The sequence below is a fragment of the Thalassospira lucentensis genome, from assembly GCF_001613805.1.
GTDB lineage: Bacteria > Pseudomonadota > Alphaproteobacteria > Rhodospirillales > Thalassospiraceae > Thalassospira > Thalassospira lucentensis_A.
Genome location: NZ_LPVY01000024.1, coordinates 115,344 through 230,686 on the forward strand (window position 1 = coordinate 115,344; position 115,343 = coordinate 230,686).

Here is a 115,343-nt window from a genome sequence, read left to right on the forward strand (position 1 = left end):
CGCGAAGTTTCCGAAAGCCCCAACGGCTCCATCAATTTGATGAAGGCGTCGATTTTTTCCGGGCTTCCGATGATTTCGAAGACGAAGGAACTGTTGGTCGCATCGACTGCGCGTGCCTTGAAAATATCGGCAATACGCAGGGACTCGACGCGCTTTTCACCCGATGCAATCACCTTGACCAGGGCAAGTTCACGTTCAACGCATGGTCCGGCAAGGGTCAGATCGCTGACCTTGTGAACCGGCACCAGACGTGAAAGCTGTGCCTTGATCTGTTCGATCACCATGGGCGTACCCGAGGTGACAACGGTGATGCGGGACTGGTGGGAACTGGCGTCAACCTCGGCCACGGTCAGGCTTTCGATGTTATAGCCACGGCCAGAAAACAGGCCGATGACACGGGCCAGAACGCCTGCTTCGTTATCCACCAGAACGGATATCGTGTGTTTCGAAATTTCGGTTTCTTTCACGGGTCTTGCTCCGCTAGGGCGCGGGCGGGCGCATTCAGTGTGCAGCCCGGCCCGGCCTTTGATTTTGGTTTTGATGATGTCTTGTCGCAAAAGGGTTTCGCGGATCAGACCAGAACCATCCCTTCGTCGGAATCAATGGCTTCGTCACCGGTGGTTTCCGCCCCAAGCAGCATTTCATTATGCGGCTTGCCCGACGGAATCATCGGATAGCAGTTTTCCTTGTCATCCACGGCAACGTCGAGGATCACCGGACCATCGATTTCAAGCATCTTGGTCAGTGCGTCATCAAGATCGGCCGCGTTGTTACAGGTCATACCGGTAAAGCCGAATGCCTCGGACAGTTTGACGAAATCCGGAAGGGATTCGCTATAACTTTCCGAATAGCGCGACCCGTGCAGAAGCTGCTGCCACTGGCGGACCATGCCCATGTAACGGTTGTTCAGGATGACGGTTTTCACCGGCAGGCGATACTGGGTCAGCGTCGCGCATTCCTGAATGTTCATCATGATCGATGCATCACCGGTAAAGCAGATCACGGTTGCATCCGGATGGGCAACCTGGACCCCAAGGGCGGCGGGCATGCCATACCCCATAGTGCCAAGACCACCGGACGTCATCCATTCATGCGGATGTTCAAACCCGAAATGCTGGGCTGCCCACATCTGGTGCTGCCCGACATCGGTGGTGATGTAGGTCTTGCGATCACGCGTCAGCGCATGCAGGCGACGGATCACGTGCTGCGGCTTGATGATGTCCTTGGGCTGTTTGTAGGACAGGCAGTGTTTACCACGCCAGCCTTCAATCTCGTCCCACCAGCTATCAAGCGCCTTGGCTTCGATCTTGTGCTGTTTGGCTTTCCAGATTTTCATCATGTCTTCAAGGACATGACCGACATCGCCAACAATCCCGATATCAACCGGAACGTTCTTGTTGATCGAGCTTTGATCAATATCGATCTGGACTTTCTGTGAGCCCGGCGAGAAGAAATCAAGGTTGCCGGTCACGCGGTCATCAAACCGTGCACCAACCGCAATCATGACATCGCAATCATGCATCGCCATGTTGGCTTCGTAGGTGCCGTGCATGCCGAGCATGCCAAGATACTGCTTGTCTGATGCCGGATAGGCACCAAGCCCCATCAGGGTCAGCGTAATCGGAACACCGGTCAGGCGGGTGAATTCCGTCAGGACCTTGCAGGCCTGACTGCCGGAATTGATCACGCCACCACCGCAATACAGGATCGGCTTTTTCGCCGATGCCAGCAGTTCGAGCGCTTCCTCGATCTGGCGGCGGTCGCCTTTGACAACCGGGTTATAGGTGCGGTGCTGAACCTGTGAAGGCTCAAGATACGGTGCCTTGGCGACCAGAATATCTTTCGGCAGGTCGATCACGACCGGACCCGGGCGGCCGCTTGACGCAACATGGAATGCTTCATGCATCGTGCGGGCAAGCTTCGCACTGTCCTTCACCAGATAGTTATGCTTGGTGCAGGGGCGGGTGATGCCGGTGGTGTCGGCTTCCTGAAAGGCGTCATTGCCGATCAGGTGGGTCGGAACCTGCCCGGTCAGGCAGACGACGGGAATCGAATCCATCAACGCATCGGTAAGGCCGGTAACGGCATTCGTTGCACCCGGACCGCTGGTTACCAGAACAACGCCGACCTTTCCGGTCGAACGTGCGTAACCTTCGGCGGCATGCACGGCAGCCTGTTCATGGCGTACTAGGATATGACGAATCCGGTTTTGTTTAAATATCTCGTCATATAGCGGTAGGACGGCGCCGCCGGGATAGCCGAACACGACTTCCACACCCTGATCGACCAGAGCCTGCAACACTACTTCCGAACCGCTTAAAATACGTTCTGCCATGATTTTCGAGCCTCTTCCTTAGCGACAACAACGTGCCGCGTGATAACCGCGTGGTTGATACATGATCCAATTACCCTTGAACTGGAGTTGAAAAATCCGCCGAAACGGCGGTTTTCCGCCATTTCGACGGCGGAAGGGCCAACCTATCGCCTCACTTTGGCGTGGTCAACAGAAATTGGTGAACATCATTACGCAATTTGTCAGCTAAACTTTCCGAATATTGCGCGTCGATGGTCTCCTTGTCACTCATCTGATGGCGAAACCACGTTAATTGCCGCTTGGCATAACGCCGGGTTTCGCGCTGTGATTTCTCTTTTGCTGTCTCAAGATCAATCTGGCCGGCAAGGTAGGCGGCTATCTCGCGCACCCCGACGGCTTTCATCACAGGGGCCGTTTCCGGCAGGTTTTCGGCCAGAAGTCCGCTGACTTCCTCGATTGCGCCCTGTTCGATCATCAAATCGAAACGCCGGTTGCAGCGATCATAAAGAATGTCGCGCGGGGGCATGTAGCATAGCTTTTTGAAAACTATGCCTTCGGGAGGTGTCACCATCGGCTCATGATGCCATGCTGCAAGACCTCGGCCGGTTCCGGCCAGAACTTCGGCTGCGCGGATCAGGCGCTGGGTGTTTGACGGATCAAGGGTGGCGGCTGTGTCGGGATCGCGTTTGGCAAAATCATTGAAAAACGCCTGATGCCCGGCTTTTTCAAGATCGGTAGTGATTTGTTGGCGAATCCCGGCGGGAATATCGGGAATCGGGGCGATCCCCGCCGTCAGGGCATTCAGATACATGCCGGTCCCCCCGGTAATGATCGGAAGCTTGCCCTTTGCATGACATTTGGCAATTTCCGCCATCGCCATGTCGCGCCACTTCCCGGCCGAACATGCCTCGCGCCCGGACAATACGCCATAAAGCCGATGCGGCGCGCATGCGATCTCACTGTCATCAGGGCGCGCACTTAACACACGTAGTTCCTTATAAACCTGCATGCTGTCGGCATTGATCACCACGCCGTCAAATGCCTCCGCCAGATCAAGCGCCAACGCGGACTTACCGCTGGCGGTTGGTCCGGCAACGATCAGGACGGGTTGGAAGGGGGCTGTGGTCTGGGCCGACATCGGAAAGGCACTTTCAATCATTCAATTTATCGTGGTCGGCCAGTTTATGGGCTTCGACCCGCAAGGCATAGATATTAGCGTCATCATTGCGGGACAAAAACTGCGTAGAGGGGCGGCTTTGATAAAACGGCTCTTGTCTTTGCCGGTCGCAATACGGATAAAGAGCGCAATATTATTAATCTTTCGCCATGCCAAGGAGTCTGCAATCCATGGATCTGGTCCTGACCCTGATCGCTGCCCCCAATTCGAACGCGCTAGGTGACGATATTGTCGCGCGTGCCAAAACAGTTCTGGCCGGGGCCGGGGCGCGTGTCGGGGATGTTTCGTGGCTGGCGACGCGCGAGGCGTGCGATATCGGCTTTGCCGGGCTGAGCCTTGATATTGCCGATACGGCGTTACGTGATGCCGGTCTTGGTGTTGATGCCGTGACCCAGACTGCCAAAACGCGCCGCAAGAAATTGCTGATTGCCGATATGGACAGCACAATGGTCACCGGTGAAACGCTTGACGAGCTTGCGGCCTTTGCCGGGGTCAAGGACCATGTCGCCGCGATTACGGCACGCGCGATGAATGGCGAACTTGATTTCGAGGCCGCCCTTGATGAACGCGTCGGGCTGCTTGATGGCATGTCGACCGATATGCTGGCCGAAGCCTGGAAAGAAATTGAATATACCGGCGGGGCGAAAACCTTGGTTGCGACCATGAAGGCCAATGGTGCCTTTGCCGCCCTTGTATCGGGCGGTTTTGATTACTTTACCGGTGCGGTCCGCCGCGAACTTGGTTTTGATTTCGACCAGGCCAATGTTCTGATCACCCAGGACGGCAAGCTGACCGGCAAGGTACAAAAACCGGTTCTGGACCGTCAGGCCAAGGTCGATGCGCTTGAAAAACTGACGGCAGAGCAGGGTATCGGGGTAGAGGATGCCATTGCGGTTGGTGATGGTGCTAATGATCTGCAGATGATTTCGCTTGCCGGGACAGGTGTGGCATTTCATGCCAAGCCAGCGGTTCAGGAGCAGGCGCGCATCTGCATCAATCATGGTGACCTGACCGCGTTATTATATCTGCAGGGCTATGCCAAATCCGATTTTGTGATCTGATCCAGGCAGCCAAAAAAACGTGCAGCAAAAAGGGCGACCCGCAAGGGCCGCCCTTTTTTGATCATCGTAGAGTAAAACCCGAAGGCCTTATTCTTCCTTATTCAGGGTCAGGCCGAAGTAACGCGGACCTGCCGAGGTTTCAATCAGCATCAGGATGGTGCGTTTATCATCATCAAGTGCCTTTTTAACGGCATCGGCTACTTCTTCGACGGTTGAAACCGAGCTGTGCGATGCCTCGATAATGATGTCGCCTGGGCGGACACCTTTTTCTGCAGCATAGCTGTCACCATTCACATCGGTCACGATGACACCCTCGGTGCCTTCGGCGAGGTTATAGCGGCGACGCAGTTCATCATCGACATTGGCGACCTTGAGGCCAAGTGCCTTGATTTCAGCTTCGGCAATCGCGGCAGGTGCCTGTTCTTCACCCGGTTCTGCCGCGGTTGCGACGGTTTCTTCTTCAAGTTCGCCGAGTTCGACCTGAACGGTTTTCTTTTCACCGTCACGCCAGATCACCACATCGACATCCTTGCCGATTTTGGTTTCGGCAACGATCCGCGGCAGGCGACGCATGCTTTCGACTTCCTTGCCATCAAACGACAGGATGACGTCACCCTGTTTGATGCCAGCGGCTTTTGCAGGACCGTCTTCGGATACACCGGCAACCATTGCACCGGTCGATTCATCAAGGCCGACCGAGTCCGCGATATCGTCGGTCACGGTCTGGATGTGAACGCCAAGCCAGCCACGGCGGGTCCGGCCATATTCCTTGAGCTGTTCGACAACCGACTGTGCAATTGCCGAGGGAATGGCAAAACCGATCCCGACCGAACCACCGGACGGCGAATAGATCGCGCTGTTGATCCCGATGACGTCGCCATCAAGGTTGAACAGCGGTCCGCCGGAGTTCCCGCGGTTGATCGAGGCATCGGTCTGGATGAAATCGTCATACGGACCCTGATTGATGTCACGGTTACGTGCCGAAATGATCCCGGCGGTCACCGTGCCGCCAAGGCCGAACGGGTTACCGATCGCCATCGCCCAGTCGCCAATGCGGGAATGGTCTGAATCCCCCCATTTAACGAAAGGCAGGTCTTCTGTCGGTTCGACTTTCAGAAGTGCGACATCCGTTTTCGGGTCGCGACCGATCAGTTTCGCCGGAAGCGTATCGCCATCATGCAGGCGCACCGTGATTTCGTCGGCACCGTCAATCACATGGTTGTTGGTCACGATGTAACCGTCAGCCGATATTATAAAGCCCGAACCCAGTGCGGTCGCACGGCGCTGCTGGGGAGTCTGGCCCTGGCCTTGTCCACCACCTTGTCCGTTGCGATCCATGAAGTCCTTGAAAAGATCTTCAAACGGCGAGCCGGGGGGGAACTGGAAGTCCGGACCCTGGCGTTCGGCCACCATCTGACTGGTCGAGATATTTACCACACTGGGCAGAAGCTTTTCGGCCAGGTCTGCGAAACTTTCAGGAGCGGGGCGAGCGTTCGCAATCTGCGACACGCTGGTCACGCCAAGAAGAACAATCACCAGCGCAGCCGTAAATTTGCTTCGCGCCGGGTTGTATAATGCTTTTAGCATGTGTCTGATCCTGTTCGTTGCCGCGTTCACGGTATTGAATTTTTGCAGCACGCGATGCTGTTCTTTTGGATAGTTCATGCACCGCTTAACTAGCCAAGTTAGCGCCGAGTTTGTCAGAAATTTGGCAAGCCTGAGAAAAATCAAGGAAGAGCCCGGGTTTTTCTGTGTTTGCACACCGGAAGGCGCAGATATGCGCGAAATGGTCCCGAACTTTATCTTCAAAGCCAGACCCGCACGCCCCAGATCGCGGCGATGGCGACGACCGCGGCAACAAGGCCACCGATCCGTAGTTGGGATTCGGGGATTTCCTGCACCAGTTCCATCACACGTTTGGCGCCGCCCGGGAACAGCGAATAAAACATTCCCTCCAGCGCGATGGCCAGGAGAACAGCTGTAACGAGTTCCTTCATGGGCGTGGACGTTCCGGCGTTTCTATGAACCTGTGTGCGATATAACTATCAACAGGACATTATTTTCAAACAAAAAAGGGCGACCGGCACACTATGCCGGTCGCCCTAGTGCTTTGTCCAGCACCCGTTTGTCTAGCGCGTTGCGCCAGGCGACGAGTTGTTAAAGTACTGGAAGAATTCGGAATCCGGTGAAATCACCATGGTCGAACCATCTGAAAGTGCCTCACGATAGGCTTCCAGCGAACGATAGAACTCGAAGAAACCAGCATCCTTGCCATAGGCTTCACCAAGAACGATGTTCCGCTGGCCGTCACCTTCACCGCGCAGAACTTCTGCCTGACGGCGGGCTTCGGCCAGAATGCCGACGCGTTCACGATCCGCTTCTGCCTGAATTTTCGCCTTGAGCTCTTCACCCTCGGCGCGAAGCTGTGCGGCTTCGGCGATACGCGAAGAACGCATACGGTTATACACCGCCTGCGACGTTTCCTGCGGAAGATCGGTACGACCGATACGAACATCGATCAGTTCGACGCCGAATTCCTTTGCCGGCTCTATCAGGGTTGCCTGGATTTTCTCCATGATCTGCGACCGGTTATCCGACAGAAGCGACACAAGCGGAGCCTGTGCAAGTTCGCCACGAATAACCGAGTTCAGACGCTGCCCAAAAAGTTGAACAAAGTTCGCCGAGTTGGTTGCGCGCTGACGGAACTGCAGCGGGTCAACGATTCTCCAACGGGCAAAGCTGTCAACATTGACACGCTTCTGGTCCGACAGAAGAACCTGCTGAACCGGCGGATCAAGTTCAAGAATGCGGCGCTCGTAATATTCCACATTCTGGATCGGCAGCTTGAAATGCAGGCCCGGTTCGGAAACCGCATGGACCGGATTACCGAACTGAAGCACCAGCGCCTGCTGGTCCTGACGAACGGTAAACATGCACATGGATGCAACGACGGCACCAATAACGACAACGACGCCGGCAGCAATAAGTTTAGGACTAGCCATTAGTTATTGCCTCCTGCATTCGCGCGTTTCTGGATTTCAGGCAACGGCAGATAGGGAACAACGCCGTTTGCACCTTCACCGTTCTGATCAAGAATGACCTTGTTGGAGTTCTTGAGAACATCCTGCATGGTTTCAAGATACAGACGACGTGTGGTGACATCTTTCGCGGTTAGATAGGAATTATAGACCGAGATAAAGCGTTCTGCTTCACCCTGGGCATTCTTCACAACCTGATCCTTGTATGCACGAGCTTCGAGAACCAGACGTTCTGCTTCACCTTTTGCACGCGGGATGATGTCGTTGCGATAGGCCAGTGCTTCGTTCTGTGAACGGTCACGGTCCTGACGGGCACGCTGAACATCGTTGAACGCATCGATAACGTCACGCGGCGGGTCAACTTTCTGCATTTTCACTTCTGCAATGAAAATACCCGAGGCGTAGCCGTCCATGATCGATTGCAGCAGGGTGCGTGTCTGTTCTTCAACGCGGACACGACCGACCGTCAGGGCTTCTTCCAGATTGGTTTTGCCGATGACTTCGCGGATCGCACTTTCGGCTGCAAGCTTGATGGTGTTTTCCGGATCGCGGACATTAAACAGATAGGCACCGGCATCGCTGATGCGCCACTGAACGACATAATCAATGTCGATAATGTTCTGATCACCGGTCAGCATCAGGCTTTCTTCCGGGACATCGCGTGCGCCGCCAGTGCCGGTACCGTTACCACGATAACCGATCTCGATCTGGTTGGTGCGTTCGACGTTCGGCTTGATCACTTCGCCAATCGGGGCGGGCAGGAAATAATTCAGACCCGGACCGGTTGTACCAACCCATTTGCCAAACAGAAGTGTTACACCCTGTTCGCCCGGCTGGACGCGATAGAAACCGGTCAAAAGCCACAACCCGATTATGGCGATACCAATCAGGACAAAGCCTTTGTAACCGCCACCACCGGGGAACAGCCGCTTGAGGCGTTCCTGGCTTTTGCGAATCATTTCATCAAAATCGGGGGGCGTGTTACCACCGCCGCCACCGCCACCCTGGGGACGTTGTCCCCACGGATTGCGGCCGCCGCCATTGTTTCCGCCACCACCCCAGGGGCCGCCGCCCCCTTGTGAATTCCAAGGCATCGAGTGTCTTCCTCTTCTTGCCGTTCGGTGTTTATTTATGCTTACCGATCTTGGGACATGAGCCCATTAATGACATGCCTATTGCTTGCTTATCGCGGTCATCTGACCTATCTGCGCACCAAGCTCCGTCTGAATCCTTTTATCCGGACGGCGTTGCATGTAATTAATGGGGCCACGCCCTAAGGCCTTATATGACAGCTTGCCCTGCAAAACAACGATACGCGCCTGCAAGTTCTGTGCGATCACGGACTTAAGCCAATTTTCGGAGACTGCAATATGACCTCGCCCAACCGGGAACGCATTACTGAAGCCCTTTCGACGGTTATCGATCCGGCTGACGGCAAGAGTATCGTCGAAAAGGGTATGGTTCAAGGCATTGATATCCATGACGAAACTGTCAATGTCATGATCGCGGTGGACCCGCAGCGCGGGGCGTCGCTTGAAGACCTTCGTCTTGCTGCCGAGCGTGCCGTTGCCGATGTGAACGGGGTCACAACGGCCCGTGTGGCCCTTACGGCAGAACGTCCGAAGGGGGCTTCTGTCTCGGCACAAGGTGGTCATTCGCATCCCCATTCCCATGGCCATACACATGGGGCGCAAGGGCCCGCACCGCAAGCCGGACAACGCCCGCAGGGGGCATCGCAAAAGCCGCTTGAACTGCCAACCGTGCGTTCGATCATCACCGTTGCATCGGGCAAGGGTGGGGTTGGCAAATCGACGACCTCCGTCAATCTGGCGCTGTCGCTGGCGGCGAAGGGGCTGAAGGTCGGTCTGCTGGATGCCGATATTTATGGGCCGAGCCTGCCGCGCATGATGGGCCTTCGCGATGCCAAGCCAACCCATTCCGACAAGGAGGGCAAAATGGTGCCGCCATCAGCATTTGGCATCCGCATTATGTCGATCGGGTTCCTTGTCGATGAAGAACAGCCGGTGATCTGGCGTGGGCCGATGGCGATGGGCGCACTTGAACAGCTGCTGCGCGACAGCGACTGGGGCGAGCTTGACGTTCTTGTCGTCGATATGCCGCCGGGTACAGGCGATATCCAGCTTTCGATGGCGCAACGCGTCCCGGTCACCGGGGCGGTGATTGTTTCCACCCCGCAGGACATTGCCCTTTTGGATGCGCGCAAGGGGCTCAACATGTTCCGCAAGGTCAATGTTCCGGTGATGGGCCTGATCGAGAACATGAGCTATTATAAATGCCCGGAATGCGGCCATGTCGATCATGTCTTTGATCACGGTGGTGCCCGCAAGGCCGCCGACGAACTTGGCGTACCCTTCCTTGGCGAAATTCCGCTCGACCTTAAAATCCGCCTTGGCGCGGACGAAGGCAAACCGATCATCCATACCGATCCGGACGGCGAACATTCCAAGGCTTATGCTGCCATCGCCGACAAGATTGCTGCGGCAATTGATGAACGCGTAGGTCCGAAAACCGCACCGAAGAAAAGCCTGTTTCCGAAAATCAGCTTCCGCTAGGTCGCTCGCTTTCGATCAGTAATTGCTTGCACCCTGCAACACATCCTCGGTGATGCGTTGCAGGGTGCCGTTTTCGCGCAACTCTTCGATCGAACGATTGATTGCGGTCATCATCGAAATCGCAGATGAGGCGCGGTTGAATACGATATAGGTCGTATTCTCACGCACGGGCTCCTCACCGCGGGTAATCTTTTCGTCTAGCTTCAACCGCTTGATCCAGACATCGCCAGCCTCCTGAATGGCAATCAGGCTATCAACCCGGCCTAGCGACAGCATCTGAAAGTTCTGTTCATCTCCGGATGCTTCGGATGCGGTAAACACGCCGCGTTTGCGTGCGTCATCGATCTGATCCCCATAGCTCCATCCGCGAATGACGCCAACGGTCTGGCCGCGCAGATCTTCAATTTCGTCCGGTTTGGGGGCAATATCGCGGTGGTGATAAAGCATCAGCCGTTCAACATGGATCGGGTCGGAGAAGTAATATTTTTTCTGGCGTTCGAGATTCTTGTATATTCCGGCAACACCGCCCTTGTTGGCATCGAGATTTTCAATCGCACGTTTCCATGGTACCGCGACAATATCGACATCAATCCCGGCATGAAGAAAAATCGCCTGGATCATCGCAGGATAGATACCTGTTGCCTTATCCCCGGCACGATACATGAAGGGCGGGTTTGCCTCGTCGACATAAATGGTTTCGGCATGACTTTTCGTCGCGGGCATCACGGCCAGAACGGCCATGCCGACGACGAAAAGAGATGTGACGAAGAACTTTGCCGAAAATGTCATTCTGGCCCCTGATGATGCTTCCGCTCCCACCAGAAGACATGGGGGTTCAGGCGGCAGGCGACAAGGAATGCCGCGCGATTGTGCGATATTCAAAGGCCGCGATGCCAAGTACGCCCAGTGCCTGCATGATGACAAAGCCATATCCAATGGCCGTGGGGGCACCAATCGGCAGGATCAGTATCGCGATGCTGCCCAGAACCCAGCCGAGATTGCCCAGTATGATCAACCAGACAAGAGCCAGACTGGGATTGGGCTGCTTTGCTACGACAAACATCAAAACCGCACAGGGAAACAGGATAAGCCCGGCAAACAGAAGCAGATCGGTCGGCAGCCCAAAGAGGCTGGTAAGGGGCCCTGCGCCAAGGCACAGTAGCAAGCCGAAAGCAAAACAGGTTGCCGCATCAAACATCAAAACCGTTCTAAGCATTTTATGGGGCGCTTTGACTGTCATCATATTGATCTTTCGACTGGTTGGGTTGTTTTGGTCTGCCAACCATGCCCAAGATCGGGAAGGGATACGATTACCTGACAGGTAATGTTTGCGGTTTTCGTTTGATGCTAGGATTGGGCTAACAACAAGACGGTGATCCGATGAACGAACTGAAATCCGACCCGTTTGGCACTGTGCTTAAGGTCTGGCGCAAACAGCGCCGGATGAGCCAGCTTGACCTTGCAAGCGAGGCGGAGATATCGACCCGGCATCTGAGTTTCCTTGAAACCGGACGTGCCAGACCCAGTCGCGACATGGTGTTGCATCTTTCCGAATGTCTTGATGTACCGCTGCGTGAACGCAATTCGATGCTGATTGCCGGAGGATTTGCGCCGATTTATGCCGACCATGATTTTGGCACGGACCAATCGGCAGCCATCCGAATGGCGGTGGAAAGAATACTGACCGCGCACGAACCTTATCCGGCGCTGGCGATGGACCGGCACTGGAACATGGTGGCCGCAAACCGGATCGTACCCTTATTGCTTGGCGGGGTTGGCCCGGAATTTCTCAAACCGCCAGTCAATATCTTGCGGCTTAGTCTGCATCCGAACGGGTTGGCTCCCCGGGTGGTCAATTATACAGAATGGCGCGATCATCTGCTGGACCGGATGCGTCGCCAGATTGCAGTGACAGCAGATGCGAAGCTCCGCGGCCTTTATGACGAAGCCAGCCGTTACCGGGCCCCCGAGAAGGTGACGGAAACTGATATGGCTGACGGGGCAGGAGAACTGACCGGGCTTGTCGTGCCGCTGGTTTTGCAAAGTGATGCCGGTGAATTGCGCTTTGTCAGCACAACCACGGTCTTTGGTACCCCGGTCGAAGTCACATTGTCCGAACTTGCCATTGAAACTCTGTTGCCAGCCGACGCCCAAACGGCGGCTATCTTGGGGGAACTGGCGGCAGGCTTGCCTTAAATTGGACTGAACCGGGTCAAAACACAAAACCCCGCCAGATTTCTCTGACGGGGTTTCGGGTTTGCGGTTTGGACGGCTTACTGAACGGCTTCTGCCATATAGGACGGCATCCAGCCTTCGTTCAGGTCGCGCAGCTCGGCAAGGGATACCTTGGCACCACCATCAATGGTGACCGCATCACCCCCGGCCTGACCGATGATGACCGCGGCGACATTCGCGCTGCCCGCCGCGTTCAGGACCTTGTCCGGATCGCGGGTGGCAATCACGTAGCGGCCCTGATCCTCGCCAAACAGCCATGCGACTTCGCTGCCGGACTCAGGCAGGTGCAGATCGGCACCTATATTGCCCGCAAGGCACATCTCGGCAACCGCGACCAGAAGACCGCCATCGGCGATATCGTGGCAGGTGCGGACCAGACCAAGCTCGATCAGTTCACGTACCAGCATACCAGCCCGTTTTTCCGCATTCAGATCGACCGGTGGCGGGGCGCCTTCTTCGCGGCCTTCGATGGTTTTAAGATACAGCGACTGGCCAAGTTCACCGGTCGCGGCACCAATCATGATCAGCGCACTGTCATCGCGTTTGATGCCGATAGTGGCATGATGACCCAGATCGGAAATCACCCCAACGCCACCGATTGCGGGCGTTGGCATGATGCCGACGCCATTGGTTTCGTTGTAAAGTGACACGTTGCCCGAAACGACCGGGAAGTCGAGCGCAATGCAGGCCTCGGCAATGCCCTGGCAGGCACCAACGAACTGACCCATGATGCGCGGGCGTTCCGGGTTACCGAAGTTCATGTTATCCGTGATCGCAAGCGGCTTGGCACCGGTGGCAACCAGGTTGCGATATGCTTCGGCAACGGCCTGTTTGCCACCTTCGACCGGATCGGCCATGACATAGCGCGGGGTGCAATCGGTGGTGGCTGCAATGCCCTTGTTCGTGCCCGAAACGCGTACGACACCGGCATCACCCCCCGGACGGACAATCGTGTTGCCCATGACCAGATGGTCATACTGTTCCCAAATCCAGCGACGCGACGCGAGGTCCGGGGACGCAATCAGGGTTTTCAGCGCATCGATATGGCTGACCTTGCCCGAAATGCTTGCCGGATCGATACGATCCTGCTTCGGGGTCGGTTCCCACGGACGGTCGTATTCCGGCGATGCTTCGGCCAGCGGATCGATCGGAAGATCACCGGCAACTTCGCCATGCCATTTAAGAACCATGCGTTTGGTATCGGTCAGGATACCGATGACGGCAAAGTCGAGTTCCCATTTGTCAAAGATCGCCTTGGCGGCGTCTTCGCAACCGGGTTTCAGGACCATCAGCATGCGTTCCTGCGATTCTGAAAGCATCAGTTCGTAGGGGGTCATGCCTTCTTCGCGCATCGGGACTTTATCAAGCCACAGTTCGACACCAACGCCGCCCTTGGACGCCATTTCGAACGAGGACGAGGTCAGACCGGCCGCACCCATATCCTGAATGGCGACGATCATGTCGGTTGCCATCAGTTCAAGGCAGGCTTCGAGCAGAAGCTTTTCGGTGAACGGATCGCCGACCTGAACGGTAGGACGTTTTTCATCGCTGTCATCATCAAACTCGGCCGAGGCCATGGTTGCGCCATGGATACCGTCACGGCCGGTTTTCGAACCGACATAGACAACCGGGTTTCCGATACCGGCTGCTGCGGAATAGAAGATGTTGTCGGCGTCGGCCAGACCCACGGTCATCGCATTGACCAGGATATTGCCGTTATACGATGCGTGGAAATTGGTTTCCCCACCGATGGTCGGCACACCCATGCAGTTGCCGTAACCGCCAATACCCTCGACCACACCGCTGAGCAGGTGGCGGGTTTTCGGATGATCCGGTTCGCCAAAGCGCAGTGCATTGAGGTTTGCGACCGGACGGGCACCCATGGTGAAGACATCGCGCATGATGCCGCCAACACCGGTTGCCGCACCCTGATAGGGTTCGATAAAGGAGGGGTGGTTGTGGCTTTCCATCTTGAAGACGGCGGCCTGACCATCGCCAATGTCGATGACACCAGCGTTTTCACCCGGTCCCTGAATAACCCAGTCAGCCTTGGTCGGAAGGGTTTTGAGCCATTTTTTCGATGATTTGTAAGAGCAATGCTCCGACCACATGACCGAGAAAATGCCAAGCTCGTTGATGTTGGGTTCACGGCCCATGATTTCGAGGACGAGTTTGTACTCTTCCTCGTTCAGGCCGTGTTCCTTGACCAGTTCCGGCGTGATCGGGGTGTTGAAATCGTTAGCACTCACGATGCTGCCTCCACCAAGCTTTTGAACAGATTGCGGCCATCTGTGCCACCATGGAGCGGATCAATCGCATTTTCCGGGTGGGGCATCATGCCAAGGACGTTGCCCGCCTTGTTGATGATGCCGGCAATATTGCGCTGCGACCCGTTCAGGTTGGTTGCCGGATCAACGACACCATTGGCATCGCAATAGCGCAGAACAACGCGACCTTCGCCTTCGAGGCGGTCAAGCGTTTCGCTATCGGCAAAGAAGTTACCGTCATGGTGGGCCACCGGATAATCGACGACCTCGCCGGTTTTGTACTGGTTGGTGAAGCGCGTATTGGTGTTTTCGATCTTCAGATGGGTGTTCTTACAGATGAATTTCAGGCTGGCATTGCGCATCAGCGCACCGGGCAGCAGGCCTGCTTCTGTCAGAATCTGGAAACCGTTACAGACGCCAAGGATGGTCACACCGGCCTTCGCGCGTTCGGCAACCGCACGCATGATCGGGGATTTGGCTGCCATGGCGCCGCAACGCAGATAGTCGCCATAGGAAAAACCACCCGGAACCATGATGATGTCGGTTTTTGGCAGTTCGGTTTCGCCATGCCAAACCACGGTCGGTTTGGTGCCGGTGGCCTGTTCAAGGGCCGCAATGGCGTCATTCTCCCGGTTGATGCCGGGGAAGAGGATGACAGCGGATTTCATGAAATACCGTCTCTCGATTAATATCCGTTACTTGATCGCGACAGACAAAGGCCCTGCAACGGCAAAGCCCCGCCCGGGCAGTTAGGCCAGCTCGATGCTGTAATCTTCGATCACGGTATTGGCGAGAAGCTTCTCGCACATTTCCTTGACCTCGGCGCGTGCCTTTTCGACGTCGCTGCCATCCAGTTCGAGTTCGATGAACTTGCCCTGGCGGACATCGTTGACACCGGCAAAACCAAGACCCTGCAGGGCGTGATGAACGGCTTTACCCTGCGGGTCAAGAACGCCGTTCTTCAGGGTGACATGGACACGTGCTTTCACGAGAAGCTCCTTTGAGTGCGCACTCGCCATACGGCGATACTTGTTTGCAAACAATAATGTACCGGTTCCGACGGTTCCGGCGTCGATAAGAAAAGGCCGCGCAAGCGCGGCCTTGGGATTATTTGTCTTTGTTCAGCGATTCTATGTCCGCGGACTCAGGCAGGACACCGAGACGGCGCGCCACTTCCTGATAGGCTTCCTCGACCCCGCCAAGATCGCGGCGGAAGCGGTCCTTGTCCATCTTTTCGTTGGTCACGGCATCCCAGAGGCGGCAGTTGTCCGGGCTGAATTCATCGGCCAGAACCAGATGCATGAAATCGCCTTCCCAGACGCGTCCGAATTCAAGTTTGAAATCGACCAGCTTGATCCCGATGCCGCGCATCAGGCCGCACAGGTAATCATTGACGCGAAGGGTCATGCCGACGATTTCCTCGAGCTCTTCGGCACTTGCCCAGCCAAGGGCAAGGATATGCTCGTCAGAAACCAGCGGATCACCAAGCGCGTCGTCTTTGTAATAAAATTCGACGATCGGGCGCGGCAGACGTTCGCCTTCTTCAAGGCCAAGACGTTTGGCCATCGAACCGGCGACGATATTGCGCACCACGACTTCGATTGGAACGATTTCGCATTTCTTGCAAAGCTGTTCGCGCATATTGATGCGGCGAATGAAATGCGTCGGGATGCCGATTTCCGCCAGACGGGTCATGACGAATTCGGTGATCATGTTGTTCAGGACGCCCTTGCCGGCAATGGTGCCGCGCTTCTGTGCGTTGAACGCCGTGGCATCGTCCTTGAAATACTGGATGATGGTTCCGGGTTCGGTACCTTCGTACAAAACCTTGGCTTTACCCTCGTAGATGGGCTGCTTTCTGGACATTGGCGGGATCTTTCACATCTTTGCTTGCGGGGAGTGTCCCCGAGCACCCTGAAAAACGCGCCCCCCGTATAGCAGTGCTGGCGCAGAAACTCAATTGCCGTGTAGGTCTATTTACGCAGACTTGATAATAGGATTTTGCAACCGTCGAACCTGCGGAAGGCCACGACGGGAAAGGTCCCCGAAAACAGGGCATTACGGGGGTGAAACCGGCAGGCTGCCTAAATCTCGACCGGGAGAAAGGGGACGTTGTCGGGCTGGCCGTTGGCAAACAGCCAGACCGGGCGGCGCGGCAGTTCGTTTTTCTGAGTCGGAATGGCGGGAAGCCCGATCAGGGACGAACAGATCGTCTCGAAGCCGATATTGCTGCGCACCAGCATGGCATCGGCACGAATGTCATGATGTGCCGGATCAGGTTCCATCATGCCGGTATCAGCCAGAAGGGCCTGCCATGCAAACCAGTCATCGGCTTCGGGGTTGGGTGGCGGGGCGCTGATGAAACGCGGAAGGTTGCGTTTGGTTCGTTCGCTGTTGGCTTTGTCATTCAGATCATGGGCGGTGATCATCGACAATCCCTCGGGGATGTCGGTGATTTCGATTTTGCCTTCGCCGCGATTGGCCAGCCAATAGGCGTCCCGATTATCGGCAATCACCATGTTGAACGGGCGATATGCAGTGCCGTCAAGCTCGGCCAGTGCCTGGGCTGCGTCAATGGCGTCGGCATGATCAAGCGCTTCGAGCGGCAATTCACCGCGCGATCGTTTGTCATCGGCCGGGCCCAGCGTGCCATAGCGATTAAGCACGGCGGCCACCACGCCATCCTCGTTGATGCCAAGCCACGTGCCGCCGGCGGTTTCATCCATTCCGGCGATAACATCAGGGCGGTCCTCCCAATGGCGGGCCGGGGCCTTCCACGGGCGGTTGTTCATTTCGTCGCGATTGGCGCCGATAATCACCGGCCATTCATGGTCGGGGCGGCGCAGAATGATAACTGTACACATGACCCAGATCAAAGCGACATGGATCGGCATTTGTCAAATTCAAAAGTATCGGGGCGGGCCGGTGACATGGTGTGATAGAGTCCATAGATAAAGGACGAGGGAAAACGTCCCGATCAAAAACAAACCGGATGGAGGAGCCAAAACATGTCCAATTTCACGGATCGTGAACGCGGTTTCGAGGCGAAATACAGCTTTGATCTGGAACAGAATTTCCGGATCGAAGCCCATCTTTACAAAATGCTGGCGACCTGGGCGGGCGATAAAATGGGAATGAGCGAGGCGGAAAGTCGTTCCTATGCGGCCAAAATCGTCGGCGATGTTGTCAGCAATCCGCAGGAAAACGGTATCATATCCGTGCTTCTGGCCGATTTCGGACGGCATAATATCGATATGACGGTCAGCGAGGTAAACCGCAAACTCGAAGAATTGCGCCCGCTTGCACGTGCCGAGCTGCTCGAGGAATAGTTGCTTTGCAGAAATAAGAAAAAGTTCGGATTTGCAAACCATTAGCCGGTTTCGTATTCTGTTCCCGGATCAAGAAAGATTTCTGGTTGCAGCCACGCGTTGTTTTGCTTGTTAATTTTCGGGCATGGTTGTGGGTCAGGTAGAGAAGGGCAAAGGCTTTGCGTATCCTGTTGGCAGACGATCACGATCTGGTTCGTGAAGCATTATCACTGCTGTTCCAGCAATATTTCGAAGGTTGTGAAGTGGTCGAGGCGGGCGCGCTTGACCCGGCACTGGAGCATATCGAGGCACAGAACGATTTCGATCTGGTGCTTTTGGATTTGCGGATGCCCGGTATGAACGGGCTTGAGGGGCTTAAACGCACTCTTGAAAAAGCAGCGAAAACAACTTCGGTTGTTTTGCTTTCGGGGGCCTATCGTAGCGAAGATGTGCGCCATGCCATTGAGAATGGCGCACAGGGCTTTATCCCCAAAACATTGCGCGGGCAGGCACTTGCCAATGCCATTCAGCTGGTTCTGGCGGGCGAGAAATATCTGCCGTCCTCAATCCTGAACGATATGGGTGATGGCTTTGGCGGTGGTAGTGACGGCGAACCGCGCATGGCTGGCGGTTTTGGCAATGAAGGTGATTTCAGCCGCCTGACCCCACGCGAACGCGAAGTTCTGGCGCTTCTGGCCGAAGGGCGTCCGAACAAGGACATTGCGCGTCACCTTGATCTGCGCGAAATCACGGTGAAATATCACTTGAAAAACATTTACCGCAAACTGCATGTGTCAAACCGGGCGCAGGCGGTAAAAATCGCACTGGAAGATATGGCGCGTACTGGAACGTTGTAGTATGTTGGTCAAAGGCAGCGCTGTTTAACGCTCGAAACCCGGCTCGTGTTTTCACGGGCCGTTTTTCTTTGGCGGTTCGGGTTGCTCCCCTCGTAATGTCACCTGAAACGAGGAACTGAAATGACCATCCGTATCGCCCTTGTCGGGGATTTCAACCCCGCCGTTACCGCCCATCAGGCCATCCCCAAGGCCATTGAAATCGCGGCTGGCGAAATCGGCATTTCTGCCGAATATGACTGGATCGCAACACCGCGTTTTGATGATGGGGCTGCACCGATACTGTCTGGCTATGACGGGATGTGGTGTGTTCCGGCAAGTCCGTATGAAAGTCTTGAAGGTGCGCTTGCCGCGATCCGGTTTGTGCGCGAGAACGATATCGCGTTTCTTGGCACATGCGGCGGTTATCAGCATGCGGTTCTGGAATATGCACGCAATGTTCTGGGACATGCCAATGCTGCGAATGCCGAAATTGATCCGGATGCGGAATTGCCGCTGATTGCGCCGCTGGCCTGTGCGCTGATTGATCAGGATGGCGAGATTGAGCTGGCTGCGGGAAGTTTGATCCGTGCTCATTGCGGATCGGGTCATCTGATTGAAACCTATCGGTGCAGTTATGGGTTTAATCGTGATTATGCGGGGCTGCTAGCAGGGCAGGCATTGCAGATTGGGGCATGGGATGCAGATGGCGATCCCCGTTCGGTGGAATTGCACAATCATCGTTTCTTTATCGGCACAGCCTTTCAGCCGGAACGATCCGCCCTGCGCGGTGAAAATCATCCGCTGATCACGGCCTTTATCAAAGCCGCATCGGCAAAATAATCCCATAAAAAAGCACCCCCGCGATCAGCACGGGGGTGCAGTCCTTGAGACGGAGAGTCTCAGGCACGTTCGGGCAGGTTGTGTGCCCGGACATTCGATGATGTTGTATTTGTCGATGATGGCGGCGTTCTGCCCGACTGGATGATGAAAACACCCGACAGGATCATGGCGGTCGCAACGATATCAGTTGCGGAAACCGGTTCGCCCAAAATCAGGCTTCCGGTCAGAAGGCCAATGACCGGCGGGATATAGGTGACCCCGGCGGTTTTGACCGCGCCCAGTTTCCCGATCAGAAAGTAATAGCACATATAGGCAATGCCGGTGCCAAACATGCCAAGGCCGATGAATAGCCCGGTGGCAATTTTCCAGTTGGTGAAGATCGCATTCATGCCGGAAAAGTCGCAAATCAGCAGAAGCGTTACAGCAGAAAGGCCAAGCTGATAGGTGCAAAGTGCAATTGGTGAAATGCCAAGGGGGCTTAGGAATTTGCGGACATAGACGAACGAAAGCCCGACACAGCCCGATCCAATGGCGACGTAAACCACACCCATCAGATCGATGCCCGACGTGCCACTTTCCCATGGCTTTGCGATAATCAGGACACCGGCAAAGCCAAACAGCAATCCGCTGATTGAACGGATATTGACCGGTTCGCTGCGCAGGAAAATGGCCGCGGCGATAAAGGAAAACATCGGGATCACGCCGCTTAGCATTCCGGCAACGCTGGATGGCAGAAGGGCGATGCCCTTGGCAAAGGCGAGGTAATAAACGGTGGTCGCGAGAAGAGACATAACAATGAAATGGTGCACATAACGCAGATGCTGCCAATCCAGCACCTTGCGCGCCATTGCAAATGCCAGAACCGGTAGAAAGCCCATGATCACACGTACCGTTACCACCTGCATCGGCGATATCAGGCTGCTTGCCGTTTTGTTGAACAAAAAGGTCATGCCCCAGCACAGGGCAAGAAAGCCAAAGACGAGGTATGCGTTGTTCTTCATGGCCGGAACTTTCGTGGGGGTGATGCCGTGATTGTAGGTCTGGCCGGAATGGCGTACAAATCATGTTATCTGGATCATGGAATAGAAAATCTGCATCATGAGTTCATATCCACCCCTGAATTCCTTGCGTGCATTCGAGGCATCCATTCGACTGAATAGTTTTTCTCGTGCAGCGGAAGAACTGAACGTAACACCCGGTGCCGTCGGACAGCAGATCAGAAAGCTTGAAGATTGGCTGGGTGTGGAACTGTTCGCCCGTTCGGTCCGGCAGGTCAAACCAACCGCCGACGGGCTTGAATATGCCGCGCGCATATCACCCGCCCTGCAGCAGATTATCGATGCCAGCCAGCATTTGCGCGGGCAGCGCGAACATATGGTGCGTGTGGTCATGCCGCCAAGCTTCGCCGCGAAATGGTTTTCCAAACGCATGGCGCGGTTTTTGATCGATTATCCGTCAACGTCACTTCACGTGGGTTCGTCAGTACAATTCACGGATTTTGATCGCGATCCGGTCGACATCGCCGTGCGGTATTTTGACGGGAATGATGAAAAGCTTGAATCCGTCCTGATCTATCGCGGGCAGGCGGCGGCCTTCTGTTCGCCTGCCTATCGTGACCGGATGGGGTTTGAGCGCCCCGCCGATCTGGTACGTGCGACTTTGTTAAACGACATTCTGCATGACTGGTGGGAAGAATGGTTGGGCCAGTTTGCAGGGATGAACCCGGGCGAGATTGCCGCAATCAAGCGCATTGAAATCGATCAGACATCTATGGCGATCGAGGCCGCGATCCACGGGCAGGGGGTTGTGATGGCCAACCCGTTACTGGCGGAGGAGGACGTGATGGAAGGCAAGCTGATCCATCTGTTTCCCGAACAGGTTCAGGTTGTTCCATTGGGATATTATCTGGTGCATCCGAAAAACCGGGAACTGCGCGGTCAGGTAAAGCTGTTTCGTGACTGGCTGCTGGGCGAGGCGCAGGAACTTTCCCTGTTGCAAAATACGTAAACAGAAAAGCCCCGGCCAATTGACCGGGGCTTTGATTTTAGTGTGCAGTGTTACCGTCAGTCAGCAAACACACGGGCGAAAATCGTGTCGACATGCTTGGTATGGTAACCAAGGTCAAACAGACTTTCGAGCGTTTCCATCGGGATCTTCGCGGTAACGTCTGCGTCGGTTTTCAGAAGCGACAGCAGATCGCCTTCGCGGTTCCAGACTTTCATCGCGTTACGCTGAACGATGCGATACGAATCTTCGCGCGAAACGCCATGCTGCGTCAGGGTTAGCAGCACGCGCTGCGAGAAGACCAGACCACCCATCTGATTAAGGATTTCGTCCATCCGTTCCGGATAGACGACAAGGTTTTCAACCACATTGGTCAGACGCATCAGCGCGAAGTCGAGAGTTACGGTCGCATCCGGGCCGATATTGCGTTCGACCGATGAATGCGAAATATCACGTTCATGCCAAAGGGCAACGTTTTCCATTGCCGGGATCGCCATCGAACGGACAAGACGCGCAAGCCCGGTCAGGTTTTCAGTCAGAACCGGGTTGCGTTTGTGCGGCATTGCCGACGAACCCTTCTGCCCCTTGGAGAAGAATTCTTCAACTTCGCGGACTTCGGTGCGCTGCAGATGGCGGATTTCGGTTGCCAGATGCTCGATGGAGGATGCGATAACGCCAAGGGCAGCGAAATAGGCGGCATGACGGTCACGCGGAATGACCTGGGTCGAAACCGGTTCGGGTTTCAGGCCAAGCTTGGCGGCAACATGTTCTTCGACCTGCGGGTCGATATTGGCGAATGTGCCGACAGCCCCGGAAATCGCACAGGTCGCGATCTCTTCGCGGGCGACCACCAGACGGTCGCGGTTGCGTTTAAACTCGGCATAGAAGGTTGCCAGTTTCAGGCCAAAGGTTACCGGCTCTGCGTGGATGCCGTGCGAACGCCCCATGCAGGCGATGTCCTTGGTTTCATAGGCGCGTTTTTTCAGCGCGGCCAGAAGCTTGTCCATGTCTTCAAGCAGGATGTCGGTTGCCTGAACAAGCTGAACGTTAAAGCAGGTATCGAGAACGTCGGAGCTGGTCATGCCCTGATGAACGAAACGGGCTTCTTCACCGACCTGTTCTGCCAGTTCCGTCAGGAAGGCGATCACGTCGTGTTTGACTTCGGCTTCGACAGCATCGATGCGGTCAATACGATCCTGGGTATAAGGCTTGTTGCCTTTTTCCCAGACCAGTTTGGCAGAGGCAGCCGGAATGACGCCCAGCTCGGCCAGTTTGTCGGCAGCGTGTGCCTCGATTTCAAACCAGATACGGAATTTGTTCGCCGGTTCCCAGATTGATGTCATCTGCGGACGGGAATAACGGGGGATCATGCAGTCGCCTCCGGGCAGGATGGTTGGGTGCCGGGTCATGACCAGATTGCGTGATCAGCGAAGTGCGATGCTGGTTCCGGCACGCTTTCAACGCGTCGGATAGTCCATATCGCTGCGATTGGCAACCCTGCATCGTAGGCTGTTTGCGTTCAGAGGCATCTTTGCCGGTGTTTTTGGGGCCGTTGCGCGGCGTTTCCGGATTTTCCTGCCGGACATTATTCGCCGATTGCAGGCCATTTCCGATTGCGAATGTATTCAAGAAAGACACGCATGGCCGCACTCGTATGGCGCCGGTTCGGATAATACAGATACCAACTCGGCAGCTTTTTCTTCCAATCGACAAGCAATTCGACAAGTCTGCCCTGTTTGACATCGTTGCGAACATAATCGTCAAACAGATGAGCGATGCCCGATCCTGCAAGGGCTGCCTGACGCTCTTGATGCGCGGAACTCAGCGTCAACCGGCCTTTCGGGGTGATTTCGACCTCATTCCCGTTGTTCGCGAATTTCCACGTCACCATGGTTCCGCCGGGAAAACGACGGCGAATACAGTCATGCGTCAGAAGATCATCCGGTGAACCGGGGCGACCCCTCCTGCGCAGATAATCGGGGGAAGCCACAATTGCATATTGTAAGGCGGGACCCAGCGGGATTGCGATCATGTCCTGGGCAAGTTGATGTCCGAAACGCACACCGGCGTCGAAACCATGCTCGACAATATCGATGATTGCAGCCTCGCTGACGATTTCAACATTGATCTCGGGGTAAATTTCCATGAATTCAAAGGCCAGAGGGCACAGAACATGGTCGGCGGCCGGACCCGGCGCATTGATCCGCACAGTACCGGATGGGTGTTCCCGAAGCTGATTGAGATCGTCGATTGCTGTTCTGATGTCGTGAAGGGCAGGGCCAAGTCGCTCAAGAAGCCGCTCGCCTGCTTCGGTAGGCGCAACGCTGCGTGTCGTTCGGTTCAGCAGCCGGATGCCAAGCGCTTCCTCAAGCACACTGATTGATTGGCTGATGGCAGAGGATGATACGCCCCTGCCAAGCGCGGCGGCTCTGAAGCCTCCACATCGCACGACGTCCTCAAATATCTCCAGACTGTCAAGGCGTAGCGGTTTCATTGCGAAGCCTTACTTAATAAGCTGATCCATTTTTGTTAGCTTATCTGTGCGCTCGATCTGTGTCATCCCTAGAAAAGGCATCGCCTACAGACGCCGTGCCGGACGACGCTGCAATCAAATACGACACCTGCAATCACAATTTGGACAGGATGATGAGTATGAGCGGAATTACATTGAATCGCAGAAAGATCATGCTGACAGCCGCATCGGCAGCAGCTGGATTGATCCTGCCAACCGGCGGTATAGCCTTTGCCCAGGCTGCTTCCGGCGCGTCGTCCCCGCTCCAAAACGGGAATGCGGGCGGAAATGTTGGCCATTACCGGTTTCGTGTCGGAGATGACATATCTGCAACCGTGTTGAGCGACGGGCTGATCGGTGGTCCGCCCCGGATTTACGCCAGTAACTCGCCGGAGGCAGAATTGGAGGAAGTTCTCAGGCAAGCCTTTTTACCGACTGATCGCCTGACACTTAATCTCAATACGCTTCTTATCGAAACGAATGGCAGACGGATACTGCTTGAGGCGGGTGCCGGGCAGACGATGGGACCGCAGGGCGGTCGTCTGTTTGATAACTTGGCGGCAATCGGTTTGAGGCCCGAGGATATCGACATTGTGGTTGTTTCCCACACGCACCCGGATCATGTCGGAAATCTTCGGACAGCTGATGGTCGTAAGGCATTTCCACGCGCGACCGTTTTTGCGCCTCGTGCTGATTGGGATTTCTTTGTCGTCAACGATCCGGATCTTTCCTACATGCCGGTGCCCGAGGATTTCCGTCGTAATTTCTCCGCGGCCATCAAGCGGAGCGTCGAACCGGTTGCGAACGGGATCGAATTGTATGAACCCGGAGAAGAGATTATACCCGGTCTGATCACGCTTCCGGCATTGGGCCATACGCCTGGTATGGCGAACTTCCTTGTTCAATCAGGGAACGACCAGCTCCTGCTTACTGCCGACCTTGCTTATCATCCGATCGTTAATGTCGACCGATCATGGCTGCCGGGGCCGGATCGTGACAAGGAAACGGCTCTTGCCTCTCGCCGGCGCATCTTTGACATGGCGGCAACTGACCGGCTTCTTGTTCTCGGCTTCCATTATCCGTTCCCGGGCCTTGGCCGAATGCTCAAGACGGATGTCGGCTATGCCTGGGTTCCTGCCTATTGGCAGTTTTGATCTTTCATCAATGGTTTAACATGCGCCAAACGCATTACTATCGCAGACCCTGTTTGGGGGCATAACAGCTTTATTACCGCTTTTTACCTGTGCGGAACTTGCCATCTGCTAAGATTATCTCAATCTCCTGATGGATATAGTTCGTAAAACGAACATTCCAGAACCAGCGCGGGCAAACCGTTCTGATCGTGAGTGGACACAGATAATGGCACGTATTTATGACCCGTATCGGGGATGATTTGAAAAATCCTCCGACCCGCACAGCCCGAGGCGTCGACACCGATGCGCGTTATCTTGCGCAGCTGGTGGATCTTGGTATTGCCCTGTCGGCAGAACAGGGTCGGGAGGAGCTTCATCAGAAAATCCTGATGGCAGCCCGGCAGTTTACCAATGCCGATGGCGGGTCATTGTATCTGGTCAATAAGGATGAAACGGAACTTCAGTTTCGCATTCTGATGAACGATACGCTTGATACGTTTTTCGTATCGGGCCGCGAACACGAGAAGCCGTTTCCACCCCTGCCGCTTTATGATGCGGATGGCAATCCCAATCACAAAAACATTGCAACCTATGTCGCGCTAAGCGGTGAAGCGATCAATATCGAGGATGCGTATTTCGCCGATGGGTTCGATTTTTCCGGCACGCGCGCCTTTGATGCCAAAACCGGTTATCGGTCTAAATCCTTCCTGACCGTACCGCTTAAAAATACGCGCGGCACTGTGATCGGCGTGTTGCAGCTGATTAATGCGCGCGACGATTCGGGCGAAGTGATTGCCTTTGACCCGTTGATCGAACCGATCATCAATGCACTGGCAAGCCAGGCGGCGGTGGCACTTGAAAACAGCCGCCTTTTGATGGCGCAGCGCGATCTGATGGAAAGTTTCGTACGCGTGCTGGGGCAGGCGATTGACGCCAAATCCCCCCATACCGCCTATCATTGCGAAAAGGTTCCGATCATTGCCCGCATGCTGGCCAAGGCGGCCGTCGATGAAAAGCAGGGCACTTTTTCCAATTTCTATCTGACCGATATGGAATGGTACGAGCTTGACCTTGCTGCGTGGCTTCATGACTGCGGCAAGATCACAACGCCCGATCATGTTGTCGAAAAGGCCACCAAACTTGAAACCATCCATAACCGCATTCACGAAATCCGCACCCGGTTCGAAGTCCTTAGGCGCGATGCGGAAATCGAGATGCTCAAGCGCAAGCTCGCGGGCGAGGATGCCCAAGTTTGCGATGATGATTTCAGTGCCCGGATCGCCGAACTTGAAAGTCAGTTTTCGATGGTTGCGCACAGCAACATTGGCGATGACGAGCTTGATAGCGATGCGGTCTTTACCCTGCATGACATCGGCGGGCAGGAATGGGTGCGCTATTTTGATCGCACCATCGGGCTTTCATGGGCGGAAAATCAGCGCCTGACCGAAGACGATCTTGCGCAATTCAGCCAGCCCGGTGTTGAAAAGCTTCTTGATGATCGTGCAGATCACGCATATCTCGGCTTTAACCGGGGTGAGCTTTATAACCTTTCGGTTCCGCGCGGCACCCTGACCTCCGAGGAACGAAAGGTTATCAATGACCATGTTGTGGTGACGCAGGAAATGCTGGCGCAATTGCCTTATCCCAAGGAATTGCAGCGTATTCCCGCAATTGCAGGCAACCATCATGAAAAGATGGATGGTTCGGGCTATCCCAACGGTATGCTGGGCGAAGATATGGGCATCCTCGAAAAGGTGATGGTGATCGCCGATATATTCGAGGCCCTGACCGCGGTTGACCGTCCCTATAAACGGCCCAAAATGTTATCGGAATGCATCGCGATCCTAGCTGACATGCGCGACAAGGAGCAGATCGACAATGATCTGTTCGAATTGCTTCTGTCGTCGGGCGTTTACATCGAATACGGACGTAAATACCTGCAACCCGGACAGTGCGACGAAGTTGATATCACGCAGTTTTTGCGCAACTGAAAACGGACCGGACACGATGCATCCGGCTCGTCCCGTCATCAGGTCCGGTTGATTGAAACCCCGCCATCGGCAAGGAACGGCACGCCCGTCACAAAGCTTGCCGCATCGGACGCCAGAAACAGGGCAGCCTGTGCCATTTCGGACGGTTTTGCCATACGTTTCAATGCATGCAGGCTGTTGACGAACTGCTCGACCTCCGGCCCGGCACCGGGTTTGTTGGTGATGCTGGCCGGGGTATCTGTTCCGCCGGGCAAAAGCGCATTGACCCGAATGCCCTGTGGTCCGTATTCGGCTGCCAGCGATTTCATCAATCCAATCATACCCGCTTTGCTGGCGGCATAGGCTCCCATTCCGGGCATACCGACCGAATAGCCGACAAAGCTTGATGTCAGGATCATTGATCCCGAGCCATTGGCAAGCATCGCAGGCAATTGATATTTCGCCCCGAAAAATGCCGATGTCAGGTTGGTTTCGATCATTTCATGCCAGTCGTCGGTTGCCATATCGGGGATCGAAACAGACTCCCCGACCATCCCGGCATTATTGACCGCGATATCAAGTTTTCCGAAATGATCAAGGGCGGCCTCGACCAGTTGCCTTGATACATCTTCGCCCGTAAGACAGCCCGGCACTGAAATGGCCGTACCACCGGCATCATGGATATCGGCCATGATATCATCGAGCAATTCAGCACGTCTGGCATTCAGCACAAGCTTGGCACCCTGCCGGGCAAAAAGTTCGGCTATGGCGCGGCCGATGCCGGAACTGGCCCCGGTGATGATTGCGGTTTTACCGTCCAGTGTGAACATGTTTCCATCTCCTGTGTCATGATAGGATGACCATCGTGGTGATGATGGCCCGATGGTGAGACGCTAGTTCGGACAGGGCGGACGGGCACTCCGGTTATTGGCATTGAATTCGCGGAATTGACGGTTTTTCGTAGGTAGCGAATTTGAAAGCAAGGAACGGAGTGCGGCCCACGGGATGGACGATCAGAATGCCGGTCAAACGGATGCATCTGGCATCCTTATGTTCTGATAAAGGAGCCATTCCATGTTGACGGAGACGAAATTGAGCAAGGCGATCCGCTGGATCAGTGACGAGGACAAGTGGCAGGCCGTGGCAAATCGCGATGGCAAAGCTGATGGACAGTTTTACTATTCGGTCGTAACCACCGGGGTTTATTGCCGACCATCCTGTGGTGCACGTCTGGCGCGCCGGGAAAATGTCGCGTTTCATGCCAGTTGCGATGATGCCGAACAGGCAGGGTTCCGCCCGTGCAAACGGTGCCGTCCGAACACCGCATCGATTGCCGAACGCAATGCGGATGTCGTGGAAACGGCATGCGAAATCATCCGTAATGCCGAAGAAATGCCAAGCCTTGATGATCTGGCCACACAAGCCGGGATGAGCCGGTTTCACTTTCACCGGGTGTTTAAAGCGGTTGCCGGTGTAACGCCAAAGGCCTATGCTGGCGCCCACCGGGCCGGTCGCGTGCGCGAGGAACTACGCAGCAGCAATACCGTGACCGAGGCGATCTATGACGCGGGATATAATTCCAACAGCCGGTTTTATGAACGCGCACACAAGATGCTGGGCATGACGCCAAGCAGCTATCGCGCGGGGGGCAAGGGCGAGAAAATCCGGTTTGCGGTGGGGCAATGTGCGCTTGGCGCAATCCTTGGCGCGGCAAGCGCCAAGGGGATTTGCACGATCCTTCTGGGCGATGACCCCGATGCGCTCGTGCGCCAGTTGCAGGATGCCTTCCCCAAAGCGGAGCTAATCGGCGGCGACCCGGCGTTCGAGGACTGGATGGCCCAGATCATCGGGCAGGTCGAAGCCCCGCAGCTTGGCCTCGACCTGCCGCTTGATATTCGTGGTACGGCCTTTCAGCAACGCGTCTGGCAGGCGCTTTCGGAAATTCCGGCCGGGACAAAGGCAAGCTACGCCGAAATCGCCGAAAAGATCGGGTCGCCGCGTGCTACCCGCGCCGTTGCGCAGGCCTGTGCCGCCAACAGCATCGCGGTTGCCATTCCCTGCCACCGGGTGGTGCGCAAGGATGGCGATCTTTCGGGATATCGTTGGGGGGTGGAGCGCAAGAAAACCCTGCTGGACCTCGAAAGCAGGGAGGCCGGGCAATGAACAAGATGACCCGTGACGGGATCGGATCGCTTGATTGGGAAAAGCATGCCCGCGAACTTGATGCCCATGGCTGTGCGATCCTTGAACACCTGATTGATCCGGATACATGCCGGGCATTGATCGCGCGTTATGACGAGCCGGAAACTTTTCGCAGCCACATCCATATGGCCCGGCACGGGTTCGGGCGCGGCGAATACAAATATTTCGCCTATCCCTTGCCCGATATGATCGTGGGTTTGCGGCAATCGCTTTATCCGCCATTGGCCGAAATTGCCAACCGCTGGAACCGGGCGATGAGACTGGATCGGCACTTTCCCGGCGATCACGCCCGGTTTGTTGCCCAATGCCATGAAGCAGGGCAAACCCGCCCGACGCCCCTTTTGCTGCGTTATGGGGTAGGGGATTATAATTGCCTGCATCAGGATGTTTACGGCGATTGCGTGTTTCCTTTGCAGGTCGCGATCCTTCTAAGCGACCCGGAAACGGACTTTGAAGGCGGCGAATTTGTTCTGACCGAACAGCGCCCGCGTATGCAATCCCGCGCCGAGGTCGTGCCGCTGATGCAAGGCGATGCCGTAATTTTCCCTGTCCACCATCGCCCTGTGGCGGGCACGCGCGGAACGTACCGGGTGAATATGCGCCACGGTGTTTCCAGCCTGCGCGCCGGGTCACGGCATACGCTTGGCATCATTTTTCATGACGCCAAATAGCTGATCCCGCTCGGACTGATTTGAGCTGGTATCGTTCTGGCTGCAGTGGTGCTTAGTAAAAGTTATTAATAACTATTTGCAATTGTGCGCGACTGGTGTATGTCAGCGGGAACGAATTCACCTTCCTGTTTGTTTTCATGACCTTTTTCGCGTCCCGGCAGATATCGGTAAATCTTGTTCGCGCCTTTGAAAAGGAACGCGCGTCTTTACTGCGCCTGGCCATTCGCAAGCTGGGAAATCCGGACGAGGCAAAGGATATCGTGCAGGATGCCTTCGTAAGGATTGCCGGGATCAAGGACCGGGAAGAACCGATCAACGATCCGCCGGCATTCCTTCGGACCGTGGTTCTCAATTTGATCCGCGATCATCAGAGGCGACGCAATGCCGGCCATATTGTCGAGCTGAAATCAGGTCATGATCCGTTGGAATGGGCGGCAGAAGACCGCCCGCCCGCCGACAGTGTGATTTATCACCGGCAGCGCCTGCAAGCGTTTGAGCAGGCCATTGCATCCCTACCAACGCGATCCAGAGAAGTCTTCATCTTGCGTAAGTTGCATGGTAAGACCCATGACGAGATTTCTGCTGTGACCGGATTATCGAAGGCCGCGATCGAAAAACATCTTTATCGTGCGATGACGACATGTCGTGATCTGATGAAACACTATGACTAGGCCATGCCCATGACCGGCACCCATTATACCGGCCAGAATCCGGAGACAGCCGCAAAGGACGATTTGCAGGGTCGTCTTGTCGATCAGGCAATGGAGTGGCTTGCCCGTGACGGTGTGGACATCGCCGGGACGGAAACGCATGAAGCGTTTCAGAAATGGTGCGGTCAAAGCACGGCTCATGAGCAGGCGGCCCGCTCGGTCCGGGCTTTTCTTGATGACCGTGATTTCGACGATATTTTGCGGAAATTTGACGCTGGTCCAGAATCGACTACCCGGACATATATGGCATCAGGCGTGTTGAAAATATCCCCCCCCACGCGCAGGTTACTGCGCCCAGTGACGGCGGGGATGCCACTTGCTCGAAGGGCATTTTGGGGCGGGGTTGCCCTATGTGCTGCAATCCTTGTTGCCGTGCTGACACTGCGCCCGGCGGACCATTCTGATCATCCCGGTTATATCGCGGCAAACACCACCCACGTCAGCCAGATTTTGCCCGATGGCAGCGAATTGCAGCTCGCGCGGGGCACCCGGCTATATTGGGAGTTTTCCAAACAGGAACGAAATATTGTCCTTGATCAGGGGGCGGTCGTGATTTCTGCCGCACCGAACAAGGACCGGGAGCTTGTGGTGACAACGCCCCAAAGCCGTGTGGTGGTTGTCGGGACCCGCTTTGTTGTGATTGGCGATGCTGAAACCAGCGAGGTTGGTGTTGCCGAAGGAACGGTCCGGGTGGTGCAAAAACAATCCCCGCCAGCCCGCGAGGTTACCCTGCATGCGGGTGATGGCGTCACCGTTTCGGGGAATGGAGATGTAAGACGGCGTGACTTTGACGGTGAAAATATTACGCAAATTCTGGACGGATGGCGGGTATTTTCACCGGCGAAACTGTCCGATGTCGCCCATGCCATAAGCCGCCAGAGCGGAACGGAAATCTGGCTTGATCCCGGTCTTGCCGATCTGGAAATACGCGGTCGGTTCAATGTTGCCGATGCCAAGGCATCGCTGGACCTGATTTCCCGAACCACCGGCACAAGAATTATTGAATTGCCGTTTGATCATTATCTGCTGGCGCGCTGATGCCGCATTTCACATCTGGCGCGTACAGCAATTGGTCGACATTTTCAGGCGAATTCCCCGTTCAAATCCCCTTTGAATAAAAACATTAAAAAAATGTCCGGTTTCTGTTCATGGCCACGTCCTTAAATGCGAGTGATACGCAATAACTTGCATTAGGTCGTGCCGAATGAAGACTACCGGACAACAGAATACCGCCCACAGTACGAGTGAAGCCGGGCGTTGCCGGGCATGGAAAGATTTGTTGTTCTGTGCTGTTGCGTCTTCTGCCTTGCTAGCAGTGACGCCGTCGAATTTGCTGCATGCGCAGGAGAACCCGGTTATCAATGACGCACGGGTTCCACCACGAGCCTCTCCCTCATACCGTTTTGATATTCCGTCCTTGCCGCTAATGCGTGCGCTGGAACAACTATCACAGCAGGCCGGTATTCCGTTTTCGGTGCAGGATGGTACCAACCTTGCGATGAACGGTCAGGCGGTGATTGGTGATTTCAGCATTGAAAATGCCTTGCTGCGGATGCTGGAAGGTACGGGCGTTACCTTTGCCGTTGCCGACGGGGTTTTGGTGATTTCCCCGAAATTGTCTAACCAGTCGCTGGATGCAGAAATTGTTACAGCCCCGATTTCGGTCAGTGCCAACCGTACACCGACCTTTCAGCTAGGAACCGGTGCCGCAAGTGGATCAACGGTCTATGGCGAGGATATGATTGGTGCCGTGGTCCAAGGTGACAGTGACCCGAACAAGATTTTTCGCGCCAATCCGAATGTCCAGTATGTGATCGCAGGGCAGCGCGGTGAAGAAGGGGCAACCGCAACTGCCGAACAGGACTTGCGTCCACAAAATATCAGCATATCCGGGGCTGGGGTCGATCAGAACAACTTCATGCTTGATGGGGTCGGGATCAATTCCTTTGGCGGAACTGAGTCGAATTACAACGACTCAAACATGCCAGAAGATGATGACAATACGATCAACGCAGACACCCTCCATGGCTTGCATCCACAGACTGTCTATGTGGACTCAAATATTCTTGAGCAGGCCGAAATCATCGACAGTAATGTGTCAGCGAAATACGGCGGGTTCCAGGGCGGGGTCGTCAATTACAAGGTCAAGAATCCGTCAAATGAACCGACATTCGGGGCAAGTATCAAACGCGGCGGCTCGAACTGGAACGATTATCATCTGAAATCCGAAGAGACTCCTGATGCTGCTGCCAAAGAGCCGATTTATGAAAAATGGTTCTATTCAGCGTCTGCCAGCACACCGATCAATGATAATTGGGGCATGTTGGTTTCTGCCGGTCGGCGTACCGCCGAGACGACCAAGACTGCTGGCGATGACTATTATGGTCGCCAGGTCACGACCAGCACTGAAGCCGACAACGTGCTTGGCAAACTGCGTTACGAAAGTGATACGGGGGCCGCGATTACGACCCAGATCGTTTACGCGCCCTATGCCCAGGAATGGGAAGCATCGGAAAACTATGACAGCAGGATGGATATCATTGGCACTGGCCTAACCACCTATGTCGGGCTCGAAAAGCCGTTTGAATATGATGGCTACGGGGTTTCCAATCTGTTTCTCGATACGAAGCTGTCCTTCAATTCATCAGAAAATGCACGTGATTCCGAAAGCAATGTACGCCGACAGATCAGTACGACTGTGGCCGGGTCACAATATGCCGATCTGTGTGATGCCAGTACATGTGTGACCGGCTGGTACGGAGACCTGTCCCAGACCCAGCAAGATGTCGGTTATACCGCCGACCTTACCGGCGATATTTTTGGAACGAACTTTCTGCTCGGTGCGGATATCCATCGTCTGAGCGGAACACGAGAGCGTTCTGCCGATGCGTATTATGCAACTACCCGAACTACTGGCACCAACGTGGTTTGCGCGAGTGCCGATGACATATTCTGTGATGATGGTGATCAGGCGAACCGGCGTCGGACAAAATATCAGGCGTTCGAAGGAAGCGTCAGTTTCGTAAGTACAGCCCTTTATAATGAATATACGCTGCTTTTTGATCATGTTCCTTTCGGCGAGCTGGAATTCAGGCCGGGTGCACGGCTTGAACACGACACATATCTTGGCAATACCAATCTGGCTCCGCGCTTCAACGCGACCTACTACACGGACTGGGATATCAGCTTTAATGCAGGATGGAACCGCTACTATGCGGCAAACATGCTGAGTTACGCCTTTCAGGATGCAACCCCGGCGACCATCAGTGAAACGCGGACTGCTGATACCACCACCACTCCGGGTTCATCTATTTTCTATGATGACTGGGCAGCCTCGTCATCCGGGATAAAGCGTTCGTTCGCCGGTTCGGGTCTGAGTACGCCGTTTTCCGATGAACAAACTGCATCCATTTCATTCCCGTTGCCTTTTCTGGGGGGGATGACCCGATTGAAATGGCTGGAACGAAAGGGGCGGGATCAGTTTTCACGGTCAAGTACAGATAGCGGTTCGACCGAATACAATCTGTCGAATGAAGGTTCGAGCCATTACACATCCTATTCCGCGGAATGGAGCCGCGAAATCGGTTCAGGTCCGTTTGGCGGTCGACATGTGTTCAACGTCAATGGTCAGTATTCGGAACGCCGTACATCAAACAACAGCTATTACGTCACCAGCGATGAAACCGAGAGTGTCGTTTATAACGGCCAGATCATTCCGAGTATGGACCTTGATGTTCTGACCGGTAATCTGGACGAACCGATCTTCTTTAACATCAGTCTGTTTTCAAGCTTCGATGATGACCGTCTGCGAACCGGCCTGACCGGGCGCTACACGATGGACTATACGACGATCACCGACAGCGGATCAAACACCACCATCGATGGCACGACATACGATGTTTATGAGGATGGTGAGGAAAAGGCGCGCTTCGATCTGGATATGACGCTCGATTACGACGTGATCCGACGGGAAAAGGGTGTTTTGACCCTGAATGCATCTATCGAAAATGTTCTGAACCGTGGCGGTGCCCATACGCTGTCGTCATCGACCCCGTACCGCAAGGGCCGGACAGTGTGGCTCGGACTGACCTACACCTACTGAAAATTCCGCGTTAATCCTGTCGGGGCTTTGGGCCCCGGCCAAACCTGCTTGTGAGATCGATAATATGAAAAGAACCCTTACCGCGACACTGTTTGCCGCGATGCTTGCCACATCAAGCCTTATTCCTGTTCATGCAATGGCGGAACAGGCAGGCATTGAACTGTCGGATAGAAGTCTGGCCGAAGTTTATGCCGCTGTTTCGCTTGGTGTTGTTCGCATCAATGTCATCAAAAAGAGTTATGCCGAGATCGTCGCCGAGGAACGCGAGAAAAAGGAAAACGGAGAGGATTTCTATCTGCCACCCAACGAGCGTGGTGATCGGGACGAAGATAACGACCGTCAAGACCGCGATGACAAGAACAAGGAAAACGAGAAAGGCGAAGAGCCGAAATACGACTGGCAGAAAAAGAGGCGCAATGCGTCGACTGGAACCGGTTTTCTAATCAATCATGACGGCCTGATTGTAACCAACGAACATGTAGTCCGCGATGGTGCGCGTTTTGTCGTTGTTCTGAAAGACGGGCGCCGTGTCCGCGCCGAACTTGTCGGCATGGACTTTCTGACTGATCTTGCGGTTCTGCGCGTTGAAATGCCTGAAGATGTCAAACCGCTAGCATGGGGTAATTCACATGCCATTCGCATTGGCGATCCGGTCTTTGCGCTGGGATATCCCTATGGCTTTGATCAAAGCCTGACGACCGGGGTGATTTCAGGCAAGCAGCGCCAGTTGTCCAAAGGCGAATATAACCCCTATCTGCAAACCGATACCGCAGTGAACAAGGGTAATTCGGGCGGTCCGCTTTTGTCGATGGATGGCAAGGTTGTGGGTGTGAACTCGGCGCTTTACACCCGTTCTGGCGGGAACGAAGGATTGGCGTTTTCCATTCCGTCCGAACATGCTCAGGGTATCATTGACCTGCTTGTCAAGGACGGCGAAATCAAACGTGGCTGGTTCGGGATTGCCTATTCCGAAGTCAAGCCGGGTATAGGCAAGCTTTTGGGCATGGAGCGTGACGAAGGGATGCTGATCCATCGTGCGCCAGATGATGAGCCGGCTTATCAGGCAGGTATTCGGGCCGGGGATGTGATCGTTGCTGTGAACGGTGAAAGTGTGACATCGCGGCTGCATTTCCGTATGCAGGCGGCGGAGGCAAATGGCGAAACCACCGTTACCGTCTGGCGCGATGGCGGATTTAAAAGCTTTACCATGATCCCGGGCGATATGGACGAGGCCAAAAGCCGCCGCCGTCAGGCTGAACGTGACAAGATTCTTGGCAAAACCCCCGAGGATGACGGTCGTAAGAAAGTCATGGGGCTCGAACTGGTTCCGGCCAATGAAAAGGCATGGGAAAAACTGGATCTGCCCACCGGGACAAAGGGCCTTGTCGTTGATCGTATGGAAAAGATGGGGCAAGGGGATCAGGCCGGGTTTGCAAAGGGTGATTTCATTACCCGGATCAACCATACCGACATCGTCACGCCCGAGGATTTCGAAACCGTGATGCAGCAGGCGCTTGAAAGCAACGCCCCCTATGCGCTTGTCTATTTCAAACGTGATGGTCAGGACCGTACAAAGATCATTGATACACTGAGCATGGTTGATCTTGAAGATTACTGACCGCAGTACATGAAAAATCGGGCCGTCGTGAGACGGCCCGGTCAAGTTGGGTGATGCAAAGGGAGGTTGCCCTCCTACATCCGTTCGTGGAAATGGCAGGCGACCTGATGCTGATCGTTGATCGTGTCAACGCTCGGCACATCGGTTGCACAGACATCTTTGGCAAACGGACATCTGGTACGGAACACGCAACCCGATGGCGGGTTGATCGGGCTGGGCAAATCACCGGTCAGCACGATGCGCTCCTTGGTGCGTTCGATTTCCGGGTCGGGGATAGGGACGGCAGAAATCAGCGCCTTGGTATAGGGGTGTTTGGGGGCGGCATAGATGCTGTCGCGGTCGGCAAGCTCCATCAGATTGCCCAGATACAGCACCAATATGCGGTGGCAGATATGACGCACGATCGAAAGATCGTGGCTGATGAAAATCAGTGACAGGTCAAATTCGCGCTGCAATTCCTGCAACAGATTGACAATCTGAGCCTGTATCGAGACATCAAGGGCTGAAACCGGCTCGTCGCAGATGATCAGTTTCGGTTCCAGGATCATCGCACGTGCAATGCCGATACGCTGGCACTGCCCGCCCGAAAATTCATGCGGATAGCGGTTGATCATCTGCGGCAAAAGCCCGACACGCGCCATCATGCGTTTGACGCGTGCCTTGATTTCGTCCTTACCCAGTTCCGGCTTATGGGTCACCAGCGGTTCGGCAATGATCTCGCCGATTGTCATACGCGGGTTCAGGCTGGCCAGCGGGTCCTGAAAAATGATCTGCAGGTCACGGCGAAGCGGCTGCATTTCGCGGTGTGGTGCCCCTACAATATCGCGGCCCAGCCACACGACCTGCCCGTCGGTTGGCGGGATCAGTTGCAGGATCGCACGACCAAGGGTCGATTTGCCGCAACCGGACTCACCAACAATGCCAAGCGTCTCGCCGGGAAACAGGTCGAAATTGATCCCGTCGACGGCTTTCAGTTTACGCTCGGGACCGAAAAACCCTTTGCCCGGCAGGGAAAAGTGAACCTTGAGGTCCCGCACGGACAGGATCGGGACGTTTTTCTTTTTACGGATCGCATTCATTGGCCGTCCTCCCGGAAGCAGGCACTGGCGCGACCGTCGTCAAAGCCAAACAGACTTGGGCGGGAAACACAGCATCGGTCCATCACATAGGCGCAGCGTTCCTGATAGGCACAGCCCTGTGGCAGGTTTTGCAGATTGGGCGGCTGTCCGGGGATGGCAAACAGGTTTTCCTCGCTTGCGGTATCGATGCGCGGCATCGATTTCAAAAGTCCCTCGGTATAGGGATGGTGGCTGTCATAGAAAATGTCGCGCACCGTTCCGGTTTCGACAATCCGCCCGCCATACATCACCATCACCCGGTCACACAGGCCCGCGACCACGCCAAGATCATGGGTGATCATGACAATGGCCGTATTAAAATCCTTTTTAAGATCGCGCAGCAGATCAAGGATCTGCGCCTGCACCGTGACATCAAGGGCGGTGGTTGGTTCATCGGCAATCAGGACCTCGGGGTCGCACAGCAATGCCATGGCAATCATGACGCGCTGGCGCATGCCGCCCGAAAATTCATGCGGATACATGTGAACGCGCTGGGCTGCACCAGGAATGCCGACACGATCTAGCATGTTGATCGCACGTTTAAGGGCATCGACCTCGGACATGCCGCGATGTTCCACCAGCACCTCGGTCATTTGTTTTGAGATTTTGAGGAACGGGTTAAGCGACGTCATTGGATCCTGAAAGATCATCGACATCGTGACACCGCGGATTTTGTTGAGCTGGCGCGACGGGATATTGAGAATATCCTTATCCTTGTAGCGCACCGTACCCGTTGCTTTGCCGTTCTTGGCGAGAAGTCCCATCACGGCAAGGAAAATCTGGGTTTTGCCCGATCCGGACTCGCCCACAACACCCAGCGTTTCGCCCGGATCGATATGGAAGTTGATGTCATTGACGGCCTCGACCTCGCCATCCGGAGTCTGGAAGCGGGCGCGAAGGTTTTCAACAGTCAGAATATGATTTGTCATTTGCCTATCTGTCCTTCGGGTCAAGGGCGTCGCGCAATCCGTCGCCGATGAAGTTGAAACAGAACAGCGTCAGTGCCAGGAATATCGCCGGATAAATCAGCATCCAGGTCGCCGCTTCGATCACTTTCGCCCCTTCGGAAATCAGAACGCCCCAGCTTGTCAGCGGCTCCTGCACACCAAGGCCCAGGAACGACAGGAAGCTTTCGGTCAGGATCACCTGCGGAATGGTCAGCGTCATGTAAACAATGACCGGTCCCAGAACGTTGGGGATGATATGGCGGAAAATGATCTTGAAGTTTGAAACACCCGTCGCATGGGCAGCTTCGATAAATTCGCGCCGCCGAAGCGACAGCGTCTGCCCGCGGACAATCCGTGCCATGGTCAGCCATTCAACCGCACCAAGGGCAACAAAGATCAGGAAGATGTTTCGGCCAAACACCACCATCAGCATTATCACAAAGAACATGAAGGGCAGGGAGTAAAGCACATCAACGAACCGCATCATGATGTTGTCGATACGCCCGCCGAAATAACCGGCAACCGCGCCATAGGTCACCCCGATCACAAGGGAGACTGCCGTTGCCAGCAAGCCAACCGCAAGGGATACGCGCGCGCCATAAAGGATGCGGATGAAAATATCGCGGCCATTGCCATCCGTGCCAAGGATATGGCCGTTTTCCCAGTTCGGGCCTTCCTGGATATAGCCCCAGTCGATCTGGTCATAGGCAAACGGGCTGAGCAGCGGGGCGAAAATCGCCATCAGGGTGATGATCGCCAGAATGATCATCGAGCCGACGGCGGCCTTGTTGCGAAACAGTCGAATACGGGCGTCGCGCCACAGGCTGCGTCCCTCGATTTCTCCGGGGGCGCCTGCCGCCTGGAGCATCGCAGTTTTTTGATCCTTGTTCATCATTAGCGTGACTTCAGCTTGGGATCGAGCAGGCCATAAACCGTGTCGACCAGGAAATTCAGAAAGATGATCATCACCGCATAGACGATTACCACACCCATCACGAGCGGGTAGTCGCGGTTAAGCGCGGCCTTGACGAAATAGGTCCCGATACCGGGCACGCCAAAGATGGTTTCGATGACCACAGAGCCGGTCATCACCGCCGCCGTCGCCGGGCCGAGATAGGACACAACCGGCAGAAGTGCTCCCTTGATTGCATGCCGGTTCACGACAAGCTTTTCGCGCAAACCTTTGGCGCGTGCGGTGCGGATGTAATTGGAATGCAGGACTTCGACCATCGAGCCGCGTGTCAGGCGTGCGATATAGGCAATCTGCGGCAGGGCAAGGGCAATGATCGGTAAAATCTTGTATTCAATGCCGCCATCGCCCCATCCCGCGGTCGGCAGGATCGACAGATACAGACCAAACACAAGCGATAGAAGCGGCGCCATGACGAAGTTCGGAATGGCAATGCCAACCATGGCAACGCCCATCACGACAAAATCAACCGCGCTGTTTTGCCGGAGTGCCGCATAGGTGCCAAAACCGACCCCGAATATCAGGGCAAGGAAGATCGCCGACAGGCCAAGCTGCATCGAAGCAGGCGCCCCGGCCATGATCAGTTCGGCGACCGAGAAATCGCGAATTTTGATCGAGGGGCCGAAATCGCCGCGCAGGATTTTACCGATATAGATCGTGTATTGTTCGATCAGCGGCTTATCAAGGTCATAGGCGGCCTTGATGTTTTTTTCGATTTCCGGCGGCAGTGCACGTTCCTGGTCGAACGGTCCGCCCGGTGCGATGCGCATCATGAAAAAGGCAACCGTAATCACGATGAACAGCGTCGGGATCGCGATCATCAGGCGCCGGATGGCGTAAGATAACATAATTCTCTCTCATCCCCATTGGGGGCCGGTGGAATGCCGCAGGCCCGTTGACCGGACCTGCGGCAAAGGTCTCCGGCGTTTACTCTTTGATGTCGAGCCAGCGGGTCAGGTGGCGATCCGGGGCGTTATCGATCCAGCCTTCGATCTTTGGCGAGACGAGCTGTTTCGAGACATAATAGTAAATGGGAACGTAGGGCTGCGCTTCCATCATGATGGCTTCGGCCTGCTTCATCAGTTCGGCACGCTTTTTAAGGTCGCCTTCCTTTTCGGCTTCAAGCATCAGTTCGTTGAAACGCGGATTGTCGAATGCGGCATAGTTCAGCGGGCCGGTGCGTTCTTCGCCCAGGAACAGGAAGTTCTGTGCGTCGTTGTAATCAGCAATCCAGCCAGCGCGTGCCACTTCAAAATTACCGACTTTCAGGTCGGCATAGTGGATTTTGCCTTCGGTGTTAAACAGTTCGGCCTGAACGCCGATCTGCTTCCACATGTTCTGAACCGCAATCGCGATACGTTTGTGGTTTTCCGACGTGTTGTAACGAAGCGTGAATTTAAGGGGATTATCCGGACCGTAACCTGCTTCGGCCAGAAGCTTTTTGGCTTCTTCGAGTTTTTCGTTATAGGGCAGATCTTTCCACGAAATATAGGCCGGTTCGCCGTAGTTGCCGGTTCCCGGCGGGACAAAGGAATAAGCCGGAAGTTCGCCGGTCTTCAGGACGGAATCAGTGATGGCTTCGCGGTTGATCGCCATCGACAATGCCTTGCGCACGCGCGCATCCTTGAACATGTCCTTGTCGGTGCGGATCGCATAATAATAGATACCGGCATAAGGAACGATGCGCAGGCTATCGGCGAGGTTATCGCGCAGCCAGGAAATCTGTTCGGATGCGATGTCGCGTGCAACGTCCAGTTCACCGGCACGGAAACGGTTCTGCATCGCGGTGCGATCTTCGTGGGTGTAATAAATCACCTCGTCGATCGGCACATTGGCCGCGTCATAGAATTCCGGGTTCTTTTCAAGCTTGGTATGAACGTTCGGCAGCCATTCCGTCAGTTTGTATGGGCCGTTGACCACAATGTTTTCCGGCTTGACCCAATCCTTGCCAAATTTGGCAACCGCATGCTGCGGGATCGGGAAAGCGGTCTGGTGGGTCAGTTGGGCCAGAAAGTAGGGGGCAGGTGCGGTCAGTTTAACCTGCAGGGTTTTGTCATCCAGTGCGGTGGCGGCGATTTTCGCGCCTTCCTTGCCACTGTTAACAGCCTCTGCACCCTCGATGATATAAAGCAGGGACGCATATTCCGCCCCGGTCGACGGATCAAGCAGGCGGTTCCAGCCCGCGATGAAATCCTGTGCCGTGACCGGAACACCGTCCGACCAGTTATGGTCGCGAATTTTAAAGGTATAAGTCATGCCATCGTCGGAAACGGTCCAGCTTTCGGCTGCACCCGGGACCGGCTCGCCATTCGGGCCATAGGTCAGAAGACCCAGGAACATATCGTCCGAAATACGGCTGGTCTGAACCGTCGAGATATAATGCGGGTCCATCGATTGCGGTTCGCCGTCATTGCCGACACGCAGAATTTTTTCCGCCTGCGCATGTGTGGTCGACAGCATGGTCATGGACCCGGCAAGCAATGCCGTACCCAGCACAAACGCCCGCGAGGAATTAAGCAATCCCTTCACGAGACCGTTTGCGGTCTTCGCGTGTTTTGACATGTGTAATGTCTCCCTCATCCATTTTGCTTTGTTGTCGACGTACTCCCTGAAAGTACGTACGCAAAAATACTGAGACTGACATGCGTAATCTGCAAGTCACGATTCCACAAACCTAAAACAATTGGTGATTATTTGCGTGATATGGGTAATTTATTGATGGAACTTTGCGAAATTTGGATGAATTGCCAATGATTGTTCGGTAGCAGAAGGCTTCAACCAGAGCCTGCAAAACCGTTTCATGCGTAACGTCATGCCTCGTGTCGCAGGCTGGACGCTACATGCGTGAAATGTGAAATAGTTCACATTCAAAGGGTTGGCGGTGAAAACAACTGGTTACGAATCGGGCGATGGGAAAGGTTGCATATTTTTGCATCAAAACTAACGAGAATCAGTATCTTGGCGCGAAAATGAGTGGTTGATGTTTTCCGTTTTGGTGAAGCCGCGGGCTTCCGGCAGTTATCTTGCCCGGGACGCCTCCCGGCGATATGCCATTTCAGTGCCATACAATTTTCCGTTGTGAAATCGGTATTGCCGGGCTAGGCATTTTGCAACTTTGCCCTTCTTCTATTCGGGCCTCGAAATCAGGTAGTGCCGCCAGGCAGTCTTTCCTGATGCGGGAAACATTAAAGCCAGATGATGTGATGCCACCATGCTCGAAACACCCAGACTTTGTCTGTTGCTGATTGCGGTTGTCGGTTTGGTACAGGGGATGTTCCTGCTGCTGTTGCTGTATCACCAGGGGAAACGTGCCTTTTGTGCCAATCGCTGGTTATTTGTTTTCATCATCGCGGTCTGCCTCAGCTTCGTTGAAGATCTGGCTGATGTGTTGCTGGAACCGTCGATAACCCTGTATCTGATCCCGGTGTTCCTGACGGCGACCTTTGTCCTAATGCCCGCAATATTTTTGTATTTCCGCGAAATCGCCGGGCATTCCGCAAGGCGGCCCTTGTTGCATTTCGCGATCATCCTGCCGGTATTCGTGTCGTTGGTTGTTTCGGTTTTTCTGATTTTGCAAAATTTTCAGGATTTGATTGTTGGCGAGGGCGAGATCGAACTGGAACTTGAGGATCATTTTGTCCTGGGGATGATCCTTTTAACCGTGATTTTCGCGCTGTATCTGCAAGTCGTGATTTACATGGTGCGGACGTGGCGGGTTACCTATCGATATTTGCGTCAGGCCGGGGAACAGTTGGGGGCAGATGAAAAAGCCCTGCGGCGCTGGGTTCGCGAACTTCTGATCGGTATCAGCATCATCTTTGTGATTTTTGCTGCGACCACCATACTCGAAATCTTTACAACGGAAAGTGACTGGTCGGTTGTGTTCGTCCAGGCTGGTTTTGTTCTGGTGTTTTTGCGTCTATGTCACCTGATTGCGGCCAACCCGGCTCTGTTCGTTCAGGCGGAATGGGACGGGGCGCAAGAGATAGTAATGGACAACAGCACTGACGTCTTCTTTCCAACCGGGACGAAGCAAACCCGGTTTGCGCCTCGCAATCTGGTAGATGCCGACGAAATCAGCAGAATTTGTAAACGACTTGACGATATAAAAGCTAAAAGCGATCTGCTTTTCGATCCGCTAGTCAGCCTGCCAAAGCTTGCGACCGCTGTAGGGGCGACACCCAATCAGCTTTCATTTGTCTTAAACCAGCATCTTTGCAAAAGCTTCTTTGACTTCATCAACGAAGCCCGGACGGACGAGGCATCCCGCTTGCTGGTCAATGAACCGGATCGCACGATCCTTGATATCGCGACCAGTGTGGGTTTCAATTCGAAATCGACCTTCAATCTTGCCTTCAAGAAAATCACCGGCAAAACACCCAGTGTTTACCGATCAGAAACCATGTCGCAGCGTAACACTGCACCATAGGGCTGTTTTCTGCTTTTCAGCGGGGGAGCGTGGGTATGATATCGCTGTTGTAACCTTTATCGTCGCAAGCGACGGACACATGAATGTTTGAAACACTTGATCTTCTTTTTCTGATCGTTTCGGTTCTTGGAACTGCACAGGCGATTTTCCTGATTGTCCTGCTGATGGATGAAGGGAAACGGGCATTTACGGCCAATCGATGGCTGATGGTATTCGGATTTTCTGTCGGCATGAGTTTTATCGATGATACGTTCGATCCGATGATCAGCCCGCTGACGAACCTGTATCTTGTCCCGGTTTTTGCGCCATTCTTTTTTGCCTTGATCCCGTCGATCTATCTGTATTTCCGGGAGATTTCCGGCGATCCGGCTCCACGACCATATCGGCATTTTCTGGTGCTGCTGCCGGTTACTGCGGCCATCGGGCTTATGGTCTACCTGAAACGTGCGCGTATGATCGCCAACAATGGTCATATTCGTGATGCCGGTTTGCAGATCGAGTTTTCGGCAACGGGGCTTGCCGATATGGTGTTGCTGGCCATCGTGATTCTGTTTTGTGTCCTGTTTGCCGTTTACATGACAGGCATCTGGCGGTGTGCGCGGCGTTATCTGCAACAGGCCGACTGGCAGCTTCAGGCCGATAGTGAACGGCTGCGCCGGTGGGTGACGGAACTTCTTGTCGGCATGACTGTGTTGTTTACTGTCTTTACCCTGACCAATCTGTTCGATCTGTTTGTGTCGCGGGCGGAGTGGCTGTCGCTTGGTGTCAAGGTGGGGTTTGTGCTTGTCTTTTTCCGGATGTGCCAGGTGATTGCGCAGAATCCTGCGCTTTTTGTGCAGCCGGAAACCGAAGGCGGCGTTTTTGACGATCTATCTGTGCGTCATGGTCCCGCACAAGAGCCTGATGACCAAAACGCCCCAATGTCGCGTGCAATTGTAGACGTTTCCAATATAGAACGCATTCGCACCCGGCTTGAAAGGATTGTCACAGATCGGAATGTGATGCTTGATCCGCTTCTGACCATGCCGAAACTTGCCAATGCGGTCGGCGTGACACCCAACCAGCTTTCCTATGTCCTGAACCAGCATCTGGGCAAAAGCTTCTTTGATTTCGTCAACGAGGTCCGAACAAACGAGGCATCCCGCCTTCTGATCGAGGAGCCGGATCGCACGATCCTCGATATCGCAATCAGTGTCGGGTTCAATTCCAAATCCACCTTCAATCTGGCTTTCAAGAAAACTACCGGCAAAACGCCAAGTGTTTATCGATCGGAGACCATTTCGCAGTGTAGCACTGGTCAGTAGCCCGATATCCTGACTAGTCTTGGCCGGAATTCGGATATCCCTCCCGTATCACCGCAAATCACGGACGCATGAATGTTGGAACCGATTGACTTGTTGCTGCTGCTGATTTCGGCCCTCGGTGCGGCCCAGACCATTTTTCTGGTTGTTCTTCTGCGGGGCGAGGGCAGGCGCGCATTTCGGGCCAATCGCTGGCTGATGATATTCGCGGTGGCTGTGGGAATGAGCTTTGCGGATGACATTATCGATACAATGGTCAGTCCGCTTGTAAATCTGTATCTAGCCCCCGTCTTTACCCCTTTCTACTTTGCCTTCATCCCGGCTATCTATCTGTATTTTCTGGAAATATCGGGGAAACCTTCTGTCAGGCCCGCATGGCATTTTGCGGTCATGCTTCCTGTGTCGGTGGTGATGATGGGTGTGGTGTACTTGCTCGGTCCTGACACTTCTTTGTCTGGGGTGACCATCGAGGAAATCAATGTCGATCTGGATTTTCGGCAGGGTAAGATCTTTAATGTGCTGCTGATTTTGCTGATAACGACATTCTGTCTTCAGTTTGCAAGTTATATGTTCCGGGTTTGGCATGTTGCGGTTCGGTATCTACAGGATGCCAGTCGGCAGCTTGAAGTGGATCAGAAAGGACTCCGGCGTTGGGTGCTGGAACTGCTGGTCGGGTTAAGTGTGATTTTTACCCTTTTCACGCTGATCAATCTTTTTGATACCATCGTTTCGCGCAGTGAATGGTTACAGCTCGGCGTGAAGGCGACCTTCGTTCTGGTGTTCTTCCGGATGTGTCACGTTATTGCAGTGAACCCGGCATTGTTCGTTCAGCCCGAACGTGACGAGGTTGAAAACACCCATGAAAGTGACGAAGAAAAGCGCAGATCCGTTCTGGCGCGCAAGGTCGATTCCAATGATGTCAGCCGGATACGGGCAAAACTGGATCGTATCGTTGCCGCACGCGAATTGATGTTCGATCCGCTTCTGACCATGCCGAAACTTGCCAATGCGGTTGGCGTGACACCCAACCAGCTTTCCTATGTCCTGAACCAGCATCTAGGCAAAAGCTTCTTTGATTTCGTCAATGAGGTCCGAACAAACGAGGCATCCCGCCTTCTGATCGAGGAGCCGGATCGCACGATCCTCGATATCGCAATCAGTGTCGGGTTTAATTCGAAATCAACTTTCAATCTGGCTTTCAAGAAAATCACCGGCAAAACTCCCAGTGCGTACCGGGATGAGAAAATATTAAATACAAACACTTAGCGCGTACGAATGTGCATTCGTACCTTTGGGGTGTGTAAATCAGGTTCGAGGATACAGAGCCGGACGCCATGCACAGGGCGGATCGGCATAGTCGGATCACCAAAACTGATACAAGGGTGATCGGACAAAATGAGTTTTTATAGAGTTTCGAATCTGGTCGGGAACGGTTTGATCCTGTTGGGGACCGGATTATGCGCAAGCGCGCTTCTGCTTTTTATCAGCACCTCGGCCAATGCGCAGCAAGGTACAAGGGACATCCTGCGCGAAGAGGTCAATCCCAAACAGGACGAAGCCGATCCGTGGCTTGGCGGCGTCTGGCAGTTCGGGGCATATGGCCAGGTTGAGAGCAATCCTTATCGCGGTGCGGACAGCGTCGATTTAGATCCTTTGCCGCTTTTGGCCTATGATGCGGATCGGCTGCATATCGGGACCGATGGGATATCTGTCACCGCATGGCAAAACGAGTTTGCCAGTCTTGACGTGCTTGGTGCACTTCGCATGGAGCCGTTTGAAAATGGCGATAGTGACTATCTGCGCGGTATGAATGAACGCGACATGGCCTATGAAGCCGGGATCGGTTTCACCAGCCGCCTGTGGCGGGGGGAGGTCGGAGCCTATTACCTGACCGATCTTAATGACGCCCATGACGGTCATGAACTTGACCTCACCTATACCATCCCGATGGATTTGCAGAATGTAACATTCGACTGGGGTGGCGGGGTACGCTGGCAAAGCGATAAGCTGGCAAACTACCATGTCGGTGTCAGCGGCTCCGAAGTCAGAAGTGACCGGGCCGCCTATGATGCGGATGCTGCCTTCATCCCACATCTTGACGTTTCTGTGACCTATCCGATTACCGAAAGTATCGTTCTGCTTGGGACCGGTGGGGTGGAATTGCTGCCTGACAGCTATACCGACAGTCCGTTGATTGATGATGACTATGTTTACAGCATCGGTCTGGGGTTGGTTTACAACTTCTGACCTCTGGGTTCAGGCACCGGTCTCCTGCCCCCCAAATTCAGGCGGCCGGTTTCTGGCGGGTCGGTCACGTCCAGTGGGCCGACCCGCCCTTTGTTATCTGCCAGAATGAATCCCGGGAGGATCATGATGTGGTTTATCCGCTTATGTGTGGGGATGACGCTTGTAGCCATGCTGATCATTGGCATCTGTAGCGGATTTCTGGCGGTTTCTGCCGGCGTACGGTGTTTTTATGGCTACGCTACCCTTTGATTATGGTCATCAGGGGGGCTTGTCTGGCTTAGCTTTCTGCTGATTGGATTTTGAGTTCCAGCAAATCCCACTTGTTGCCATAAAGGTCGGCAAATACAGCAACGGTGCCATATGGCTCATATCGTGGTTCTTCAAGAAACATGACACCGGCCTTTTTCATCCGGGCATGATCGCGGGCGAAGTTGTCGGTATTCAGGAAAAAGCCAACCCGCCCGCCGGTTTGATTGCCGATGGCAGCGGTTTGTGTTTCGCCCGATGCCTGTGCGAGCAAAAGGCGGCTTTCACATGCACCCTTCGGGCTGACAATGACCCAGCGTTTGCCGTTGCCCATATCGGTATCTTCGATCAGATCGAAACCGACCTTGTTGACATAGAAATCAATGGCGTCGTCATAATCCGCCACGACAAGGGCGACCAGTCCGATATGGGGCATGGCTGTGATCCTAGATCAGGCCAAGGGTTTTGAACGAATTATATCCGGCCTGGCTAATGATGATGTGGTCATGGATAGTGATTTCCATCGCCTTGGCCGCCTCGATGATCTTGCGGGTCATGTCGATATCGCCGCGCGATGGCGTGGCGTCGCCGCTGGGATGGTTGTGAACCAGAATGATCGCACTGGCATGCAGTTCCAGCGCGCGCTTGATCACTTCACGCGGATAAACCGGGGTGTGGTCGACCGTGCCAGTCTGATGACATTCATCAGCAATCAACCGGTTCTTGCGATCCAGAAACAGCAGGTGCAGTTCTTCGGTCTTGCGATGGCCCAGCCGCACCCGGCAATAATCAATCAGCTGTTCCCAGCTAGCGATCACGGGTAATTCCATCGCGCGTTCACGCGCCAGATACTGCGCGCTGGCTTCGGCGACCTTGATCGCGGCAATTCCGGCATCACCAAGCCCCTTGGCCTTTTGCAAATCCTCGGGCCGGGCGGCAAGAACATTGGCAAAGCTGCCAAACTGCGCAATCAGCGATTTTGCCAGTGGTTTGACATCACCGCGCGGCATCGCCATGCATAGCAGAAGTTCCAGCAATTCATACTCGGCAAGCGCATTTGCCCCGCCTTTAAGGAACCGTTCGCGCAAGCGTTGGCGATGGCCGTGATAATGCGGTTTGGCGGACTTTGCGTCGGTTGGGGATGCCGGTAACTGGCCGCTTTGTCCGACCGGGACGGCATCGCGCGTCTGATCGAAAAAGACCTGTGCGCCGTCATCAATCTGAGCATCAATCGGCGCGTCAGGACGGGAAGCAGCTTTGCGATCTTCTGTTTCGCTCAAATCCGCTTCCCCCTCGTTCGCGGCCTTATTCGGCGGCTGCACTGATATCGTATGGTGGTTTTTCAAGCCCGGCGGGCGAACGGGTAAAGATTTCAAACCCGTCATCGGTGACGCCAAGCGAATGTTCGAACTGTGCGGACAGTTTGCGGTCCCGCGTTACAGCTGTCCAGCCATCAGGCAGGATTTTGCAGGTATAGGTACCCTGATTGATCATCGGCTCTATGGTGAAAATCATGCCGGGTTCCAGAACCAGTCCTTCGCCTGGGCGGCCATAATGCAGGACATTTGGCGCATCGTGGAAAACCTGACCCAGCCCATGACCGCAGAAATCGCGCACAACCGAAAAACGTTCGCTTTCGGCATAGCTCTGGATCGCATAACCGATATCGCCAAGGGTCGCCCCCGGCTTGACGGCATTGATGCCGCGCCACAATGCTTCATAGGTCACATCGACAAGGCGCTGCGCCATTACCTTGGGCGTGCCTGCAATATACATGCGCGATGTATCGCCATACCAGCCATCAAGAATGACGGTGACATCGATATTCATGATGTCGCCATTCATCAGTTTCTTGTCGCCGGGGATCCCGTGACAGACAACATGATTGATCGAGGTGCAAATCGATTTCGGAAAACCGCGATATCCAAGGCAGGCCGAAACCGCATTATGGTCGCGAATATATTCATCGCACAATTGGTCAAGTCTGCCGGTCGTTTCGCCCGGGACAACGAAAGGTGTAATGTAATCGAGCACTTCCGCAGCCAGCCGTCCGGCGGCGCGCATCCCCTCGAATGCTTCGGGTCCGTGCAGTTTTACTTTTCCGTTCGCCACCCGAAATCTCCTTGGTTCGGCAGTAAATTCAATGGTCGCTGTGTCGCAACATAGTTCAATGACATAATCGGACAGGGCGAAATTGGCAAGGACGCCGTCACTTTGCGCTGATGTCGAGGATTGGAAGTGTGGTGTTTACGGTGACCGACGGTGTCTTGACATCAATCACGCAGTCATAGGCAATCGCTTCGACCTTAGCACTGGTGGCAGCCGCAAAGCGCGCGGCATATTGCGGATCGATATCCGATGCCAGGGCAAACTGATCACAATCATCGCGCTGGATCAGATAGAACATCACGGCACGATGCCCGTCTGCGACCATGTCCGCCATTTCGTCCAGATGCTTTGCCCCACGCACAGTCACCGCATCGGGAAATTCGGCCAGCCCCGGCACGGCATTATCGCGTTTCAGGTGGACGTTCTTGACTTCGACATAGCAAAGCCCTTTGACCGGATCGGATAACAGAATATCGATACGGGAGTTTTTGCCATATTTGACTTCGCGTTTCAGCGTCTCATACCCGGCCAGTTCGGGCACCTTGCCTGCCAGTATCGCTTCTTCGACAATTGCATTGGGATGGGCAGTATTGATACCAACCATCGCACCGCCAACCAGGCACAGTTCCCAACTGTATTTCAGTTTGCGCTTCGGATTGTCTGATTGCGATAGCCAGACATCAATCCCTGCTTCCTTTAATCCGATCATCCCGCCCGGATTGGCGCAGTGGGCGGTGATCATGTCGCCATTTTCAAGCTCGATATCGGCCAGAAACCGTTTGTAACGTTTGATCAGCTTGCCCTGAATCAGGGGAGAAGGAAGGAGCATGTCAAATTCCGGTAACTGTTTGTTTTTGATCGGTTAAATCAAAATTTGTGACTAATTGCTTTTGGCTGGATCGGGCTTGTCTGGCACGTCACCCAGAAAATCGACAAGGCTGACCTGACCGGTGCCACGACGCAGCGGTTTTGGCTGGCTTTCGTCCGGGGTCCATGCGGTAAGGTAGATCACCTGAAATTTGGCATGAACGCGGCCATCCGGGCGACCATGACGTTCGTGATAAATTGCCGCGGCACGGGCCAATGTGCTGCGTTTGGTGAATTTTTTGGACCGGATGGCGACAAGGTTGCTTTCGCCCATCCCCGAAAGATCGCGCATCAGTTTCAGGGCATCGGGATAATCGATGGTGATATCGTCGCTATCGACCACCGGCAGGGCAAAGCCGCTGCGCTGTAACAGCGACCCGGCATCGCGAACATCGACAAAGGGGGATACGCGGGGCGACACTCCGCCTTCTTCTTCGGCCTCGGCCGTCATCAGTGCCTCGCGCAGGTCGCGCAGCGTATCGCCGCCCAGCAGGCAGGCCAGAAACAGGCCGTCGGGTTTAAGCGCACGCCGTGCTTGAAGCAGCATACCGGGCAGGTCATTGACCCAGTGTAGCGACAGGTTCGAAAGGATCAGATCAAGTGATCCATCGCCAAACGGCAGGAATTCTTCATCGGCAACGAATGTGGTGCGTTCATTGCGCATTTTGGCTGACTGCGCATAACCATATGAAATGTCACATTGATGCAGGGTTTCGATCCCGCCACGTGCACCGATGATCTGGCCAAGCTCGCCATTGTGACAGCCAAGATCAACCGCCAGCGGGAATGTGCGCGTGGTGTCGTCAAGCCGGTCGGCAAGGCGTTCGGCGGTTTCGGCGAACAGGAAATTGAATTCACTGGCGCGCTTTGCCGCGCGGTCGCGGCGCAGTTTCAGGATGTGGCGATCAAAAACGGTGATCGGATCGGCCATGGGGCGGGAAGCTCCGTCAAAAGTCATTTTAAAAGTTACGACCTAGATAGAACGTCGCGCCCGCCCTTGCAATCCAAGACCGGATCAAAGCGCCAGAACAAGTGGCTCATTGCTGTCATCTTCCACTGCCGCGGGCACGGCACAGCAGATCAATGCCTCGTCCGCAGCGGTTTTGGCCGATGGCCGGGTTTTATAGGTCACGTTTCCTTGCAGGATTTTGGTCCGGCAGGTGCCGCAATTCCCGCCACGGCAGCTTGCCTCTGGCGCCAATCCGGCATCTTCGGCCAGTTCCAGCAGGGTTTTGCCATCACCCGGCTTCCAGATTGTGCTTTGGCCCGAGCTTGAAAAATCGACCTTAGTTTCCGTGAGGCTTGCCGGTGCCAGTTCCGGCAAATCGGGTTGGCTGTCGTGTCTGCGTTGCAGGGATGCGGGGCCGAATGCCTCGGCATGGATGCGGGTATCGGTGATGTTAAGGCCGCGCAAACCATCATATATCGCCTGCATGAAAGGCGGCGGACCGCACAGATAAAAATCGAAATCGTCAAACGGCAGCAGGGAGCGCAGCAAATTCATATCGATATGCCCGGATGCCTCGTAATCCTTGCGTGGTTCTGCATTGGTCGGATCGCCAAGGACGCGGACAAGGCGAATGTTGCCTTGGGCTGCTTTGACCAGTTCGACCAGCTCGTCATCAAACGCCCGGTCTTCAAGGGTGCGCGCGGCGTAAAACAGCCATGTCGGCCGGAAGCCGCGGGTGCGGAGCCCCTCATAAACGACATGGCGCAACATCGAGATCATTGGCGTAATACCGATCCCGCCCGCAATCAGAACTGCCGGGCGTTTGACATGGGCGTCGATTGAAAAATCACCAGCAGGCGCGCGGGCCTCGATCGCGTCGCCCTCGGAAAGATGGTCGTGCAAATGGCTTGAAACCAAGCCTTCGCGCTTCACACTGATGCGATAGCTATTGTCGGACGGGCCGCTTGAAAGCGTATAGGTGCGGATCAGCGGTTTGTCATGGCCGGGCACCGTGACCCGGATCGGCAGGTGCTGCCCGGCTTTGTGCGGCAGGGTTCCAGTCCCGTCGAGCGGTTCGAGATGGAAGGATTTGATTATTCTGTTTTCCTTCACAATCCGCGCGATTTTGAAATTTTTCCAAATAATCGCATTTTTCATCGACGCGATCTTGCGTTCCGCCGTTTCCCAGTCGCCGGTCAGAAGGCTGTTGGGGGATGCCCCGTCGATTTGATCGCGCCAGCGGATCGGAAGGGCGGCCTTGCGCAACACGACCTTGCGAGGGAAAACCCGCCACAAACGTTCCGCCCCCTGAAAGGCGGCAATTTCCGGTCCATCGATAATGACGTCGGCATCGCCGGTGATTTGCAGGACATCGCCCGTGGCAAAATCTGTAAAGACAAGGCCTGCCTTGGGATTGGCGAGGATATTTCCCAGCGTATTGAAAAACAGGTTTCCGGCAAAATCGGGAATGGTCAGGCTGCCATCGGCATCGACGCGGACAAATCCGCGTTTGCCACCACGATGTGAAACATCAACCTCGCGCTTTTCACCCGGACGATCGACATAGGTTGCAACAAAGAAGGTGTCGGCCGCGGCAATCATCGCGCGCGCCTTATCATTCAACGTGCTTTCCAAATCCGCCCGCGAACCGGTTTGAGGCGAAAGTGGATCGCGGGTGAACTCGAAATCACGCAACTGAATATATTGCGGGCAGTTGCCATAGCTGTGCCCGACCCGGATTGCGAAACCGCTATCAGATGAACGCGCGATCGTGCCATTCAGACGGTTGCGGCGTCTTGTGTGCAGTTCAATCCCGATCATGCCAATTGCCTTGCCATCATCCATCCCGGCATCGGCCGGATCAGCCGGATCACGCGGGATATTGACCGCAAGCTGATAGGGATCGGGCGAATGCAGAAAACCGGGATGGTTGGCGCGAAGGGTTGCCCAGACGTCGCCATTTTCATCGACCGCGCCAAACACGGCAAAGGGCAGTCGCGGGTAAAACTGGCGATGCTGTTCGATCAGGTGGTCGCGCAGAACACGTTTGCCAACCTCGGCCATGCGGGCATTGACCCCGACCAGCTTCTGCATGTGAATTTCACCTTCGTGCCACGGGCTGTTGGTGTCCGTGCCAGAAGGGGTAAATTGCAGGGGGGCAGACGACATCAAGGGCGTGCTCATGGCAGTTTCCTTTACGACACAAAGAAGGGGTCGGGCCGGGGAGAGGGATCACCGAGTTGGTGCAGGGGGGCAAGTACGGTGAAAGACCGACCCTGACCATCAGACCGACTTGCGCAGGCCGGCAGAAGTCTGTTCGAACGGCACGAAACCGGGCAGGGCTTCCACCCGTTTGAGCCAGGCGCGCACATTGCCATAGGGGGCAAGATCAACATTGCCCTCGGGCGCATTGGCGATATAGCTGTAAAGCGCGACATCGGCGAGGGTCGGGCGGTCCAGTTCGAGCCACTCATTGCCTGAAAGCGCGGCCTCAATATGAGCGAGAATGGCATGCGCGCGTGCAATGACTTCGTCGGCATTGAACGGGGCATTGAATACCGTGACCAGACGTGCAGCACAGACGCCATAGGCAATCTGGCCTGCCGCGATCGAAAGCCATTTCTGGACCTTGGCGGCACTTTCGGCATCTTCGGGCAACCAGTCGGTCGCACCGTATTTCTTGGCGACATAGGTCATGATGGCGATGGAATCGGCAATCACCACGTCGCCGTCTTCAAGTACGGGAACCTGACCCAGCGGGTTCAGTTTCAGGAATTCCGAAGATTTATGGGCACCGTTGGGTAGATCGACAACCACGACGTCGTGGTCAACGCCCAGAAGGCTTAGAAACAGGTGGGCACGATGGGCATGGCCCGAGAGGGGGAAATAATGCAGCTTCATTGTTCCAAGTCCTTCTTCAAATACAAGGTTGATGCGATGCCAATGACCATGACTGTTTCCTTAGTTTTATAGAATATGGTTTTCCGGGAATTCATTATTCCGTAAAATGGAATTATGTGTTGGCAGTGCAGGAAAAGCACCATGGATCGATTTCAGGCGATGAGAATTTTTGTGCGCGTTGTCGAGGCGCAAAGCTTTGCCGCGGCTGCACGGGAGTTGGGATCAAGCCCGCCCGCCGTCACACGTGCAGTCGCGTTCCTGGAGGAAATCACCGGTGCCCGGCTTTTGACACGGACAACACGGTCCGTCACTCTGACCGAGCCGGGGGCAAATTATTATGATGACTGCAAGCGATTGCTTGCTGATTTGGAAGAAGCGGAGGCTGCTGCAGGCGGTGCCTATGCCCGGCCCAGCGGCACATTGACCATCACGGCCCCGGTTCTGTTCGGGCAGATGTATATATTTCCGGTGATGACCGAATTTCTCGATTTGTATCCTGAAGTACGCGGTCGGGTGCTGTTGTTTGACCGCATTGTCAATATTGTCGAGGAAGGCATCGATCTTGCCATTCGTATCGGGCATATGGCCGATACATCGATGAGTGCGATCAAGGTCGGGACGGTACGGCGTATCATTTGCGGATCACCCGATTATTTTGCACGGTGTGGCAGGCCGCAGGGGCCCGCGGATATCGGGGCGCACAGGGTTGTTGCGTCAACCGGATCATCGGCGCCGCTGGATTGGCAGTTTGGTGGAGATCAGAACAACCGTCTTTCGGTAAATGCACGACTGCAAACCAATTCGATTGAAGCGGCCCGCAAGGCGGCGATTGAAGGATGGGGATTGGTTCGGATGCTGTCCTATCAGGCAGTACCCTTTATCGAGAATGGTTCGCTTGAGGTGGTTTTGTCTGATTATGAACCTGAACCACTGCCGATCCATATCGTCCATCCCGAAGGCCGTCATGCCCCGGCCAAGGTCCGGGCCTTTATCGATCTGGCGGTGGATCGCCTGCGTTCGGATAGGCGAATCAATTAGCGCATCGTTTCAACCATCACGCGTGATAGGATCGGGCGCGGTATTATCGGGGATGTGACGTCAGGCAGGGATCAGGGTTTGGGGATTTTACCAGCACGGGTTGGTCGCATTGTCGGCAATGTGATGCAGATCGGTTTGCGCACCGTTTTGCCGCCGCGTTGTGGCGGATGCGGTATGGTTACCGATACGGTGCATGCGGTTTGTGCCGATTGCTGGGCCGGGCTTCGGTTTATTTCCGATCCGCTTTGTGCGTGTTGCGGGTATCCGTTCGAAATTGCCGGTGATGATGGTGGCAACGACGATGCGGGCGATGGCACCCTGTGCGGTGAATGTTTACGAAAAAGCCCGGCGTTTGATGCCGCGCGGGCGGCACTGGTTTACGATGGTGGCAGCCGCGATTACCTGCTGCGGTTCAAGCATGGGGACCGCACCGATCTGACGCCGCTTTTAAGTCGGTGGCTGTTGCTGGCGGGGCGGGATTTCTGGGGTGATGCGGATCTGATAATTCCCGTACCACTACATCGGACCCGGCTTTTGATGCGTCGATATAACCAGTCCGGGTTGCTGGCAGCATCCCTGTCGCGGCAAACAGGGATTGCGTGGCATGGCACGGTACTCCGGCGGTTGAGAAAAACACGCAGTCTGGGTGGCTTGGGGGCATCGTCGCGCAAGCGTGAAGTTGGCGGTGCCTTTGGGCTGGATGACAGGATTGCTGCACGGATCGGGCTGGCCGGTGCGCGTGTGGTTTTGATCGATGATGTGCTGACAACCGGGGCGACGGCCAATGCCTGTGCGCGGATTCTAAAGCGTGCCGGAGCCATGCAAGTGCGCCTGATCACGGTTGCACGGGTGGTGCGATGACGCCCTGCGAAATATCTGTTATAGAACGGTCATCCAACAAGATTTACCGGTCGTAGCCCGGTGCCGGGGTGCAAAAGCATGCGCTGTCGCACGGGTCGCGGCCTGACGAAAAGGAACATGATTAGATGGCAAAAGTCGAAGTTTACGCCACCGAATGGTGCCCCTATTGCAAGCGTGCCCGCAAGCTTCTGGAAGAAAAGGGTGCCAAATACGAACTGATTGATGTGATGATGGAACCGCGTCGCAAAAAGGAAATGATGGATCGTGCGAATGGCCGTCATACCGTGCCGCAGATTTTCATCAATGACGAACATATCGGCGGCTGCGACGAACTTATGGCGCTGAACGCCAAGGGCGGTCTGGACAGCAAGCTGTCGGCATAAGTTCGGGATTTCCAAAACGGGTGGCAACGATTGTTGCCACCCGTTTATTTTTTGATATCGGATGCCGTTTCAAGCGTTTTGCGGAATTCCGAAAATGCCGGGGTATCAAAACCCGGACGGCAGGCCAGAAAGGTATCAACCTTCATCAGGGGATGTTCCCTGACCAGGCCAAGATGACGCATAAGATCAACGACACTGCGCGGCATGATGCTGATGCATGATCCGGCAGCGGTGCAGGCAAACATCGCGTGATAAGATCCGACTTCCTGAACCGCGAAATGTTCCCTGATGGATCCGAACCCGGTAAGCCATTCTTCGGCCAACGCTCGATAGGTACAACCCGGTGCGAAGGCCGCCAGTGAATTTGGCTGGATGTCGCTGGCGCTAAGAATATCGGGATGTCCTGGTGGGAGAAGCAATACAAGTTCTTCGCGAAACAGGGCGCGGGTATCAAGTGTTCCGGGTTCCAGCCACCATTCCCCCGATGGTATCGCAATCAGTGCGCAATCAATGCGGCGGGCCAGAAGGCCATCGACAAGCTGTCGGGTTGGGGCTGTTGATAGTTCAATCGTGACGTCGGGGAATGCCTTGTTATAGGCAGCGAGTGGAACGGGAAGGCGGCTGGCGACGGTGCTTTCCATCGAACCGACACGCAGGGTTCCGGCTGGGGCCGAGGGATTGACCACCTGGCGTGCTTCGTCGGCAAGGTTCAGGATGCGGTCGGCATATTCCAGAAAGGTTTCGCCTTCCTGTGTCAGGATCATGCGTTTTTTATCGCGTTGAAACAGGGCAACACCGATTTCCGTTTCAAGCTGCTGAACACGCGTGGTGACATTGGATGGCACCCGGCCAAGCAGTTCGGCAGCACGGGTAATGCCCTGTTCTTTGGCAACGGTACGAAAAACCGCCAGCGACGCAAGATCCATCATAATTCTCCAATGCGGAATTTACTTGAATTTATATTCTTTATTTAAGAATATATGTCAATCTTAATTCTGAAATTGTGAAGAATGTTTGCCTCGACACGGGCAGGGCATTCTGGAGGACTGAAATGCTGGACAAGCTTGGTATGACATTGCCGATTGTGCAGGCCCCGATGGCCGGGGTTTCCACCCCGGCACTTGCGGCGGTGGTTTCGAATGCCGGTGGTCTGGGGTCGATTGGTGTCGGCGCAAGTGACGCGACGGCGGCGCGTAAGATGATCGAAGAACTTCGCGCCCGGACGGATCGCGCCTTTAACGTCAATGTTTTTGTCCATGAAACACCAAAGCCGGACCCGGTTTGTGAGGCTGCATGGCTTCATGCCTTAAGGCCGCATTTTACCGAATTCGGTGCAACGCCACCGTCAGGTTTACGCACCATCTATAAAAGCTTTGTCGAAGATCAGGATATGCTGGCGCTTTTGATCGAGATGAAACCGGTTGTGGTCAGTTTACATTTCGGATTGCCGTCGGCAGATGTGATTGCGGTGCTAAAGCAGGCCGGAATTATGCTGTTTGCAACTGCGACCAGTCTGGACGAAGCCCGTAAGATCGAGGCTGCTGGTATTGATGTGGTCGTTGCCCAAGGCATCGAGGCCGGTGGTCATCGCGGTATTTTTGACCCGGATGCGCATGATGATTGTTTGAGCACTGTCGCACTGACCCGTTTGCTGGTGCGTGATTGCAAGCTGCCGGTTATTGCCGCGGGCGGTATCATGGATGGGGCGGGTATTGCCGCCGCCCTTGATCTTGGTGCTGTGAGCGCCCAATTGGGTACGGCCTTTATCGCGTGTCCGGAATCCTTGGCCGATGAGGGATATCGCCGTGCGCTGATGGGGGCGGGGGCATATCATACGCAACTGACATCGTTGATTTCCGGCCGTCCGGCACGCGCGATTGCAAACCGCTTTACGGCGCTGAAAGATACGCTGGATGCGGCAGTTCCATCCTATCCGATTGCCTATGACGCGGGAAAAGCATTGAACGCTGCTGCCAAGGCCAAAGATGAAGACGGCTTTGGCGCGCAATGGGCCGGGCAAGGCGCGCCACTGGCGCGTGCGATGCCCGCAGCGGAGCTTCTTGTGACCCTGATGCGAGAATTTGAGGCGGCCCGTCGGAACTGAAACAACCGTTTGTCTTAACCTCTGTCTGAGTGATGGTGAAAAGCATGCAGGTCAACGCATGCTTTTCACATTTGGAAATCTGGGCTACGTGGCCGGCTTTATTCGGTTTTCACCGGATTGTTGTCGACGACCTCGCGATAGGCTGCGAGATCAAGAAAAGCTTCGGCTTCGATAACCAGACCTTCCTGCATTTTGAATATCCAGACGAACTGGTTTTCATAAGACGTTCCGGTGGTGGTGGTGGCGCTACCGTCGAAGCGGATAATCACCATATCGTTGTCGGCCCAGATCGCGTGAACAACAGGTTTGATCGGTGTTACAAGCCTACTGACAAGTGGCGTTGCAGCCTGTTCCACAAAATCCTGACGATTGGTGTAAGTGCCAGCAACAGGGTCAGAGCCATGGATGGTCCAGACAACATCATCGGCAAGAATTTGCCCGAACACGCTTTCGCCTGCCACCCATGCGTCGAAGGCACGGCGAACGATATCCCGGTTGTTATCCTGCTGTTCAAGCGCGGCCGCGTTTGGTGTTGCGGTTTGCGATGCCGATGCCGGACTGGTTAAAAGTATCGGCAAAACGATAGTGAAAAGGCCAGTACCAAACCGGATCGGGGACGGTATGTATCGGGTCAAAACGGATGTACGTTTCATTGGTTGTTCTCCTGTCGGTGCATGATCATGCCGCCGTGATGTAGAATGCCATCGATAAATTCGCCGTCGGCTGTGAAACCGGAATCATCCCAGTATTCGATCCGGTTGCCTTCGATCTCGTAACGGCCGGTATAGGCGTTTTCGCGATTGCCACGTGCTTCTGCGTACCGCCCGTCGGGCCTAAGTTCCTGTCGGACATGATTGTCTGCGGTAACCCACATGCCGATATAGGGTGAAGGCTGTATTTCGCTCATGCCAGATTGTTCCTCTGTCTGTTGGAAATAGGGGGCAATTTCAGCTTCGGTGACGATCCGGGCCGAGTTGTGCTCATGACGAATGACCCAGCGATTGCCATCGCATTGCCAACCGAGTTGGGAACGATCCCGGATCGCGGTAACCGCGCCATCCCGTGCTTCGAGCCGGGCGACAAATTCAAGTGTCGTTGAGGCAACGCTATTGCCAATGATGGCGTCCGGGCCATCCGATATTGCGTGGTGGGCGGAGCGCATATTGTTAAACGGTCCCTCCCACAGGGCTCCGTAGTCAATTGCACGTCTGGCGGTCTTGCCGTCCGGTGCAAGGTCGTCATAAAAAACACCGGGACCTTCGAGGTCGTAATAGCGGGCGAGTTTTTTGGCAAAGACAAAAGCCGGATCACCCGGGGCACGTTCCCAGCCATCCAAAATCCACGTTTCATGAAGCATTACAGGGCCGTTTTGCCCGTCTGCCGGGCAGGATTGTGCCGTTTCAGATTGACCGAAGGCCGTGGTGCTGATGGCAGAACATAAAAGCGAAAAAACGAGTATGCGGGGGTTCATAGTGAGCTCCTGCTTTTTTCGATTGGTGCTGCGGGTGGTGTGCGATCAAGTGCCGCCACGTCCTTTGCTCGCTAACGGTACTCACTATCTTTGTTCAGAATAACCCGCCAATCACTCGACATACTGGTTAGTATGATTTACCAATCAGTATGGACCTTAATCTTCTGACGATGTTTGCCGCGGTCGCGGATACCGGAAATTTTCGTGCGGCAGCCGACAGGCTGGGCGTAACACGTTCTGCTGTCAGTCAGGGGATCCGGCGGCTTGAAGAAACCATCGGGCAACCGCTGTTTCAGCGAACGACGCGCAGCGTGCGACTTACCGAAGAAGGTGAACGGTTTCTGGAAACGGTCCATTCACCGCTTCTGGAAATTGGAGCGGCGCTGGAAACCGCACGGAGCGCATCGGGAATGCCGCACGGGCTTTTGCGGGTTGCGGTCACATCTATTGCCGAGCGGTTTCTGTCAGGGCCTCTTGTTGCCGAATTTGCCATTGCTTATCCGGGAATTACACTTGATGTGACAGTCACCGACGAGGAGTTCGATATTGTTGCCGCAGGGTTCGATGCGGGCGTGCGCCTTGGCGAGGTGATTGAGCAGGATATGGTCGCGGTACCGCTTACGGGCGAGCAGCGGCAGGTCGCAGTGGCAACGCCACGCTATTTTGAGCGGCACGGAATTCCGCAGCATCCGCGCGACTTGGCAGGGCATCGCTGTATCGGTTGGCGCCCGTCACCTGAAACCGCGCCGTATCGATGGGAATTCGAACGTGACGGGCAGGAGTTCGATGTGGCGGTCGAGCCGCAGGTTACGACAAACGACATGCTCTTGATGATCCGCACTGCCCTTGCGGATGGCGGTATCACATTCGGGATCGAGGAAACCTTTGCGCCCTATATCCGGCGTGGCGAGCTTGTAACTGTTCTTGATGATTGGCTGGCGCCCTTTGCGGGGTTTTATCTTTACTTTCCCGGGCGCAGGTCGGTTACGCCAAAGCTTCGCGCATTGATCGAGCATGTTCGCAAGTTCCGGATGCGAGTGCCGCCACTTTAAACATAATGGTGCACCCGTTGCCGAAAACAGGCATTGCAGATTAGCCAAAGGTATCTTCCATTTCCTTGCGGAAGCGGATGGCGGGATCAGTGAGGTCGAAATCGACGTCGTCCCATGTAACGACCTGATCGGTGGCAATTTTGTGTTTGAGTGTCAGGTGGTGGGCAAGGCCGATGGGAAGGGCATTGTTGGCCTTTGACATGCGGGCTGGCATCAGTTTTCCATAGACCGTGTAACCGCCTTCCCCGTCGAGCTTTTCACCGACGCGAAGGTCGCGTTTGGCAAAGGCAACCGCGTCGCCTGACCATGCGCGCGGTGCGCCCGTCGCCTCGTGTCGCAGGGCGGCAGCGGCGACCGAAATGCCCAGTTCCAAACCGATCAGGTGATAGGGTTTATACATCGCGGAATACTGCCCGGTCGGGTCGGTCAGAAGACCATATTCCGAGAAGCAGCGTTTGACATAGTCACTGGGGGCTTCAAACGTGACATAAACACCCCAGCGCAGATCACGAAAGACCGGGCGTGTATCACGTTCAAGGCTTGAAACCACTTCGACCGTACCCTTGCGATCAAGCAAACCACCGGTTTCCCGTGGCGAGAGCAATCGGGGTAGATCATCGACACCGCAGGCAGGGAAACGAAGGCCGATATCCTGTGGCACCAGATCACAGGCATTGGCAACCGCGGCCATTTCGATAGCGGATTTGGTGCCATCAAGGAAGCTGTTGAAAATCTGGGGGTTCATGCCACCCGCCTTTGCCTGTTCAGGTGTCAGGCCATAATGGGTCCAGACATCATCGGGCGTGACATGGTGATAGGCGGGCAGATATTTGGTGCCCTTACCCGCGCAGATGACATCAAGGCCGACCGCACGTGCCCAATCGACCATTTCCGAAATCAGGGCGGGCTGATCGCCATAGGCCATGGAATAGACGAGGCCTGCCTGCTCGGCCTTGCGCGCCAAAAGGGGCCCTGCAAGAACGTCGGCCTCGACATTGACCATGACAAGGTGGCGGCCATGTTCGATGGCCTTCAGGCCATAGCGGATACCGGCTGCCGGGCTGCCGGTAGCATCAATGATGACTTCGAGGCCGTTGGCTTCGATCAGGGCGTCGGCATCCTCGGTGATCCAGGTCGTACCGTTTTTAAGCGCATTGTCCGGATCGGTGGCCTGATAGCGTTCCTTCGGCCAGCCGACACGATCAAGGGCTTCTTTGGCGCGCGTGGCGCTAAGATCGGCCACCCCCAGAACGTGATAGCCCGGATGGTGTCCGGCCTGGCTTAAAAACATCGAGCCGAATTTGCCGGCACCGATAATGCCGACGCGAACGGGATTGCCGTCCGCGGCACGTTTTCGCAGTTTTGCATCAAGGTTCATTTGAAATACTCCGTCGCCGGGCGATCAGGCCGCGGAACTTTTGGCAGCAGGCTGTTTGGCGACCAGTTCGTCAAGGCAATCATCGGCAAGCGGCGTGATCGGGGTAAAGTCGCGATGCGCGATCCACGGTTTACGATTAAACGCCCGGATATGGTTCGAAACCGCGCACAGGCTAAGATAAACAATGGTGCGGTCAAACGGGCTGATATTGGGCGGGCTGGCATGGACGAGATTGCCATGGAACATCACAACCGATCCGGCGGGACCAATCGGGGCCTCGCAGCCGCCCTCGGCGGCAAGCTTTGTAACCGTTTCGCGATCAAGTGTCCAAAGCGGATAGGATGTGGTTTCAAGGTCGTGGCCGGCCTTGAGCACGCCTGCCTTATGGCTTTTGGGGATGAATAAGAGCGGGCCGTTGGCCGGAGTGACGTCTTCAAGGAACAGGGCGATGTTGAACGCGCGCGGTTCGGGCATTTCATCGTCGCGCTGCCAGGTGCCGTAATCCTGATGCCATTGCCAGACGGCGCCATCAAAGGCGGCCTTGGCGTTGATTTTGTACTGGTGCATGTAAACCTGTTCTTCGAGGAACTGTTCAACAGGTTCGATCAGGCGGGGATGGGCACCAAGGCGGCGATGGGCTTCGTTATAGGTGTGTGCGGCAAAGGCGGTGCGGGCAACACCGGATGTTTCGCGCCAGACTTCTTCACGGTCGGATGCATAAATCTGGCGGGCTTCGGACAGAAGAAGGGCGGCTTCTTCACGTGAAAAAAGTTCCGGCAGAAAGACAAAGCCCTGTTCGCGAAATTCGGCAAGAGCCGTTTCGTTGAGTTTCATGACGTTTACCTCCGCGTCGCATATTTTTGTTTTTTGTTATGCGACCTATGCCCGGCCGGATCTTTATGCCGGGCGGTTTATAATGTGGTCTTTGCGGTATCCTTCATATGTGTGATCAGGCGGTTTGCGGCATTGCGCGTATGTGCGATTGCCAACTGCTGGGCTGCCGCACCATCGCCAACGCAGATTGCGTCGGCGATGGCTTGATGTTCGGTCCATACGGGATCGGGACCGGTTCCGGTTTGCAGATCGGCATGCATGACACGCCGGACCTGCAACCAGATTGCGGCTGATGCCTCGGGCAACAGGGGGTTGCCCGACAGGCGATAGATCGTTTGATGAAACGCGACGTCGGCTGCAACAAGGTCTGCGGTGGAATTGCTGCCCAGAGCGTGGTGTCCCTGTTTGATGGCAGCCCGCAGTGCCGATTTCCGTTCGTCTTCCGGGGATTTTGACGCCAGCCGGGCGGCAAGCCCGTCAAACGCTTCGCGCAAGTCATAAACGTGCTCGACCAGTTTGGCATCGACCGGGGCAACGCGATATCCACGCCGCCCCATCGGTACGACCAGCCCATCACGACGCAGCAACCCCAGAGCTTGCAACACTGGTTGCCGCGAGACATTGAGCTCCTCGGCCAAGGCTTCCTGACGCAAAGGCATTCCGGGAGGGAGAGCACCGGAACACAAGGCATCGACCAAGCGATCATGCACTTCGTCAGTCAGACTTTTACGACCGGAAAGAGGTTCCATCTTCGATCCTTCTTCTACATTCGGAATACTGTATACACTATTTTTAACCATTGGAAGATCAAATCGGTAAAAAATGACTCTGTGGTTGCGCGTGTACCTTAAAACACTGTTTTGGCCGGGCGGTAGCCCAATTGTGTATTGTCGGCGGTGTGATGGCGTTCCATGATCATCGCAGAACAACGATATGGAGACGATGTCATGGCCCGTTTTGTTACTGCCTGTGTTCAGGTAAATGCGCGTGACAATATGAGCGACAACCTTGCGCGGGCGGCGACCTATGCACGCGATGCCCATGCGGCGGGGGCGACGCTGATTGCGTTTCCGGAAAATGTTTCGATGATGTCGTTTGGCGGGGAAAAGGTCAGGACGGCGGCCTTTGACGAGGCGGATCACCCAGCCCTGACATTTTTCCGCGATCTGGCGGAAGAATTGAAATCGACCCTGATTGTTGGATCTTTGCATGTGAAGGTACCGGGCGAAGACCGGGTGGCCAATCGTTGTTTTGTGATTGGCCCGGACGGGGCGGTGATCACGTCTTATGACAAGATCCATATGTTCGATGTTGATCTGGCGGGTGGGGAAAGTTACCGCGAAAGCAAAACATTCCGCCCGGGTGATCAGGCGCGGCTTGCCAAAACAGATATCGGGGATATCGGCATCGCGATTTGCTATGACGTGCGGTTCCCTCAGCTTTTCCGTGATTATGCCAAGGCCGGGGCGAAAATCCTGTCGATCCCGGCGGCGTTTACACGTACGACCGGGCAGGCGCACTGGCATAATCTGTTGCGGTCACGCGCGATTGAAAATGGTTGTTATGTGATTGCGGCCGCACAGTGCGGCGATCACCCGGGCAACCGGCAGACCTTCGGCCATTCGCTGATTATCGATCCGTGGGGAGAGATCCTTGCTGATGCAGGGACCGATCCCGGCTTTATCACCGCCGAGATCGATCTGGATCGGGTGGAAGATATTCGGCGAATGGTGCCGTCGCTTCATAATGACCGGGCATACAAGCCTTGCTGATTTAAGCAGCATTTCGCAGGTGGTCAGCTATAGCTGACCACCTCGAACTCGATGCCGTTTTCGTCATGGAAGTAAAACCGGCGGCCGGGTTCATAATCGGCATGACTGTGGGTTTTCAGACCACTGGCGAGGATTTTCTTTTCAGTCGCGTCAAGGTCGTCAACCACAATGGCGACATGGTTCATCCCGCCCAGAGTACGATACGAATTTTCATCCGAACTTACCGGCGCTCCGCCGGAATAGACGGCGACGTAGCTTGTATCACTGCCGACGTGATAGGTGATGCCGTTATCCTTTGACGGCCCGTTCCAGCGCACATGCCAGCCAAACCAGTCACATAATTGTGTGGCCGTTTTGGCCGGATCAGCGACGGTGAAATTCACATGTTCCAGAAACGCGGTGCTCATGGCATTTCCCTTTTTGCTTTTCCTCAACTATCTCCTGTGTAATTCCTTAACTTAAGTTTAGGTCAAGGAGAAAATTCGCAACCGATTGGGATGCTGAGCCCCGTGGTCACGCAGTTTCACGAAACAGTGTCGCAACGTCATTTTGCCTTTCGCACATGCTCTTTCAATATCGGCTTATCAAAACAGCAAATGGAGTGTTTGGGTGATGATGAAGCGTATGTTAATGGCGACGTCCCTGATCATGGCAGCTTCGGGTGCGGCTTTCGCCGGGGAGCAATATGTTGATGAAACAGGCTTTGCGATCAGCGGGTATGATCCGGTGGCCTATTTCGATCTGACGCAGGCGGAGCCGGGTGGTGCGCAGCCCCGGGCCGTGCCGGGACGATCCGATATCACCGCCGAATATAACGGGGCGACATGGGCGTTTGCATCCGAAGAGCATCGCGACATGTTCACCGCCAATCCGGAAAAATACGCGCCGAAATATGACGGGCATTGCGCCTATGGCGTCGCACAGGGCGGCAAGGTCCCGGCCAATCCGAACCTGTGGCGGATTGTTGACGGGGCGCTTTATCTGAATATCACACCGACGGTGGTTGGTTTCTGGAACAGCGATATCAGCGGCAATATCAACAAGTCCGAAGGCAACTGGACCTCGCTTGAGGCCAAAGGCGCTTCGGACAAAAGCTGGAAGGCAATTGAGGACAATAACGGCACGTACGCAGGCACTGCACCGATCAGATAAGCTGTTCAGGTAAGGTAACGTGACCGGAAAATGAAAACCGGCCCCAAGCGGGGCCGGTTTGACGATGATCGGGTATGACCAGGATCAGCTTGCGATTTCGCCGCCACCCTGTTTGGTGATGGCAACCACCGACGGACGCGGCGGAACGCCGTCCTGGAAGTCCGGCCAGCGGGTGCTTGGTTCGTCATAGGTTGAACCGTCTGCAGGGTGCTGAACCGCGACAAACAGGGTCGTGCCATCCGGGGTGAATTCCGGACCGCACATTTCGGCACCTTCCGGGCAGGCGAAGAAGAATTTGGTCAGTGCGCGACCGGCACCTTCTACATCTGCGGCATGCATGCCATCTGGAATATCCGAGCTTGGCGCGCCATCGGTGGAAATCCACAGGCGGCCTTTATGGTCAATCGCAAGGTTATCCGGGCAGGATACCCAGCTTTCAGCCCCTGGATGGTAAACCGCACGGTCATCGGCATTCGCCGGGTTACCACCAAGCAGGAAAATGTCCCATTTGAAGGTATCGGCGGTGTGGTCCGCATCCTTGCCCATGCCGCCCGGAGGGGTGAGTTCAAGAACGTGACCATGGATGTTCGAGGCGCGCGGATTGACGATGTTCGGCTCTTTGCGCTTCGAGTTGTTGGTCAGCATGACGTAAACCTTGCCGTTAACCGGGTTTGGTTCGACGTCTTCGGGGCGGTCCATTTGGGTTGCGCCCAGAAGGTCGGCTGCGCGACGGGTTTCAATCAGGATATCGGCCTGACTGTTGAAATCATTTTCGGCGGTCAGCGGGCCATCACCGTGGACCAAAGGCATCCAGTTAACCGTGCCATCCTCGTTGAATTTGGCGACATAAAGCGTGCCGTCTTCAAGGATGTCCATGTTCGCCGCACGGTCGTTCGGATTGTATTTTTTCGACGCGACGAATTTATAAAGGTAATCGAAGCGCTGATCGTCGCCGGAATAGGCAACCACAGAGTTATCCTTATTCAGGAAAACGGTGGCACCTTCGTGCTTGAAGCGGCCAAGGGCCGTGCGCTTTTTCGGGGTCGAGGTCGGATCATAGGGATCAATTTCGACCATCCAGCCAAATTTGTTCGGCTCGTTCGGTTCTTTTTCAACGTTGAAGCGGTCGAAATATTTGACCCAAGAATACCAGCTGTCCGGCTCGATACCGAGGCGCTTGTAGTTGCGTTCTTCGCTGGTTTTGGCGATGTCACCACCGAAATAGCCGTTGAAGTTTTCTTCAGCGATCAGGATGGTGCCCCAAGGGGTTTTGCCACCTGCACAGTTGTTCAACGTGCCGATGACGCGTGTGCCGGTCTGGTCGGTGCTGGTTTTCAGGCGGTCATGGCCTGCTGCCGGGCCGGTGATGACCATTTCGGTATCAAGGGCAGAAATACGGCGTGCATAATCTGAACCGTCAATGACCTGCCATTTGCCGTCTGTCTTTTTGACTTCGACGATAGAATGGCCGTGGGCGGCAATTTCATGCAGGGCCTGTTCCTGCGATGCGCCCATGGCGTCCTTAAGGCCCGGCCACATCAGTTCGGCATTGGTGTATTCATGGCTGACACACAGAAGGCCGTGTTCGGAATTGTCTGATCCGACCGGAAGCGGCATATAGCCGATATAGTCGCAGTTATAGCCGAACTGCTTGTTCTGCGCGGTGGCATCGACGGCACCCGGAACGAATGCCGGGGCATCAGCGACGACCTTGTCACCGTAACGGATCAGGATGTCGGCATCGTATCCTTCGGCAACGGCATGGGTTTTTGCGATCTTCTGCGGGATCGATTTGAAGGTCAGGGTCGAGGCGTCCTGCGCGCGGGCCATGCCCGAGGTTGCGATACCAGCGCCAGCGACGGCCGAAGTTGCCATCAGGCCCTTGAAAAAGCCGCGACGGGAAAGGCGAGCATTGATCAGGTCTGCGACACGCGGATTGTTTGTCGGGTTCGACGGAATGTCATCGCGATCCTCGACGATTTCAAATTGTTCGTTCATGGTTTTCTCTCTCTGCCAAATGCTAAAACTAGCGCCGAGGAAGATGCCAGAAACAAACCGTTTGAATTGTGACACTTGTGTTTATTTTTTATCGGTATTCCAGTGTGTTACAGAATTGTTTCGGTCCGTTTTGGCGATGGTTTGCGGGCCGACAGGAATTGCTTCACGGCAAAGGGAACCGTTGCGCCGGATTTGTATTGCGGCCCCTGTTCGAATGCGTTGATTTCCCAACCTGAAAAAGCGTTTGGCAGTTCATTTGGACGCAGAAGGAATTCCGGCGATTGTGGGCGGCCAAATGCTTCGTTCCCGATCATGAAGGTTTCATAAAGCAGGGTGCCGCCGGGTGTGATCGCCTTGCGAAGGTATTCAAACAGCGGACGATGAAGGTAATTGACAACCACCACCAGATCAAACTGCCGGTCGCCAAGCGGCCAATGACCGGATTCAAGATCGGCTTCGATCCAGTCAATCCCAATATTGTGACCGGTCTGCGTATCCGTCAGGTCGCGATCAAGGGCTGTCACCTGCCATCCGTGATCGGCCATCCAGAAACTGTGACGACCCTTGCCACAAGCAAGATCAAGTGCGGTTCCGCCGCTCGGAGGGCAATAACGGGTAATCCAGTCAGATGGCATTAATGATGACATTTTCATAAATCTTGGTTATTGAAAGAGCCGCCCGAAACTGGCGTTTCGGGCAAGGTGTCGCTATATCCTTGATATTAAAACACCTTGCAATTGTTACGGTTGGCTTGAACAAAACAACACCATGATCCTCTTTCAGCTTAAATGCGAACATGATCACGAATTTGAAGGCTGGTTCAAAGACGGTGCCACATATGACACCCAGGCTGCCAGCGGTGAATTGTCATGCCCTGTTTGCGGGACCGGAAATGTCGGCAAGGCATTGATGGCACCCCGTCTTCGGACGTCACGCCAGAAAGAAGAAGCTGCTGAAAAGACCCGCCAGGTCGCCATGGCCGAAGCAACCCGCGTCGCAATGGCCGAAATCCGGAAGCAGGTCGAGGCAAATTGCGAGCATGTTGGCACCAAGTTTGCCGAGGAAGCTCGCAAGATTCATTATGGCGAAACCGAAAAACGCGGCATTTATGGCGAGGCGTCGTTAAAGGAAACCGCTGAACTGATCGATGAAGGTATCGATGTTCACGCGTTGCCGTGGCTTGATGAGAGCAAGAAGAACTGACCGTTCTGGTCAAATTCCCCTGACGACCTGATTTTTCGAAGCTGTGTGCGATGCAGATGCGTTGCAACCATCAGCAGACAGTTTTTGTGCGTATGCAAAATTTGATGCATGGCTTGGTTGAAATGCGGGGCAATATTACCACCTCTCAAGAACCTATTCAAAAGGAGGTGTTTTGCGCATCCGAAAATGTTTGATGAAATGATTTTGACAGAAAAGTGAAGCTAAACATGGAACATCAGGGTTATATCGGATGTTATATCATTGGATAAGTATCGGGTGTGGCTTTTGGTCTTTCTTGGGGTTTAGGGGATGGCAGCGGTTTTTCGGGTATCGACGGATTTTATTCCGTGTTGCGTTGGCGCGGTTTGCGTTGCGGGGATTGTTTTTGCCGCTTCGTTATTCGGGATTCTAACCCGCCCGGACGGGATGCTTGCTGTTTTGTGGCCTGCCAATGCTCTTCTGACCGCGGCCTTTGTCCGTGGGCGAGCGATGAACACGCCTTTGGGCTGGTGCGCTGCGTTCATCGCTTATATGGCCGCCGACCTTCTGACCGGAAACGATATCTACACCGCGATCTGGCTAACCGGGGCCAATCTCGCCGGTGTTGCGGTCGGGGTTATTCTGTTGCGCAGGCTGTCAGTCGAGGATCGCAATCTTCGCCGTCCGCAATCAGTTCAGTATCTTTGCCTGACTGGGGCAGGGGCGGCATTGGCTGCGGCGATGGCCGGGATACTTATCGCGGTACTGGTTTTCAATCAGGACCCGGTAACCGCGTTCCTTTTCTGGTTCAGCACCGAATTTGCGAATTACGTCGTTATCCTGCCATTTGCCCTGACGGTGGCGCGCTGGTCGGATTTTTCCGCGATGATCACGGGCTCTTTTCGGCATTTTGTCATGAATGTCGAGACCCTGAAAACCTGTGCACCGGCCATTTCCGTCCTGGTCAGTCTGGTTCTGGTAAAGGTTATCGGCGGGCCGGGATCAATCGTGTTTCCGGTGCCTGCTTTGTTATGGTGTGCACTGGTTTATCGGTTGCAGATCACGACACTTTTCATATTGCTGGTATCGCATTGGTTGATGGTGGTTCTGGAGCTTGATTTTCTGTCGAGTTTGCCGGTCGATAGCGATCCATATTATGCAATCATGTCGACCCGGCTGGGGATTGCGTTGCTGTCGTTGGGCCCGCTGACTGTTGCCAGTATTGACACCGCACGCAGCGCGCTGGTTGATCGTCTGGATCACGCCGCAAACCATGATTTCCTGACCGGGTTACTGTCGCGTGGGGCTTTCATGAAATGTGGCAGTGAATTGATATCGCGTCTGTCGGGGGAAAAGGGACGCCTGACCATCATGGGGCTTGATGTCGATCACTTCAAACAAATCAACGATACCCATGGTCATGCGGCAGGAGACCGGGTGCTGGTGGAAGTGGCGAAAATTATTCGTGGCAATCTGCGCGGTGATGATTTGATTGCACGTCTTGGCGGCGAAGAGTTCGGATTGATCCTGCCGGGCGTTGCGCCGGCCGATGCGCTTGGGCTTGCGCAACGCATTCGCATTGCAATCGAGCAAACGGCCGTTGGTGAAAGCGAAACTGGTAGTATTTATACCACAATCAGTATCGGTGTTGTTCATCATACTCTGGAGGAGCCGGTTAGCCTCGACCGGCTATTGCGTGATGCTGACAAGGCGATGTATGCCGCAAAGGCCGCAGGGCGAAATCGCGTTGTAGTGCATCAGCCACCGTCTTGAAGGCAATATACAATTACGCGCTAAAAGGTTTTTGCGCGATCACCATGTAGTTGATATCAAGGTCGCGCGGGGCAACTGACCATTTGTCGTTGATCGGGTTATAGGCAACACCGGTAATATCTACGAGATCAAGACCGGCGCCACGCAGGAAGCCCGACATTTCGGACGGTTTGACAAATTTGCGCCAGTCATGGGTACCAGCAGGCAACCAGCGCAGGACATACTCAGCGCCGAATTTCGCCAGTGCCAGCGATTTGATCGTGCGGTTCAGGGTGGCGACAAACATCAATCCGCCAGGTTTGAGTAACGCCGCACAGGCCTGCATGAAGAATTGCGGATCGTCGACATGCTCAATGACTTCCATATTCAGCACGATATCGAACTGCTTGCCTTCATCGACCAGCATTTCCGGGGTGCAGTTGCGATAATCAATGGCAAGGCCCGATTGGGCGGCATGAACTTTGGCGACTTCGATATTGTTTTCGGCCGCGTCGATTGACGTCATTTTGGCACCCATGCGCGCCAGCGGTTCGGACAGAAGACCGGCCCCGCAACCGATATCGATGATTTCGATATCTTTGAGAACGTCAAGCTGATTGGCGTCCCGCCCGAGATGGGCGGCGATATTGTCACGCAGAAGCTGCAAGCGGATCGGATTGAACTTGTGCAGCGGCTTCATCGCACCGTTCGGATCCCACCATTTTTCAGCCATTGCAGAAAAGCGTGCAATTTCCTCGGCATTGGCGGTGCGGCTGTTATTGGCGGATGCGTGCGACATGGACGGCTCCGAAGGCGTGACATTGATTTTGCTTTGCCTTGTTTACGCGGGCACGTCCGGCAAGGCAATAGTTTGCCGGATCGCTGGCGTGGATGACGGTTTTGCGGGCATGAGTGAAATCGGAATGTGCCTTGCGCCAATCGCATGTGTTATCAGGGTTTTCAGGTAAGGATTCGCAGGATGTTTCGCCATTTGCGTCCTTTGGGGCGCATCAGGAGCATCAAACCCGAATAAAAAATGAATCGATGCAATTTTCCCCTGCGTTGATGCTTGTTTCCGAAAGAGTAAGGCAGTATTGATAACGCCGCCCGGATCAGGGGGCGCGCCGCGTTGCAGGCCTGCGCCAATGGATCGAGGGCCGGATCACATGCCATCTTTTCGGAACGCCGATGGATGGCAAGCTTAGCGGGGATACTTCATGGCCCGTATTGTCATGAAATTCGGCGGCACATCGGTCGCCGATGTCGAAAAGATCAAGAACGTCGCCCGTCGGGTCAAAGCCGAGGTCGATGCCGGAAATCAGGTCGCGGTTGTTGTTTCGGCCATGTCGGGCAAGACCAACGAACTGGTAGGCTGGGCTGATGAAATTTCGCCAATGTATGATGCGCGCGAATATGACGTGATCGTATCGTCGGGCGAACAGGTTACAGTTGGCCTGATCGCGATGGCACTGCAAAGCATGGATGTGCCGGCACGTTCATGGCTTGGCTGGCAGATTCCGATCAAGACCGACGGGGCACATGCCAAGGCGCGTATCAAGGAAATCGATACCACCGAACTCGACAAGCGCATGAATGGTGGCGAGGTTGTGTGTGTTGCCGGCTTCCAGGGGATTGCCCCGGATAATCGCATTACCACGCTTGGCCGTGGCGGTTCCGATACTTCGGCGGTGGCTCTTGCCGCGGCCCTGAAGGCGGATCGTTGCGATATCTATACCGATGTTGACGGTGTCTATACGACCGACCCGCGTATCGTGCCCAAGGCGCGCAAGATCGAAAAAATTACCTACGAAGAAATGCTTGAACTGGCATCGCTTGGTGCGAAGGTCCTTCAGACCCGTTCAGTCGAGATGGCGATGAACCATCGCGTCCGGGTGCAGGTCCGTTCGACCTTTAGTGATGCAGAAGGAACACTTGTTGTAGACGAGGACGAAATCGTGGAACAGGAAGTCGTCAGCGGGATTGCCTATAGCCGTGATGAAGCCAAGATCACCTTGGTGAAAGTCGCAGACAAACCGGGAATCGCTGCTTCTATCTTCGGCCCGCTGGCCGAGGCCAATATCAATGTCGACATGATCGTGCAGAACGTCTCGGAAGACGGTAAAAGCACCGACATGACCTTTACCGTGCCGCGCGGCGAATTCAAACGTGCTTTGTCGGTAATTGAGGGTAATTCGGCCAAGATCGGCTACAAGGAATTGCTGAGCACGTCGGATGTGACCAAAGTATCGATCATCGGTGTCGGCATGCGTTCGCACGTTGGCGTTGCACGCAAGATGTTTGAAACGCTTGCGGAAAAAGGCATCAACATCCAGGTCATTTCGACCTCGGAAATCAAGGTTAGCGTTCTGATTGCCGAAGAATATACCGAACTGGCAGTTCGTGCGCTTCATACCGCTTATGGTCTTGATGCCGAGTAATTTGATAATGTGACTTCGTTGTGTACGATTAAGTCACTGTTAAATTGCGTCAATTATTACATACTAGCTGGAACTATCGGTTTCGGCCTTTATGATGAAATGGCAGGGAACCCCGGTTCCCTGCATTTCTGCTTTGGGGTACTGATGATATGAGCGATCCGAAATTCGATGCGGCACGCGCCCGTCTTGAAAAATTGTGGGCGGCGGGCAAGGAATTTCTGGGAACGGATTACGCCATTCTGGCGGGTGCAATGTCCTGGGTTTCCGAACGTCACCTTGTGGCGGCGGTTTCAAATGCCGGTGGCTTTGGCGTGATTGCCTGCGGGTCGATGACCCCGGATTTGCTGTCAGCCGAAATTGCCGGAACCAAGGCGCTGACCAAAAAGCCGTTCGGCGTGAACCTGATTACCATGCACCCGATGCTTGACGACTTGATCGAGGTTTGCCGCGAGCACGAGGTTGGTCACGTGGTTCTGGCCGGTGGTCTGCCGTCATCGGCATCGATCAAGAAAGCCAAGGAATTTGCCAAGGTTGTCTGTTTTGCACCGGCGCTGGTGCTGGCTAAGAAGCTGGTGCGATCAGGTGCGGATGCGCTGGTGATCGAAGGCAGCGAAGCCGGTGGGCATGTCGGCCCGGTTTCACTGACTGTTCTGGCACAGGAGATCCTTCCGGAAATCAAGGATGTGCCGATTTTCTGTGCCGGCGGTATCGGTCGTGGCGAAGCCATGACCGGATTGCTTGAACAGGGAGCCGCCGGGGTTCAGGTCGGGACGCGTCTTGTTTGTGCGACCGAATGCATTGCCCATCCGGATTTCAAAAAGGCCTTTATCCGTGCCAGCGCACGCGACGCGGTTACCACGGTGCAGCTTGACGAACGTTTCCCGGTCATTCCGGTGCGTGCGCTTGCCAACAAGGGAACTGACGAATTCCTTGATACCCAGCGCAAGGTGATTGCGAAATTCCGTGCCGGTGAGGTCGATCAGGGCGAAGCCCAGCTTGAGATCGAACATTTCTGGGCGGGGGCGCTTCGCCGGGCCGTTATTGATGGTGATGTCGAAAGCGGATCGGTTATGGCAGGACAGTCGGTTGGTATGGTAAAGAAAGAACAACCGGTAGCCGAAATTCTTGAAGAACTGGTCGAACAGGCCGTTCAGTCCCTCGTACGAAGAGACAATTAAACCCGATGAGCATGCCGTCCGCCGCAGTCACTGGTCCGCGACGCCTTTTAAAGCGCGTCCGCGACGTCATGGCTGGTCCGGGGACGGCAGAAGAACGCCTTGGGCAGATTGTGACCATCATTGCCGCCGATATGGTGGCAGAGGTGTGTTCGGTCTATGTGATGCGGGCAGGCGAGGTTCTGGAACTTTTTGCGACCTGCGGTCTAGCCCCGGCGGCGGTCCACATGACCCGTCTTCGGGTTGGCGAGGGGATTGTGGGTTATGTGGCGGCACATGCCCGGCCTCTTAACCTTAAAGATGCGCAAAGCCATCCGAACTTTGCCTATCGCCCGGAAACCGGCGAGGAAATCTATCATTCCATGATCGGTGTGCCGATCCTGCGCGGTGGCCGTATCATCGGTGTGCTTGCCGTGCAGAACCGGACCGAACGCCTTTATTCCGAGGATGAGCAGGAAGCGCTTGAAAACGTTGCCATGGTTTTGGCCGAAATGGTCGCTGGTGGCGAGCTGGTCAGCCGTGAAGAACTGATCCCGACTGACGGGATTGCGCTTTTGCCCTTGCGTCTGGGCGGGGCGCGTCTGGCACCGGGGATTGGCAAGGGCATTGCGGTTCTGCATGAACCGCGCATCGTCATCGACCGGATGGTGTCGGACGACCCGGACGAAGAACTGACCCGGCTTCGCGATGCCATGCGCGGGCTTCAGGATCACCTCGACAAGATGCTTGAAGCCGTTGCTGGAATGGACAGCAATGGCGGCGATGATGATCCGGGTGATATCCTCGAAGCCTATAAAATGATTGCGCAGGATACCGGCTGGCTGAACCGCATTACCGAGGCGGTCCATACCGGCCTGACAGCCGAAGCCGCGGTTCAGAAGGTGCATGACGATACCCGTGCCCGCATGGCCCAGGTCAGCGATCCGTATTTGCGCGAACGCCTGCATGATCTTGAAGATCTGGCAAACCGGCTGTTGCAGCATCTTTCGGGGCAGTATCAGTCCCCGGCCTTTGGCGAGTTGCCCGACGATATCATTCTGGTGGCGCGCAATATTGGCCCGGCGGAACTTCTGGATTACGATCACACGCGCTTGCGTGGCCTTGCCCTTGAAGAAGGATCGCACACCTCGCACGTGGCGATTGTTGCTCGTGCGCTTGATATTCCGGTCCTGGGCGGGGTCAAGGGCGTTCTCGACAAGGTTGAAACCGGTGATCCGCTGATTGTCGATGCAGACAATGCGCAGTTGTTTGTCCGGCCAAGCGAGGATGTCCGTTCGGTTATCGACGGTGCGCTGAAAGCACGGGCGGAACGCAAGGCGCTGTATGCGCAGATGCGCGATATGCCGGCCCGGACATGCGACGAGATCGATATTTCGCTGAACGTAAATGCGGGACTTCTAATTGATGTGCCCCATGTGATCGAAAGCGGTGCGGACGGGATCGGCCTTTATCGGACGGAAATTCCTTTCATGGTCAGATCGGCCATGCCCGATATTGGCGATCAGACCCGTTTATATACCCGTATTTTCGAACAGGCCGAAGGGCGCCCGGTTGTCTTTCGTACTCTTGATGTCGGGGGTGACAAATTGTTGCCCTATTGGGAGGATATGACAGAAGAGAACCCGGCGATGGGCTGGCGCTCGATCCGTATTACGCTGGATCGTCCTGCAGTGCTTGTTCATCAGTTGCGCGCGTTGATCCGGGCTGCTCACGAGCGGGACCTGTATGTCATGTTCCCGATGATTGCCGAAGTCGCAGAATTCGATCAGGCAAAAGAGCTTCTGGATCAGCAGTTAAAGCGCGAAGCAGAACGCGGCTATGTACCGAACCGGGTCGAGGTTGGGGCGATGTTGGAAGTTCCGGCGCTGATATGGCAGGCACCGGCACTTTTGGATCGCGTCGACTTTCTGTCGGTCGGAACCAACGACCTGCTGCAGTTTATGTTCGCTGCCGACCGTGGGAACCCGCGGTTGGAGGGGCGTTATGACACACTTTCGCCAAGTGTGTTCGCATTTATGCGGCAACTTGTCACATTGTGTGACGAACGGAATGTCCGTCTGACCATCTGTGGCGAGATGGCCGGACGACCACTTGAAGCGATGGCCCTGATCGGATTGGGTATTCGCCGCCTGTCGATGGCACCTGCTGCGGTCGGTCCTGTAAAGGAGATGGTCCGAAGCATGAATGCGGCAAGCGTTGAGGGATATGTCCTGTCGATCATGGGAAGTTCGAGTAAATCGTTGCGGTCGCGTCTTAAGGCTTTCGCAATAGATCACGGTGTAAAACTTTAAAAACAATCGCTTTTGGTGGGGATTCTGCTATTTTTATTGCTAGATCGTAACGTGGGGGTGCGGAGTTGGCGATCGGAAAGCGAAAGGAAGATCATTTGGACGAGCAATCCGGGGGGCGCTTGCGTTTCAGGCCGTTGCCTGGAAATGGGCCGTCAAATGACATCAAAATGGAAGTAGATAACGGCTATTCATCTGATCAGGCCGAAGTAGGGCGTCTTTTGCGCCACACCAGGAATAATCTTGGTCAGAGCGTCGAAGACGTTTGCCGTTTGCTGCGTATCCGCAAGATTTATATCGAGGCGATCGAGAACAGCGATTATTCGGTGTTACCCGGTGGCCCGTATGGTTTGGGCTTTATCAAAGCCTATGCCGAACATCTCGGACTGGACGGGGCAGAAATCGTGCGGCGTTTCCGTGCGGAGAGCAACGCGCCCGCAGCCCGGACCGAACTTAGTTTCCCGAAACCTGTTCAGGAAAGCCGCGTCCCCGGTGGGGCGGTCCTTCTGATTGCGGCATTGCTTGGTATCGGCGCCTATGGTGGCTGGTACTATCTGTCGAGCCAGGGCAAAACCATCGCCGATCTGGTTGATCCGTTGCCCGAACGACTGGCAAGCTATACGTCAGGCGGCGAACAGGCCGTTCCGGAACGCAATCTGGAAAATGCGGCCGATGCCCGTGCGGCAGAAGTTGGACCTTCGGCCTCTGCTCCGACCGGGGAAACCGCCGAGACGGCAGAAGCACCGGCAGCCGATACCCCTGTGATTGCACAGCAGGAACCCGCAGCAGCAACCGATACAGCCGAAACCGCAGCAGCCCCGCAAGTGGCTGAGACGCCGCCGGCCGAAGTTGCCGAAGCACCGGCAGAAGCCGCGGCACCGGTCGAAACACCGGCAGCCGTGCCAGAGGTTGCGGCGGAGGCGCCTGCACCTGCGTCCGAAACGGCAGCACAGACACCGGCAGCACCGGCAGCAGAAACTGCCGCCGTTCCGGCAGCGCCCGAAGTTGACGAAGTCGGCGGCGGACGTGTTTTCGGGGCGGTCAATGTTGACAGCCGTGTCACCATTGAGGCGGTTGAAACCAGCTGGGTGCGTATTCGCGAAGGCGATGGCAACATCCTGCTGACCCGGATGCTGAGCGCAGGCGACACGTATCGTGTTCCGAACAAGGACGGCCTGATGCTCGAAGTTGGCAATGCAGGCGCACTGACCTATAGCGTCGATGGCAAGGAAGCCCTGCCGGTCGGTGATTACGGTGCGGTGATTTCGGATTTCTCGCTTGATGTTGAAGCCCTTGAAGGAACGGCACCGGCGACGGCACAGTAAGGATGTCTGCCATCCTTGTGATGGCGTCACCCCTGATTTTCGAAAAAGCGGCCTGATATGGCCGCTTTTTTTATGACAGCTTTGCAAAATCTGACGGAAAAACCGTAAGGCAACGGTTTCTAATTAGCCCCTGATAAGCTATATAGTCGGCCAGAGACACAGATTTGCTTGGAACCGGAAATGAGCGTCCGCCCTTATCGAGATATTGAACGCCGCAAAAGCCGCAAGATCCGCGTCGGTAATGTGGAAGTTGGTGGAGACGCGCCGATCTCGGTGCAGTCGATGACCAACACCCTGACCACCGATGTTGCGGCAACCGTGGATCAGATTTTGCGCCTTGAAGAAGCAGGTGCCGATATTGTTCGTGTTTCCTGCCCGGATAGGGAATCGACCGCGGCGCTTAAAGACATCATCAAGCAGGTGCATGTCCCGATCGTTGCCGATATCCATTTCCATTACAAACGTGCGATCGAAGCCGCCGAAGCCGGTGCGGCGTGCCTGCGGATCAACCCGGGTAATATCGGATCGACAGAACGCGTGCGCGAGGTCGTCAAGGCGGCCAAGGACCACGGCTGTTCGATGCGTATCGGGGTTAATGCCGGGTCGCTCGAAAAGGAATTGCTGGAACGTTACGGCGAACCCTGCCCGGAGGCGATGGTCGAAAGCGCGCTGAACCACGCCAAAATCCTTGAAGATCAGGATTTCTACGAGTTCAAGATTTCGGTCAAGGCATCCGATGTGTTCCTTGCGGTTGCCGCCTATTACGGCCTGGCCGAAGCATGTGACTATCCGCTGCATCTGGGCATTACCGAGGCCGGTGGCCTGCGCGGCGGTACGGTGAAATCAGCAATTGGCATGGGCAATCTTCTCTGGGCCGGTATCGGCGATACGTTGCGCGTGTCGCTGTCAGCCGACCCGGTCGAGGAAATCCATGTCGGGTATGATATTCTGAAATCGCTTGGCCTTCGGACCCGCGGTGTGCAGATCATTTCCTGCCCGTCCTGCGCGCGTCAGGGCTTTAATGTGGTTGATACGGTGGCCGAGCTTGAAAAACGGTTGGCCCACATTTCAACCCCGATTTCGCTGTCGATCATTGGCTGCATCGTCAATGGCCCGGGCGAGGCCCGCGAAACCGATATCGGGCTTACCGGTGGTGGTGGTGGCAACCACAAAATGTATATCTCCGGCCGTCCCGATCACAATATCAGCACCGAAAAAATGGTCGACCATATCGTCGAACTGGTCGAGGAACGCGCGGCCAAGATCGAAGCCGAAGAAGCCGCAAAGTTGGCCGCGGCGGAATAGCTTAGCAGAATTGACGAATTTTGGCTTTCCGCCGTCCGGGCGGAAAGCTATTTTCATGTTCACATGAATTTGCGTTGACCGTTTTGGCGCAAATATCTGGAATTCAAGTTAGATCGGAGACCCAAAGTGGCATCGCTTCAACCCGTCCGTGGCACGCATGACCTTCTGCCTGAACAGAACCGTCTGCAGGATCATATCGCGCAGGTCGCGCGCGACATCGGCGAGTTGTATGGTTACCATCGCATGTCCACGCCGATCTTCGAATTTACCGAGGTCTTTGCCCGTACCCTTGGCGATACATCCGATGTCGTGACCAAGGAAATGTATACCTTCGAGGATCGCGGTGGCGAACAGATCACGCTGCGCCCCGAAGGAACGGCTGGCATTGCGCGTGCCTATATCTCGAACGGCATGCAGCAGATGTCCCCGGTCAAGGTTTCCTATTACGGGCCGATGTTCCGTTATGAACGCCCGCAGAAAGGCCGCCAGCGCCAGTTCCACCAGATCGGCGCGGAGCTTCTGGGTGTCGAGCAGGTCGCAGGTGATATCGAAATGATCGCCTATGGTGCGCATATCCTTAAGTCTCTTGGCCTGTGGGACAGCATCACGCTGGAGCTTAACACCCTTGGCGATCCGGAAAGCCGGGCAGCGTATCGCGACGTTCTGGTCGATTATTTCAAGGGACATTTCGACAAACTGTCGGAAGACAGCCGGGCACGCCTTGAAAAGAACCCGCTGCGTATCCTTGACTCCAAGGATGAAGGCGACCGGGAACTGGTCGCCAATGCACCGTTATTTGCCGAATATCTGAACGAACACAGTCAGGAATTCTTCAAGTCGCTGACTGGCGGGCTTGGCGATATTGGTATCGGATATGAGCTGAATCCGCGTCTGGTGCGTGGTCTGGATTATTATTGTCACACCTGTTTCGAGTTCACGACCAACACCCTTGGCGCACAGGGAACCGTGATGGCCGGTGGCCGTTATGATGGCCTGATTTCGACCATGGGTGGCCCGCAGACGGCCGGTGTTGGCTGGGCGGCTGGTGTTGAACGTCTGGCTCTGATGGTCGGCGAAGCCCCGGCCGGTCTGCGTCCGATTGCATTGATCCCGATGGGGGATGCGGCCGAGGCACGATGCCGTACACTCGCACAGACATTGCGCGAAACCGGTATTGCGGTCGAGCTCGGCTATGCCGGGAACATGAAAAAACGCATGAAGCGCGCGGACAAGGCAAATGCCCGTCTCGCGGTTATCCTTGGCGATGACGAACTGGCAAAGGGCGTCGCCCAGCTTCGCGACCTTGACAGTGGTGAACAGCAGGAAATCGCGCTTGATCAGCTTGCGGGCGTAATCGGCAAAAGGTAAGTGCAGGGTGACAGACGCATTCCCGCGTGAAGAAGCCGGAGACTGGCCGCTGGATCGCCTGATGGTGATCGGGACCAATCATCGGCGCTCTAGCGAGGATACGCGTGATCGTCTGTTCATCGACGAAGCCCGCCTGCCGCAGTTCCTGTCGGCGATTTTGCAGGCCCGCTTGGGGCAGGCGATTGTGGTTTCGACCTGCAACCGTACCGAAATCCATTTGCTGGCGTCGGATGCGGAACGCGGTCGGGAACGGCTGATTGATCTTCTGGCCCTTTGGGCGGATATCGATCGCGACAGGCTGGCAAGCGAGCTTTACATCCGGTCCGGGCGCGATGCGTTGCGCCATGTTTTTGCGGTTGCGGCGTCTCTTGACAGTCTGGTGATCGGCGAACCCGAAGTCTTCGGGCAGGTCAAGGATGCCCATCGGATCGCTCGGCATCACAAGCTTGTCGGGCGCGAGCTGGAACTGGTGTATCAGACGGCCTATGCCATTTCCAAAAAGGTCCGAAGCCAAACCGGGATCGGGCAGGGCGCGGTTTCGATTGCGGCGGCAGCACAATCCGTTGCACGCGACCTGCATGGCGATATTGCCAATTGCACGCTGCTTCTGGCTGGTGCCGGGGATATGGGCGAACTGATTGCCGCATCCCTTGCCGAACGTGGCATGGGACGGGTGTTGGTCACCGACCGGTTGGCTGCGCGGGCACGTCTTGTCGCGCGCAGGCTTGATTGCCATTGGTCGGAACTTGAAGATCTTGATCGTTTATTGGCCGAGGCCGACATGGTCCTGACCGCTGGGGGATCGCGCCGCTATATCATTGACAAGGCGCGCGCCCTGGATGCGATCAAGCGTCGGCGTTATCGCCCGATCCTGATGATCGATACGGCGGTTCCCGGCGATATCGATCCGCAGGTCGACGAGATCGCCGAGGTGTTTTTCTATCGGCTGGACGATCTTGAAAAGATCGCCGCCGAGGGGCGCGGCGGGCGCGAGGAAAAGGCCGACGAGGCCTGGGCGCTGATTGAGGAAGAGGTCGAGCATTTCGTTCGCGTGCGGGCCGAACGTGCCGCCATCCCGGCGATGGCGGATTTAAGGGCGCATTTCGAAACCGTTCGCAACGATGCCTTGCGCGAAAGTCATGGTGATGCCGAAAAGGCGACCCGGCTTCTGATCAATCGGTTGTTGCATACGCCTACCCAAGCGCTTAAAGACCTTGCGGCAACCACGGATGGTGCCGGAACGGTCGAATGGATGAAAGCGCAGAAGCTTTTGACGCGTCTGTTCGCGTTGCAGTCCGGTTCGAATGCCAGCAAAGCCGAAAATAATGATGAAACCCCGAAGGAGGACAAAGAGTGAGTCTGGACCCCGGTAAACTTGATGGCGTTGTACGCCGGTTCGACGAACTCAAATCCCTGCTGTCGGGCGGGGCGACGGATGGTGACTCGTTTGCCAAACTGTCGCGCGAATATGCCGAACTGTCCCCGATTGTTGATGCGGTCGAGAAGGTAAAAAAGCTTCGTGCCGATCTGGAGGGCGCGCAGGAAATCCTTGACGATGCCGGGTCTGATCGCGACATGCGTGAAATGGCCGAAGCCGAGAAATATGAAATCCTCGACGAATTGCCCAAGGCCGAGCACGAAGTGAAGCTGATGCTTCTGCCCAAGGATGACGCGGACGAAAAGAACGCCATCCTTGAAATTCGCGCCGGTACCGGCGGCGAGGAAGCCGCACTTTTTGCCGCCGACCTGTATCGCATGTATCAGCGTTATGCGGAAAACCGTGGCTGGAAGTTCGAGCAGATGGACGCCAACGAAAATGACCTTGGCGGATACAAGGAAGTTATCGTCAACGTATCGGGTGCAGGTGTGTTTGCGCGCCTGAAATTCGAAAGTGGCGTGCACCGGGTTCAGCGTGTTCCTGTGACCGAGGGCGGCGGGCGTATTCATACCTCGGCGGCAACGGTCGCCGTTCTTCCCGAGGCAGAAGAAGTCGATATTCATATCGATCCGAAAGATTTGCGGATTGATACTTATCGTTCGCAAGGGGCCGGTGGCCAGCACGTCAACACCACGGACAGTGCGGTGCGTATTACCCACATTCCAACCGGCGTGGTCGCTGCGAGTCAGGAAGCAAAATCGCAGCACAAGAACAAGGAAAAGGCGATGAAGATGCTGCTTTCGCGCCTGTATGATCAGGAACGTGAAAGCAAGGACAGTGCACGTGCGGCCGATCGCAAATCACAGGTCGGTTCAGGTGATCGTTCGGAACGTATCCGGACCTATAACTTCCCGCAGGGACGTGTATCGGATCATCGCATCAACCTGACCCTTTATCGTTTGGACGATTTCATCACCGGCGGGCCCTCGGTCGATGAAATGATTGATGCCCTGATTGCCGAAGATCAGGCACAGAAACTGGCCGAGATCGAGAATTGATCCGATGACGGCAGACAATGCCAGCACGAAAGACAATGCGCTAACCCTTGGTGCCTTGATGGCCGAGGCGGTTGGCGCTCTGCGTGATGCCGGTATTGAAAATGCCCGAATGGACGCCCGTATTCTTTTATCTGATGCCGCCCGTGTCGATGGCAGCCGGATTGCTGCGTGGCCGGAAGACGTGGTGGGGGCAGATGCCGTTGCAAAGTTCCGCGACATGGTTGCGCGTCGCCTGAAGCATGAACCGGTATCGCGTATTCTGGGGCAGCGGGATTTCTGGCGGCACAGTTTCAGGCTTTCGTCCGAAACGCTTGACCCGCGACCGGACAGCGAGACGATTGTTGAACTGGCGCTGGACTGGCTCGAAGATGTAGATGCACCAACGGTTCTTGATTTCGGAACGGGCACCGGGTGCCTTTTGCTGTCGATCATTGGCGATTTGCAAAATGCAAGCGGACTTGGCGTTGATATCAGCGAGGGTGCGGTTGCCTGCGCGCGCCAAAATGCCCAGCGTCTTGATCTTGCCGATCAGGTTGAGTTCCGTGTTTCTAACTGGGACAGTGCGATTACGGATGGGGAACGCCAGACCGGATTTGATCTGGTGGTGTCTAATCCGCCCTATATCACACAGGCCGATATGGAAACACTGTCGCCGGAAGTACGCGAATATGATCCGCGTCTGGCACTGACGGACGAAGGCGACGGACTTGGGGCGTATCGTATTCTGTCACAGGTGGCGTTTTCCTTCGTCAAACCGGCCGGGTTTGTGATTTTTGAAATCGGACAGGGACAGGAAGAAGACGTTGCCCGCCTCTTGGTCGAGGCCGGTTTTGTTGGTGTGGAATATCGCGAAGACCTGGGCGGGATCGTGCGCTGTGTTGCGGCCAAAAAGACCCGCTGCTCGGTCGGGCGCTGTGTGATCTGACCGATCTGCCACGTCATTGCAAAAAAAATACGGGCATTGAAAAAAACAGTTGGAATAAGGCGTCAAGCCATATAGGTTGTTTCTACGGGCCGGGTGCCCGACGCGCTATGAAAGCGCCGTGTTCCCCTGTAAACAGTAATGAATCTCCGTTCCCTTCAAGGTCTTCGGTGGGTTTGTCCTAGTGCCGTTTGACCGGTACTGTTTAGCGGGAAATATGTTTTTCAGACGGAGTGGTTCCGGGATTCCTAGATGAATCCGGATTTGTCCTTCAACACCAAAGACATGTTGATATGAGAAATAACAACAACAACAACAATAATAAGCGTCCGCGCGGACGGCAGCAGCCGAATAAACGTCCTGTAAATCCGAAATTTCAGACTTTTGACAGTAACGGTCCGGACGGGCGCGTTCGTGGAAACGCCCAGCAGGTTTACGAAAAATATGTTTCGCTGGCCAAGGATTGCACTGACGATCCGGTTCTTGCTGAAAACTATTACCAGCATGCGGAACACTATCATCGTATTTTGCAGGCCGCGATTGACTGGGAAAACCAGCGTCGCGAAGAGCGTGGCGACAATAATAACCCGCGCCCGCAGCGTAATGATCGCAACGACCGGAATGATCGGGGTAACAATCGCCCGAACCGTGACGAGCGTAGCGAAAACCAGAATGGTGACGACAGCAACGATAACTCTGTCAGCCAGGATGACGTTGCGGCATCGGCAGATAATACGTCGAATGATACTGGCAACAATTCGTCCGATGGCAATGACGTTGCCGCTTCTGCCGCTGCTCCTTCCGCAGACAGCAACGATGGCGATGCCGCGCCGGTAAAGCGTGCACCGCGTGCGCGCCGTGCTGCACCGCGTGGTCGCCCACCAAAGGCGGCGTCCGAAGACAGCGACCAGCCGTCTTTGGATATAGAGCCAGCTGACAATGCTGATACTGACACATCGGCGGACAGTGAAGAAAAGAAACCGCGTAAAGCCGCTGCCGCAACAAGCCGCACACGCGGTCGTCATCCGACAGCCCGTCGTGGCCGCAGCCGTGCTGCCGGTCGTGAGGACGGCGAAGAGGGCTCAAGCGAAGATAAATCGGCGGAAACTGTTTCTGCCTGATCCTTTGCGTTGCCACGATTACAACAGACCCCGCCGGAGAAATCCCGCGGGGTTTGTTGTTTTCTGGTTTTGAAAAACAGCGTTGCGACTGGTTTGTTTGCCGGACTGTCAATTGGACTTCTTGATGTGAAACTGCCCGTCCATAAATAGGTAATATGGTGCAACTTGCGATTTTAACTGATATCACTTGATGGTAACGGAGCCTGCTGGCGGGGCGGAAGGCATGAAAATGCAACGGGGTTACTTCGCCAAAAGACAGGTAAACACTCTTGGGGGTTGAATGATGGGAACAGGTTTGTTCCGGGTCGTCATGGTGCTGTTGTGGGCGCTTGGTGCGATGGTTGTCGCTCTTGGCGTGTTTAACGGTGACTATGAACTGGCTTTACTGGGGGCTGTCTGTTTTATCATCCCAATGTTCCTGCCGCTGATTGTTATCGTCCTTAATCGTCTGCAATCGTCGCCGTCCAATAAAAAGCAATCCGTTTCGCCAATGCAGGCCGCACGAATGAAGGCCGAAGGCCAGTGGGCGAAGGTAGAAGACCTTGACGCTCGCAAGCTTCTTGATCCCAAGCCGTCAATCGTTCTCGGACGCTGGGGAACGGAGAAAAGGTTGATCGGCTCATCGGGACTGCGTCGGGTAATCACATTTTCCAGCAAACCCGAAGAATATTACCGCGCCTCGGCAGAGCCGAACGCTTTGCTGCATACTGGTGCGCTGTTTGTTTATGAACGTCATGGCAGCATTTACCGTGCCGTGCAGGATCGCCGCAAAAAGTTGGGGCAACGGGTTATTCTGATTGATCCGCATGGTCAGGCTGGGGCGGAAACCGATCAGTTCAATCCTTGCGATTTCATGCGCCAGCAGGGCGAAGGGCTGATTGCGGATGCCGGGCTAATTGCCGATACATTGCTGGCGCCAGTCTTTGTTCAGGAACTTGACGAACAGGAAACCCGTGCGGCACGTACTCTTTTGCAGGGATTCATCGTTTACACCATGCAAAAGAGCCTGAAAGAAAACAGAAGCCTTGCCGAGGTTCGGCGCAATCTGGTGATGCCGTCTCATCGGTTTTATAAAATCCTTGAAGAACTGATGGGAATCGAGTCTGCCGATGGCAGGATTTCCGATATTGCCCTGACCATTCTTGATATGACTGAGGACCAGCGTCTGTCGATTATCGAAGCATGTCGCATGGCAACAGCAGATTTCGACAATCCCGCGATTGCACGGGTTGTGAGCAACAGCACGTTTGGCATTGATGATCTGACCGGTCGGCCCGTCTCGATTTTCATTGTCGGTCAGATGGGCGGGGAAACACCCGACACCCAGACCGCATTCAGCCGGGTGATGATTGGCGCCATGATGCAGCTTATTACCCGTCGCGACTGGAAAAGCGGGGATGCGGAGTTTCTGGTGCTGTTTGACGGGATCGAGGCGATTGGCCGCATGCCGTTGTTTGAACGTCTTTTGGGCGGCGGGCTTGGCGATGGCATGATCATCTGGCCCGGTTTTTCCGGTGTCAGTGGCCTGATGGATGTTTGCCTGAACTGGGAAAACGTTGTCGGGCGGGCGGATGCGATTTCGGTGCTCAGCCAGGACGGGGCTTTCAACCTCGACTGGGTTTCCGGACTGACAGCGATGTCGAAGTTTGACGATACCGGTGGCGGTGCGAGTGGTGACCGGCCGGTGCATTTGCGACCACAGGACAATCAGCCTATCCTGAGGTCAACCGAAGTCGCAAGGTTTCCGGCCGAAGAACAGATACTGTTTCGCAAAGGTGTCCCGCCGATCCGGGCATACCGGATTGACTGGTATCATGACGAGATGTTTCAGGGGATGGCTGTTCACGCCCCGACTTTCAGCTAGCTGACGTCGGAGCGTGACAATCTTGCGTGTCAGTCTTTTATAACGGCAATTTCGTCGCCGGGCCGGATCTGGCCGGAATTGACCGGTTCGACATAAACACCCATGTAAAGGTGGTTCAACCCCTTGCGCAGCATCAGCGGAACGTTGATATCAGACTCGGCTGTGCCGGGATTGACGCTGGTTGCCTTGCATCGCGTGATCGGATGGATGACCCGGAAATCAACGCCATTGATCTGAACGATCTGGCCTTCTTCCCATTTCAGTTCGGCCCACGGCTCAAGCCCGTCAATCAGCAGATTGCCACGAAACCGCATCGGATCGATTTCTTTCTGAACAATACGGTCGCCGAAATCGCGTACCGATGCCAGATTGATGACCGATATATAGGGTTCCTTCATGTCGCCAAAGCTGACATCGGGGACCGAATAGATTTTAGGTGTTCCGGCGGCGTCATTTTTCAGGAATGCCTTCAGGAAGTCCTCGACCACGGTGCGGCCCATTTTGTCTTCAAGATTGCCTTTGCAGATTGCGCGACCGTTCCGCAGGATCGACAACGTTGTTGTCGCGTCGTCATATTCGATGCCAAGTTCAGCGAGTTTCGGCGTGTTGACCAATTGCAGGAAATTGCTTTTGCGAGCCCATTCGTGCACACCGTCCTGCCCGACCGATGACTGAGTCGCGATGATAAAGCGACGGTCATCCTTCAGCATCTGATGAGCCGTGATGTCGGCAGTAGTCATTTCGATGCCGCTTAGTCCTTTGACCGGGTATCTTTTTATGGCTTTGAGTTCGATAGTCATGGCGTTTGATCCTGTGGGGCGCGGTTATCTGTCGGCAAACGGGGCGGGTCGACAGGCAGGCCAGAAAAATATGAATGGCGACGTTAATGCGTTGTTATCCCGAGGGCAAGACTTCCCGCCAGTTGGCAGACAACAGATTTGGCCAGAATGACAACGCCTTTCGCCGTAATCTTGAATGGTGCCAGAAAATGGTGCTGCGGTGCACAAATAATTCTTGCAACTTTTGTAGGGGTATCGTCTTGCAAAGACTTGGAACTGAGACATATCAAAGACGTCGGCAATAGAATGATTGATAATCTCTATTGTGGATAAAACCACTTAAGGTCGCGGATGCTTCCAAGAAGGTCCGCATGATACGATACTGTTGGCTCAAGGAGTGACAGGCATGGAATTCGAAAAGTTTACGGACCGGTCCAAAGGGTTCCTTCAGGCGGCACAATCACTGGCGCTGCGTGAAAACCATCAGCAATTTGTGCCGATCCATCTTCTGAAAGTGCTGCTTGACGATGAAGAAGGTCTGGCGGCAAATCTTATCAAGGCAGCGGGCGGAAAACCCAAAACCGCACAGGATCGTTGTGCGCAGGAACTGGCAAAACTGCCCAAGGTTTCGGGCGGCAATGGCCAGATTTATCTATCATCCGAGTTTGCCCGCCTGATCGATCAGGCACAGGAAGTCGCCAAGAAAGCCGGTGACAGCTACGTCACAGCCGAACGGTTGCTTTTGACTATTGCGCTTGATCCAAAATCGGTGGCTGGCAAGGTTCTGGCCGATGCCGGTGTTACCGCACAGGCCCTTAACGGGGCGATCAACGACATCCGTAAGGGCCGTACGGCTGATAGTGCCGGTGCGGAAAGCCAGTATGATGCGCTTAAGAAATACGCGCGTGATCTGACGGCGGCGGCACGTGAGGGTAAGCTTGACCCTGTGATCGGCCGTGACGAAGAAATTCGGCGTGCGATTCAGGTTCTGTCGCGCCGGACAAAAAACAACCCGGTTCTGATCGGCGAGCCCGGCGTGGGTAAAACCGCCATTGCCGAAGGTCTGGCATTGCGCATTGTCAAGGGTGACGTGCCCGAAACGCTCAAGGACAAGAAACTTCTGTCGCTTGATCTTGGCGCGCTGATTGCTGGTGCGAAGTTCCGTGGTGAGTTCGAGGAACGTCTGAAAGCGGTGATGTCTGAGATCGAGGCTGAAGCAGGGCAGATTGTTCTGTTCATTGATGAATTGCACACGCTGGTCGGGGCCGGAAAGGCCGAGGGATCGATGGATGCCTCCAACCTTTTGAAACCGGCACTGGCGCGCGGCGAACTTCATTGCGTCGGGGCGACAACCCTGGACGAATATCGCCAGCATATTGAAAAGGACGCGGCACTTGCCCGTCGTTTCCAGCCGGTATTCGTTTCCGAACCAAGCGTTTCCGACACGGTTTCGATCCTGCGCGGTATCAAGGAAAAATACGAACTCCATCACGGTGTGCGTATTGCCGATAATGCGCTGGTTGCGGCGGCAACCCTTTCGAACCGATACATCACGGACCGTTTCCTGCCTGACAAGGCAATTGACCTTATGGATGAGTCGGCGTCGCGTCTTCGGATGGAACTTGATTCCAAGCCCGAAGAAATCGACGAACTTGATCGCCGTATCATTCAGCTCAAGATCGAGCGCGAAGCCCTTAAGAAAGAGGAAGACCGGGCATCGAAAGATCGTCTGGGTCGTCTTGACAAGGAACTGGCCGAGCTCGAAGGAAAATCGGCGGAACTGACCGCGAAATGGGAAGCCCAGAAAAAGGAACTCGCGGCATCGACCCATATCAAGGAACAGCTTGATCAGGCACGCGGCGAACTTGAACGCGCGATGCGTGACGGGCGGCTCGACCGTGCGGGACAGCTTCAATATGAAGAAATCCCCGCACTGGAACGGTTGCTTGAAAAGGCCGAAGACGATCAGGCCGACGGCATGAAAGAAGAAGCGGTGACTGAAAAGCACATTGCTTCGGTCGTGTCGCGCTGGACGGGGATTCCGGTCGACAAGATGCTGGAAGGCGAACGTGAAAAGCTGCTGGGAATGGAAGACATCCTGCGCAAACGCGTCGTCGGTCAGGATGAAGCCGTTCGGTCGATCTCGAATGCGGTACGGCGTGCACGTGCCGGGTTGCAGGATCCGAACCGGCCGATGGGATCGTTCCTGTTCCTTGGCCCGACCGGTGTTGGTAAAACCGAATTGACCAAGGCGCTTGCGCAGTTCCTGTTTGATGATGAACAGGCCATGGTTCGCATTGATATGTCGGAATTCATGGAAAAACATGCGGTGTCGCGGCTTATCGGTGCGCCTCCGGGCTATGTCGGGTACGAAGAAGGCGGTTCGCTGACCGAAGCTGTGCGGCGGCGTCCTTATCAGGTGGTGCTGTTTGACGAAGTTGAAAAAGCCCATCCCGATGTGTTCAACGTTCTGTTGCAGGTTCTTGACGAAGGTCGTTTGACCGACGGGCAGGGACGCACGGTCGACTTCCGTAATACGTTGATCATCCTGACGTCGAACCTGGGGGCCGACATTCTGGCCAATCAGGAAGAAGGCCATGACAGCAGCGAATTGCGCAGCCAGGTGATGGAAGTCGTGCGGGCGTCGTTCCGCCCGGAGTTCCTGAACCGGTTGGACGAAGTGCTTCTTTTCCATCGCCTGAAACGTGCCCAGATGGATACGATTGTCGATATCCAGTTGGGTCGTCTTGAAAAGCTGCTGTTTGATCGCAAAATCACCCTGCAGCTTGACGAGTTCGCCAAAAGCTGGCTGGCCGATAAGGGGTATGACCCGGTTTATGGTGCACGTCCGCTTAAACGTGTTGTTCAACGCTATCTGCAAAACCCGCTGGCGATGCAGATCCTTGAAGGGACGGTCAAGGATGGCGATACCATTCCGGTTTCGGCCGAAGGCGGTCAGTTGCTGCTGAATGGCAAGAAAGTCGAACTGGTCGACTGATCTATCAGCCTGAATTTGAAATGTTGCAAAACCCCGGTCATTGATCGGGGTTTTGTCTTTTCAAGGCCATGATCTGCCTGCAGGATGGTGAAAATATCAAAACCAAGGGGACATCCATGCGAGCACAGCCAACGAAATCCACCACCTTTACCCGCCTGATTGTATCAGCCTCTTTTTTGGCTCTGATCGCCGGAATATCGGTCGATGCGTCGGCGCAATCCTTTTTTGACAAGGCCAAGGAAGCACTGGGCAGCGTGACGGGGAACAACACGACCAGCAGCGGTTCGGGTGGCAGTTCGGCATCAATGGCGGGGCTTTCGGACGAAACGGTTTCGGATGCCCTGCGTCAGGCGCTTGATAAGGGGGTTGAGGTTGTCACCACCGATCTTGGCGTGACGGATGGCTTCAATGCTGACCCGGTGGCGCATATTCCGCTGCCTGATAGCGTCAAGCATGCGCAATCGTTGCTAAGTGCTGCCGGGCTTGGCAGTTATGGCGAGGAAATTGAATTGCGAATGAACCGCGCCGCCGAACAGGCGATGCGGGATGCCGGTGATATTTTGGCCGATGCCGTCAACCGCATGACGCTCGAAGATGCCAAGGGTATTCTTGATGGGCCTGAAAACGCGGCGACAAAATATCTGCGCCGCGTGTCGGGTGGCGATATCGAAAACAGGTTAAGACCCGTGATTGGCGAAGCATTGGCTGATACCGGCGCACTGCAGCTTTACGATCAAATGATGGGGCAGTATGACACATTGCCGATGGTGCCTGACATCAAGGCATCACTTTCCGATCACGCAACCAACAAGGCGATGGATGGCCTGTTTTATTACATCGCAAAGCAGGAAGCCGATATCCGTAACGACCCGGCGCGCTGGACGACGGATGTTCTCAAAAAGGTCTTCTCGACCGTGAATTGAGCGGCTAGCGATAACGATCGGGAAGTTGTTGCCAGCGTTTGCGCATGGCATCGATTTTATCGTCGGGGACGCCGTGGATATTGCGAAACTGTCCATGGCATTCGATGATCTGTAGGGGCACGTCATGACGTTCTGCCATGTCTAGATAAGCCTGCATTTCCCAGATTTCGCTAAATGTGTTGGAAACAACAACGGCTTGTCCAGTGGATAGATAGGCATCGCATTCGGTTTCACAGCGTGCATGGACGTCACGCAGTTTCCGACCGTCAAACCGGTAATCGCCGTTGCGGTCCACCATGAACTGATCGGCTTCGAGATGGATGGCGCCGGTCTTTTCGCAAATCGTTGTGGCAAGTGTCGATTTCCCTGATCCGGGAAGGCCCCGGATCAGGGTTAATGTCGGTTTTGTCGGAAAATGCTTTGCCATTGGCCTGGCTTATTGGCCGCCGCGTTTGCGTTGATACAGGGTATCAAGCGCCTGACCATAGGCCGCCTTGATCTTGTGGCGGCGGATCTTCATGGATGGCGTCAGCATCTCGTTTTCAATCGAGAACGGACTTTCGGCGAAGGTAAAGCTTCGGACCTTTTCTATGGTCGAAAGGCGTCCGTTGACATGATCGACCGCCGCACGGATTTTTTTGCGGAATTCCTCGTTCTCGCCAAGGGTATCGATATTGTTTTCAATCCCGTTTTCCTTGGCAAATTCACGCATAAAATCGTCATCGGGCCACAGAACAGCAACCAGATAGGGTTTGTCATCGCCGTAAACCATTGCTTGTGAAATCTCGGTTTCAAGGGTCAGGAGGCCCTCAATCCGTTGCGGCGAGATATTATCGCCACCGGAATTGACGATGATGTCCTTCTTGCGATCGGTGATGACAAGGCTGCCTTCTTCGTCGAACTTGCCGATATCACCTGTATGAAGCCAGCCATCAATGATGGCGGCGGCGGTGACTTCAGGCAGGTTCCAGTACCCCTTCATCATGCTTTCGCCGCGTAGCAGGATTTCGCCGTCATCGGCGATTTTTGCCTCGGCTCCGACCATTGGCGGGCCAACCGAACGCAGTTTATTGTTTTCTGCCCGATTGCACGACACAACCGGGGCGAATTCGGTTTGGCCGTATCCCTGAAGAATGCGAATGCCACATGAAACAAACAGGACGCCGAGTTCATAGTTCAGCGGGCCGCCGCCCGATACCATCGCCTTGATCCGGCCGCCGAAACGCTGGCGCAATTTACGGCGCAGCAGGATTTCGCAGATGAAATTCTGGAATTTCTCAATCAGGTTAAGCGGTTCTTTTTCATAGGTCTTGCGACCAAGCCTGAGTGTCAGGTTAAACAGCTTTTGTTTAAAGCCGCCTTCCTTTTCGACCATGCGGCTCATACGTTGATAGAGCATTTCATAAAGGCGCGGAACGGCCGTCATGATTGTCGGGCGTACTTCGGCCAGGTTTGCGGCAAGCTTATCAAGGCTTTCGGCGTAGTAAATCTGCGCGCCGATACTCATCGGGAAATAAAGGCCTGCCGTGTGTTCATAGGAATGAGACAGCGGGAGGAAGGACAAAAAGACTTCTTCGTCAATTCCGAGCGTTTCGATGATGTCAAACGCACCCATGCAGTTTGACAGGATCGCCCCGTGGCTGAGCATCACCCCCTTGGGTGCCCCACCGGTACCCGATGTGTAAATCAGGCAGGCCAGTTGATCACGCGCAATTTCCGACACCCATGCATCGACGTCGTCTGTCAGTCCGCGACCTTGCGAAATCACATCTTCCCATCGGGTTATGGTGATATCGCCGACAAAGCTTTGGCCCCAGTCTTCCATCATGATGGCATGACGGCAACGCCCGCTATCAAGGGCTGCGTGCAGGAAGGGCTGGGCGAGTTTCTTGGTCGAGATAATGGCAATGCCCGCACCACTGTCTTCGATCGCGTGCAGGTGGTCGCGCTCGGTATTGGTGGTATAGGCCGGAACGGTTAGGGCGCCGACACACATGATCGCCAGATCGGCAATGCCCCATTCGGTGCGGTTTTCCGAAACCAGCAATACCCGGTCACCGGGGCGGACGCCAATTTTGTATAGCGACCGTGCCAGCGCGCGTACCTGATCGGCGGCGTCATTCCAACTTGTCGGGACAAAATCACCCGCTTCACCATCCTTGGTCCACAAGAACGGTGCATCCCCGTATTTTTCAGCCTGTTTGAAAAACATCGACGGCAAGTTCTGCCAATCGGCATAATCCTGCAAATTCGTCATGACGCTTCCTTGCCTTGTTGTCGTTTCTCTTGCCTTCATACAGTGATCTTGGCGTCACTGTTCAAGTCTGTCACCGCAAAGTGATCGCAAATGTCGGCGACGACTCTCAAAAGTCCGGACTTTCCATCACGGATATACCTGACCCCATTGTTTTAGTTATCAGGGATTGCTTCGTTACGCAGCCGGAAAATGATGTTTGAACGGTTCAAATGAGTACGACTTCACATCATCGGAGAAATCCATTGATATCCATCGATGTTAGCGATTTCACAAGGCGGGATCAAAACGCTATTGTTGATCTGTAATTCGCCCTGTTTGGTGTGTCTATAAATGCAAAGCCGTGATCGGCACTGGCGCAGGTCGCCCGGCCATCATATATCGGGGCATGGATGTTTCGGGCTGGAATGCAAAAGGCCCGATTGCATAATCGACTGTCTGGAGGACAAATGAACGCGATCGACAAGAATTTGCCGACCTGGGATCTTACCGATCTCTATAACGATCCCAAAGACCCGGCCATCCGGCGCGATCTTGATGATGCCAAATCCCGCTCAGACGCCTTCCAGAAAACCTATCAGGGCAAGCTTGCCGGTCTTTCGGGTGATGAACTTGCCGCCGCGATTGCCGAATACGAAGCCGTTAGCGAAATCTGTGGCCGGATCGGATCGTTTGCGCAGTTGCTTTATGCAGGTGATAGCTCGGACGCCGCCATCGGGCAGTTCTATCAGTCCGTTCAGGAAGAAATGACCAGCATTTCCAGCCTGTCGCTATTCTTCGGGCTTGAAATCAACCGGATCGAGGAAGATGTGCTTTCGGCGAAATATGACGAAAGTGCCGCCCTTCGCCGTTATCGCCCGTGGCTTGATGAAAACCGTGCCTTCCGCCCGCACCAGCTATCTGACGAGGTCGAACAGGTCCTGCATGAACGCCGTGTTGCCGGTTCAAGTGCATGGGTGCGTTTGTTCGATCAGACGATGGCCGATCTGCGTTTCCCGATGAATGGCGAAGAACTGGCCATGTCGGATGTTGCCAATATGCTGTCTTCGACCAAGGTCGCGGAACGCAAGGCAGCGGCAAAATCGATTGGCGATGTGCTGGGCAAAAATATCAAGCTTCTGGCCCATATCACCAATACGCTGGCCAAGGACAAGGAAATTGACGACCGGCTGCGTAAATTCGCAACCCCCGTATCGGCACGCAACCTGTCCAACCAGGTTGAGGACGATGTTGTCGAAGCACTTAATTCCGCAGTCGCCAGCAGCCATGCCGATCTGTCGCATCGCTATTACCGCCTCAAAGCCAAATGGTTTGGTGTTGATCAGCTTGATTACTGGGATCGCAATGCGCCGCTTCCCGATGATGATGATCGCCATATCGATTGGGATACCGCACGCAAAACCGTGCTTAAGGCATATGGTGAATTTTCCTCCGAGCTTGCCGAGGTTGGTAAGAAATTCTTTGATAATCCGTGGATTGATGTGCCGCCGCGTGCGGGTAAATCATCAGGCGCTTTTGCCCATCCGACCGTACCGTCGGCTCATCCGTACTTGCTGCTGAACTATTACGGCAAAACACGTGATGTGATGACACTGGCGCATGAGCTTGGCCATGGTGTGCATCAGGTTCTTGCGGGCGAGCAGGGCTATTTCCTGTCCGACACGCCGCTGACCCTTGCGGAAACCGCGTCTGTTTTTGGTGAAATGCTGACCTTCCAGTCGATGCTGCGTGCGGAAACCGACCCTAAGATGAAGCGCATTATGCTGGCCGGCAAGGTCGAGGATATGCTCAACACCGTCGTGCGTCAGATCGCGTTCTTCGAATTTGAAAAACGCGTCCATACCAAGCGCCGCGAAGGTGAGTTGACGGTCGATGAGATCTGCGAGATCTGGCTTGCCGTACAACATGAAAGTCTGGGTGATGCGATCCGCTACGAGGACGAGTACAAATATTACTGGTCCTATATCCCGCACTTCATCCATTCACCGTTCTATGTTTACGCCTATGCGTTTGGCGATTGCCTCGTGAATTCGCTGTATGACGTTTATGAAAATGCCGAAGACGGCTTCCAGCAGAAATATTTCGACATGCTGAAAGCCGGTGGCACCAAGCGCCATCAGGAATTACTGGCACCGTTCGGTCTTGATGCGTCCGACCCGGCGTTCTGGCAGCGTGGCCTTAACATGATCAAACGCATGATCGACGAGTTGGAGGAACTTTCCTGATATGAGCAATGACGACGATGATTATACCGCCCCAAACGAGGATAATCGATTTGGCGGGCGGGTTCGTCGTTATGCAAAGGTGGGGGCATCGGCCGGGAAGCTGGCTGCACGCCTTGCCACGGGGAAAATGTTCGGCGGCGATATCGATCATGCGAAATATGCTGCCGAACTGACTTCGGCCTTGGGCGGCCTAAAAGGCCCATTGATGAAGGTTGCACAAATCCTGTCGACCATTCCCGATGCCTTGCCAAAGGAATATACCCAGGCCCTGGCAACGCTTCAGGCCGATGCGCCCAGTATGGGGTGGCTGTTTGTCAAACGCCGGATGCGGACCGAACTCGGTGCTGGATGGCAGGAAAGATTTGGCGATTTCAGCCATGAAGCGGTTGCCGCGGCGTCGCTTGGCCAGGTTCATCGTGCGACGCTTGATGACGGTCGGACAGTCGCGTGTAAGCTGCAATATCCCGATATGTCTGCAACGGTCGAGGCTGACCTTAAGCAGCTTCGCGCGGCCTTTGGGATCTATCGCCGGTATGACAGTGCAATTGATGCCGAAAACATTCAGCTGGAACTGACCGCGCGCCTGCGAGAGGAACTTGATTACGAACGCGAAGCCCGCAACATGCTGCTGTATCGCCATATGCTGGCCGATGAGGATTGCGTGCATGTGCCCGAACCCGTGTTAGACCTTACGACCAAGCGGCTTCTGACCATGACGTGGCAGACCGGGCAGAAATTCCAGAAATTCCTTGATAGCGATCCGTCGCAGGATTCGCGCAATCAGGTGGCGCTGAATATGTTCAGGGCCTGGTATGTACCGTTTTATCGTTATGGCGTGATCCATGGCGATCCGCATCTGGGCAACTATACTCTGCGCGATGATCTTTCGGTCAACCTGCTTGATTTCGGTTGTATCCGTATCTTTCAGCCCGAATTCGTCAATGCGGTGATCACGCTTTACGAAGCATTACGCGACAAGGACGAGGAAAAGGCGGTTGCTGCCTATCAAAGCTGGGGCTTTGAAAATCCGTCACGTGAATTGATCGATGTTCTGAATATCTGGGCTGGGTTTGTATATGGCCCGATCCTTGATGATCGTGAACGCCGGATGGATGAAACCAATTCGGTGGCATACGGGGCTGAGGTCGCAGGCAGGGTCCATCGGGAATTGCGACGCGTCGGCGGGGTCAAGCCGCCCCGTGAATTTGTTCTGGTGGATCGGGCGGCTGTCGGGCTTGGCGCGGTGTTCCTGCGTCTTGATGCCCATCTGAACTGGTATCAGATATTCAATGATCTTGTCGGGGACTTTGATGCGGGTGTCTTGACGCGCAATCAGGATGCCGCCCTTGGCGCTGTCGGGCTCGACCGTCCCGAAAACTGATCCGATTTCGCATTTTTGCGATTTAATTTTTCCGTGTAACGGCAAAAGAATCGGCGTGATCGCGTGCATCGTTGGCTGGAAATACCCAGTCAAAATGGTTTTCGGCGAGGGCTTTTTGCCGGCTTTTTCCAAAATTTTCCGGTTTCAATCGTTGGGCACGCAGAAAAGTTTTTCCTTTCTCTGCTTGCGTTGGGGCGGGTTTGGTGGAAACCTGTGGCTGTGTTTGTCAATTAATATTCACTTACAACGTTGGCTGAAAATAGGGGAAACTGCTGTAAATCAACGGATTAATTCTATCTGTACGGGATAAGGACCTGTTACAGGATGGAAATAATATGTGTGATAATCCACACATGATGGTTTTGGCGAATTGTGAACCAAAATCAAGTTAAACTGTTTTTTTATAGGGTTTTCATGTTGTCGCGAACCGGAAGAAATCGCATCTTGCATCCAACGCAGACAAGGCAGGGCGTCATTGATTGTTTGTCCTGAGCACCAATGGCGGGTGGGACCTGACTTGTCGCCAAGGCTTTTTGCCTCGGAATGCGTGGTGGGAAAGTGGGCGGTTTCTTCTGTTAAAGCGGAAGAACCGCCTTTTTTCTTGCCGGGCAAGGGTAATCGTGGCCCGTCTGATGCAGATGCACCAGATGCGGATCGCGTCACATAAAAACAAAAATGCCGTGCTTATTTATAATGATAGGGAAGGAGGTTGAACGCGATGAAACTGGCCGTTCCAAAGGAAATATGGCCCGGGGAAAAGCGCGTTGCCGTTACGCCAGATACCGTCAAGAAACTGATCGGTCTGGGGTTTGACGTTGCAATCGAGGCTGGTGCCGGAACTGACGCCGCCATACCGGATGATCGCTTTGCCGACGCCGGTGCGACCATTGCCAAGACGATGAAAACCACCGTCAAGGATGCCGATGTCATCCTGAAGGTGCGCCCACCGGTTGTTGATGGAAAAACCGACGAGCTTGCCGCCTATAAAAAAGGGGCTGCCGTCATCGCCTTGCTTGATCCCTATGATCGCAAGGACCTGATTGAAAAAATGGCTGTGGCAGGGGTTTCGTCCTTTGCCATGGAACTGATGCCGCGTATTTCGCGTGCGCAATCAATGGACGTTCTGTCGTCGCAATCCAACCTGGCCGGGTATCGTGCCGTTCTGGATGCTGCCCATGAATTCGGGCGGATTTATCCGATGATGATGACGGCAGCCGGGACATTGCCGCCTGCACGTATCGTTGTCGTCGGGGCCGGTGTCGCCGGTCTTCAGGCGATTGCGACTGCCAAACGCCTTGGTGCGGTGGTTTCCGCATTCGACGTGCGCCCGGCGGTGAAGGAACAGGTTCAATCGCTTGGCGGGACCTTTATCGAGGTTGAAGACGACGCAGCCGACGGCGAAACCGCAGGCGGCTACGCCAAGGAAATGTCGGACGAGTACAAGGCCAAACAGGCGGCCAAGCTTAAGGAAGTTCTGGCAAAGACCGACATCGTCATCACGACTGCATTGATCCCGGGCCGTCCGGCACCGGAAATCGTTACCGCCGATATGGTCGCGGGCATGAAACCCGGCTCTGTCATCATCGATCTTGCCGCCGAACGCGGTGGCAACGTCGCGGGTGCGAAACTTGGTGAAACGGTTGTCACGGCCAATGGTGTGAAAATCATCGGTCCGGAAAACATCACCAGTTCCGTCGCAACCGATGCAACGGCGATGTATGCGAAGAACCTTCTGAATTTCATCACACTGTCGGTCGACAAGGAAAAGGGCACGCTGGCCTTCAATGCCGAAGACCAGATTATTGCCGAAACCATGCTGACCCGTGATGGCAAGGTTGTTCATCCGAAATTCGGTGGTGAGGAGGTCGCAAATGGCTGATCAATCCGTAACCCAAAATGCCGCCCAGAACGCCAACGAGCTGCGCGATGCAGCCCTTGGACTGGCCGAAAAGGCCGCAAAACTTGCCGATAGTCTTGCCAATCAGGCGGGCGACATGGCGAGTTCGGCGACCACAGTTGTCCATACAAGCGGTGTCAGCCCGACGGTGCTTGGCCTGACGGTTTTCGTTCTGGCATGCTTTGTCGGCTATTACGTCGTGTGGAAAGTAACCCCGGCCCTTCATTCGCCGCTGATGGCGGTGACCAATGCCATTTCATCGGTGATCATTGTCGGTGCGCTTCTGGCGGCAGGCCCGATCGAGATGAACCTGTCCAAGGCGATGGGCTTCCTCGCCGTGGTGCTGGCGTCGGTCAACATCTTTGGCGGTTTCATCGTGGCACAGCGCATGCTGCACATGTTCAAGAAAAAGAAGTAGGGGGAACACACAATGTCGGAAAACCTATCGGCTTTCCTGTATCTGGTGGCGTCCGTCTGCTTCATTCTGTCGCTGCGCGGTCTGTCTTCACCGGAAACGGCACGTAACGGGAATATCCTTGGCATGGTGGGGATGGCGATTGCCATTCTGACCACCCTGGCATCACCCGAAGTCGTGTCCTATACCACTATCATTGTCGGCATTCTGGTCGGCGGGGCCATTGGTACGGTCATCGCGCTCAAGATCAAGATGACGGCACTGCCGCAACTTGTTGCTGCCTTCCATTCGCTGGTCGGTCTGGCGGCTGTGTTTGTGGCAGGTGCGGCGCTTTATTCGCCGGGTGCCTATGGTCTTGGTACTGCGGGTAATATTGGTGCTGCCAGCCTGATTGAAATGGGCCTTGGCGTTGCCATTGGTGCCATTACCTTCACTGGCTCGCTTGTTGCCTTTGGCAAGTTGCAGGGGATTGTATCGGGTACGCCGGTACGCTTTACCGGACAGCACATGCTTAACCTTGCCATCGGAATTGGCATTGTGGTGTTTGGTGTCATCCTTGTTGCGACTGAAAGCCACACCGCGTTCTGGATTCTGGTTATTCTTGCTCTGGTTCTTGGCGTGACGCTGATCATTCCGATTGGCGGGGCGGATATGCCGGTCGTTGTTTCGATGCTGAACTCCTATTCGGGGTGGGCGGCATGCGGCATCGGCTTTACGCTTCAGAACAACGCCCTGATCATTACCGGTGCACTGGTTGGTGCTTCGGGTGCGATCCTGTCCTACATCATGTGCAAGGGCATGAACCGCTCGATCTTCAACGTTATCTTTGGCGGCTTTGGCGTGGAAGCCGGTGCCGCAGCAGGCGGCGTTGATACCGGTGATCGGGCTGTCAAATCAGGCTCCAGCGATGATGCGGCCTTTATCATGAAGAACGCATCAAATGTGATCATCGTGCCGGGCTACGGCATGGCGGTGGCACAGGCTCAGCACGCGTTGCGCGAAATGGCTGATATCCTTAAAGCCGAAGGCGTTAATGTCCGCTATGCCATCCATCCAGTGGCAGGACGTATGCCGGGGCATATGAACGTCCTTCTGGCAGAGGCAAGTGTGCCTTATGACGACGTGCTTGAAATGGAAGAAATCAACCGTGATTTCGGCACGGCGGATGTGGCCTTTGTGATTGGTGCCAACGACATCACCAACCCGGCAGCCAAAACCGACCCGTCATCGCCGATCTTCGGCATGCCGATCCTCGAGGTCGAAAAAGCCAAAACCGTTCTGTTCATCAAGCGTTCGATGTCGGCCGGTTATGCCGGTATCGAGAACGAGTTGTTCTTCAAGGATAATACTATGATGCTGTTCGGTGATGCCAAAAAGATGTGTGAAGAGATTGTGATGCATCTGGATAGCTGATTTGGCTTTGCTGTTGGAATATGAAAAGGGCGGCCATTTGGTCGCCCTTTTTCTATGTATAAATACGAATTTTCGTGATCTTTTATTCAGAAATCATATCCCGAGGGCTGAGTGTTCCGACTTCTGAAAGTATCCGTTTTTACGATTGTGCTGTTGTCGCTGGCGGTGGTGGCATCGGTTTCGGGGATTTTCATCACCTATTTCCGGCTGACAGCCGAGGAGCCGGTGGCGCGGATTACGTTCGAGGAAGTCGGGGATCAGGAATACAATGCTTATCTGACATTGCCGGGCAACGATATTCCCGGCAAATACGTGATTTATGGTGACCAATGGCGGATTGATGCGGAATTTGTGAAGATCAAGCCATGGGCCAATATTCTTGGTGTGGATTCCCGTTACAAGCTGGTGCGGCTGGAAGGTCGATATCAGGACATCGAAGATCAGAACACCCGTCCGCATATGGCCTATGATCTCGGCGCGACCAAGGGGATTGATATTGGCAAGCTGGTGGCGGATTGGAATTTCCTGATTGATGCCGAATATGGCAGTTCGACTTTCACCGATATCGAGGTTGCCAATACCTATACGGTCTATAAAAGCCAGTTCGGGCTTTTGGTACGCGAAGACGCCGCACAGTCGGATGCGACCAGCAACGGCGCCGTCGATGGTCTGTTTAACTGGCTGTTCGGGTCGAAATAAAACCCGTCCGACGAATATCGGACGGGTTGTTTGTTTGGTCCCGGCTTTATTGTGCCGATTTGATCAAAGGATCATCGCTGCCACCCAAGCAAACAGAACCATGCCGAAATTGGCATGGATAAAGGTCGGGATCACGGAATCCTTTACATGATCATGTTGACCGTCGGCATTCAGGCCCGATGTCGCGCCCAATGTGATGGTTGATGCGGGCGAGCCAGCATCGCCAAGGGCAGCAGACGCCCCCAGAAGTGCGATGGTCGCCATGGGCGAGAAGCCAAGGGCCAGTGCGAGTGGGATATAGATCGGAGCCAGGATTGGCACGCTGGCGAAGCTGTCGCCAAAGCCGATGGTGATGAACAGGCCGACCAGAAGCATGATCAGCGCGCCAATCGCCTTGTTATCGCCGATCAGTTCGGCACTTGCCTGCACAAGCGGGGCGATTTCGCCGGTGGCATCAAGCACCCCGGCAAAGCCCGACGCGATGGTGATGATCACGGCGATCTGGGCCATCATCCGCATACCTTCGGTGAAGACATCGTCCTGTGCCCGCCAGCGGAAAATGCCCGCCGCCGCCAGAATGACAAAGCCGATCATCGCGCCAACCAGAAGGCTGTCAAACTGCAACTGGCAGATCAGCGCAACGGCAAGGGCCGCAACGGTTGCCAGCAGTTGAAGCGGATTGATCGACACGGGCTTCGCTGGATTGATATGGCTTTCCGAAGACGGATCAGTCACATAATCGCGCGGTTTGCGATAGGTGATGAAAACCGCAACCAGCATCCCGGCAACAATCCCCATAACCGGCAGGAACATGGCCTTTTGTGCCATGTCGGCCGTCATGGAAAGATCGTAGGCCGCGCCAACTTCGTTGACATTGGCCATCAGGATTTCATTGAGGTAAATCGCCCCAAAGCCTGTCGGCAGCAGCAGATAGGAAAAGCTGATCGAACAGGCGAGGATACAGGCAATGGCCCGGCGGTCAATCCGCAGGCGGTTGAATACCGCCAGAAGCGGTGGGATCATCACCGGGATAAAGGCGATGTGAACCGGCACCAGATTCTGCGAAATCAACGAGCAGAAAATGAAGATCGCAAACAGGAACCACTTAAGGCCCTTTGACGTGCTTTGTGCATCGCTTCCAACACGCGCGGCGATCTTTTGGGCAAACAGATCCAGAATGCCCGAACGTGCAATCGCAACCGCAAAGGCACCGATCATAACATAGGTCATGCCGACCTGTGCGCCGACCAGAAGGTTGTCATTAAGCGCACCGATGGCGGTGGTTGTGTCCATCCCGGCGTGCAATGCACCAAGCAAGGCGGCCGAGATAAGGGCGATCGGGACTGGCACGCGCAAAAGACACAGTGCAATCATGACAACGATGGTCAGCAGGACAGCATTGATGTGGTAATCGACCAGTGCGGCAATGCCATATATCGCGGCCATCACGGCGATGGCGGGTAGAACGCGGGTCAGTCGATAATACCCATTAAAATCAGATCCGGCGGGGGCATTGCCGGTATCGGTTTGTGTGTTCACAGTCATGTCTCCCCGATTGACTGGTTGGTGGTGGCGCAAAGGTGTTTGCGCATGGCGGGAGAAGACCTGCCGGGGAATTGTTTAAAACAATCCGATGCCAAGACAAAAAACTTAGCGGGAATGACAGCTATGCGATCCGGGGAGTGGGATTTGGAAATGGGAGCCTAAAAAACCAAACCCGCCCGGATTGCTCCGAGGCGGGCTTGGCGCACGGGTCCGATTTTGGCAAGCCAAAACCGATCGTACAGTCACGTTCGAGGAACCCCGAAAGTGAAAAAGACTAGAAGCCTTCGCGCTCGACGCGCTTACGCTCCAGCTTGCGGGCACGACGGATTGCTTCCGCCCCTTCGCGAGCTTTCTTCTCCGACGGCTTTTCAAAGTGGCGACGGAGTTTCATCTCACGGAAAATGCCCTCGCGCTGCATCTTTTTCTTAAGCGCTTTCAGAGCCTGATCGACATTGTTGTCGCGAACGATTACCTGCACGGAAACCACGCTCCTTTCAAAAAAACAAAAACACCCGGCTGAGCATCATGCCCTCCGGTTGGTTGCACGGCCTGTATGACCGTGGGCTTTATATAGTGTAAAGCGGCGCAAAAGGAAAGAGGGAAGGGGTAATTCGCCTATGGCGTTCATTGGGCGATAGGGTTGTGTCCACAATGTGATCCCGAAAGCTCGAGATTGGCTTTGTCTTCCCGATTTTATTCTATACCAAAAGTAACGGCATCCTGTTGAAAAATATACCCTTGGTGGTTGCGATGCGGGTATAGTGATCGGACACGAACAGTTCAAAACCTTAGGGCAGGGGCGGGATAGAGCAATGGAAAGCAGTTTGCGGGAGGCGGCAATTGCACATGCGCCGTTCTTTATTGCGGGACCGGGGCAGTCGGACGTGCTGTTCACGATTGTTATCTGGTCTGTCGTTCTGGCGGTGTTTGGTCTTGGCGCGCTTTATCTGAGTTTACACGCGCTGCCCGAAAGATTGGCCCATCACGCCAATCACACCCAGATACAGCTTATCAGTATCCTGACCCTTCTGGCGCTGTTTACCCATAACAACCTGTTCTGGCTGGCGGCCCTGGTGATTGCCGTGGTTCAGGTTCCCGATTTTTATACGCCGATCAATGCGATTGCCGACGCTGTGAAGGCAATGGCAAGGCAGAAGGGGGCAATGAGCGACTCGGGCAAATCAGAACAGGTTGGTGATGGTGATGTCGTGACCGGTACCCCCAGCGTAAAAGAGCAGGAGGACCGTAAAGATGTTTGAACTTATGTTATGTTCCATTTTTACCATCCTGCCTGATTACCTGATCCGGCGATATGCGCAGGGGAAACGTATCGGCAAGGAAATCACCCTGTTTTCGGTCTGGTACGAGCTGCGATACGGGATTGTCGGCTGTGCGATCCTGACGATTTCGTTGATTACGCTGATTTTTTATTATCACCCGTCAAGTCACAACGTCGCGTCCTTCTATCGGACCCTGACCATTTTGCCGGAAAAGAACGGCAGGGTCGTGGAAATCTATGTCGATAACGATGATCAGGTAAAATCGGGTGATCCGTTATTCCGCCTTGATGACCGTACTGAAACCGAAGCGGCCGAAATCGCCCGGCAGCAGGTGCAGGAAATCCGTGCGCAGATGGCGGTAACGCAAGCCGATCTTGCTGTGGCGAACGGTAACCTTGAAGAAGCCCAAGGTGCCTATGAACAGGTGCGCGAGGAATTGGCGGTCAAGGCCGATCTTCTGTCACGTGGTACCAATGCGGTTTCACGGCGGGAGGTCGAACGGCTTGAAGTGGCCTTAACCACCCGTCAGGGGGCAGTCAATGCGGCAAAGGCCAACGTCAATGCCGTGGAAACCAAAATGGAAACGCTGTTGTCGGCCCAGCTTGCCAGTGCGGAAGCGTCGCTTCGTTCGGCCGAGGTTGCCCTTGGCAAAACCGTTGTCCGGGCGGGTGTCGATGGCGAGATACAGCAGTTTGCATTGCAGATTGGTGATGTGGTTAACCCGTTACTGCGTCCAGCCGGTATCCTTATACCGGCCGAACCCGAGGAGGTCGTATTCCAGGCCGGGTTCCAGCAGGTTTCCGCACAGGTTGTCAAAGCTGGAATTCTTGCGGAAATGTCGTGTGCGTCGCTGCCGTTTGAAGTAATTCCGATGTTGGTAACCAGCGTGCAGCCGGTGATCGCCGCCGGTCAGTTCCGCCCGACCGACAGATTGCTTGATATCTCGGAACGGGCCGTGCCGGGCACATTCCTTGCCAAAATGATCCCGCTTTATCCTGAGCAGATCAAGGATGTGCCAAGGGGCAGCCAGTGCGTTGCCAATGCCTATACCAATACCCATGCGCAGCTTGAAAACCCGGAAATCGGTACGGGCGAATGGTTGTTCCTGCATATGGTGCAGACGGTCGGGATCGTGCATGCCTTGCTGCTGCGTATTCAGGCGCTGCTCTGGCCGGTACAGACGCTGGTTTTGTCGGCTCATTAGGCGACAGATCACGTGTAGGGGCTTTACAGCCATGCCGTTTTGGTTGGATATAGAGCCATGTCGATCCTTAAAATTGCCCGGATGGGCCACCCGGTTCTGCGCAGGGTCGCAGACCGGGTCGAGAACCCGCTTGATCCCGAAATCCAGCGTCTGATCGCGGATATGAAGGACACCATGAAGGATGCCGGAGGCGTTGGCCTTGCGGCACCACAGGTGTTTCAGTCCAAGGCGATCATGGTTTTTTATGTCCCGGCCTTTCGCAAAAGCGATGATCCCGATGATGCGGAAGTACCGTTAAGCGTACTGATCAATCCGGAAATCGAGGCGATTGGCGATGAAATCGTTGATGGCTGGGAAGGATGTCTGTCCATCCCCGGGTTGCAGGGCGTTGTGCCGCGCTGGAACAAAATCCGGTATCGCGGGTTAAATGAGTATGGTGACGAAGTCGAAAGCATTGCCGGCGGGTTCCATGCGCGCGTCGTTCAGCACGAATATGATCATCTGATCGGGGTGATGTATCCCGAACGTATGGAAGACATGACGCTTCTGGGCTTTGCCGATGAACTGCGTGACAATCCGCCTGAAACGACCTTCAGACAGGCAGCATCATCTGGCGAAGGTTCGGATGAAAATGCCGATGAGGACAGCAAGGAGGCCTGAATGACCGTTTCCGAAAGCATGAACCGCCTGCGTATGCAGCGCGAGGCACTGGTCACAGCGGCACTTGAGCATGTGCCGTTCGACGGCTGGACGATGGCCGCCCTTCGTAGCGGCGCCGAAGACCTTGATCTTGCCACGGGCGAGGTTGACCGTCTGTTCCCCGGCGGTATTCGTCAGGCAATCATTACCTATGTCGAGATGACGGATCGCAAGATGGTCGAGGAACTCGACAAGCTTGATCTGCCATCGATGAAGATCCGCGAACGGATCGCGACTGCGGTCAAAACCCGTCTGTCACTGGTAGAGCACGAAAAGGATACGGTGCGCGCCGCCCTTTCCTATCTGACATTGCCGCAAAACGTACCGCTTAGCCTGAAGCTGACGCATGGTACGGTCGACAAGATGTGGATTGCCGCCGGTGACACATCGACCGATCACAACTGGTACACCAAGCGGATGCTGCTTGCGGGGGTTTATGGTTCGACCCTTGCGTATTGGCTGGATGACAAATCCGAAGGCCATGCAGACAGCTGGGCTTTTCTTGATCGCCGGATCGGCAATGTCATGCAAATCCCGAAAATCACCGGAACGGTCAAAAAGGCCGGGAAATTTGCCGCGACCCCGTTCAAGCTTGGCGCGAAGCTGGCGAAATGCATGCCGACGCCCGGTCGGGTCCGCCGCCAGTTCAGCGCATAGAACAGGACGGATTTCGGCCCATTGTTCATACAAAACGCCGCCCCATGCAGGGCGGCGTTTTGCGTTGGATAACAGCGGTAACAGCGTGATTGCGTCTAGCGCATCAGGAAACTCAGAAGCGTTGTGTCGGGTTTGTTTGCCTGTTCCATTTCGGCAGCAAGATTGATGCTGAACGGTGCGCCAGTATTATTTGCCGGGGCCGCTTTGTCGTCGCGAAGATCGGCCTCAATCACTTTTGGCTTGGCGGCCAGTGCAACCAGTTCATGTGGCAGATCGCCCATCCACATGCCTTTGCGGTTTTCCTTGGCATGGGCCTGATCGGACAAGTAGGTCAGGCAGTTCGGGTTGCCATCGCAACTGTTCATATCGACAATTGCCCAGCCCGCGCGAAGCAGCAAACGGTTGATGTCGGTCTGCCCCATGCGGCATTCGGTCAGCATCGGGAACAGCTGGGAATCTGAGACCTGCTGGCAGGCGACGGCATAGTTTTCAATGATGCGGTCAAGCGCCTGTGCGGCAGCCGCACCACATTGAAACTCGACACTGCCCGCCCGGCAGATCATGCCCGGTCGCGGGGCGCGGATGCCAAACAGTTCGACAACCATATTGCCAAACCGGAGCTGATCGCCCTGCAACACATCGGGGAAACCGGCGGCCCCCGGTGCGGCATGGGCGGCATTGTTTGCGCCATGGGCTGATGCAAAGCCGGTCATGATTGCAAGGATGAGAAGAAGTTTTTTCATCAGACTGTTACCCGAAAAGAATTTCCTGCCGGGATAACAGCAAGCGCGATGCCAGTTTGGCAGGAAGAAACTGCCTGCCAGGCGATGTGCCTGTGATGTAACGAAAAATGCCCCGAAACCGTTATGGGTCGGGGCATTCATTCAATTTGGTTCAGGGCTGATATCAGGCTTCTTTGGGCAGAACCCAAGTGATATGGCCCATCTTGCGTCCGGCTTTGGCTTCGGCCTTGCCGTAAAGGTGCAGCTTGGCATCGGGCTCGGCCAAAATTGCCTGCCAGTCATCAATGTCGTGGCCCAAAAGGTTTTTCATACGCGCATTGGAGTGATGGGTCGGATTGCCCAAAGGCAGGCCGCACACGGCACGGATGAACTGTTCAAACTGGCTGGTGATGCAGGCATCAATCGTCCAGTGACCGGAATTATGCGGACGCGGGGCGACTTCGTTTACCAGAACGTCGCCATCGGTGGTGACAAACATCTCGACCGCCAGCAACCCGACAAATTCCATCGCCTCGACCAGACGGGTGGCGATGTCTTCTGCCTTTTTGGCAAGATCGGCGGGAATCTTTGCCGGGGCAATCGTGACATCAAGAATGTGATTGGTATGCACATTTTCAACCGGGCAGAAGCAGGCGGTGTCCCCCTTGACCCCGCGCGCGACGATCACCGAGATTTCGCGTTCGAACGAGATGAAGCCTTCGAGGATGGCCTCGGCACCGTTCATTTCAGCCCATGCGTCGGCAAGGCTGGTTTCATCGGTGATTTTGACCTGACCCTTGCCGTCATACCCCATTTCGGTGGTTTTAAGCACGGCAGGACGGCCAAGTTTGGCAACGGCGGCTTCAAGATCGGCAAGTGAACGAACGGCGGCAAAAGGTGCCGTGCCGATACCGTTTTCGTTGCAGAAGGTCTTTTCACGCAGGCGGTTCTGCGACAGATGCAGGCATTTCCAGCCCGGACGGACCGGCACCAGTTCGGATAGCAGTTTCACGCTGTCATGAGGCACGTTTTCAAATTCAAACGTCACGACATCGACATCGGCGGCAAAGGCACGAAGCGCATCCAGATCGGTGTAATCAGCCACCGTTGCCTTGGCACAGACCTGTTCGGTCGGGCTGTCGGTTCCGGGGCCGAAAACATGGACCTTATAGCCAAGCTCGGCCGCGCAAAGGGCGGCCATACGGCCAAGCTGGCCATTACCCATGATGCCAATCGTGCTGCCCGGTGCGATGATGCGTGTCGCGAAATCCTGCGTCATTTATTCCTCGAAATCCTTTTCATTCCCCAAGAGGGACGGGCATCGCTGATTTGGACGATGCCAAAGAAAAACGCGCCCGTTCGGGCGCGCCTGATGCATTACGGTGCGAGATCAACCGGTTCTTCGGCGACCGCGTCAGTCTGCTGTGCGCGCCAGTCATCAAGACGCCCGGCCAGCGCATCATCCATCAGCGCCATGATCCCGGCGGCCATCAGGCCGGCATTTTTCGCCCCTGCGGAGCCTATTGCCAGTGTTCCGACCGGAACGCCGCCCGGCATCTGAACGATCGACAGAAGACTATCAAGGCCTTTAAGCGTACGGCTTTGCACCGGAACACCCAGAACCGGAAGCGGCGTCATGGCCGCGGCCATACCCGGCAGGTGGGCGGCACCGCCTGCACCGGCGATAATCACCTTAAGGCCGCGCGACTTTGCGGATTTGGCATAGTCATACAGGCGATCCGGGGTGCGATGGGCCGATACGATTTTGGTTTCGTAGGGGACTTGCAGCGCATCGAGGACATCTGCTGCATTTTTCATGGTTTCCCAGTCGGACTGGCTGCCCATGATAATGCCGATGACCGGGCGTTGATCGCTCATGCTGGCGGCTCCGTTTGTCGCGCGTTATCAGAAGGCCCGCATTATAGGCAGGAAGGGTGATCATGCAAGCCTGCCCGTCGCCTGATATGGCACTGTTTTCGGGATAATTTTGCGGGGCTTTTCCTGTCGTCGTCAGGTAGCCATAAGGGTAGGTATCTTATCCTTGCTTACAGTTGATAATTTAAGTGAAGTATAAGTATTTTGGGTTTATAGTTGTTCATATCAATTTTTATCTCTGTGCAGGTAGCACAAGAGAGGGCAGACATGAAAGTCACGAGACCCGGTTCCGCCACGCCATCATCGATGGCGGCGGGCGATGGACGGTATCCATCCAATCCCTATGCCGCGTACACCTATGGCAGGCCGGTGCGTAAAAAAGGTGCGCCTGATCCCGATCAGCATCAGGTTGATATCGTCAATCGCGATATCCTGAGCGCAGAACCCCCGGTTCCGGCCAATATTCATGACATTGCGGATGTTCTTGGCATTCCCGACGCGCAGGTGACTCCGGCTGTTGAAAAGGCGATTGCGCGGTTGATGCAGCGTGTGAACGGGCTGACCAATAATCTTGCGGAACTGCAACGTCATCAGATCGAACTGACCCGGGCAGAGGGTCGTGACCCGTTCACCGGTGCGTTAAGCCGCAACAGTTTCATGCAGATTGTTGAAAACGAAATGGCACTGGTCGGATCGGACCGGACGACGCGGGCACTTATGCTGTGCGAAATTGCAAATCTTGATGATGTTTTGCAGCGTCATGGCCATGGCTGCAAGGAAGGGGTGTTTACCTTCCTGTACCGGACGATAACCGAATTCATCATGCCACCCCATCAGGTCGGTTATCTTGGCTGCAACGATTTTATCGCGCTGCTTTACAATATGGATGAACAGGATGCCTGGCAGCGTGGCGATGCCATCAGCCGGCGTTTGAAAAAGCATCCGTTTTTCTGGAACGGCAAATACATCACCATTATTCCGGTGTTTGGCATTTATCATGTCAAAGCGGGCGACACCGCCTACGAGGCACTGGTATCTGTGGATTATGCCCTGCGTGCCGAAAAAGAAATGAAGTCGGCTCAGTTACAGCGGATTCCAAGCGGGCTTTGATGTGCCGCGTATGTCGCGATCCGGATGAAGGATTTGGTCTGTAACCCACGCCCGTTACCAACGGGCGCGTTGCCTTTCAGGCAATAATATCCGGGACCAGCTGCGACTCGAGATAAAGAATCTCGTCCTTGAGTGCGAGTTTGCGCTTTTTCATGCGGCCCAGACGCAATTGATCGTGATGGGCCCCGTGGGCCAATTGTTCGATTGCGATATCGAGATCACGATGTTCCTCGCGCAGAAACAGCAGTCTTTTTTCAACCGCGATCTGATTGATTTCGTCCATTTTTGATCCAGCTTGGTTAGCGACGCGAAGAGCCTGTAATACTATCAGAATTCGGGTTGGCAACCCATATGATTTGTAATCGGCTTTATGATTTGGATCGGACAGGACGGAGGATACGGATGCGGATCGGAATTCTGACCAGCGGTGGCGATTGTGCGGGCCTGAATGCGGTTATTCTGGCGGTGGTGCGGCGCGCAGTGCTTGGTTATGGCTGGAACGTGGTTGGCATCCGGCAGGGAACCCACGGTTTGATGCAGGACCCGCCGCAGGCCATTGATCTGAACGATTACGTCAATAATGACGGAATGCTGCGCCTTGGCGGTACGATTCTTGGCACCGTTAACAAGGGCGACCCGTTCCATTATCCGATGCCGGATGGGAGTTTTGCCGACCGTTCGGCCGAAGTCATCGCCGGGTATCACAAGCTTGGCCTGGATGCCCTGATCGGGGTTGGCGGGGATGGCAGCATGGCGATCCTGCATCGGTTGGCCGAAATGGGTGGCATCAATCTGGTGGGGATTCCCAAAACCATCGACAACGATCTGGCGCTAACGGAATATTCGGTGGGCTTTACCACGGCGGTCAATGTTGCGGTCGAGGCACTTGACCGGTTGCAGCCGACAGCCGCGTCGCATGACCGTATCATGATTCTGGAAGTCATGGGGCGCGATGCCGGGCATATCGCGCTGTTCGCCGGGGTTGCTGGTGGGGCGGATGCGATCCTGATCCCGGAAATGGATTATGATCTTGATGCGCTGACCGAGCATTGCCTGAACATTCGCAAGCGCGGGCGCAATCATGCGCTGGTGATCGTTGCCGAGGCGGTCAAGCGCGATGACGGGGCCGCGGTGACGCAAGGTGATGACGGCCAGAAAGTACGCTATGGCGGGATTGGGCACTGGTTGGCTGACGAATTGGGCGCGCGGACCGGATGGGAAACCCGTGTCACGGTACTGGGCCATGTGCAGCGCGGCGGGACACCGTCACCGCGTGACCGGGTGATTGCATCGGCCTTCGGGGTCCATGCGGTGGACCTGATTGCACAGAAAAGTTTTGATCGGGTTGTGGCCTGGTCAAAACGCAAGGTGATCGATGTCGCAATGGCCGATGTGATTGTCGGCCCGCGGCTTGTCGATACCAATGGAACCATGGTATCGACCGCAAAGGGTCTTGGTGCCTATATCGGCCATCCGCCGGAAACGGTTCGCACGGCAAAAACGGTCTGATTAACAGGCCGCATTTACATAAAAACAGACAGGTTGGATATGAACGCTGAGGAAGTCTGGACCTTTACGGTCGAGATGTATGGACGGGACGGCGTTGCGCCGTTGTGTCTTGAATTGCAGGAACGATGTGATCTGGATGTGAACATGCTTTTGTTCATGTTCTATCTTGGCCAGAAGGGGCTGGCACCGCATAGCATATCCGCCCTTGAAAATGCCGTGCGCGACTGGCGTGAACAGGTGATTGTGCCGTTGCGCAATACCCGCCGCTTTTTGCGCAATGCCGATTGGGAAAGTGCGCAAAAACTTCGCGCCAAGGTCAAGAATGACGAACTGACGGCTGAACGTATCGAGCAGGAATTGCTGTGTGATGCGGTCGAAACCATCCCGGCCGGTGATCCGATGGCCCCGGCACGGGCTTATTTATCACCCACCCGTTTTGATCTGAGCCAGCCGGAATGCGATGCCGCGCTGGAACAGCTTCGCGCCTGCATGCTGTTAAGCCCGAAGGCGCAATAGGGGTCCCTATTGCTTAATCCGTCTTGCGCGGTTTGCCGGTGACCGGGATGTGGTTTGCGGCGTCCGTATCGCCCCAGCGTGCCGTTTCCGGCAAATCGATATCAAACAGATCGAGAATACGGCCGCAGCTTTGCGTGACCATTTCATCAAGCGATTGCGGGCGCGCATAGAAGGCGGGCACCGGCGGGGCGATGATCGCGCCGTTTTCGGTGGCCAGTGCCATATTGCGGATATGGCCGGCATGCAGGGGCGTTTCACGCGCCATCAGAACCAGACGGCGCCGTTCCTTGAGCATCACATCGGCGGCACGAGCGATCAGATTGTCTGCGACTCCGCTTGCCACCTCGGCCAGGGACTTCATCGAGCAGGGTGCGATGATCATGCCGCGTGCGCGGAACGAACCCGATGCAATCGATGCGCCGATGTCCGCATTGTCATGAATGACGTCTGCCATCTCTTTGATATCGCGGATTTTAAAATCGGTTTCATAGGCGATTGTGCGCTCTGCCGCCTTCGAAAGGATCAGGTGAGTTTCGATTGGCGAATTTTTCAGCAACTGCAAAAAACGGATGCCGTAAATCACTCCGGACGCGCCGGTTATGCCAATGATAAGTCGATCCTTTTGAGACATTTTATGTGTTATCCGGGTCACTATTTGAACGATTGCGTCGTCGAAAGACTGGAAATCATATTACAGAATTACTACCATCAAAGTGTGGGCAATGTCAGAACTGAGGAGTAGGCGAATGAGTGTTCAATCCCATGTCGAAGCTCTCACTGCCAAACATGCTGCACTTGAGCAGGAACTCCACCTCGAGCAGCGCCGCCCGGCGCCAGACAATTCCCGTGTCGCAGACATTAAACGCCGCAAGCTCGAAATCAAGGACGAGATAAGTCGAATAACCCATTAGCCGTCAAGAGGATGCTGGCAAAATCCGCACAGCGTGATGGTAAGGCTGTGCCGATTTCCTGAAAAATGCATCTCCTGACGACAGGATCAGTCCCTTCATTTTTTGCCGCCTCCGATTGTCGCCCACAACGAGAGGCGGCATTCTTGTAAGCACCTTTTGGCGTTCCGATCTGTATAGGACAGCATACGCGGAAAGATGTTTTCTGGATTGATTTCAATCCGCAAAAATCCCGGTTTTCCGCCCTCTACCAATGTCTAAGGGGTGTTGGAAATTTAAATCGGTATTATGATGCCGAATTAAGGTCCGGTCTTTGATCCGGCCCTTGATACAGATCGGGTAGGCGATGTCACAACATTTGCGGATGATGATGTCGCGGTAACGCAGCACACAAGCCAGACGCGTATATTTGGGCAAAGATCCAGACGCGCGGGAGGAAGTTTCACAAATGACGGGTCGC

Annotated in this window: 106 protein-coding genes (2 of these 106 cut by a window edge); 55 read left to right on the forward strand and 51 right to left on the reverse strand. The window is 55.0% G+C overall.

Annotated elements, in window-relative coordinates; translation table 11 throughout:
- The 3 genes from ilvN to miaA form a co-directional block, all read right to left on the reverse strand.
- Positions 1-467: the 5' portion of an acetolactate synthase small subunit gene (gene ilvN / locus AUP42_RS19850; RefSeq protein ID WP_037989846.1), read on the reverse strand. 43 nt of this gene lie to the left of the window's left edge; 467 of the gene's 510 nt are visible here — the first part of the coding sequence; the start codon lies at positions 465-467; its stop codon lies off the left edge, out of view.
- A 104-nt stretch (positions 468-571) separates the two neighbouring features.
- Complete coding sequence (locus AUP42_RS19855; RefSeq protein ID WP_062953328.1) at positions 572-2,335, reverse strand: acetolactate synthase 3 large subunit; 1,764 nt, start codon at positions 2,333-2,335, stop codon at positions 572-574.
- A gap of 151 nt (positions 2,336-2,486) precedes the next feature.
- A complete protein-coding gene (miaA, locus tag AUP42_RS19860) occupies positions 2,487-3,473 on the reverse strand; it encodes a tRNA (adenosine(37)-N6)-dimethylallyltransferase MiaA (RefSeq protein ID WP_062953329.1) in 987 nt (328 codons plus the stop codon).
- A gap of 188 nt (positions 3,474-3,661) precedes the next feature.
- On the opposite strand from miaA, the gene serB reads away from it, so the two are divergent.
- The gene (gene serB / locus AUP42_RS19865; protein WP_062953330.1) at positions 3,662-4,552 is read left to right on the forward strand and encodes a phosphoserine phosphatase SerB; all 891 of its coding nucleotides are present in this window, start codon (positions 3,662-3,664) and stop codon (positions 4,550-4,552) included.
- Between the two features lie 87 nt (positions 4,553-4,639).
- Here the strand turns inward: serB and AUP42_RS19870 are convergent, their stop codons facing one another.
- From AUP42_RS19870 to hflK, 4 genes are all read right to left on the reverse strand, one after another.
- Positions 4,640-6,139: a DegQ family serine endoprotease gene (locus tag AUP42_RS19870; RefSeq protein ID WP_062953331.1), complete on the reverse strand. Its 1,500-nt coding sequence runs from the start codon at positions 6,137-6,139 to the stop codon at positions 4,640-4,642.
- Between the two features lie 218 nt (positions 6,140-6,357).
- Positions 6,358-6,549, reverse strand: coding sequence for a DUF2065 domain-containing protein (locus tag AUP42_RS19875; RefSeq protein WP_062953332.1), 192 nt, complete (start codon positions 6,547-6,549; stop codon positions 6,358-6,360).
- Between the two features lie 132 nt (positions 6,550-6,681).
- Complete coding sequence (gene hflC / locus AUP42_RS19880) at positions 6,682-7,554, reverse strand: protease modulator HflC (protein WP_062953333.1); 873 nt, start codon at positions 7,552-7,554, stop codon at positions 6,682-6,684.
- On the reverse strand, positions 7,554-8,684 hold the full coding sequence (hflK, locus tag AUP42_RS19885; protein ID WP_062953334.1) for an FtsH protease activity modulator HflK: 1,131 nt from the start codon (positions 8,682-8,684) through the stop codon (positions 7,554-7,556). Before hflK ends, hflC begins: the two co-directional genes overlap by 1 nt.
- 276 nt (positions 8,685-8,960) lie before the next feature.
- Here hflK and AUP42_RS19890 point away from each other — a divergent pair, with 276 nt between their 5' ends.
- Positions 8,961-10,163, forward strand: a complete 1,203-nt coding sequence (locus AUP42_RS19890) for an Mrp/NBP35 family ATP-binding protein (RefSeq protein ID WP_062953335.1) — start codon at positions 8,961-8,963, stop codon at positions 10,161-10,163.
- 15 nt (positions 10,164-10,178) lie between these two features.
- On the opposite strand, the gene AUP42_RS19895 is transcribed toward AUP42_RS19890, so the two are convergent.
- Positions 10,179-10,952: a substrate-binding periplasmic protein gene (locus AUP42_RS19895; protein WP_062953336.1), complete on the reverse strand. Its 774-nt coding sequence runs from the start codon at positions 10,950-10,952 to the stop codon at positions 10,179-10,181.
- A gap of 46 nt (positions 10,953-10,998) precedes the next feature.
- Positions 10,999-11,406 (reverse strand): hypothetical protein, encoded by a 408-nt coding sequence (locus AUP42_RS19900; RefSeq protein WP_156484666.1) that lies wholly within the window; start codon positions 11,404-11,406, stop codon positions 10,999-11,001.
- 137 nt (positions 11,407-11,543) lie between these two features.
- On the opposite strand from AUP42_RS19900, the gene AUP42_RS19905 reads away from it, so the two are divergent.
- Complete coding sequence (locus AUP42_RS19905; protein ID WP_062953338.1) at positions 11,544-12,359, forward strand: helix-turn-helix domain-containing protein; 816 nt, start codon at positions 11,544-11,546, stop codon at positions 12,357-12,359.
- Between the two features lie 77 nt (positions 12,360-12,436).
- On the opposite strand, the gene purL is transcribed toward AUP42_RS19905, so the two are convergent.
- The 5 genes from purL to AUP42_RS19930 form a co-directional block, all read right to left on the reverse strand.
- A complete protein-coding gene (gene purL / locus AUP42_RS19910) occupies positions 12,437-14,647 on the reverse strand; it encodes a phosphoribosylformylglycinamidine synthase subunit PurL (protein WP_062953339.1) in 2,211 nt (736 codons plus the stop codon).
- Positions 14,644-15,333 (reverse strand): phosphoribosylformylglycinamidine synthase subunit PurQ, encoded by a 690-nt coding sequence (gene purQ / locus AUP42_RS19915; protein ID WP_062953340.1) that lies wholly within the window; start codon positions 15,331-15,333, stop codon positions 14,644-14,646. The genes purL and purQ overlap by 4 nt, the downstream gene beginning before the upstream one ends.
- Positions 15,334-15,414: 81 nt before the next feature.
- Complete coding sequence (gene purS, locus AUP42_RS19920; protein ID WP_007092030.1) at positions 15,415-15,654, reverse strand: phosphoribosylformylglycinamidine synthase subunit PurS; 240 nt, start codon at positions 15,652-15,654, stop codon at positions 15,415-15,417.
- A 118-nt stretch (positions 15,655-15,772) separates the two neighbouring features.
- The gene (purC, locus tag AUP42_RS19925; RefSeq protein WP_007092029.1) at positions 15,773-16,531 is read right to left on the reverse strand and encodes a phosphoribosylaminoimidazolesuccinocarboxamide synthase; all 759 of its coding nucleotides are present in this window, start codon (positions 16,529-16,531) and stop codon (positions 15,773-15,775) included.
- 218 nt (positions 16,532-16,749) lie between these two features.
- Positions 16,750-17,529, reverse strand: a complete 780-nt coding sequence (locus AUP42_RS19930) for an NRDE family protein (protein WP_062953442.1) — start codon at positions 17,527-17,529, stop codon at positions 16,750-16,752.
- Between the two features lie 144 nt (positions 17,530-17,673).
- Between AUP42_RS19930 and AUP42_RS19935 the strand changes: the two genes are divergently transcribed.
- The 3 genes from AUP42_RS19935 (at position 17,674) to AUP42_RS19945 (ending at position 19,649) form a co-directional block, all read left to right on the forward strand.
- A complete protein-coding gene (locus tag AUP42_RS19935; RefSeq protein WP_062953341.1) occupies positions 17,674-17,994 on the forward strand; it encodes a DUF1476 domain-containing protein in 321 nt (106 codons plus the stop codon).
- Between the two features lie 158 nt (positions 17,995-18,152).
- A complete protein-coding gene (locus AUP42_RS19940; protein ID WP_062953342.1) occupies positions 18,153-18,830 on the forward strand; it encodes a response regulator in 678 nt (225 codons plus the stop codon).
- A gap of 120 nt (positions 18,831-18,950) precedes the next feature.
- The gene (locus tag AUP42_RS19945; RefSeq protein WP_062953343.1) at positions 18,951-19,649 is read left to right on the forward strand and encodes a glutamine amidotransferase-related protein; all 699 of its coding nucleotides are present in this window, start codon (positions 18,951-18,953) and stop codon (positions 19,647-19,649) included.
- A gap of 59 nt (positions 19,650-19,708) precedes the next feature.
- Here the strand turns inward: AUP42_RS19945 and AUP42_RS19950 are convergent, their stop codons facing one another.
- A complete protein-coding gene (locus AUP42_RS19950; protein ID WP_062953344.1) occupies positions 19,709-20,650 on the reverse strand; it encodes a DMT family transporter in 942 nt (313 codons plus the stop codon).
- A 97-nt stretch (positions 20,651-20,747) separates the two neighbouring features.
- Here AUP42_RS19950 and AUP42_RS19955 point away from each other — a divergent pair, with 97 nt between their 5' ends.
- The gene (locus tag AUP42_RS19955) at positions 20,748-21,656 is read left to right on the forward strand and encodes a LysR substrate-binding domain-containing protein (protein WP_062953345.1); all 909 of its coding nucleotides are present in this window, start codon (positions 20,748-20,750) and stop codon (positions 21,654-21,656) included.
- A 56-nt stretch (positions 21,657-21,712) separates the two neighbouring features.
- Here the strand turns inward: AUP42_RS19955 and purB are convergent, their stop codons facing one another.
- Together purB and AUP42_RS19965 are read right to left on the reverse strand one after the other, a co-directional pair.
- Positions 21,713-23,023 (reverse strand): adenylosuccinate lyase, encoded by a 1,311-nt coding sequence (gene purB, locus AUP42_RS19960; RefSeq protein WP_062953346.1) that lies wholly within the window; start codon positions 23,021-23,023, stop codon positions 21,713-21,715.
- 215 nt (positions 23,024-23,238) lie between these two features.
- Complete coding sequence (locus tag AUP42_RS19965; RefSeq protein WP_062953347.1) at positions 23,239-24,147, reverse strand: LysR family transcriptional regulator; 909 nt, start codon at positions 24,145-24,147, stop codon at positions 23,239-23,241.
- A 32-nt stretch (positions 24,148-24,179) separates the two neighbouring features.
- Here AUP42_RS19965 and AUP42_RS19970 point away from each other — a divergent pair, with 32 nt between their 5' ends.
- Together AUP42_RS19970 and AUP42_RS19975 are read left to right on the forward strand one after the other, a co-directional pair.
- Positions 24,180-25,319: an MBL fold metallo-hydrolase gene (locus tag AUP42_RS19970; RefSeq protein WP_231858363.1), complete on the forward strand. Its 1,140-nt coding sequence runs from the start codon at positions 24,180-24,182 to the stop codon at positions 25,317-25,319.
- Positions 25,320-25,537: 218 nt separating this feature from the next.
- Entirely contained in the window at positions 25,538-27,289 is a 1,752-nt protein-coding gene (locus AUP42_RS19975; protein WP_062953348.1) for a GAF and HD-GYP domain-containing protein, read from the forward strand.
- A 38-nt stretch (positions 27,290-27,327) separates the two neighbouring features.
- On the opposite strand, the gene AUP42_RS19980 is transcribed toward AUP42_RS19975, so the two are convergent.
- The gene (locus tag AUP42_RS19980) at positions 27,328-28,098 is read right to left on the reverse strand and encodes an SDR family oxidoreductase (protein WP_062953349.1); all 771 of its coding nucleotides are present in this window, start codon (positions 28,096-28,098) and stop codon (positions 27,328-27,330) included.
- Positions 28,099-28,360: 262 nt separating this feature from the next.
- On the opposite strand from AUP42_RS19980, the gene ada reads away from it, so the two are divergent.
- From ada to AUP42_RS20010, 5 genes are all read left to right on the forward strand, one after another.
- On the forward strand, positions 28,361-29,431 hold the full coding sequence (ada, locus tag AUP42_RS19985; RefSeq protein ID WP_419865695.1) for a bifunctional DNA-binding transcriptional regulator/O6-methylguanine-DNA methyltransferase Ada: 1,071 nt from the start codon (positions 28,361-28,363) through the stop codon (positions 29,429-29,431).
- Positions 29,428-30,141 carry a 2OG-Fe(II) oxygenase gene (locus AUP42_RS19990; protein WP_062953351.1) on the forward strand — a complete coding sequence of 238 codons (714 nt, stop codon included), beginning with the start codon at positions 29,428-29,430 and terminating at the stop codon, positions 30,139-30,141. The genes ada and AUP42_RS19990 overlap by 4 nt, the downstream gene beginning before the upstream one ends.
- A 95-nt stretch (positions 30,142-30,236) precedes the next feature.
- Positions 30,237-30,812, forward strand: a complete 576-nt coding sequence (locus tag AUP42_RS19995) for an RNA polymerase sigma factor (protein ID WP_082824864.1) — start codon at positions 30,237-30,239, stop codon at positions 30,810-30,812.
- 9 nt (positions 30,813-30,821) lie between these two features.
- Positions 30,822-31,889, forward strand: coding sequence for a FecR family protein (locus AUP42_RS20000; protein ID WP_062953352.1), 1,068 nt, complete (start codon positions 30,822-30,824; stop codon positions 31,887-31,889).
- Between the two features lie 3,128 nt (positions 31,890-35,017).
- The gene (locus AUP42_RS20010) at positions 35,018-36,571 is read left to right on the forward strand and encodes a S1C family serine protease (protein ID WP_062953354.1); all 1,554 of its coding nucleotides are present in this window, start codon (positions 35,018-35,020) and stop codon (positions 36,569-36,571) included.
- 74 nt (positions 36,572-36,645) lie between these two features.
- Here the strand turns inward: AUP42_RS20010 and AUP42_RS20015 are convergent, their stop codons facing one another.
- The 5 genes from AUP42_RS20015 to AUP42_RS20035 all read right to left on the reverse strand — a co-directional run bounded on the left by AUP42_RS20015 (position 36,646) and on the right by AUP42_RS20035 (position 42,168).
- Positions 36,646-37,650, reverse strand: coding sequence for an ABC transporter ATP-binding protein (locus AUP42_RS20015; protein WP_062953355.1), 1,005 nt, complete (start codon positions 37,648-37,650; stop codon positions 36,646-36,648).
- The gene (locus AUP42_RS20020; protein ID WP_062953356.1) at positions 37,647-38,618 is read right to left on the reverse strand and encodes an ABC transporter ATP-binding protein; all 972 of its coding nucleotides are present in this window, start codon (positions 38,616-38,618) and stop codon (positions 37,647-37,649) included. Before AUP42_RS20020 ends, AUP42_RS20015 begins: the two co-directional genes overlap by 4 nt.
- Positions 38,619-38,622: 4 nt before the next feature.
- Positions 38,623-39,504, reverse strand: coding sequence for an ABC transporter permease subunit (locus AUP42_RS20025; protein ID WP_062953445.1), 882 nt, complete (start codon positions 39,502-39,504; stop codon positions 38,623-38,625).
- A 26-nt stretch (positions 39,505-39,530) separates the two neighbouring features.
- Positions 39,531-40,454 (reverse strand): oligopeptide ABC transporter permease OppB, encoded by a 924-nt coding sequence (gene oppB / locus AUP42_RS20030; RefSeq protein ID WP_062953357.1) that lies wholly within the window; start codon positions 40,452-40,454, stop codon positions 39,531-39,533.
- 79 nt (positions 40,455-40,533) lie between these two features.
- Entirely contained in the window at positions 40,534-42,168 is a 1,635-nt protein-coding gene (locus tag AUP42_RS20035; protein ID WP_062953358.1) for a peptide ABC transporter substrate-binding protein, read from the reverse strand.
- Between the two features lie 649 nt (positions 42,169-42,817).
- On the opposite strand from AUP42_RS20035, the gene AUP42_RS20040 reads away from it, so the two are divergent.
- The 4 genes from AUP42_RS20040 (at position 42,818) to AUP42_RS20055 (ending at position 47,583) form a co-directional block, all read left to right on the forward strand.
- Complete coding sequence (locus AUP42_RS20040) at positions 42,818-44,035, forward strand: AraC family transcriptional regulator (protein WP_062953359.1); 1,218 nt, start codon at positions 42,818-42,820, stop codon at positions 44,033-44,035.
- A gap of 83 nt (positions 44,036-44,118) precedes the next feature.
- A complete protein-coding gene (locus tag AUP42_RS20045; protein ID WP_062953360.1) occupies positions 44,119-45,339 on the forward strand; it encodes an AraC family transcriptional regulator in 1,221 nt (406 codons plus the stop codon).
- Positions 45,340-45,411: 72 nt separating this feature from the next.
- Positions 45,412-46,602, forward strand: a complete 1,191-nt coding sequence (locus AUP42_RS20050) for an AraC family transcriptional regulator (protein ID WP_062953361.1) — start codon at positions 45,412-45,414, stop codon at positions 46,600-46,602.
- Positions 46,603-46,731: 129 nt separating this feature from the next.
- Positions 46,732-47,583, forward strand: coding sequence for a MipA/OmpV family protein (locus tag AUP42_RS20055; RefSeq protein ID WP_062953362.1), 852 nt, complete (start codon positions 46,732-46,734; stop codon positions 47,581-47,583).
- A 277-nt stretch (positions 47,584-47,860) separates the two neighbouring features.
- Here AUP42_RS20055 and AUP42_RS20065 read toward each other — a convergent pair whose 3' ends face one another.
- The 7 genes from AUP42_RS20065 to AUP42_RS20095 all read right to left on the reverse strand — a co-directional run bounded on the left by AUP42_RS20065 (position 47,861) and on the right by AUP42_RS20095 (position 54,655).
- Complete coding sequence (locus tag AUP42_RS20065) at positions 47,861-48,265, reverse strand: VOC family protein (protein ID WP_062953364.1); 405 nt, start codon at positions 48,263-48,265, stop codon at positions 47,861-47,863.
- A gap of 10 nt (positions 48,266-48,275) precedes the next feature.
- Complete coding sequence (gene radC / locus AUP42_RS20070) at positions 48,276-49,109, reverse strand: RadC family protein (RefSeq protein ID WP_231858365.1); 834 nt, start codon at positions 49,107-49,109, stop codon at positions 48,276-48,278.
- Positions 49,110-49,134: 25 nt separating this feature from the next.
- Positions 49,135-49,941 (reverse strand): type I methionyl aminopeptidase, encoded by an 807-nt coding sequence (map, locus tag AUP42_RS20075; RefSeq protein ID WP_062953366.1) that lies wholly within the window; start codon positions 49,939-49,941, stop codon positions 49,135-49,137.
- Between the two features lie 97 nt (positions 49,942-50,038).
- Complete coding sequence (gene sfsA / locus AUP42_RS20080; protein WP_062953367.1) at positions 50,039-50,767, reverse strand: DNA/RNA nuclease SfsA; 729 nt, start codon at positions 50,765-50,767, stop codon at positions 50,039-50,041.
- A 51-nt stretch (positions 50,768-50,818) separates the two neighbouring features.
- Positions 50,819-51,736 (reverse strand): methyltransferase domain-containing protein, encoded by a 918-nt coding sequence (locus tag AUP42_RS20085; protein ID WP_062953368.1) that lies wholly within the window; start codon positions 51,734-51,736, stop codon positions 50,819-50,821.
- A gap of 84 nt (positions 51,737-51,820) precedes the next feature.
- Positions 51,821-53,938: a pyridoxamine 5'-phosphate oxidase family protein gene (locus AUP42_RS20090; protein ID WP_082824866.1), complete on the reverse strand. Its 2,118-nt coding sequence runs from the start codon at positions 53,936-53,938 to the stop codon at positions 51,821-51,823.
- Positions 53,939-54,037: 99 nt separating this feature from the next.
- On the reverse strand, positions 54,038-54,655 hold the full coding sequence (locus AUP42_RS20095) for a glutathione S-transferase family protein (protein ID WP_062953369.1): 618 nt from the start codon (positions 54,653-54,655) through the stop codon (positions 54,038-54,040).
- Positions 54,656-54,796: 141 nt separating this feature from the next.
- On the opposite strand from AUP42_RS20095, the gene AUP42_RS20100 reads away from it, so the two are divergent.
- The 3 genes from AUP42_RS20100 to grxC all read left to right on the forward strand — a co-directional run bounded on the left by AUP42_RS20100 (position 54,797) and on the right by grxC (position 56,937).
- Positions 54,797-55,693 carry a LysR family transcriptional regulator gene (locus AUP42_RS20100; RefSeq protein WP_062953370.1) on the forward strand — a complete coding sequence of 299 codons (897 nt, stop codon included), beginning with the start codon at positions 54,797-54,799 and terminating at the stop codon, positions 55,691-55,693.
- 78 nt (positions 55,694-55,771) lie between these two features.
- Positions 55,772-56,554 (forward strand): ComF family protein, encoded by a 783-nt coding sequence (locus AUP42_RS20105; protein ID WP_062953371.1) that lies wholly within the window; start codon positions 55,772-55,774, stop codon positions 56,552-56,554.
- 125 nt (positions 56,555-56,679) lie between these two features.
- The gene (gene grxC / locus AUP42_RS20110; protein WP_062953372.1) at positions 56,680-56,937 is read left to right on the forward strand and encodes a glutaredoxin 3; all 258 of its coding nucleotides are present in this window, start codon (positions 56,680-56,682) and stop codon (positions 56,935-56,937) included.
- 44 nt (positions 56,938-56,981) lie between these two features.
- On the opposite strand, the gene AUP42_RS20115 is transcribed toward grxC, so the two are convergent.
- Entirely contained in the window at positions 56,982-57,866 is an 885-nt protein-coding gene (locus AUP42_RS20115) for a LysR substrate-binding domain-containing protein (protein WP_231858366.1), read from the reverse strand.
- Positions 57,867-57,988: 122 nt separating this feature from the next.
- Between AUP42_RS20115 and AUP42_RS20120 the strand changes: the two genes are divergently transcribed.
- Positions 57,989-59,041 (forward strand): NAD(P)H-dependent flavin oxidoreductase, encoded by a 1,053-nt coding sequence (locus AUP42_RS20120; protein WP_062953373.1) that lies wholly within the window; start codon positions 57,989-57,991, stop codon positions 59,039-59,041.
- Between the two features lie 98 nt (positions 59,042-59,139).
- Here AUP42_RS20120 and AUP42_RS20125 read toward each other — a convergent pair whose 3' ends face one another.
- Positions 59,140-59,694 carry a nuclear transport factor 2 family protein gene (locus tag AUP42_RS20125; RefSeq protein ID WP_082824867.1) on the reverse strand — a complete coding sequence of 185 codons (555 nt, stop codon included), beginning with the start codon at positions 59,692-59,694 and terminating at the stop codon, positions 59,140-59,142.
- Positions 59,691-60,398 carry an Atu4866 domain-containing protein gene (locus tag AUP42_RS21950; RefSeq protein ID WP_231858367.1) on the reverse strand — a complete coding sequence of 236 codons (708 nt, stop codon included), beginning with the start codon at positions 60,396-60,398 and terminating at the stop codon, positions 59,691-59,693. Before AUP42_RS21950 ends, AUP42_RS20125 begins: the two co-directional genes overlap by 4 nt.
- A 263-nt stretch (positions 60,399-60,661) precedes the next feature.
- Between AUP42_RS21950 and AUP42_RS20140 the strand changes: the two genes are divergently transcribed.
- Positions 60,662-61,564, forward strand: a complete 903-nt coding sequence (locus AUP42_RS20140; RefSeq protein WP_231858368.1) for a LysR family transcriptional regulator — start codon at positions 60,662-60,664, stop codon at positions 61,562-61,564.
- 40 nt (positions 61,565-61,604) lie between these two features.
- Here the strand turns inward: AUP42_RS20140 and AUP42_RS20145 are convergent, their stop codons facing one another.
- From AUP42_RS20145 to AUP42_RS20155, 3 genes are all read right to left on the reverse strand, one after another.
- Entirely contained in the window at positions 61,605-62,942 is a 1,338-nt protein-coding gene (locus AUP42_RS20145; RefSeq protein WP_062953375.1) for an NAD(P)H-dependent oxidoreductase, read from the reverse strand.
- A 24-nt stretch (positions 62,943-62,966) separates the two neighbouring features.
- Entirely contained in the window at positions 62,967-63,776 is an 810-nt protein-coding gene (locus AUP42_RS20150) for a phytanoyl-CoA dioxygenase family protein (RefSeq protein ID WP_062953376.1), read from the reverse strand.
- Positions 63,777-63,853: 77 nt separating this feature from the next.
- The gene (locus tag AUP42_RS20155; protein WP_062953377.1) at positions 63,854-64,525 is read right to left on the reverse strand and encodes a GntR family transcriptional regulator; all 672 of its coding nucleotides are present in this window, start codon (positions 64,523-64,525) and stop codon (positions 63,854-63,856) included.
- Between the two features lie 198 nt (positions 64,526-64,723).
- Here AUP42_RS20155 and AUP42_RS20160 point away from each other — a divergent pair, with 198 nt between their 5' ends.
- Positions 64,724-65,548, forward strand: a complete 825-nt coding sequence (locus AUP42_RS20160) for a carbon-nitrogen hydrolase family protein (RefSeq protein WP_062953378.1) — start codon at positions 64,724-64,726, stop codon at positions 65,546-65,548.
- Positions 65,549-65,571: 23 nt separating this feature from the next.
- Here the strand turns inward: AUP42_RS20160 and AUP42_RS20165 are convergent, their stop codons facing one another.
- Positions 65,572-65,955 carry a VOC family protein gene (locus tag AUP42_RS20165; RefSeq protein WP_062953379.1) on the reverse strand — a complete coding sequence of 128 codons (384 nt, stop codon included), beginning with the start codon at positions 65,953-65,955 and terminating at the stop codon, positions 65,572-65,574.
- Between the two features lie 205 nt (positions 65,956-66,160).
- Here AUP42_RS20165 and AUP42_RS20170 point away from each other — a divergent pair, with 205 nt between their 5' ends.
- Positions 66,161-66,700: a YHS domain-containing (seleno)protein gene (locus AUP42_RS20170; RefSeq protein WP_197468322.1), complete on the forward strand. Its 540-nt coding sequence runs from the start codon at positions 66,161-66,163 to the stop codon at positions 66,698-66,700.
- Between the two features lie 84 nt (positions 66,701-66,784).
- On the opposite strand, the gene AUP42_RS20175 is transcribed toward AUP42_RS20170, so the two are convergent.
- Positions 66,785-68,698, reverse strand: a complete 1,914-nt coding sequence (locus tag AUP42_RS20175; protein WP_062953380.1) for a PhoX family protein — start codon at positions 68,696-68,698, stop codon at positions 66,785-66,787.
- A 107-nt stretch (positions 68,699-68,805) separates the two neighbouring features.
- A complete protein-coding gene (locus tag AUP42_RS20180; protein WP_231858369.1) occupies positions 68,806-69,345 on the reverse strand; it encodes a class I SAM-dependent methyltransferase in 540 nt (179 codons plus the stop codon).
- A gap of 121 nt (positions 69,346-69,466) precedes the next feature.
- Between AUP42_RS20180 and AUP42_RS20185 the strand changes: the two genes are divergently transcribed.
- On the forward strand, positions 69,467-69,901 hold the full coding sequence (locus AUP42_RS20185) for a DUF1178 family protein (protein WP_062953381.1): 435 nt from the start codon (positions 69,467-69,469) through the stop codon (positions 69,899-69,901).
- A gap of 309 nt (positions 69,902-70,210) precedes the next feature.
- The gene (locus tag AUP42_RS20190) at positions 70,211-71,653 is read left to right on the forward strand and encodes a GGDEF domain-containing protein (RefSeq protein WP_062953382.1); all 1,443 of its coding nucleotides are present in this window, start codon (positions 70,211-70,213) and stop codon (positions 71,651-71,653) included.
- Between the two features lie 13 nt (positions 71,654-71,666).
- On the opposite strand, the gene ubiG is transcribed toward AUP42_RS20190, so the two are convergent.
- Positions 71,667-72,431 (reverse strand): bifunctional 2-polyprenyl-6-hydroxyphenol methylase/3-demethylubiquinol 3-O-methyltransferase UbiG, encoded by a 765-nt coding sequence (gene ubiG / locus AUP42_RS20195; protein WP_062953383.1) that lies wholly within the window; start codon positions 72,429-72,431, stop codon positions 71,667-71,669.
- A gap of 418 nt (positions 72,432-72,849) precedes the next feature.
- Between ubiG and AUP42_RS20200 the strand changes: the two genes are divergently transcribed.
- The 11 genes from AUP42_RS20200 (at position 72,850) to AUP42_RS20250 (ending at position 87,874) form a co-directional block, all read left to right on the forward strand.
- The gene (locus tag AUP42_RS20200) at positions 72,850-74,070 is read left to right on the forward strand and encodes an aspartate kinase (RefSeq protein ID WP_062953384.1); all 1,221 of its coding nucleotides are present in this window, start codon (positions 72,850-72,852) and stop codon (positions 74,068-74,070) included.
- A gap of 149 nt (positions 74,071-74,219) precedes the next feature.
- On the forward strand, positions 74,220-75,248 hold the full coding sequence (locus AUP42_RS20205; protein ID WP_062953385.1) for an NAD(P)H-dependent flavin oxidoreductase: 1,029 nt from the start codon (positions 74,220-74,222) through the stop codon (positions 75,246-75,248).
- A 5-nt stretch (positions 75,249-75,253) separates the two neighbouring features.
- Positions 75,254-77,536: a phosphoenolpyruvate--protein phosphotransferase gene (gene ptsP, locus AUP42_RS20210; protein ID WP_062953386.1), complete on the forward strand. Its 2,283-nt coding sequence runs from the start codon at positions 75,254-75,256 to the stop codon at positions 77,534-77,536.
- Positions 77,537-77,703: 167 nt separating this feature from the next.
- A complete protein-coding gene (locus tag AUP42_RS20215; RefSeq protein WP_062953452.1) occupies positions 77,704-78,858 on the forward strand; it encodes a helix-turn-helix domain-containing protein in 1,155 nt (384 codons plus the stop codon).
- A gap of 180 nt (positions 78,859-79,038) precedes the next feature.
- Positions 79,039-80,163 (forward strand): flavodoxin-dependent (E)-4-hydroxy-3-methylbut-2-enyl-diphosphate synthase, encoded by a 1,125-nt coding sequence (gene ispG, locus AUP42_RS20220; RefSeq protein ID WP_062953387.1) that lies wholly within the window; start codon positions 79,039-79,041, stop codon positions 80,161-80,163.
- 126 nt (positions 80,164-80,289) lie between these two features.
- The gene (gene hisS, locus AUP42_RS20225) at positions 80,290-81,531 is read left to right on the forward strand and encodes a histidine--tRNA ligase (protein ID WP_062953388.1); all 1,242 of its coding nucleotides are present in this window, start codon (positions 80,290-80,292) and stop codon (positions 81,529-81,531) included.
- Positions 81,532-81,538: 7 nt separating this feature from the next.
- The gene (gene hemA / locus AUP42_RS20230; protein WP_062953389.1) at positions 81,539-82,888 is read left to right on the forward strand and encodes a glutamyl-tRNA reductase; all 1,350 of its coding nucleotides are present in this window, start codon (positions 81,539-81,541) and stop codon (positions 82,886-82,888) included.
- On the forward strand, positions 82,885-83,967 hold the full coding sequence (gene prfA / locus AUP42_RS20235; RefSeq protein WP_062953390.1) for a peptide chain release factor 1: 1,083 nt from the start codon (positions 82,885-82,887) through the stop codon (positions 83,965-83,967). The genes hemA and prfA overlap by 4 nt, the downstream gene beginning before the upstream one ends.
- A 4-nt stretch (positions 83,968-83,971) precedes the next feature.
- Complete coding sequence (prmC, locus tag AUP42_RS20240; RefSeq protein ID WP_062953391.1) at positions 83,972-84,892, forward strand: peptide chain release factor N(5)-glutamine methyltransferase; 921 nt, start codon at positions 83,972-83,974, stop codon at positions 84,890-84,892.
- A 290-nt stretch (positions 84,893-85,182) separates the two neighbouring features.
- Positions 85,183-86,010 (forward strand): DUF4167 domain-containing protein, encoded by an 828-nt coding sequence (locus tag AUP42_RS20245; protein WP_231858370.1) that lies wholly within the window; start codon positions 85,183-85,185, stop codon positions 86,008-86,010.
- Between the two features lie 280 nt (positions 86,011-86,290).
- Positions 86,291-87,874: a type IV secretory system conjugative DNA transfer family protein gene (locus AUP42_RS20250; RefSeq protein WP_231858371.1), complete on the forward strand. Its 1,584-nt coding sequence runs from the start codon at positions 86,291-86,293 to the stop codon at positions 87,872-87,874.
- A 29-nt stretch (positions 87,875-87,903) separates the two neighbouring features.
- Here the strand turns inward: AUP42_RS20250 and AUP42_RS20255 are convergent, their stop codons facing one another.
- Positions 87,904-88,674, reverse strand: coding sequence for an MOSC domain-containing protein (locus AUP42_RS20255; RefSeq protein WP_062953393.1), 771 nt, complete (start codon positions 88,672-88,674; stop codon positions 87,904-87,906).
- Positions 88,675-89,059: 385 nt separating this feature from the next.
- Between AUP42_RS20255 and clpB the strand changes: the two genes are divergently transcribed.
- On the forward strand, positions 89,060-91,651 hold the full coding sequence (gene clpB / locus AUP42_RS20260; protein ID WP_062953394.1) for an ATP-dependent chaperone ClpB: 2,592 nt from the start codon (positions 89,060-89,062) through the stop codon (positions 91,649-91,651).
- Between the two features lie 116 nt (positions 91,652-91,767).
- The gene (locus tag AUP42_RS20265; RefSeq protein ID WP_231858372.1) at positions 91,768-92,574 is read left to right on the forward strand and encodes a DUF4197 domain-containing protein; all 807 of its coding nucleotides are present in this window, start codon (positions 91,768-91,770) and stop codon (positions 92,572-92,574) included.
- 4 nt (positions 92,575-92,578) lie between these two features.
- Here AUP42_RS20265 and AUP42_RS20270 read toward each other — a convergent pair whose 3' ends face one another.
- Both AUP42_RS20270 and AUP42_RS20275 read right to left on the reverse strand, forming a co-directional pair.
- Positions 92,579-93,001 (reverse strand): ATP-binding protein, encoded by a 423-nt coding sequence (locus tag AUP42_RS20270; RefSeq protein ID WP_062953396.1) that lies wholly within the window; start codon positions 92,999-93,001, stop codon positions 92,579-92,581.
- 9 nt (positions 93,002-93,010) lie between these two features.
- A complete protein-coding gene (locus tag AUP42_RS20275) occupies positions 93,011-94,831 on the reverse strand; it encodes an AMP-dependent synthetase/ligase (protein WP_062953397.1) in 1,821 nt (606 codons plus the stop codon).
- A 446-nt stretch (positions 94,832-95,277) separates the two neighbouring features.
- Here AUP42_RS20275 and AUP42_RS20280 point away from each other — a divergent pair, with 446 nt between their 5' ends.
- Both AUP42_RS20280 and AUP42_RS20285 read left to right on the forward strand, forming a co-directional pair.
- Entirely contained in the window at positions 95,278-97,053 is a 1,776-nt protein-coding gene (locus tag AUP42_RS20280) for a M3 family oligoendopeptidase (RefSeq protein WP_062953398.1), read from the forward strand.
- 1 nt (position 97,054) lies between these two features.
- Positions 97,055-98,434 carry an ABC1 kinase family protein gene (locus AUP42_RS20285; protein WP_062953399.1) on the forward strand — a complete coding sequence of 460 codons (1,380 nt, stop codon included), beginning with the start codon at positions 97,055-97,057 and terminating at the stop codon, positions 98,432-98,434.
- 279 nt (positions 98,435-98,713) lie between these two features.
- On the opposite strand, the gene AUP42_RS21465 is transcribed toward AUP42_RS20285, so the two are convergent.
- Positions 98,714-99,046: a hypothetical protein gene (locus tag AUP42_RS21465; RefSeq protein ID WP_156484667.1), complete on the reverse strand. Its 333-nt coding sequence runs from the start codon at positions 99,044-99,046 to the stop codon at positions 98,714-98,716.
- 106 nt (positions 99,047-99,152) lie between these two features.
- Between AUP42_RS21465 and AUP42_RS20290 the strand changes: the two genes are divergently transcribed.
- The 4 genes from AUP42_RS20290 to AUP42_RS20305 all read left to right on the forward strand — a co-directional run bounded on the left by AUP42_RS20290 (position 99,153) and on the right by AUP42_RS20305 (position 102,858).
- Positions 99,153-100,313, forward strand: a complete 1,161-nt coding sequence (locus AUP42_RS20290) for a Re/Si-specific NAD(P)(+) transhydrogenase subunit alpha (protein ID WP_062953400.1) — start codon at positions 99,153-99,155, stop codon at positions 100,311-100,313.
- Positions 100,306-100,749: an NAD(P) transhydrogenase subunit alpha gene (locus AUP42_RS20295; protein ID WP_062953401.1), complete on the forward strand. Its 444-nt coding sequence runs from the start codon at positions 100,306-100,308 to the stop codon at positions 100,747-100,749. Before AUP42_RS20290 ends, AUP42_RS20295 begins: the two co-directional genes overlap by 8 nt.
- Positions 100,750-100,761: 12 nt before the next feature.
- The gene (locus AUP42_RS20300; RefSeq protein ID WP_062953402.1) at positions 100,762-102,159 is read left to right on the forward strand and encodes an NAD(P)(+) transhydrogenase (Re/Si-specific) subunit beta; all 1,398 of its coding nucleotides are present in this window, start codon (positions 100,762-100,764) and stop codon (positions 102,157-102,159) included.
- A gap of 111 nt (positions 102,160-102,270) precedes the next feature.
- A complete protein-coding gene (locus AUP42_RS20305; RefSeq protein ID WP_062953403.1) occupies positions 102,271-102,858 on the forward strand; it encodes a hypothetical protein in 588 nt (195 codons plus the stop codon).
- Positions 102,859-102,921: 63 nt separating this feature from the next.
- Here AUP42_RS20305 and AUP42_RS20310 read toward each other — a convergent pair whose 3' ends face one another.
- Both AUP42_RS20310 and rpsU read right to left on the reverse strand, forming a co-directional pair.
- Positions 102,922-104,403, reverse strand: a complete 1,482-nt coding sequence (locus AUP42_RS20310) for a Na+/H+ antiporter family protein (RefSeq protein WP_082824868.1) — start codon at positions 104,401-104,403, stop codon at positions 102,922-102,924.
- Positions 104,404-104,677: 274 nt separating this feature from the next.
- The gene (gene rpsU, locus AUP42_RS20315; protein WP_062953404.1) at positions 104,678-104,881 is read right to left on the reverse strand and encodes a 30S ribosomal protein S21; all 204 of its coding nucleotides are present in this window, start codon (positions 104,879-104,881) and stop codon (positions 104,678-104,680) included.
- A gap of 334 nt (positions 104,882-105,215) precedes the next feature.
- Between rpsU and AUP42_RS20320 the strand changes: the two genes are divergently transcribed.
- The 4 genes from AUP42_RS20320 to AUP42_RS20335 are packed head-to-tail and all read left to right on the forward strand — an operon-like array spanning position 105,216 to position 108,243.
- Positions 105,216-105,662, forward strand: coding sequence for a hypothetical protein (locus tag AUP42_RS20320; RefSeq protein ID WP_062953405.1), 447 nt, complete (start codon positions 105,216-105,218; stop codon positions 105,660-105,662).
- Entirely contained in the window at positions 105,655-106,887 is a 1,233-nt protein-coding gene (locus AUP42_RS20325) for an HlyD family secretion protein (RefSeq protein WP_062953406.1), read from the forward strand. The genes AUP42_RS20320 and AUP42_RS20325 overlap by 8 nt, the downstream gene beginning before the upstream one ends.
- 57 nt (positions 106,888-106,944) lie before the next feature.
- Positions 106,945-107,547 carry a peptide deformylase gene (gene def, locus AUP42_RS20330; RefSeq protein ID WP_062953407.1) on the forward strand — a complete coding sequence of 201 codons (603 nt, stop codon included), beginning with the start codon at positions 106,945-106,947 and terminating at the stop codon, positions 107,545-107,547.
- Positions 107,548-108,243, forward strand: coding sequence for a COQ9 family protein (locus AUP42_RS20335; RefSeq protein ID WP_062953408.1), 696 nt, complete (start codon positions 107,548-107,550; stop codon positions 108,241-108,243).
- Between the two features lie 95 nt (positions 108,244-108,338).
- Here the strand turns inward: AUP42_RS20335 and AUP42_RS20340 are convergent, their stop codons facing one another.
- From AUP42_RS20340 to purE, 3 genes are all read right to left on the reverse strand, one after another.
- Positions 108,339-108,986 (reverse strand): thermonuclease family protein, encoded by a 648-nt coding sequence (locus AUP42_RS20340; protein ID WP_062953455.1) that lies wholly within the window; start codon positions 108,984-108,986, stop codon positions 108,339-108,341.
- A 163-nt stretch (positions 108,987-109,149) separates the two neighbouring features.
- Positions 109,150-110,244, reverse strand: a complete 1,095-nt coding sequence (locus AUP42_RS20345; protein ID WP_062953409.1) for a 5-(carboxyamino)imidazole ribonucleotide synthase — start codon at positions 110,242-110,244, stop codon at positions 109,150-109,152.
- A gap of 98 nt (positions 110,245-110,342) precedes the next feature.
- Positions 110,343-110,843, reverse strand: coding sequence for a 5-(carboxyamino)imidazole ribonucleotide mutase (purE, locus tag AUP42_RS20350; RefSeq protein ID WP_062953410.1), 501 nt, complete (start codon positions 110,841-110,843; stop codon positions 110,343-110,345).
- A 264-nt stretch (positions 110,844-111,107) separates the two neighbouring features.
- Here purE and AUP42_RS20355 point away from each other — a divergent pair, with 264 nt between their 5' ends.
- On the forward strand, positions 111,108-111,950 hold the full coding sequence (locus AUP42_RS20355) for a GGDEF domain-containing protein (protein ID WP_062953411.1): 843 nt from the start codon (positions 111,108-111,110) through the stop codon (positions 111,948-111,950).
- Between the two features lie 76 nt (positions 111,951-112,026).
- Here the strand turns inward: AUP42_RS20355 and AUP42_RS20360 are convergent, their stop codons facing one another.
- Positions 112,027-112,233 (reverse strand): YdcH family protein, encoded by a 207-nt coding sequence (locus AUP42_RS20360; protein ID WP_007091089.1) that lies wholly within the window; start codon positions 112,231-112,233, stop codon positions 112,027-112,029.
- 119 nt (positions 112,234-112,352) lie between these two features.
- Between AUP42_RS20360 and AUP42_RS20365 the strand changes: the two genes are divergently transcribed.
- Entirely contained in the window at positions 112,353-113,459 is a 1,107-nt protein-coding gene (locus tag AUP42_RS20365; RefSeq protein ID WP_062953412.1) for an ATP-dependent 6-phosphofructokinase, read from the forward strand.
- Between the two features lie 39 nt (positions 113,460-113,498).
- Complete coding sequence (locus AUP42_RS20370) at positions 113,499-113,975, forward strand: TIGR02444 family protein (protein ID WP_062953413.1); 477 nt, start codon at positions 113,499-113,501, stop codon at positions 113,973-113,975.
- 13 nt (positions 113,976-113,988) lie between these two features.
- Here AUP42_RS20370 and AUP42_RS20375 read toward each other — a convergent pair whose 3' ends face one another.
- Positions 113,989-114,606, reverse strand: a complete 618-nt coding sequence (locus AUP42_RS20375; RefSeq protein WP_062953414.1) for a UbiX family flavin prenyltransferase — start codon at positions 114,604-114,606, stop codon at positions 113,989-113,991.
- 115 nt (positions 114,607-114,721) lie between these two features.
- Here AUP42_RS20375 and AUP42_RS21290 point away from each other — a divergent pair, with 115 nt between their 5' ends.
- Entirely contained in the window at positions 114,722-114,886 is a 165-nt protein-coding gene (locus AUP42_RS21290; RefSeq protein ID WP_082824869.1) for a YdcH family protein, read from the forward strand.
- A gap of 406 nt (positions 114,887-115,292) precedes the next feature.
- Positions 115,293-115,343, forward strand: partial view of a propionyl-CoA synthetase gene (locus tag AUP42_RS20385; RefSeq protein WP_269451401.1) — the 5' end (the start) only. Its footprint extends 1,890 nt past the window's final position; the window shows 51 of its 1,941 coding nt (coding positions 1-51); the start codon lies at positions 115,293-115,295; the stop codon falls past the right edge of the window.

Bases quoted from the DNA above. Each gene is read 5' to 3' on its own strand.
- AUP42_RS19855 (WP_062953328.1), bottom strand. From the start codon at position 2,335: ATGGCAGAACGTATTTTAAGCGGTTCGGAAGTAGTGTTGCAGGCTCTG.
- miaA (WP_062953329.1), bottom strand. From the start codon at position 3,473: ATGATTGAAAGTGCCTTTCCGATGTCGGCCCAGACCACAGCCCCCTTC.
- serB (WP_062953330.1), top strand. From the start codon at position 3,662: ATGGATCTGGTCCTGACCCTGATCGCTGCCCCCAATTCGAACGCGCTA.
- AUP42_RS19870 (WP_062953331.1), bottom strand. From the start codon at position 6,139: ATGCTAAAAGCATTATACAACCCGGCGCGAAGCAAATTTACGGCTGCG.
- AUP42_RS19875 (WP_062953332.1), bottom strand. From the start codon at position 6,549: ATGAAGGAACTCGTTACAGCTGTTCTCCTGGCCATCGCGCTGGAGGGA.
- hflC (WP_062953333.1), bottom strand. From the start codon at position 7,554: ATGGCTAGTCCTAAACTTATTGCTGCCGGCGTCGTTGTCGTTATTGGT.
- hflK (WP_062953334.1), bottom strand. From the start codon at position 8,684: ATGCCTTGGAATTCACAAGGGGGCGGCGGCCCCTGGGGTGGTGGCGGA.
- AUP42_RS19890 (WP_062953335.1), top strand. From the start codon at position 8,961: ATGACCTCGCCCAACCGGGAACGCATTACTGAAGCCCTTTCGACGGTT.
- AUP42_RS19895 (WP_062953336.1), bottom strand. From the start codon at position 10,952: ATGACATTTTCGGCAAAGTTCTTCGTCACATCTCTTTTCGTCGTCGGC.
- AUP42_RS19900 (WP_156484666.1), bottom strand. From the start codon at position 11,406: ATGATGACAGTCAAAGCGCCCCATAAAATGCTTAGAACGGTTTTGATG.
- AUP42_RS19905 (WP_062953338.1), top strand. From the start codon at position 11,544: ATGAACGAACTGAAATCCGACCCGTTTGGCACTGTGCTTAAGGTCTGG.
- purQ (WP_062953340.1), bottom strand. From the start codon at position 15,333: ATGAAATCCGCTGTCATCCTCTTCCCCGGCATCAACCGGGAGAATGAC.
- purC (WP_007092029.1), bottom strand. From the start codon at position 16,531: ATGTCCAGAAAGCAGCCCATCTACGAGGGTAAAGCCAAGGTTTTGTAC.
- AUP42_RS19930 (WP_062953442.1), bottom strand. From the start codon at position 17,529: ATGTGTACAGTTATCATTCTGCGCCGCCCCGACCATGAATGGCCGGTG.
- AUP42_RS19935 (WP_062953341.1), top strand. From the start codon at position 17,674: ATGTCCAATTTCACGGATCGTGAACGCGGTTTCGAGGCGAAATACAGC.
- AUP42_RS19945 (WP_062953343.1), top strand. From the start codon at position 18,951: ATGACCATCCGTATCGCCCTTGTCGGGGATTTCAACCCCGCCGTTACC.
- AUP42_RS19950 (WP_062953344.1), bottom strand. From the start codon at position 20,650: ATGAAGAACAACGCATACCTCGTCTTTGGCTTTCTTGCCCTGTGCTGG.
- AUP42_RS19955 (WP_062953345.1), top strand. From the start codon at position 20,748: ATGAGTTCATATCCACCCCTGAATTCCTTGCGTGCATTCGAGGCATCC.
- purB (WP_062953346.1), bottom strand. From the start codon at position 23,023: ATGATCCCCCGTTATTCCCGTCCGCAGATGACATCAATCTGGGAACCG.
- AUP42_RS19965 (WP_062953347.1), bottom strand. From the start codon at position 24,147: ATGAAACCGCTACGCCTTGACAGTCTGGAGATATTTGAGGACGTCGTG.
- AUP42_RS19975 (WP_062953348.1), top strand. From the start codon at position 25,538: ATGACCCGTATCGGGGATGATTTGAAAAATCCTCCGACCCGCACAGCC.
- AUP42_RS19980 (WP_062953349.1), bottom strand. From the start codon at position 28,098: ATGTTCACACTGGACGGTAAAACCGCAATCATCACCGGGGCCAGTTCC.
- AUP42_RS19990 (WP_062953351.1), top strand. From the start codon at position 29,428: ATGAACAAGATGACCCGTGACGGGATCGGATCGCTTGATTGGGAAAAG.
- AUP42_RS20000 (WP_062953352.1), top strand. From the start codon at position 30,822: ATGACCGGCACCCATTATACCGGCCAGAATCCGGAGACAGCCGCAAAG.
- AUP42_RS20010 (WP_062953354.1), top strand. From the start codon at position 35,018: ATGAAAAGAACCCTTACCGCGACACTGTTTGCCGCGATGCTTGCCACA.
- AUP42_RS20015 (WP_062953355.1), bottom strand. From the start codon at position 37,650: ATGAATGCGATCCGTAAAAAGAAAAACGTCCCGATCCTGTCCGTGCGG.
- AUP42_RS20020 (WP_062953356.1), bottom strand. From the start codon at position 38,618: ATGACAAATCATATTCTGACTGTTGAAAACCTTCGCGCCCGCTTCCAG.
- AUP42_RS20025 (WP_062953445.1), bottom strand. From the start codon at position 39,504: ATGCTCCAGGCGGCAGGCGCCCCCGGAGAAATCGAGGGACGCAGCCTG.
- oppB (WP_062953357.1), bottom strand. From the start codon at position 40,454: ATGTTATCTTACGCCATCCGGCGCCTGATGATCGCGATCCCGACGCTG.
- AUP42_RS20035 (WP_062953358.1), bottom strand. From the start codon at position 42,168: ATGTCAAAACACGCGAAGACCGCAAACGGTCTCGTGAAGGGATTGCTT.
- AUP42_RS20040 (WP_062953359.1), top strand. From the start codon at position 42,818: ATGCTCGAAACACCCAGACTTTGTCTGTTGCTGATTGCGGTTGTCGGT.
- AUP42_RS20045 (WP_062953360.1), top strand. From the start codon at position 44,119: ATGTTTGAAACACTTGATCTTCTTTTTCTGATCGTTTCGGTTCTTGGA.
- AUP42_RS20050 (WP_062953361.1), top strand. From the start codon at position 45,412: ATGTTGGAACCGATTGACTTGTTGCTGCTGCTGATTTCGGCCCTCGGT.
- AUP42_RS20055 (WP_062953362.1), top strand. From the start codon at position 46,732: ATGAGTTTTTATAGAGTTTCGAATCTGGTCGGGAACGGTTTGATCCTG.
- AUP42_RS20065 (WP_062953364.1), bottom strand. From the start codon at position 48,265: ATGCCCCATATCGGACTGGTCGCCCTTGTCGTGGCGGATTATGACGAC.
- sfsA (WP_062953367.1), bottom strand. From the start codon at position 50,767: ATGCTCCTTCCTTCTCCCCTGATTCAGGGCAAGCTGATCAAACGTTAC.
- AUP42_RS20085 (WP_062953368.1), bottom strand. From the start codon at position 51,736: ATGGCCGATCCGATCACCGTTTTTGATCGCCACATCCTGAAACTGCGC.
- AUP42_RS20090 (WP_082824866.1), bottom strand. From the start codon at position 53,938: ATGAGCACGCCCTTGATGTCGTCTGCCCCCCTGCAATTTACCCCTTCT.
- AUP42_RS20095 (WP_062953369.1), bottom strand. From the start codon at position 54,655: ATGAAGCTGCATTATTTCCCCCTCTCGGGCCATGCCCATCGTGCCCAC.
- AUP42_RS20100 (WP_062953370.1), top strand. From the start codon at position 54,797: ATGGATCGATTTCAGGCGATGAGAATTTTTGTGCGCGTTGTCGAGGCG.
- grxC (WP_062953372.1), top strand. From the start codon at position 56,680: ATGGCAAAAGTCGAAGTTTACGCCACCGAATGGTGCCCCTATTGCAAG.
- AUP42_RS20115 (WP_231858366.1), bottom strand. From the start codon at position 57,866: ATGATGGATCTTGCGTCGCTGGCGGTTTTTCGTACCGTTGCCAAAGAA.
- AUP42_RS20120 (WP_062953373.1), top strand. From the start codon at position 57,989: ATGCTGGACAAGCTTGGTATGACATTGCCGATTGTGCAGGCCCCGATG.
- AUP42_RS20125 (WP_082824867.1), bottom strand. From the start codon at position 59,694: ATGAAACGTACATCCGTTTTGACCCGATACATACCGTCCCCGATCCGG.
- AUP42_RS21950 (WP_231858367.1), bottom strand. From the start codon at position 60,398: ATGCTTCATGAAACGTGGATTTTGGATGGCTGGGAACGTGCCCCGGGT.
- AUP42_RS20140 (WP_231858368.1), top strand. From the start codon at position 60,662: ATGGACCTTAATCTTCTGACGATGTTTGCCGCGGTCGCGGATACCGGA.
- AUP42_RS20145 (WP_062953375.1), bottom strand. From the start codon at position 62,942: ATGAACCTTGATGCAAAACTGCGAAAACGTGCCGCGGACGGCAATCCC.
- AUP42_RS20150 (WP_062953376.1), bottom strand. From the start codon at position 63,776: ATGAAACTCAACGAAACGGCTCTTGCCGAATTTCGCGAACAGGGCTTT.
- AUP42_RS20155 (WP_062953377.1), bottom strand. From the start codon at position 64,525: ATGGAACCTCTTTCCGGTCGTAAAAGTCTGACTGACGAAGTGCATGAT.
- AUP42_RS20160 (WP_062953378.1), top strand. From the start codon at position 64,724: ATGGCCCGTTTTGTTACTGCCTGTGTTCAGGTAAATGCGCGTGACAAT.
- AUP42_RS20165 (WP_062953379.1), bottom strand. From the start codon at position 65,955: ATGAGCACCGCGTTTCTGGAACATGTGAATTTCACCGTCGCTGATCCG.
- AUP42_RS20170 (WP_197468322.1), top strand. From the start codon at position 66,161: ATGATGAAGCGTATGTTAATGGCGACGTCCCTGATCATGGCAGCTTCG.
- AUP42_RS20175 (WP_062953380.1), bottom strand. From the start codon at position 68,698: ATGAACGAACAATTTGAAATCGTCGAGGATCGCGATGACATTCCGTCG.
- AUP42_RS20180 (WP_231858369.1), bottom strand. From the start codon at position 69,345: ATGTCATCATTAATGCCATCTGACTGGATTACCCGTTATTGCCCTCCG.
- AUP42_RS20185 (WP_062953381.1), top strand. From the start codon at position 69,467: ATGATCCTCTTTCAGCTTAAATGCGAACATGATCACGAATTTGAAGGC.
- AUP42_RS20190 (WP_062953382.1), top strand. From the start codon at position 70,211: ATGGCAGCGGTTTTTCGGGTATCGACGGATTTTATTCCGTGTTGCGTT.
- ubiG (WP_062953383.1), bottom strand. From the start codon at position 72,431: ATGTCGCACGCATCCGCCAATAACAGCCGCACCGCCAATGCCGAGGAA.
- AUP42_RS20200 (WP_062953384.1), top strand. From the start codon at position 72,850: ATGGCCCGTATTGTCATGAAATTCGGCGGCACATCGGTCGCCGATGTC.
- AUP42_RS20205 (WP_062953385.1), top strand. From the start codon at position 74,220: ATGAGCGATCCGAAATTCGATGCGGCACGCGCCCGTCTTGAAAAATTG.
- ptsP (WP_062953386.1), top strand. From the start codon at position 75,254: ATGAGCATGCCGTCCGCCGCAGTCACTGGTCCGCGACGCCTTTTAAAG.
- AUP42_RS20215 (WP_062953452.1), top strand. From the start codon at position 77,704: ATGGAAGTAGATAACGGCTATTCATCTGATCAGGCCGAAGTAGGGCGT.
- ispG (WP_062953387.1), top strand. From the start codon at position 79,039: ATGAGCGTCCGCCCTTATCGAGATATTGAACGCCGCAAAAGCCGCAAG.
- prmC (WP_062953391.1), top strand. From the start codon at position 83,972: ATGACGGCAGACAATGCCAGCACGAAAGACAATGCGCTAACCCTTGGT.
- AUP42_RS20245 (WP_231858370.1), top strand. From the start codon at position 85,183: ATGAGAAATAACAACAACAACAACAATAATAAGCGTCCGCGCGGACGG.
- AUP42_RS20250 (WP_231858371.1), top strand. From the start codon at position 86,291: ATGATGGGAACAGGTTTGTTCCGGGTCGTCATGGTGCTGTTGTGGGCG.
- AUP42_RS20255 (WP_062953393.1), bottom strand. From the start codon at position 88,674: ATGACTATCGAACTCAAAGCCATAAAAAGATACCCGGTCAAAGGACTA.
- clpB (WP_062953394.1), top strand. From the start codon at position 89,060: ATGGAATTCGAAAAGTTTACGGACCGGTCCAAAGGGTTCCTTCAGGCG.
- AUP42_RS20265 (WP_231858372.1), top strand. From the start codon at position 91,768: ATGCGAGCACAGCCAACGAAATCCACCACCTTTACCCGCCTGATTGTA.
- AUP42_RS20270 (WP_062953396.1), bottom strand. From the start codon at position 93,001: ATGGCAAAGCATTTTCCGACAAAACCGACATTAACCCTGATCCGGGGC.
- AUP42_RS20275 (WP_062953397.1), bottom strand. From the start codon at position 94,831: ATGACGAATTTGCAGGATTATGCCGATTGGCAGAACTTGCCGTCGATG.
- AUP42_RS20280 (WP_062953398.1), top strand. From the start codon at position 95,278: ATGAACGCGATCGACAAGAATTTGCCGACCTGGGATCTTACCGATCTC.
- AUP42_RS20285 (WP_062953399.1), top strand. From the start codon at position 97,055: ATGAGCAATGACGACGATGATTATACCGCCCCAAACGAGGATAATCGA.
- AUP42_RS20290 (WP_062953400.1), top strand. From the start codon at position 99,153: ATGAAACTGGCCGTTCCAAAGGAAATATGGCCCGGGGAAAAGCGCGTT.
- AUP42_RS20295 (WP_062953401.1), top strand. From the start codon at position 100,306: ATGGCTGATCAATCCGTAACCCAAAATGCCGCCCAGAACGCCAACGAG.
- AUP42_RS20300 (WP_062953402.1), top strand. From the start codon at position 100,762: ATGTCGGAAAACCTATCGGCTTTCCTGTATCTGGTGGCGTCCGTCTGC.
- AUP42_RS20310 (WP_082824868.1), bottom strand. From the start codon at position 104,403: ATGACTGTGAACACACAAACCGATACCGGCAATGCCCCCGCCGGATCT.
- AUP42_RS20320 (WP_062953405.1), top strand. From the start codon at position 105,216: ATGGAAAGCAGTTTGCGGGAGGCGGCAATTGCACATGCGCCGTTCTTT.
- AUP42_RS20325 (WP_062953406.1), top strand. From the start codon at position 105,655: ATGTTTGAACTTATGTTATGTTCCATTTTTACCATCCTGCCTGATTAC.
- def (WP_062953407.1), top strand. From the start codon at position 106,945: ATGTCGATCCTTAAAATTGCCCGGATGGGCCACCCGGTTCTGCGCAGG.
- AUP42_RS20335 (WP_062953408.1), top strand. From the start codon at position 107,548: ATGACCGTTTCCGAAAGCATGAACCGCCTGCGTATGCAGCGCGAGGCA.
- AUP42_RS20340 (WP_062953455.1), bottom strand. From the start codon at position 108,986: ATGAAAAAACTTCTTCTCATCCTTGCAATCATGACCGGCTTTGCATCA.
- AUP42_RS20345 (WP_062953409.1), bottom strand. From the start codon at position 110,244: ATGACGCAGGATTTCGCGACACGCATCATCGCACCGGGCAGCACGATT.
- purE (WP_062953410.1), bottom strand. From the start codon at position 110,843: ATGAGCGATCAACGCCCGGTCATCGGCATTATCATGGGCAGCCAGTCC.
- AUP42_RS20355 (WP_062953411.1), top strand. From the start codon at position 111,108: ATGAAAGTCACGAGACCCGGTTCCGCCACGCCATCATCGATGGCGGCG.
- AUP42_RS20360 (WP_007091089.1), bottom strand. From the start codon at position 112,233: ATGGACGAAATCAATCAGATCGCGGTTGAAAAAAGACTGCTGTTTCTG.
- AUP42_RS20365 (WP_062953412.1), top strand. From the start codon at position 112,353: ATGCGGATCGGAATTCTGACCAGCGGTGGCGATTGTGCGGGCCTGAAT.
- AUP42_RS20370 (WP_062953413.1), top strand. From the start codon at position 113,499: ATGAACGCTGAGGAAGTCTGGACCTTTACGGTCGAGATGTATGGACGG.
- AUP42_RS20375 (WP_062953414.1), bottom strand. From the start codon at position 114,606: ATGTCTCAAAAGGATCGACTTATCATTGGCATAACCGGCGCGTCCGGA.
- AUP42_RS21290 (WP_082824869.1), top strand. From the start codon at position 114,722: ATGAGTGTTCAATCCCATGTCGAAGCTCTCACTGCCAAACATGCTGCA.